Source organism: Streptomyces sp. NBC_00207, assembly GCF_045160965.1.
GTDB lineage: Bacteria > Actinomycetota > Actinomycetes > Streptomycetales > Streptomycetaceae > Streptomyces.
In genome coordinates, this window is the sequence record NZ_CP130715.1 from 2,027,576 (window position 1) to 2,141,507 (window position 113,932).

108 protein-coding genes are annotated in these 113,932 nt (G+C 70.1%); 61 read left to right on the forward strand and 47 right to left on the reverse strand.

Annotated features, from left to right (window positions below):
• Positions 1-57: 57 nt before the first annotated feature.
• Positions 58-243 carry a DUF5999 family protein gene (locus OG472_RS09710; RefSeq protein ID WP_319730935.1) on the reverse strand — a complete coding sequence of 62 codons (186 nt, stop codon included), beginning with the start codon at positions 241-243 and terminating at the stop codon, positions 58-60.
• 156 nt (positions 244-399) lie between these two features.
• On the opposite strand from OG472_RS09710, the gene OG472_RS09715 reads away from it, so the two are divergent.
• Together OG472_RS09715 and OG472_RS09720 are read left to right on the forward strand one after the other, a co-directional pair.
• Positions 400-837 (forward strand): SRPBCC family protein, encoded by a 438-nt coding sequence (locus OG472_RS09715; RefSeq protein ID WP_405829028.1) that lies wholly within the window; start codon positions 400-402, stop codon positions 835-837.
• Between the two features lie 63 nt (positions 838-900).
• A complete protein-coding gene (locus OG472_RS09720) occupies positions 901-1,647 on the forward strand; it encodes a hypothetical protein (RefSeq protein WP_405829030.1) in 747 nt (248 codons plus the stop codon).
• Positions 1,648-1,695: 48 nt separating this feature from the next.
• Here OG472_RS09720 and OG472_RS09725 read toward each other — a convergent pair whose 3' ends face one another.
• Positions 1,696-2,925, reverse strand: coding sequence for an acyl-CoA dehydrogenase family protein (locus OG472_RS09725; protein ID WP_401613044.1), 1,230 nt, complete (start codon positions 2,923-2,925; stop codon positions 1,696-1,698).
• A gap of 216 nt (positions 2,926-3,141) precedes the next feature.
• Between OG472_RS09725 and OG472_RS09730 the strand changes: the two genes are divergently transcribed.
• Positions 3,142-3,786 carry a TetR family transcriptional regulator gene (locus tag OG472_RS09730; protein WP_383574183.1) on the forward strand — a complete coding sequence of 215 codons (645 nt, stop codon included), beginning with the start codon at positions 3,142-3,144 and terminating at the stop codon, positions 3,784-3,786.
• A gap of 178 nt (positions 3,787-3,964) precedes the next feature.
• Here OG472_RS09730 and def read toward each other — a convergent pair whose 3' ends face one another.
• On the reverse strand, positions 3,965-4,510 hold the full coding sequence (gene def, locus OG472_RS09735) for a peptide deformylase (protein WP_401613042.1): 546 nt from the start codon (positions 4,508-4,510) through the stop codon (positions 3,965-3,967).
• Positions 4,511-4,633: 123 nt separating this feature from the next.
• Here def and OG472_RS09740 point away from each other — a divergent pair, with 123 nt between their 5' ends.
• The 6 genes from OG472_RS09740 to OG472_RS09765 all read left to right on the forward strand — a co-directional run bounded on the left by OG472_RS09740 (position 4,634) and on the right by OG472_RS09765 (position 9,917).
• Positions 4,634-5,872 carry a MurT ligase domain-containing protein gene (locus OG472_RS09740; protein ID WP_361757403.1) on the forward strand — a complete coding sequence of 413 codons (1,239 nt, stop codon included), beginning with the start codon at positions 4,634-4,636 and terminating at the stop codon, positions 5,870-5,872.
• A 28-nt stretch (positions 5,873-5,900) separates the two neighbouring features.
• The gene (locus OG472_RS09745) at positions 5,901-6,629 is read left to right on the forward strand and encodes a type 1 glutamine amidotransferase (RefSeq protein ID WP_030660438.1); all 729 of its coding nucleotides are present in this window, start codon (positions 5,901-5,903) and stop codon (positions 6,627-6,629) included.
• Between the two features lie 215 nt (positions 6,630-6,844).
• Complete coding sequence (locus tag OG472_RS09750) at positions 6,845-7,870, forward strand: 6-phosphofructokinase (RefSeq protein WP_361757409.1); 1,026 nt, start codon at positions 6,845-6,847, stop codon at positions 7,868-7,870.
• Between the two features lie 89 nt (positions 7,871-7,959).
• Complete coding sequence (locus OG472_RS09755; RefSeq protein WP_401613039.1) at positions 7,960-8,916, forward strand: cytochrome c oxidase assembly protein; 957 nt, start codon at positions 7,960-7,962, stop codon at positions 8,914-8,916.
• 32 nt (positions 8,917-8,948) lie between these two features.
• Positions 8,949-9,107, forward strand: coding sequence for a hypothetical protein (locus tag OG472_RS09760; protein WP_327261325.1), 159 nt, complete (start codon positions 8,949-8,951; stop codon positions 9,105-9,107).
• Positions 9,108-9,191: 84 nt separating this feature from the next.
• A complete protein-coding gene (locus tag OG472_RS09765) occupies positions 9,192-9,917 on the forward strand; it encodes a lysophospholipid acyltransferase family protein (protein WP_383574176.1) in 726 nt (241 codons plus the stop codon).
• 26 nt (positions 9,918-9,943) lie between these two features.
• Here OG472_RS09765 and OG472_RS09770 read toward each other — a convergent pair whose 3' ends face one another.
• From OG472_RS09770 to OG472_RS09800, 7 genes are all read right to left on the reverse strand, one after another.
• Positions 9,944-11,605 (reverse strand): alpha/beta hydrolase, encoded by a 1,662-nt coding sequence (locus OG472_RS09770; RefSeq protein ID WP_405941329.1) that lies wholly within the window; start codon positions 11,603-11,605, stop codon positions 9,944-9,946.
• A gap of 182 nt (positions 11,606-11,787) precedes the next feature.
• On the reverse strand, positions 11,788-12,549 hold the full coding sequence (locus OG472_RS09775; protein WP_401613110.1) for an urease accessory protein UreD: 762 nt from the start codon (positions 12,547-12,549) through the stop codon (positions 11,788-11,790).
• Between the two features lie 80 nt (positions 12,550-12,629).
• Positions 12,630-13,325 (reverse strand): urease accessory protein UreG, encoded by a 696-nt coding sequence (gene ureG / locus OG472_RS09780; RefSeq protein ID WP_401613035.1) that lies wholly within the window; start codon positions 13,323-13,325, stop codon positions 12,630-12,632.
• A gap of 21 nt (positions 13,326-13,346) precedes the next feature.
• The gene (locus OG472_RS09785) at positions 13,347-14,021 is read right to left on the reverse strand and encodes an urease accessory protein UreF (protein WP_401613033.1); all 675 of its coding nucleotides are present in this window, start codon (positions 14,019-14,021) and stop codon (positions 13,347-13,349) included.
• A 34-nt stretch (positions 14,022-14,055) separates the two neighbouring features.
• Complete coding sequence (locus OG472_RS09790; RefSeq protein WP_401613031.1) at positions 14,056-15,777, reverse strand: urease subunit alpha; 1,722 nt, start codon at positions 15,775-15,777, stop codon at positions 14,056-14,058.
• A complete protein-coding gene (locus tag OG472_RS09795) occupies positions 15,770-16,081 on the reverse strand; it encodes an urease subunit beta (protein ID WP_401613029.1) in 312 nt (103 codons plus the stop codon). Before OG472_RS09795 ends, OG472_RS09790 begins: the two co-directional genes overlap by 8 nt.
• A gap of 14 nt (positions 16,082-16,095) precedes the next feature.
• Positions 16,096-16,398 carry an urease subunit gamma gene (locus OG472_RS09800; RefSeq protein WP_401613027.1) on the reverse strand — a complete coding sequence of 101 codons (303 nt, stop codon included), beginning with the start codon at positions 16,396-16,398 and terminating at the stop codon, positions 16,096-16,098.
• Positions 16,399-16,714: 316 nt separating this feature from the next.
• Here OG472_RS09800 and OG472_RS09805 point away from each other — a divergent pair, with 316 nt between their 5' ends.
• Entirely contained in the window at positions 16,715-17,107 is a 393-nt protein-coding gene (locus OG472_RS09805; RefSeq protein ID WP_401613025.1) for a VOC family protein, read from the forward strand.
• A gap of 6 nt (positions 17,108-17,113) precedes the next feature.
• Here OG472_RS09805 and OG472_RS09810 read toward each other — a convergent pair whose 3' ends face one another.
• On the reverse strand, positions 17,114-17,569 hold the full coding sequence (locus tag OG472_RS09810) for an ATP-binding protein (RefSeq protein ID WP_383574162.1): 456 nt from the start codon (positions 17,567-17,569) through the stop codon (positions 17,114-17,116).
• A gap of 198 nt (positions 17,570-17,767) precedes the next feature.
• Between OG472_RS09810 and OG472_RS09815 the strand changes: the two genes are divergently transcribed.
• Complete coding sequence (locus tag OG472_RS09815) at positions 17,768-18,652, forward strand: helix-turn-helix domain-containing protein (protein WP_383574160.1); 885 nt, start codon at positions 17,768-17,770, stop codon at positions 18,650-18,652.
• A gap of 12 nt (positions 18,653-18,664) precedes the next feature.
• Positions 18,665-18,886 (forward strand): DUF397 domain-containing protein, encoded by a 222-nt coding sequence (locus OG472_RS09820; protein ID WP_401613022.1) that lies wholly within the window; start codon positions 18,665-18,667, stop codon positions 18,884-18,886.
• Positions 18,887-18,892: 6 nt separating this feature from the next.
• On the opposite strand, the gene OG472_RS09825 is transcribed toward OG472_RS09820, so the two are convergent.
• Complete coding sequence (locus tag OG472_RS09825) at positions 18,893-20,065, reverse strand: 8-amino-7-oxononanoate synthase (protein WP_401613020.1); 1,173 nt, start codon at positions 20,063-20,065, stop codon at positions 18,893-18,895.
• Positions 20,066-20,222: 157 nt separating this feature from the next.
• Between OG472_RS09825 and bioB the strand changes: the two genes are divergently transcribed.
• The 4 genes from bioB (at position 20,223) to OG472_RS09845 (ending at position 24,673) form a co-directional block, all read left to right on the forward strand.
• On the forward strand, positions 20,223-21,473 hold the full coding sequence (gene bioB / locus OG472_RS09830) for a biotin synthase BioB (protein WP_401613018.1): 1,251 nt from the start codon (positions 20,223-20,225) through the stop codon (positions 21,471-21,473).
• Positions 21,466-22,812 carry an adenosylmethionine--8-amino-7-oxononanoate transaminase gene (locus OG472_RS09835; protein WP_405829042.1) on the forward strand — a complete coding sequence of 449 codons (1,347 nt, stop codon included), beginning with the start codon at positions 21,466-21,468 and terminating at the stop codon, positions 22,810-22,812. The genes bioB and OG472_RS09835 overlap by 8 nt, the downstream gene beginning before the upstream one ends.
• Before the next feature lies 1 nt (position 22,813).
• Complete coding sequence (bioD, locus tag OG472_RS09840) at positions 22,814-23,584, forward strand: dethiobiotin synthase (RefSeq protein ID WP_405941330.1); 771 nt, start codon at positions 22,814-22,816, stop codon at positions 23,582-23,584.
• A 402-nt stretch (positions 23,585-23,986) separates the two neighbouring features.
• Positions 23,987-24,673: a class I SAM-dependent methyltransferase gene (locus OG472_RS09845; protein ID WP_405829046.1), complete on the forward strand. Its 687-nt coding sequence runs from the start codon at positions 23,987-23,989 to the stop codon at positions 24,671-24,673.
• Here the strand turns inward: OG472_RS09845 and OG472_RS09850 are convergent.
• Complete coding sequence (locus tag OG472_RS09850; RefSeq protein WP_383574149.1) at positions 24,645-25,079, reverse strand: GNAT family N-acetyltransferase; 435 nt, start codon at positions 25,077-25,079, stop codon at positions 24,645-24,647. The genes OG472_RS09845 and OG472_RS09850 overlap by 29 nt on opposite strands.
• A 206-nt stretch (positions 25,080-25,285) precedes the next feature.
• Between OG472_RS09850 and OG472_RS09855 the strand changes: the two genes are divergently transcribed.
• From OG472_RS09855 to mug, 5 genes are all read left to right on the forward strand, one after another.
• The gene (locus OG472_RS09855; protein ID WP_401613010.1) at positions 25,286-26,620 is read left to right on the forward strand and encodes a hemolysin family protein; all 1,335 of its coding nucleotides are present in this window, start codon (positions 25,286-25,288) and stop codon (positions 26,618-26,620) included.
• The gene (locus OG472_RS09860; RefSeq protein WP_401613008.1) at positions 26,617-27,642 is read left to right on the forward strand and encodes a hemolysin family protein; all 1,026 of its coding nucleotides are present in this window, start codon (positions 26,617-26,619) and stop codon (positions 27,640-27,642) included. The genes OG472_RS09855 and OG472_RS09860 overlap by 4 nt, the downstream gene beginning before the upstream one ends.
• Before the next feature lie 66 nt (positions 27,643-27,708).
• Entirely contained in the window at positions 27,709-28,491 is a 783-nt protein-coding gene (locus tag OG472_RS09865; RefSeq protein ID WP_401613006.1) for an SGNH/GDSL hydrolase family protein, read from the forward strand.
• A gap of 71 nt (positions 28,492-28,562) precedes the next feature.
• Positions 28,563-29,996: an adenylosuccinate lyase gene (purB, locus tag OG472_RS09870; RefSeq protein ID WP_383574141.1), complete on the forward strand. Its 1,434-nt coding sequence runs from the start codon at positions 28,563-28,565 to the stop codon at positions 29,994-29,996.
• Positions 29,993-30,547, forward strand: a complete 555-nt coding sequence (gene mug, locus OG472_RS09875; RefSeq protein WP_405943162.1) for a G/U mismatch-specific DNA glycosylase — start codon at positions 29,993-29,995, stop codon at positions 30,545-30,547. Before purB ends, mug begins: the two co-directional genes overlap by 4 nt.
• On the opposite strand, the gene OG472_RS09880 is transcribed toward mug, so the two are convergent.
• Genes OG472_RS09880 through OG472_RS09890 form a run of 3 tightly spaced genes read right to left on the reverse strand, consistent with a single transcriptional unit; the run spans position 30,544 to position 32,724 of the window.
• Positions 30,544-30,981, reverse strand: a complete 438-nt coding sequence (locus OG472_RS09880) for a hypothetical protein (RefSeq protein ID WP_405941331.1) — start codon at positions 30,979-30,981, stop codon at positions 30,544-30,546. The two genes, mug and OG472_RS09880, sit on opposite strands and share 4 nt — an antisense overlap.
• A gap of 40 nt (positions 30,982-31,021) precedes the next feature.
• Entirely contained in the window at positions 31,022-31,771 is a 750-nt protein-coding gene (locus OG472_RS09885) for an ABC transporter permease subunit (RefSeq protein ID WP_401613002.1), read from the reverse strand.
• A gap of 41 nt (positions 31,772-31,812) precedes the next feature.
• Complete coding sequence (locus OG472_RS09890) at positions 31,813-32,724, reverse strand: ATP-binding cassette domain-containing protein (RefSeq protein WP_401613000.1); 912 nt, start codon at positions 32,722-32,724, stop codon at positions 31,813-31,815.
• A gap of 108 nt (positions 32,725-32,832) precedes the next feature.
• On the opposite strand from OG472_RS09890, the gene OG472_RS09895 reads away from it, so the two are divergent.
• From OG472_RS09895 to OG472_RS09905, 3 genes are all read left to right on the forward strand, one after another.
• Positions 32,833-34,008 carry a sensor histidine kinase gene (locus OG472_RS09895; RefSeq protein WP_405941332.1) on the forward strand — a complete coding sequence of 392 codons (1,176 nt, stop codon included), beginning with the start codon at positions 32,833-32,835 and terminating at the stop codon, positions 34,006-34,008.
• A gap of 4 nt (positions 34,009-34,012) precedes the next feature.
• A complete protein-coding gene (locus tag OG472_RS09900) occupies positions 34,013-34,663 on the forward strand; it encodes a response regulator (RefSeq protein ID WP_405941333.1) in 651 nt (216 codons plus the stop codon).
• Positions 34,664-34,762: 99 nt separating this feature from the next.
• The gene (locus OG472_RS09905) at positions 34,763-35,917 is read left to right on the forward strand and encodes an ROK family transcriptional regulator (protein ID WP_383574131.1); all 1,155 of its coding nucleotides are present in this window, start codon (positions 34,763-34,765) and stop codon (positions 35,915-35,917) included.
• A gap of 95 nt (positions 35,918-36,012) precedes the next feature.
• On the opposite strand, the gene OG472_RS09910 is transcribed toward OG472_RS09905, so the two are convergent.
• Positions 36,013-36,783: a GntR family transcriptional regulator gene (locus OG472_RS09910; RefSeq protein ID WP_401612994.1), complete on the reverse strand. Its 771-nt coding sequence runs from the start codon at positions 36,781-36,783 to the stop codon at positions 36,013-36,015.
• A 288-nt stretch (positions 36,784-37,071) separates the two neighbouring features.
• On the opposite strand from OG472_RS09910, the gene OG472_RS09915 reads away from it, so the two are divergent.
• The 4 genes from OG472_RS09915 (at position 37,072) to OG472_RS09930 (ending at position 43,239) form a co-directional block, all read left to right on the forward strand.
• The gene (locus tag OG472_RS09915; RefSeq protein WP_405829055.1) at positions 37,072-37,923 is read left to right on the forward strand and encodes an alpha/beta fold hydrolase; all 852 of its coding nucleotides are present in this window, start codon (positions 37,072-37,074) and stop codon (positions 37,921-37,923) included.
• 123 nt (positions 37,924-38,046) lie between these two features.
• Positions 38,047-39,606, forward strand: a complete 1,560-nt coding sequence (locus OG472_RS09920; protein WP_405834832.1) for an alkaline phosphatase D family protein — start codon at positions 38,047-38,049, stop codon at positions 39,604-39,606.
• A 137-nt stretch (positions 39,607-39,743) separates the two neighbouring features.
• Positions 39,744-41,210, forward strand: a complete 1,467-nt coding sequence (locus OG472_RS09925; RefSeq protein ID WP_401612990.1) for a GNAT family N-acetyltransferase — start codon at positions 39,744-39,746, stop codon at positions 41,208-41,210.
• A gap of 325 nt (positions 41,211-41,535) precedes the next feature.
• Positions 41,536-43,239, forward strand: a complete 1,704-nt coding sequence (locus OG472_RS09930) for a DUF885 domain-containing protein (protein WP_401612988.1) — start codon at positions 41,536-41,538, stop codon at positions 43,237-43,239.
• 90 nt (positions 43,240-43,329) lie between these two features.
• Here the strand turns inward: OG472_RS09930 and OG472_RS09935 are convergent, their stop codons facing one another.
• The gene (locus OG472_RS09935) at positions 43,330-43,860 is read right to left on the reverse strand and encodes a rhodanese-like domain-containing protein (protein WP_401612986.1); all 531 of its coding nucleotides are present in this window, start codon (positions 43,858-43,860) and stop codon (positions 43,330-43,332) included.
• A 94-nt stretch (positions 43,861-43,954) separates the two neighbouring features.
• Here OG472_RS09935 and OG472_RS09940 point away from each other — a divergent pair, with 94 nt between their 5' ends.
• Entirely contained in the window at positions 43,955-44,401 is a 447-nt protein-coding gene (locus OG472_RS09940; RefSeq protein WP_030008650.1) for an Lrp/AsnC family transcriptional regulator, read from the forward strand.
• Here the strand turns inward: OG472_RS09940 and OG472_RS09945 are convergent.
• The 4 genes from OG472_RS09945 to OG472_RS09960 all read right to left on the reverse strand — a co-directional run bounded on the left by OG472_RS09945 (position 44,391) and on the right by OG472_RS09960 (position 49,825).
• A complete protein-coding gene (locus OG472_RS09945; protein ID WP_405829060.1) occupies positions 44,391-47,402 on the reverse strand; it encodes an AAA family ATPase in 3,012 nt (1,003 codons plus the stop codon). The genes OG472_RS09940 and OG472_RS09945 overlap by 11 nt on opposite strands.
• Entirely contained in the window at positions 47,399-48,568 is a 1,170-nt protein-coding gene (locus OG472_RS09950) for an exonuclease SbcCD subunit D (protein WP_405829062.1), read from the reverse strand. The genes OG472_RS09945 and OG472_RS09950 overlap by 4 nt, the downstream gene beginning before the upstream one ends.
• Positions 48,569-48,653: 85 nt before the next feature.
• Positions 48,654-49,280, reverse strand: a complete 627-nt coding sequence (locus OG472_RS09955; protein ID WP_405829064.1) for a YigZ family protein — start codon at positions 49,278-49,280, stop codon at positions 48,654-48,656.
• 68 nt (positions 49,281-49,348) lie between these two features.
• Positions 49,349-49,825 (reverse strand): MarR family winged helix-turn-helix transcriptional regulator, encoded by a 477-nt coding sequence (locus OG472_RS09960; RefSeq protein ID WP_401612977.1) that lies wholly within the window; start codon positions 49,823-49,825, stop codon positions 49,349-49,351.
• Between the two features lie 79 nt (positions 49,826-49,904).
• Here OG472_RS09960 and OG472_RS09965 point away from each other — a divergent pair, with 79 nt between their 5' ends.
• Together OG472_RS09965 and OG472_RS09970 are read left to right on the forward strand one after the other, a co-directional pair.
• Positions 49,905-50,465, forward strand: coding sequence for a hypothetical protein (locus OG472_RS09965; protein ID WP_405829066.1), 561 nt, complete (start codon positions 49,905-49,907; stop codon positions 50,463-50,465).
• A 114-nt stretch (positions 50,466-50,579) separates the two neighbouring features.
• Positions 50,580-50,984 carry a CoA-binding protein gene (locus tag OG472_RS09970; protein WP_401613104.1) on the forward strand — a complete coding sequence of 135 codons (405 nt, stop codon included), beginning with the start codon at positions 50,580-50,582 and terminating at the stop codon, positions 50,982-50,984.
• Here OG472_RS09970 and OG472_RS09975 read toward each other — a convergent pair.
• Positions 50,981-51,565, reverse strand: a complete 585-nt coding sequence (locus OG472_RS09975) for a helix-turn-helix domain-containing protein (protein WP_401612973.1) — start codon at positions 51,563-51,565, stop codon at positions 50,981-50,983. The two genes, OG472_RS09970 and OG472_RS09975, sit on opposite strands and share 4 nt — an antisense overlap.
• Positions 51,566-51,685: 120 nt before the next feature.
• Here OG472_RS09975 and OG472_RS09980 point away from each other — a divergent pair, with 120 nt between their 5' ends.
• Positions 51,686-52,552 (forward strand): EamA family transporter, encoded by an 867-nt coding sequence (locus OG472_RS09980; protein WP_401612971.1) that lies wholly within the window; start codon positions 51,686-51,688, stop codon positions 52,550-52,552.
• Positions 52,553-52,609: 57 nt separating this feature from the next.
• On the opposite strand, the gene OG472_RS09985 is transcribed toward OG472_RS09980, so the two are convergent.
• Positions 52,610-53,356 carry an acyltransferase gene (locus OG472_RS09985; RefSeq protein WP_405829068.1) on the reverse strand — a complete coding sequence of 249 codons (747 nt, stop codon included), beginning with the start codon at positions 53,354-53,356 and terminating at the stop codon, positions 52,610-52,612.
• Positions 53,357-53,499: 143 nt separating this feature from the next.
• Between OG472_RS09985 and OG472_RS09990 the strand changes: the two genes are divergently transcribed.
• A complete protein-coding gene (locus OG472_RS09990) occupies positions 53,500-54,045 on the forward strand; it encodes a gamma carbonic anhydrase family protein (protein ID WP_383574105.1) in 546 nt (181 codons plus the stop codon).
• Here the strand turns inward: OG472_RS09990 and OG472_RS09995 are convergent.
• The 5 genes from OG472_RS09995 to OG472_RS10015 all read right to left on the reverse strand — a co-directional run bounded on the left by OG472_RS09995 (position 54,042) and on the right by OG472_RS10015 (position 59,045).
• Positions 54,042-54,797 carry an ankyrin repeat domain-containing protein gene (locus OG472_RS09995; RefSeq protein WP_405829069.1) on the reverse strand — a complete coding sequence of 252 codons (756 nt, stop codon included), beginning with the start codon at positions 54,795-54,797 and terminating at the stop codon, positions 54,042-54,044. The two genes, OG472_RS09990 and OG472_RS09995, sit on opposite strands and share 4 nt — an antisense overlap.
• A complete protein-coding gene (locus OG472_RS10000) occupies positions 54,794-55,465 on the reverse strand; it encodes a DedA family protein (protein WP_401612965.1) in 672 nt (223 codons plus the stop codon). Before OG472_RS10000 ends, OG472_RS09995 begins: the two co-directional genes overlap by 4 nt.
• Before the next feature lie 58 nt (positions 55,466-55,523).
• Positions 55,524-58,052 (reverse strand): beta-glucosidase, encoded by a 2,529-nt coding sequence (locus OG472_RS10005; protein ID WP_401612963.1) that lies wholly within the window; start codon positions 58,050-58,052, stop codon positions 55,524-55,526.
• A gap of 117 nt (positions 58,053-58,169) precedes the next feature.
• Entirely contained in the window at positions 58,170-58,370 is a 201-nt protein-coding gene (locus OG472_RS10010; protein ID WP_319722615.1) for a type II toxin-antitoxin system VapB family antitoxin, read from the reverse strand.
• A 222-nt stretch (positions 58,371-58,592) separates the two neighbouring features.
• Complete coding sequence (locus OG472_RS10015) at positions 58,593-59,045, reverse strand: DUF4442 domain-containing protein (RefSeq protein WP_405829075.1); 453 nt, start codon at positions 59,043-59,045, stop codon at positions 58,593-58,595.
• 96 nt (positions 59,046-59,141) lie between these two features.
• Here OG472_RS10015 and OG472_RS10020 point away from each other — a divergent pair, with 96 nt between their 5' ends.
• A complete protein-coding gene (locus tag OG472_RS10020) occupies positions 59,142-60,149 on the forward strand; it encodes a hypothetical protein (RefSeq protein ID WP_405829076.1) in 1,008 nt (335 codons plus the stop codon).
• Between the two features lie 69 nt (positions 60,150-60,218).
• Complete coding sequence (locus OG472_RS10025) at positions 60,219-61,544, forward strand: MFS transporter (RefSeq protein ID WP_401612957.1); 1,326 nt, start codon at positions 60,219-60,221, stop codon at positions 61,542-61,544.
• A 114-nt stretch (positions 61,545-61,658) separates the two neighbouring features.
• On the opposite strand, the gene OG472_RS10030 is transcribed toward OG472_RS10025, so the two are convergent.
• The 4 genes from OG472_RS10030 to OG472_RS10045 form a co-directional block, all read right to left on the reverse strand.
• On the reverse strand, positions 61,659-62,450 hold the full coding sequence (locus OG472_RS10030; protein ID WP_401613102.1) for a spermidine synthase: 792 nt from the start codon (positions 62,448-62,450) through the stop codon (positions 61,659-61,661).
• A 123-nt stretch (positions 62,451-62,573) separates the two neighbouring features.
• The gene (locus OG472_RS10035) at positions 62,574-63,419 is read right to left on the reverse strand and encodes a patatin-like phospholipase family protein (RefSeq protein WP_405943163.1); all 846 of its coding nucleotides are present in this window, start codon (positions 63,417-63,419) and stop codon (positions 62,574-62,576) included.
• A 99-nt stretch (positions 63,420-63,518) separates the two neighbouring features.
• Complete coding sequence (tuf, locus tag OG472_RS10040) at positions 63,519-64,700, reverse strand: elongation factor Tu (protein WP_401612955.1); 1,182 nt, start codon at positions 64,698-64,700, stop codon at positions 63,519-63,521.
• A 269-nt stretch (positions 64,701-64,969) separates the two neighbouring features.
• Positions 64,970-65,686, reverse strand: coding sequence for a DNA alkylation repair protein (locus tag OG472_RS10045; protein ID WP_405829079.1), 717 nt, complete (start codon positions 65,684-65,686; stop codon positions 64,970-64,972).
• A 49-nt stretch (positions 65,687-65,735) separates the two neighbouring features.
• Here OG472_RS10045 and OG472_RS10050 point away from each other — a divergent pair, with 49 nt between their 5' ends.
• Both OG472_RS10050 and OG472_RS10055 read left to right on the forward strand, forming a co-directional pair.
• Positions 65,736-66,464 (forward strand): TVP38/TMEM64 family protein, encoded by a 729-nt coding sequence (locus tag OG472_RS10050; RefSeq protein ID WP_401612951.1) that lies wholly within the window; start codon positions 65,736-65,738, stop codon positions 66,462-66,464.
• 48 nt (positions 66,465-66,512) lie between these two features.
• Complete coding sequence (locus tag OG472_RS10055; protein WP_401612949.1) at positions 66,513-67,391, forward strand: undecaprenyl-diphosphate phosphatase; 879 nt, start codon at positions 66,513-66,515, stop codon at positions 67,389-67,391.
• Between the two features lie 212 nt (positions 67,392-67,603).
• Here OG472_RS10055 and OG472_RS10060 read toward each other — a convergent pair whose 3' ends face one another.
• Positions 67,604-67,948 (reverse strand): hypothetical protein, encoded by a 345-nt coding sequence (locus OG472_RS10060; protein ID WP_401612947.1) that lies wholly within the window; start codon positions 67,946-67,948, stop codon positions 67,604-67,606.
• A 1,554-nt stretch (positions 67,949-69,502) separates the two neighbouring features.
• On the opposite strand from OG472_RS10060, the gene OG472_RS10065 reads away from it, so the two are divergent.
• Together OG472_RS10065 and OG472_RS10070 are read left to right on the forward strand one after the other, a co-directional pair.
• Entirely contained in the window at positions 69,503-70,042 is a 540-nt protein-coding gene (locus OG472_RS10065) for a GNAT family N-acetyltransferase (protein ID WP_405829082.1), read from the forward strand.
• A gap of 74 nt (positions 70,043-70,116) precedes the next feature.
• Positions 70,117-70,845 (forward strand): transposase family protein, encoded by a 729-nt coding sequence (locus tag OG472_RS10070; RefSeq protein ID WP_405829083.1) that lies wholly within the window; start codon positions 70,117-70,119, stop codon positions 70,843-70,845.
• Positions 70,846-71,350: 505 nt separating this feature from the next.
• Here OG472_RS10070 and OG472_RS10075 read toward each other — a convergent pair.
• Together OG472_RS10075 and OG472_RS10080 are read right to left on the reverse strand one after the other, a co-directional pair.
• Positions 71,351-71,512, reverse strand: coding sequence for a hypothetical protein (locus OG472_RS10075; protein ID WP_401612943.1), 162 nt, complete (start codon positions 71,510-71,512; stop codon positions 71,351-71,353).
• Between the two features lie 632 nt (positions 71,513-72,144).
• Positions 72,145-72,651, reverse strand: a complete 507-nt coding sequence (locus tag OG472_RS10080) for a helix-turn-helix domain-containing protein (RefSeq protein ID WP_401612941.1) — start codon at positions 72,649-72,651, stop codon at positions 72,145-72,147.
• A 443-nt stretch (positions 72,652-73,094) separates the two neighbouring features.
• On the opposite strand from OG472_RS10080, the gene OG472_RS10085 reads away from it, so the two are divergent.
• The 18 genes from OG472_RS10085 (at position 73,095) to OG472_RS10170 (ending at position 102,600) form a co-directional block, all read left to right on the forward strand.
• Positions 73,095-73,487, forward strand: a complete 393-nt coding sequence (locus tag OG472_RS10085) for a hypothetical protein (RefSeq protein ID WP_401612939.1) — start codon at positions 73,095-73,097, stop codon at positions 73,485-73,487.
• A gap of 138 nt (positions 73,488-73,625) precedes the next feature.
• Positions 73,626-74,927 carry a hypothetical protein gene (locus OG472_RS10090; RefSeq protein WP_405829085.1) on the forward strand — a complete coding sequence of 434 codons (1,302 nt, stop codon included), beginning with the start codon at positions 73,626-73,628 and terminating at the stop codon, positions 74,925-74,927.
• Between the two features lie 57 nt (positions 74,928-74,984).
• Positions 74,985-77,510, forward strand: coding sequence for a phage tail tip lysozyme (locus tag OG472_RS10095; protein ID WP_405829087.1), 2,526 nt, complete (start codon positions 74,985-74,987; stop codon positions 77,508-77,510).
• Positions 77,511-77,703: 193 nt separating this feature from the next.
• Positions 77,704-78,708, forward strand: coding sequence for a hypothetical protein (locus tag OG472_RS10100; protein WP_405829089.1), 1,005 nt, complete (start codon positions 77,704-77,706; stop codon positions 78,706-78,708).
• Positions 78,705-79,406 (forward strand): hypothetical protein, encoded by a 702-nt coding sequence (locus tag OG472_RS10105; RefSeq protein ID WP_405829091.1) that lies wholly within the window; start codon positions 78,705-78,707, stop codon positions 79,404-79,406. The genes OG472_RS10100 and OG472_RS10105 overlap by 4 nt, the downstream gene beginning before the upstream one ends.
• A 179-nt stretch (positions 79,407-79,585) precedes the next feature.
• The gene (locus OG472_RS10110) at positions 79,586-80,269 is read left to right on the forward strand and encodes a hypothetical protein (RefSeq protein ID WP_405829093.1); all 684 of its coding nucleotides are present in this window, start codon (positions 79,586-79,588) and stop codon (positions 80,267-80,269) included.
• Entirely contained in the window at positions 80,266-80,973 is a 708-nt protein-coding gene (locus OG472_RS10115; protein WP_405829095.1) for a hypothetical protein, read from the forward strand. Before OG472_RS10110 ends, OG472_RS10115 begins: the two co-directional genes overlap by 4 nt.
• A 63-nt stretch (positions 80,974-81,036) precedes the next feature.
• Positions 81,037-81,561, forward strand: a complete 525-nt coding sequence (locus tag OG472_RS10120; RefSeq protein ID WP_405829097.1) for a hypothetical protein — start codon at positions 81,037-81,039, stop codon at positions 81,559-81,561.
• The gene (locus tag OG472_RS10125) at positions 81,561-82,604 is read left to right on the forward strand and encodes a hypothetical protein (RefSeq protein ID WP_405829098.1); all 1,044 of its coding nucleotides are present in this window, start codon (positions 81,561-81,563) and stop codon (positions 82,602-82,604) included. Before OG472_RS10120 ends, OG472_RS10125 begins: the two co-directional genes overlap by 1 nt.
• 94 nt (positions 82,605-82,698) lie before the next feature.
• Positions 82,699-84,957 (forward strand): relaxase MobL, encoded by a 2,259-nt coding sequence (mobL, locus tag OG472_RS10130; RefSeq protein WP_405829100.1) that lies wholly within the window; start codon positions 82,699-82,701, stop codon positions 84,955-84,957.
• A 168-nt stretch (positions 84,958-85,125) separates the two neighbouring features.
• Positions 85,126-85,674 carry a hypothetical protein gene (locus OG472_RS10135; RefSeq protein WP_405829102.1) on the forward strand — a complete coding sequence of 183 codons (549 nt, stop codon included), beginning with the start codon at positions 85,126-85,128 and terminating at the stop codon, positions 85,672-85,674.
• Positions 85,675-86,081: 407 nt separating this feature from the next.
• Positions 86,082-87,848, forward strand: coding sequence for an AAA family ATPase (locus OG472_RS10140; protein ID WP_401612917.1), 1,767 nt, complete (start codon positions 86,082-86,084; stop codon positions 87,846-87,848).
• A gap of 142 nt (positions 87,849-87,990) precedes the next feature.
• Positions 87,991-90,045, forward strand: a complete 2,055-nt coding sequence (locus OG472_RS10145) for a hypothetical protein (RefSeq protein WP_405829105.1) — start codon at positions 87,991-87,993, stop codon at positions 90,043-90,045.
• Between the two features lie 136 nt (positions 90,046-90,181).
• Positions 90,182-94,225 (forward strand): type IV secretory system conjugative DNA transfer family protein, encoded by a 4,044-nt coding sequence (locus OG472_RS10150; RefSeq protein WP_405829107.1) that lies wholly within the window; start codon positions 90,182-90,184, stop codon positions 94,223-94,225.
• Positions 94,226-94,390: 165 nt separating this feature from the next.
• Entirely contained in the window at positions 94,391-99,937 is a 5,547-nt protein-coding gene (locus tag OG472_RS10155; protein WP_405829108.1) for a hypothetical protein, read from the forward strand.
• A gap of 1 nt (position 99,938) precedes the next feature.
• Positions 99,939-101,678: a hypothetical protein gene (locus OG472_RS10160; RefSeq protein WP_405941334.1), complete on the forward strand. Its 1,740-nt coding sequence runs from the start codon at positions 99,939-99,941 to the stop codon at positions 101,676-101,678.
• Positions 101,679-101,718: 40 nt separating this feature from the next.
• Positions 101,719-102,084: a hypothetical protein gene (locus tag OG472_RS10165; protein WP_405829111.1), complete on the forward strand. Its 366-nt coding sequence runs from the start codon at positions 101,719-101,721 to the stop codon at positions 102,082-102,084.
• Between the two features lie 132 nt (positions 102,085-102,216).
• A complete protein-coding gene (locus OG472_RS10170) occupies positions 102,217-102,600 on the forward strand; it encodes an HU family DNA-binding protein (RefSeq protein ID WP_405829113.1) in 384 nt (127 codons plus the stop codon).
• A 172-nt stretch (positions 102,601-102,772) separates the two neighbouring features.
• Here the strand turns inward: OG472_RS10170 and OG472_RS10175 are convergent, their stop codons facing one another.
• From OG472_RS10175 to OG472_RS10195, 5 genes are all read right to left on the reverse strand, one after another.
• On the reverse strand, positions 102,773-103,318 hold the full coding sequence (locus OG472_RS10175) for a hypothetical protein (protein ID WP_405941335.1): 546 nt from the start codon (positions 103,316-103,318) through the stop codon (positions 102,773-102,775).
• A complete protein-coding gene (locus tag OG472_RS10180; RefSeq protein ID WP_401612901.1) occupies positions 103,278-103,685 on the reverse strand; it encodes a hypothetical protein in 408 nt (135 codons plus the stop codon). Before OG472_RS10180 ends, OG472_RS10175 begins: the two co-directional genes overlap by 41 nt.
• 264 nt (positions 103,686-103,949) lie before the next feature.
• A complete protein-coding gene (locus tag OG472_RS10185) occupies positions 103,950-104,108 on the reverse strand; it encodes a hypothetical protein (RefSeq protein ID WP_401612899.1) in 159 nt (52 codons plus the stop codon).
• 149 nt (positions 104,109-104,257) lie between these two features.
• Positions 104,258-104,656, reverse strand: coding sequence for a hypothetical protein (locus tag OG472_RS10190; RefSeq protein ID WP_401612896.1), 399 nt, complete (start codon positions 104,654-104,656; stop codon positions 104,258-104,260).
• 327 nt (positions 104,657-104,983) lie between these two features.
• Complete coding sequence (locus OG472_RS10195; protein ID WP_405829118.1) at positions 104,984-105,304, reverse strand: hypothetical protein; 321 nt, start codon at positions 105,302-105,304, stop codon at positions 104,984-104,986.
• A 209-nt stretch (positions 105,305-105,513) separates the two neighbouring features.
• Here OG472_RS10195 and OG472_RS10200 point away from each other — a divergent pair, with 209 nt between their 5' ends.
• Entirely contained in the window at positions 105,514-105,999 is a 486-nt protein-coding gene (locus tag OG472_RS10200) for a LysM peptidoglycan-binding domain-containing protein (protein WP_401612891.1), read from the forward strand.
• Between the two features lie 454 nt (positions 106,000-106,453).
• Here the strand turns inward: OG472_RS10200 and OG472_RS10205 are convergent, their stop codons facing one another.
• On the reverse strand, positions 106,454-106,972 hold the full coding sequence (locus tag OG472_RS10205; protein ID WP_405829120.1) for a hypothetical protein: 519 nt from the start codon (positions 106,970-106,972) through the stop codon (positions 106,454-106,456).
• 239 nt (positions 106,973-107,211) lie between these two features.
• Between OG472_RS10205 and OG472_RS10210 the strand changes: the two genes are divergently transcribed.
• Positions 107,212-108,087 carry a helix-turn-helix domain-containing protein gene (locus tag OG472_RS10210; protein ID WP_405829122.1) on the forward strand — a complete coding sequence of 292 codons (876 nt, stop codon included), beginning with the start codon at positions 107,212-107,214 and terminating at the stop codon, positions 108,085-108,087.
• Positions 108,088-108,417: 330 nt separating this feature from the next.
• Here OG472_RS10210 and OG472_RS10215 read toward each other — a convergent pair whose 3' ends face one another.
• The 5 genes from OG472_RS10215 to OG472_RS10235 all read right to left on the reverse strand — a co-directional run bounded on the left by OG472_RS10215 (position 108,418) and on the right by OG472_RS10235 (position 112,553).
• Positions 108,418-109,047, reverse strand: coding sequence for an HAD-IA family hydrolase (locus OG472_RS10215; RefSeq protein ID WP_405829123.1), 630 nt, complete (start codon positions 109,045-109,047; stop codon positions 108,418-108,420).
• 320 nt (positions 109,048-109,367) lie between these two features.
• Positions 109,368-110,603: an MAB_1171c family putative transporter gene (locus OG472_RS10220; RefSeq protein WP_401612884.1), complete on the reverse strand. Its 1,236-nt coding sequence runs from the start codon at positions 110,601-110,603 to the stop codon at positions 109,368-109,370.
• A gap of 8 nt (positions 110,604-110,611) precedes the next feature.
• Positions 110,612-111,139: a hypothetical protein gene (locus OG472_RS10225; protein ID WP_328964222.1), complete on the reverse strand. Its 528-nt coding sequence runs from the start codon at positions 111,137-111,139 to the stop codon at positions 110,612-110,614.
• 230 nt (positions 111,140-111,369) lie between these two features.
• The gene (locus tag OG472_RS10230) at positions 111,370-111,816 is read right to left on the reverse strand and encodes a hypothetical protein (RefSeq protein ID WP_401612881.1); all 447 of its coding nucleotides are present in this window, start codon (positions 111,814-111,816) and stop codon (positions 111,370-111,372) included.
• 278 nt (positions 111,817-112,094) lie between these two features.
• Positions 112,095-112,553 (reverse strand): hypothetical protein, encoded by a 459-nt coding sequence (locus OG472_RS10235; RefSeq protein ID WP_405829126.1) that lies wholly within the window; start codon positions 112,551-112,553, stop codon positions 112,095-112,097.
• A gap of 343 nt (positions 112,554-112,896) precedes the next feature.
• On the opposite strand from OG472_RS10235, the gene OG472_RS10240 reads away from it, so the two are divergent.
• Positions 112,897-113,127, forward strand: coding sequence for an HAD-IA family hydrolase (locus OG472_RS10240; protein WP_405829128.1), 231 nt, complete (start codon positions 112,897-112,899; stop codon positions 113,125-113,127).
• A 234-nt stretch (positions 113,128-113,361) separates the two neighbouring features.
• Complete coding sequence (locus OG472_RS10245; RefSeq protein ID WP_405829129.1) at positions 113,362-113,724, forward strand: hypothetical protein; 363 nt, start codon at positions 113,362-113,364, stop codon at positions 113,722-113,724.
• Positions 113,725-113,932 lie beyond the last annotated feature (208 nt).

The window sequence follows — 113,932 nt, forward strand, 5'->3', positions numbered from 1 at the left end:
GGGGCGGGCTTGGGGACGGGCTTGCGGATCAGCTGCTGGCGCATGCTGCCTCCTCGCTCAGACCAGGGCCGGGCGGCGGGGTTCCACCGTGCGGCTGTCGGGGAGCAGTTCACCGGTGTCGTCGAAGATCACGACCCCGTTGCACAGCAGGCTCCAGCCCTGTTCTGGGTGGGAGGCCACGATGCGGGCGGCGTCGTGATCGGCGCTGTCGGCGGATGGGCAGGGTGGCTGGTGGGAGCACATGGCGCACCTCCTCGCAAAGTGGGGCGGGAGGGCCGGTGGTCACCCGGTCGATTCCGCGATCCACGGTGGCTGGTGAGTATTGCTGATCGCCACCCCCGGGCGGAACCCATATTCGCCGCCCAGTTCAGGGTGTGTATGCCCGATTACCATGCGCTCATGCCCGGTATCCGGATCGTTCACCGTACGTCCCGGCCGCCCGCCGAGACCTGGCTGCGGCTCACTGACTGGGAGCGCCACGGCGCACAGGTCCCCTTCACGCGGACGATCATCGACACCGCGCCCCCGACGCACGTCGGAACGATCTTCACCGCGCGCACGGGTGTGGGCAGGATCACTTTCGACGATCCCATGGAGGTCGTCCTTTGGCAGCCTCCGGCGGAGGGATCGCCGGGGCTGGTCCGGCTGGAGAAGCGCGGCCGGTCCGTGACGGGCTGGGCGGAGATCGAGACCCGGCCCCTCGCCTCGGGCGGCACGGAGGTCCACTGGCGTGAGGAACTGCGCCTGCGCGGCCTCCCCCGCGCCCTGGATCCCGTGGTCGCGGCGGCGGGCCGGTTCCTCTTCGGGCGGGCCCTCGCCCGGCTGCTGCGGTCCTGAGGACGCGGGCTAGGGTGCCGTGATCACCGCGCCGGTGATCACTACGCGACCGAGGAGATCTCCGTGGCCACTCCGCCACCGCCGCAGCAGGGCGCCGGGGGCCCGTACAGCCCGCACGCCCCGCACCATCCCTACGGCCCGCCCGCGCAGCCGGGAGCCCAGCCGTACGGCGCGTACGGGGCCCACCCGCAGCCGGGCCGGTACGGCTGCACCCTGTGCGGGGCCTGGCCGGCCGCGCCCGCGACCGTACGCGGCCACCAGGGCCTGATCGTGCTGATGCGGTTCCTGAGCCTGCGCGGACCGTTCTGCCGCGACTGCGGACTCGCCACCTACCGCCGCATGTCCTCGGACACCCTGTGGCAGGGCTGGTGGAGTCCGCTCTCCTTCTTCGTCACGCCGGTGACCCTGCTGATGAACCTCGGCCCGCGGGCGGCCTTCCGCCGGCTCGCGCCCCCGGCGGGCGGCCACCGGCCGCCGCTCGACCCGGGCAGGCCGATGTGGCGCCGGGTGCCGGTCCTGCTCTTCCTCGTCCCGTTGCTGCTGCTCTTCCTCGCGATCCCGGCCCTGGTCGTGATCGGCGCGGTGGTCGGGGACGACACGCCGCACCCGCTGACCTCCGGCCAGTGCGTGCGCAACAAGGGCGACTGGACGGACCAGAAGCTCGTCGTGACGGACTGCGGCTCCCCGGCCGCCGAGTACCGGGTGCGCCGGCCCACGGCCGCCACCGGGCCCTGCGCCTCCGGCGACTACCTGGCCCGCCCCGAGTACAGCCCCGACGGCACCCTCAACTGCCTGACACCGCTGCGCTGACGTGCCGGGTGCGGGGCGCCACCCCGCACCCCGGCCGAGGCCCGGCGCCTAGCGGATCGGCATGCCGGAGATCGTGCGGGCGATCACCAGCCGCTGGATCTCGCTCGTCCCCTCGAAGATGGTGTAGATCGCGCTGTCCCGGTGCATGCGCTCCACCGGGTACTCGCGGGTGAAGCCGTTGCCGCCGAGGATCTGGATCGCCTGCGCGGTGACCTTCTTGGCCATCTCGCTCGCGAACAGCTTCGACATCGAGCCCTCGGCCGAGTCGAACGGCCGGCCCGCGACCGCCATCCAGGAGGCCCGCCACACCAGCAGCCGGGCCGCGTCGATCTGCGTCCGCATGTCGGCGAGCTGGAAGGCCACGCCCTGGTTGTCGATGATCGGGCGGCCGAACTGCGTACGGGTCTTCGCGTAGTCGAGGGCGACCTCGTACGCCGCGCGCGCCGTGCCCACGGCCATCGCGCCGACCGCCGGCCGGGAGGCCTCGAAGGTGGCCATGGCCGCGTTCTTCACGCGCTCCCCACCGCCGCTGCGGGCGCGCTCGTGGGCCCGCGCGAGCCGCTCGTCCAGCTTCTCCTTGCCGCCGAGCAGGCAGGAGCCGGGGATCCGTACGTCCTCCAGCACCACCTCGGCCGTGTGCGAGGCGCGGATGCCGTGCTTCTTGAACTTCTGGCCCTGGGACAGCCCCGGGGTGTTCGGCGGCACGATGAAGGAGGCGTGCCCCTTGGTGCCGAGCTCGGGGTCGACGACGGCCACGACGATGTGGACGTTGGCGATGCCGCCGTTGGTCGCCCAGGTCTTGGTGCCGTTGAGCACCCACTCGTCCTTGGCCTGGTCGTAGACCGCGCGGGTGCGCATCGAGCCGACGTCGGAACCGGCGTCCGGCTCGGAGGAGCAGAAGGCGGCTACCTTCACGTCGTCCGGGGTGCCGTACATCTGCGGGATCCAGGTGCCGATCTGCTCCTCGGTGCCGTTGGCGACGACGCCGATGGCCGCGAGTCCGGTGCCGACGATGGACAGGGCGATGCCGGCGTCACCCCAGAAGAGCTCCTCCATCGCCATCGGGATGCCGAGGCCCGTCGGGTCGAAGAACTGCTGGGCGTAGAAGTCCAGGGAGTAGATGCCGACCTTGGCGGCCTCCTGGATGACGGGCCAGGGAGTCTCTTCGCGCTCGTCCCATTCGGCGGCCGCGGGGCGCATCACATCGGCGGCGAAGCCGTGGATCCAGTCCCGTACCTGCTTCTGGTCGTCGTTCAGCTCCATGGTGAACTCCGCCATGTCCCCTCCACCTGTCTGTACTCGTCCATGCGGAAGTTACTAGCGGTAACCTACGCGAAGTCCACAGTCTGTTACCGGCGAGTAAGGGCTGTCAAGCACCGAAGATCCGGACAACGGCACCCGGCGGGACGACCACCGATTCGATCGCCGGGGTGTACCGGGTGTTACGTTGCGTGGGCGTCACGCACATCGCAAGGGCGGGGAGAGAAACACGTCATGGAGACCACTCAGCAGGCCGGCGAACCGGGAGCGGCCGAGCGCCGCAGGCGGGAGCTGCTCGAAGCCGCCGACCGGGTGGTGCTCAGGGACGGCCCGAAGGCCTCCATGAACGCCATCGCGGCGGAGGCCGGCATCACCAAGCCCATCCTGTACCGGCACTTCGGGGACAAGGCGGGCCTCTACCAGGCACTCGCCGTACGCCACACCGACGCCCTGCTCGACTCTCTGCGGGCCGCGCTCGACGCACCCGCCGAGCGCCGCCGACGGGTGGAGGCGACCCTCGACACGTACCTCGCCGCCATCGAGGCCCGCCCGCAGGTCTACCGCTTCCTCATGCACCCGGCCGAGGACTCCCACAGCGCGGAACGCGGCTTCGACGTCGGGCTCCACTCGGCACCGCTGCTGCGCCGGCTCGGCGAGGAGCTGGCCGAGGTGATCGGCGAGCGGGTGGACCTCGGGCCCGGCAGCGAACGGCTGGCCCGGATCTGGGGCCACGGCATCGTCGGCATGATGCACGCGGCCGGCGACTGGTGGCTGGGCGAGCGGCCCTGCGAACGCGCGGAGCTCGTCGCCGGCCTCACGGACCTCCTCTGGGGCCGCCTCTCCTCCGCCGGCAACCGCGTAGACGGCCCGGGCTTCTGACAAGCCCGCCAAACCAGCCTCGTCAGTACCCCTTTGGGCCTCGGCCGGGCAAATTCAGCCCCTCCGGCGTTTGAGGAGCGGGGTCTGAGGCGGAAGCCCCAGGGAACCCGGCTCCGCCGGGGGACCCCCTCTCGAACGCCGGCGAGGCTGGATTGGCCCGGCGCAGCCGAAGAGGGGGCTAGCCGCGCGCCGACCAGGGGGCCTTGCGGATCGCGCGCCGCAGGCGACGGGCCCGCAGTCCGGTCACGCGGTCCGCGTACACGGTCCCGTCGAGGTGGTCGCACTCGTGCTGCAGGCAGCGGGCGAAGAAACCCGTACCGGAGATCCGTACGGGCGACCCGTCCGAGGTGACCCCCTCGACGACCGCCCGGTCGAAGCGAGCCGTCCCCGCCTCCAGCCCCGGCAGGGACAGGCAGCCCTCGGGCCCGAGGAACTCGTCGCCGTCGGCCTCCGCCAAACGCGGGTTGACGATGTGCCCGACGTGGCGGACGTCCTCGTCGTCGGGGCAGTCGTAGACGAAGACCCGCTTCCCGACGCCGATCTGGTTCGCGGCGAGGCCGACGCCCTCGGCGGCGTACATCGTCGCGAACATGTCCTCGATGAGCCGGTCGAGGTCCGGTCCGAAATCGGTGACTTCCGCGCAGGCCGAGTGGAGCACCGGATCACCCAACAGGCTCATGGTGCGGACGAGGCCGGAGGTACCGGGAATGGGGCGCTGTCGCATGGCCGTAAGCCTACGACGGGCGACTATATGAGGAGATCCGCGGCGGGGCGGGGGCGCCGCGGTCAAGGCTCCGGCCGGTACTGGATAGGCTGGGGCCGACCGACGCAAGGAGGACAAGGGACGATGGCAGGCAACACAGAGCCGCTTTCGCCGCGGGCCAAGCTGGCCGTGACGGCGGGCAAGGCCGCGGCGGCGGTGTCGCGGGCCGCGGGACGCGGAAGCGGATCGGTGATCGGTGGCAAGGTCGCACTCAAACTCGACCCCGATCTTCTCGGCGCGCTGGCGCAACACCTCGACGTCGTCCTCGTCTCCGCGACGAACGGCAAGACCACGACGACCCGGCTGATCGCGGAGGCCCTGCGGGCCAGCGGGCCGGTCGTCTCCAACGCCCTCGGCGCCAACATGCCGGCCGGCATCACCTCGGCGCTGGCCGGCGGCTCGGACGCCAAGTACGGCGTCATCGAGGTCGACGAGAAGTACCTGGCCGGAGTGGCCCGGGACGTCACCCCCAAGGTGATCGCCCTGCTCAACCTCTCCCGCGACCAGCTGGACCGCGCCGCCGAGACCCGCATGCTCGCGGAGAAGTGGCGCGAGGGCCTCCAGGGCTCCAAGGCGGTCATCGTCGCGAACTGCGACGACCCGCTGATCGTCTGGTCCGCCTCCTCCTCGCAGAACGTGGTGTGGGTCGCGGCCGGCCAGGAGTGGAAGGACGACGCCTGGTCGTGCCCCTCCTGCGGTGGTGTCATGCAGCGCCCGGGCGACGACTGGTTCTGCGGCGAGTGCGGCTTCCGCCGCCCGACGCCGACGTGGGTGCTCTCCGGAGACCACGTCCTGGACCCGCACGGTTCGGCCTGGCCGATCCACCTGCAGCTGCCGGGCCGCGCCAACAAGGCCAACGCCGCCACCTCGGCCGCCGTCGCCGCCGTCTTCGGCGTCCCGCCGCAGGTCGCGCTGGAGCGGATGTACCAGGTGCAGGCCGTCGCCGGCCGCTACGACGTGGTGAGCTTCCAGGGCCGTGAGCTGCGGCTGCTGCTCGCGAAGAACCCGGCGGGCTGGCTCGAAACGTTTTCCCTGATCGACCCGCCGCCGACGCCGGTGATCCTCTCGGTGAACGCGCGCGGCGCCGACGGCACCGACACCTCCTGGCTGTGGGACGTGGACTACCCGCGCCTGGCCGGCCACCCGATCTTCGTGATCGGTGACCGCAAGCTGGACCTCGCGGTCCGCCTCGAGGTCGCGGGCCTGGACTTCCGGGTGTGCGAGACCCTCGACGAGGCCGTGCAGCTCGCGCCGCCCGGCCAGATCGAGCTGATCGCCAACTACACCGCCTTCCAGGACGTCCGCCGCCGCGTCGGCAACTAGGCCCGTCAGAAACGCAGAGGACAAGAGCATGAGCGACAACAGCCTGCGTCTGGTGTGGGTCTACCCCGACCTGCTCAGCACGTACGGAGACCAGGGCAACGCCCTCGTCGTGGAGCGCCGGGCCCGCCAGCGCGGCCTGGACGTGCAGCGCGTGGACGTGCGCAGCGACCAGCCGATCCCCACTTCGGGCGACATCTACCTGATCGGCGGCGGCGAGGACCGGCCGCAGCGCCTGGCCGCGGAGCGGCTGCTGCGCGACGGCGGCCTGGAGCGCGCCGTCTCGAACGGGGCGATCGTCTTCTCCGTCTGCGCCGGGTACCAGATCCTCGGCAAGGAGTTCGTCAACGACCAGGGCCAGCGCCAGGAGGGCCTCGGCCTGCTGGACGTCGTCACCGTGCGCGGTGAGGGCGAGCGGTGCGTCGGCGACGTCCTCGCCGACATCGACCCGCGCCTGGGCCTGCCGCAGCTGACGGGCTTCGAGAACCACCAGGGCGTCACGCACCTCGGCCCGACGGCCAAGCCGTTCGCCCGGGTGACGATGGGCCGTGGCAACGGCACCGGCGACGGCACCGAGGGCGCGTACAACGACACGGTGTTCGGCACGTACATGCACGGCCCCGTGATGGCCCGCAACCCGCAGATCGCGGACCTGCTGCTGAAGCTGGCCCTCGACGTGAACGCGCTGCCGGCCATAGACGACCGGTGGTACGAGGCGCTGCGCGCGGAGCGCATCGCGGCCGCCACGCAGCCCGCGTAGCGCCCGGCGGGCCGCTCATCGGGGCGGCCCCGTCATCATGTGTTCGGCCCGGTTTTCCCTAGGGGGAACCGGGCCGACGTCGTTTCGTACGACGAGTACGACCAGCATGTGGAGGATGGTTCAGCCCACTGCTCCACCGCTTGTAGGGTGGCCGTAGTTCCAACCGGACGACGTGGTCCGGTCGCCGGCCCACGTTGCAAAGGTCTCTCCCTGCCATGCGCATTGGTGTGCTCACTTCCGGTGGCGACTGCCCCGGCCTCAACGCCGTCATCCGATCCGTCGTGCACCGCGCCGTCGTCGACCACGGCGACGAGGTGATCGGCTTCCTCGACGGCTGGAAGGGCCTGCTGGAGGCGGACTACCGCAAGCTCGACCTCGACGCCGTCGCCGGCATCCTGGCCCGCGGTGGCACCATCCTCGGCTCCTCCCGGGTCCAGCCCGCGCACCTGCGCGACGGCGTGGAGCGTGCCCGCGGGCACGTCGCCGACCTCGGCCTCGACGCGATCATCCCGATCGGCGGCGAGGGCACCCTGAAGGCCGCGAACCTGCTCTCGCAGGCCGGTCTGCCGATCGTCGGTGTCCCGAAGACCATCGACAACGACATCGCCTCCACCGACGTCACCTTCGGCTTCGACACCGCCGTCGGCGTGGCCACGGAGGCCCTGGACCGCCTGAAGACCACCGCCGAGTCCCACCAGCGCGTGATGGTCGTGGAGGTCATGGGCCGCCACACGGGGTGGATCGCCCTGCACTCGGGCATGGCGGCCGGCGCGCACGCGATCGTCGTGCCGGAGCGTCCCTTCGACATCGAGGAGCTGACGGCGATCGTCGGCGAGCGCTTCTCCGCGGGCAAGCGGTTCGCGATCGTCGTGGTCGCCGAGGGCGCCAAGCCGCGCCCCGGGTCGATGGACCTGGAGGAGGGCGGCGTCGACATGTACGGCCACGAGCGGTTCGCCGGCATCGGCAACCGGCTCGCCGTGGAGCTGGAGCACCGCCTGGGCAAGGAGGCCCGGCCGGTGATCCTGGGCCACGTGCAGCGCGGCGGCACGCCCACCGCGTACGACCGGGTCCTGGCCACCCGTTTCGGCTGGCACGCGGTGGAGGCCGCGCACCGCGGCGAGTTCGGCATGCTGACCGCGCTGCGCGGGACGGACATCGAGATGGTGCCGCTCGCCGAGGCGACCTCGACCCTCAAGACGGTGCCGGCCCAGCGGTACGACGAGGCCCAGACGGTTCTGTAACCGTATGCCCGTTACGGCCGCCCCCGCGCGCAGGAGCGTGCGGGGGCGGCACTACTGTGGTGGGGCGCCACAGTCAAGGGAGTGAAGAGATGGACCACAGCGGGCACGGCATGGACATGGACATGGACCTGCCGCCCTTCACTCTCGGACGCGGGCTGGAGTTCTCCTTCGACGCCTTCTTCCTGATCGGCTCGCTGGTGGGCCTCGCCCTGTACGCGTGGGGGGTGCTGCGGCTGCGCCGGCGCGGGGACTCCTGGCCGCTGGGCCGGACCATCGCCTTCACCGCTGGCGTGCTGACCGTGGTCCTGGTGATGTGCACCAAGCTGAACGACTACGGCATGGTCATGTTCAGCGTGCACATGGTCCAGCACATGGTGATCAGCATGGTCACCCCGATCCTGGTGCTGCTGGGAGCTCCGGTGACGCTGGCGCTGCGCGCGCTGCCGCCCGCCGCCCGCGGCAGCAAGGGCCCGCGCGAACTGCTGCTGGCGCTGCTGCACAGCCGGTACATGCGGGTGGTCACCCACCCCGCCTTCACGATCCCCATGTTCATCGCGAGCCTCTACGCCCTGTACTTCACCCCGCTCTTCGACTTCCTGATGGGGAGCCGTACCGGGCACATCGCGATGATGGTCCACTTCCTCGCCGTCGGCCTCATCTTCTTCTGGCCGATCATGGGCATCGACCCGGGTCCGCACCGTCCGGGCTACGTGATGCGGATGCTGGAGCTCTTCGCCGGCATGCCCTTCCACGCCTTCTTCGGCATCGCCCTGATGATGGCGAGCCAGCCGATGATCAAGACGTACTCGGACCCGCCGGCCTCCCTCGGCATCGACCCGCTGCTCGACCAGCAGTGGGGCGGCGGCATCGCCTGGGCGTTCAGCGAGATCCCCTCGGTGCTGGTCCTGATCGCCCTGGTCTACCAGTGGTACCACTCCGAGCAGCGGGCGGCGAGGCGCTCCGACCGGGCCGAGGACCGCAACGGCGACAAGGAGCTGGAGGCGTACAACTCGTATCTCGCCTCGCTCCAAGCGCGTGGCCAGTAGCGGAACGGCACTGTCGCGGGCCACCATGGGGCATGACCGGATCCGTTAAGGCGATGGCTGTCATGACCTTCGCCGCACTGGTGGCCGTCGCCGCGTACTCCGTGGCCCTCGGCAGCAACGGCTGGCTGTGGTTCGGCTGGGTGGTGCTGGGGCTGCTGACCGCCGGGATGGCCGCCTCCCGCAATGTTTGAGGAATGATCCCACCGCCCCCTCCAGCCCGTGGCTCACCGTCCGTAAACTGGCGGTGACAACGGGATATCGACGGGAGCGGCCTGGTGTTCTACCACTTGCTCAAGCACGTGTTGCTCGGTCCTCTGCTGCGGCTGCTGTTCCGGCCGCGGATCGAGGGCCTGGAGAACATCCCGGCGGAGGGTGCCGCGATCGTCGCGGGCAACCACCTGTCCTTCTCCGACCACTTCCTCATGCCCGCGATCCTCAAGCGGCGGATCACCTTCCTCGCGAAGGCCGAGTACTTCACCGGGCCCGGCGTCAAGGGCCGGCTCACCGCCGCCTTCTTCCGCAGCGCGGGGCAGATCCCGGTGGACCGGTCCGGCAAGGACGCGGGGCAGGCGGCGCTGCGCGAGGGGCTGGCGGTGCTGGCCAAGGACGAACTGCTGGGCATCTACCCGGAGGGGACGCGCTCGCACGACGGGCGGCTCTACAAGGGGAAGGTGGGCGTGGCCGCGATGGCCCTGGGCGCCGGGGTGCCCGTGATCCCCTGCGCGATGGTCGGCACCTTCGAGATCCAGCCGCCCGGGCAGAAGATCCCGAACATCCGGCGGGTGACGATCCGCTTCGGCCGGCCGCTGGACTTCTCCCGGTACGCCGGAATGGAGGGCGAGCGGGCGATCCTGCGGGCGGTCACCGACGAGATCATGTACGCCATCCTCGAGCTGTCCGGCCAGGAGTACGTCGACCGGTACGCCGCCGAGGTGAAGGCCGAAGAGGAAGCCGAACGGAAGAAGGAGCAACGGAAGAAGGCCCGGCGCTCCGCGCGCTGAGCCTTCTCCCGTACGGACGGTCCGGACTAGCGGACGGCCGGCAGCTCCTCACGGGCCGGCCACTCGCTGCCCGTTCCGTGGTCGAGCGACAGCGCGGCGACCTTGGCCGGGGCGACGGGCGTGGCGTGCGGGGCGCACGTGACGTCCTGCGCGTCGACCTTGCCGGTCAGCAGGTAGGTGTCCACCCGCGTGTTGATGCAGGGGTTCTGCAGGCTGGTGACGCCGTGCGAGCCGGCGTTCTGCTCGGTGATCAGACGCGAGCCGGCGAGGCGGCGGTGCAGCTCGACCGCGCCCTTGTACGGCGTGGCCGCGTCCCGCTCGGACTGGACGATCAGGATCGGCGGCACGCGCTTGGCGCCGACCGCGATCGGGGTGCTCTGCTTTGCCTTCCAGGTCGCGCAGGGCAGGTTCATCCACGCGTTGGACCAGGTCAGGAACGGGTACTGCTCGTGGAGCTTGGTGTTGTCCCGGTCCCACTTGGTCCAGCTGGTGGGCCACTTGGCGTCGGCGCACTCGACCGCCGTGTAGACGGCGTTGCTGTTCTCCGAGGCCGCGTTGCCCTTGGTGTCCGTCATGTCCGGGGCGATGGCGTCGACGAGCGCCTGCTCGTCACCGGCGGCGTAGGCGGCCCAGGTCTGCGCGACGGGCACCCAGGAGGAGTCGTAGTACGGGGCGCCCTGGAAGAAGCCGATGAGCTCGGCCGGGCCGACGACCCCGCCGATCGGCTGGGCCTTCGCCTTGTTGCGCAGCTCCTGCCACTTGGCCTCGACCTTGGCGCGGGTGTCGCCGAGGTGGAAGACCCCGTCGTTCTTGGCGACCCAGTCCTGCCAGTCGTTCCAGCGCATCTGGAAGGCGACGTCCTGGCCGAGGTTGGCCTCGTACCAGATGTTGTCCTGCGAGGGGTCGACCACGCTGTCGACGATCATGCGGCGCACGTGGGTCGGGAAGAGGCTCGCGTAGACCCCGCCCAGGTAGGTGCCGTAGGAGACGCCGAGGAAGTTCAGCCTCGCCTCGCCGAGGGCGGCGCGGATCACGTCCATGTCGCGGGCGCTGTTCGGCGTGGTCATGTGCGGCAGCATCTCGCCGCTGCGCTCCTTGCAGCCGTCCGCGTACTCGGCGGCGAGCTTGCGCTGGGCGAGCTTGTCGGCCTCGCTGTCCGGGACCGGGTCGGCCTTGGGGGCCTTCACGAACTCCTGCGGGTCGATGCAGGAGATGGGCGCGGAGTGGCCGACACCGCGGGGGTCGAAGCCGACGAAGTCGTACGCCTTGGAGGCGTTGACCCACAGCGGGCTCTTGGTGGTGACCCGGCGCGGGAAGCGCATGCCGGAACCGCCGGGGCCGCCGGGGTTGTAGACGAGCGCGCCCTGGCGCTCCTGCTTGGTGCCCGTGCTGCCGATCCGGTCGACGGCGATGTCGATGGTCTTGCCGTACGGCTTCGCGTAGTCGAGCGGGACCTTCACCCAGCCGCACTGGATGGGCTTCTCAAGGCCCCAGTCCGCGGGGCAGTCCTTCCAGTCGATCCCGGTACGGGCGGCGCGGGCGGCGGCGATCTGGACCCCCAGCACCTCCGGCAGCTTCGGGCCGTTGTCGGTCTGGGCCGCTGCGGCCGGCGGGGCCAGCAGCAGGCCCGCCGCCAGTGTGCCGGTGATCAGTGTGGCGGCGCTCCCCAGCGTCGCGTTGCGTATCACGTGGTTGTTCCCCCTGCGTCAGGTGCCGCCGTGGGCGGCCGTGTTGGTCGGGTTCGGTCGTCGGCGTGCAGGGGGATCTTGTCTTCTGATCCGGGACCGGCGACAGAGCCGGATCGACTTCTTTGCCAACCCGATAACCGGAAAGGTGTGTACCGCTGAGCGGTGTCTGATTCCTCCCCCGTTCACCCGTGGTAGGTGCGGCAGGCCTCGTCGAGCACCTCGCGCAGCCGCAGGGCGTCCGGGGCCAGGGCCGTCACGAGGACGGCCGGCCCGGCCAGCGGGGTCACCACGGCGTACTCCCCCAGCACCCGGGCGGCGGGCGGGTCCCCGGCGAAGGCGGGGTCCACGACGAGGAGCTGGCCGAGCGCCCGGTGGCCGGCCAGGCCCGCCGGGCCGTCCCAGCCGCCGGGCGAACCGGGGCCGCAGGTGAGCTCCTGGTCCAGCAGCGGCCGGCCGCCGCGCGTGACGGTGAGCCGGCTGCTCAGCCGTCCCGGGGCCTCGCCCGAGCGGCCCAGCACCTGCTCCTCGCGCAGCAGCAGACGGGCGGTGGGGGCCAGTGCGACCCGGGTGTGCACCCGCAGTTCGCTGCCGCGCACCGAGACCAGCGGCTCCGGCAGCCACCGTACCGACGCCCCGTCCTCCAGGGTCAGGCGTACGTCGTACCGTGCGGGCTCGCCGCCCCGGCCGGGCAGCGCCAGGGTGGCCGCGGCCGAGGCGAGGGCGAGTTGCGCGCCGGGCCCGGCGGCGGCCTCGACGGTGAGGTGGTCCCCGCCGAGCGGCGCGCTCATCGCGCCGACCAGCACGACCCGGGCCTCGGCCCCCGACCCCCGGGTGCGGCGCAGCGCGAGCGGTCCCTCGCCGGCCAGCAGCGGCAGCGCGGTGCCGCCCCGCCCGTCGGCCACGGCGTGGATGCGGGCGGTGGCCCGCAGACCCGAAGCGGGCAGGGGGACGGAGTCCGCAGGGACCCCGGGCGGGCGGACGGAGTCCGCAGGGACTCCGGGCGGGGAGAGCGGAGGCGCGCTGGTCACCGTACGGTCCAGGCGGCGATCCGCTCCCGCACCCAGGCGGCCACGGGGGCCACGCCTCCGGGACCGCGCAGCGACTGGAAGGCGACGGGCAGTTCACCGCGCTGCTCGGCGGCGTCGCGCGCCATCCGGCCGAGGTCGGAGCCGACGTACGGGGCGAGGTCGGTCTTGTTGACGACGAGGAGGTCGGCGGTGGTGACGCCGGGGCCGCCCTTGCGGGGGATGTCGTCCCCGCCGGCCACGTCGATGACGAAGATCTGGGCGTCGACGAGTCCCCGGGAGAAGGTGGCGGTGAGGTTGTCCCCGCCGGACTCGACGAGGATCAGGTCGAGCGGTCCGCTCTCCCGGAAGGTGTCCTCCAGTTCCTCGACGGCCTCCAGGTTGGCGGAGATGTCGTCGCGGATGGCGGTGTGCGGACAGGCCCCGGTCTCGACGGCGGTGATCCGCTCGGGCGGCAGGACGGCCTCGCGGAGCAGGAACTCGGCGTCCTCGCGGGTGTAGATGTCGTTGGTGACGACGGCCATGGACAGTTCGGTGCGCAGCGCACGGCACAGGGCGGCGACGGTGGCGGTCTTGCCGGAGCCGACGGGTCCGCCGAGTCCGATGCGCAGGGCGCGCCGGGTGCCGTCGGCGCGGAGCGGGTCGGCGCTGTGGGTGTGCCGGTGGGGGTAGGTCACGGCGTGGTCGAGGTGCATGGGGGTGTCTCCTTCAGGGGGTCAGGAAGCGAACAGCCGTACCGGCCAGCCGGCATGGACCTCGGCCGAGATGTCCAGCAGCGGCGAGGAGGCGGCGGGCAGCGCCTCCGGCCCTTCCGAGCGGGCCCGCAGCGCGGCCCCGGCCGCCTGTGCGGAGACCGCGTCGAGGTCCGGGGCGAGCCGGGCCAGGACCCCGCTCGCCTCGAAGGGGTCCAGGCCGAGGAGCCGTACGGTCGCGGTCGCGGGCCCGCTGACGCTCTCGTACGCCGCCACGTGCGCGGCATCGAGCGGCCCGAGCCCGGCCGCCCGGGCGGTGACGCCGAGCACGACGGGCTGGTGGGCGCCGCGCGGGAAGGCGGCGGCGAGTTCCTCCAGTTCGGCCGTCGGCCAGGTGGCCCGGGCGGCGCGCAGCAGCTGCCGCCCGAGCCTGCGGGCCGCGGTGCGCAGCGCGGGCGAGGGGGTGCGGGCGTCGGCGGCCGCGTCGAGCTCCGCCGGGTCGAGCCCGAGGGCGGCGGCCGCGGCGAGCCCGGCGGCGGTGAGTCCGGCGGTGTGCAGCCGGCCCCGGCAGAACTGCTCCAGGGTGGCCGCGTCGTGGATCCGGCCCGCCTTGCAGGCGGCCTCGGCCCCGCCGGAGTGGGCGTGGCCCCCGGCGGGAAAGCGGCCGTCGGCGAGGACGAGCAGCGCGGCGAGACTCACGGCAGGAGGCCTCTCATCATCAGGCTGCGCCCCATCAGAAGAGGAAGTACCGCTGGGCCATGGGTAGTTCCGTCGCGGGGGCCGGTTCCACGGCCTCCCCGTCGATGGTGACCGTGAAGGTGTCGGCGTCGACCTCGACCCTCGGCATGGCGTCGTTGTTGCGCATGTCGGCCTTGCTCACCTTGCGGGTGCTCTCGATGGCGGTGAACTGCTTGCCCAGTCCGAGGCGTTCGGGCAGTCCGTCGTCGAGGGCGGCCTGTGCGGTGAAGTTCAGCGAGTTCAGGGCGGGGGCACGCCCGTGGCTGCCGAACATGGGCCGGGGCATGACGGGCTGCGGGGTGGGGATGGAGGCGTTGGCGTCGCCCATCTGCGCGTAGGCGATCTGGCCGCCCTTGATGACGAGCTCGGGCTTGACCCCGAAGAAGGCGGGGTTCCACAGCACGAGGTCGGCGAGTTTGCCGGTCTCGACCGAGCCGATCTCGCGGGCGAGCCCCTGGGCCACGGCGGGGTTGATCGTGTACTTCGCGACGTAGCGGCGGGCCCGGTGGTTGTCGGCGGGCCCGTCGCCGGGGAGGAAGCCGCGCCGCTTCTTCATCACGTGGGCGGTCTGCCAGGTGCGCAGAACGACCTCGCCGACGCGGCCCATGGCCTGGGAGTCGGAGGAGATGATGGAGATGGCCCCGAGGTCGTGCAGGACGTCCTCGGCGGCGATGGTCGAGGGCCGGATGCGGGATTCGGCGAAGGCGAGGTCCTCGGGAACAGCCGGGTTGAGGTGGTGGCAGACCATCAGCATGTCGAGGTGTTCCTCGACGGTGTTGACGGTGTGCGGCCGGGTGGGGTTGGTGGAGCTCGGAAGGATGTTGGGCTCGGAGACCACGGTGATGATGTCGGGGGCGTGCCCGCCGCCCGCGCCCTCGGTGTGGTACGAGTGGATGGTCCGGCCGGCGATGGCCGCGAGGGTGTCGCCGACGAATCCGGCCTCGTTGAGGGTGTCGGTGTGGATGGCGGCCTGGGCTCCGGTCTCCTCGCAGACGCTCAGGCAGGCGTCGATGACGGCCGGGGTGGATCCCCAGTCCTCGTGGAGCTTGAATCCGAGTGCGCCGCCGCGCAGTTGCGCGTGCATGGCCTCGCGGGACATGGTGTTGCCCTTGCCGAGGAGGCCGATGTTGACGGGGTAGGCCTCCAGCGCCGCGAACATCCGGGCCAGGTGCCAGGATCCCGGCGTGACGGTGGTGGCCTTGGTGCCTTCGGCAGGTCCGGTGCCCCCGCCGACCAGGGTGGTGGTCCCGGAGGCCAGCGCCTCCTCGATGATGGTCGGGGAGATGAAGTGCACGTGGGCGTCGACGGCGCCGGCGGTGACGATCTTCCCGTTGCCTGCGATGATCTCGGTCTCGGGGCCGATGACGAGGGTGGGATCGACCCCGTCCATGGTGTCGGGGTTGCCGGCCTTGCCGATGCCGCAGATCCGGCCGTCGCGGATGCCGAGGTCGGCCTTGACGATGCCCCAGTGGTCGAGGACGACGACCCCGGTGATCACGGTGTCGGGTGCGCCCTCCGCCCGGGTGGTGCGGGACTGCCCCATGGATTCGCGGATCACCTTGCCGCCGCCGAAGACGGCCTCGTCCCCGGCGCGGCCGGGGCCGCCGCTGAGGTCCTGCTCGATCTCGACGAAGAGGTCGGTGTCGGCGAGCCGGATCCGGTCGCCGGCGGTCGGCCCGAAGAGGTCGGCGTACACCTGGCGGGAGATCTCAGCCATCGAGCGGCCCTCCGGTCTCGCCGCGCAGTCCCGGTACGGTGCGCAGGCCCGCCAGCGGTACGAGTTCCACGGCGACCGGGATGCCCGGCTCGAAGCGGACGGCCGTGCCGGCGGCGATGTCGAGCCGGAGCCCGCGGGCGGCGGCGCGGTCGAAGTCGAGGCCGGGATTGGCCTCGGCGAAGTGGTAGTGGGAGCCGACCTGGACCGGGCGGTCGGCGGCGTTGAGCACGGTGAGGCGGGTGACGGGGCGGCCCTCGTTGAGGCGCACCGGACCGTCCCCGTAGGCGATCTCGCCGGGGATCATGCGGGTACTCCTCTTCAGACGATGGGGTCGTGGACGGTGACGAGCTTGGTGCCGTCCGGGAAGGTCGCCTCGACCTGGACGTCGTGGATCATCTCGGGGATCCCCTCCATGACGTCCTCGCGGTGCAGGACGGTGCGGCCGGAGGCCATCAGCTCGGCCACGGTCCGGCCGTCGCGCGCCCCTTCGAGGATGTGCGACGTGATCAGCGCGATCGCCTCGGGGTGGTTGAGGCGGACCCCGCGCGCCCTTCGCTTCTCGGCCACGTCCGCGGCCACGTGGATGAGCAGTCTCTCCTGCTCGTGCGGTGTCAGATGCACTCGTAATCACCAAGTTTCCGGGACAAGATCAACAACGCGCCGGAGCGACCCTAGCGGCCGTCAACACTTTGTTGACCTGCACATATCCGAGCCAAGCGTGTCTTGCCCAACGCAGAGGAAGGCTTTCCGTCCCGACCACCGTCGCTTTACCGGATGATGGGTGATCATTGGCGGTCGAACGTGGCCGCCACGCTAGGGGCCGCGCTTTTCCGCTGCGTTAACCCACGTTTCGGGCAGGCACCCGGTTCAACTCCGCTGCCTCGAGAACCCTGTTCCGTATACGGAATCGCATACGGATCCCCCGCCGAGGAGACAGATGTTCGTCAACCCAGTCCGGCACATCACCTTCGACGCCCTCGACCCCTACCGGGTCGCCGAGTTCTGGTCGGCGGTGACCGGCTTCCCGATCCACCCCGACGACGTGGAGGGGGACGACGAGATCCTGCTGGAGCCGTCACAGCCCGGCGTGCCCGGACTGCTGTTCATCCGGGTGCCGGACGCCAAGTCCGTCAAGAACCGCGTCCACTTGGACATCCAACCGCCGACCGGCACCCGGGACGAGACCGTCGAGCGGCTGATCGGGCTCGGCGCGAAGCTCGTGGACGACCGCCGCGACGCGGACGGCGTCATGGGATGGGTCGTGCTCGCCGACCCCGAGGGCAACGAGCTGTGCATCGAGCGCAGCGCGGCGGAACGCGGCACTGCCTGAGCCCGGTCAGCAGCCGGTCACGCTCCGCGCCGCCGCCGGCGCTCCTACGGCCCAGGGCAGCGCGATCCACACCGTCTTGCCGCCCTCCTCGGTGGGGGTGACCGAGAGCCGGCCGCCCGCCTCCGCGGCGAGCCAGCGGATGATGACCATGCCCCGGCCGTTGTCCTGCTGGACGGCGGCCGGCAGCCGCCTGGGCCAGCGCGGGTGGCTGTCGGTCACTCCGACGCGCAGCCACTCCTGACGCTCCAGCCGGATGTCGACCGTGAAGGTGGGCGACTGGCCGAAAGTGTGCTGTACGGCGTTGGTGGCGAGCTCCGAGACGATCAGCCGGACGCTGTCCGCGGTCTCGGCGTCTTCGGGGAGTCCCCATTCGCTCAGCACGTCCGCCACGTAGCGTCGGGCGGCGGCGACCGAGGCGGGATCGCTCGGCAGAGTGACGGATGCTTCCTGGTGGTCTGCCATGGCGACGGTCCCTTTCCCACCGGGACGGAACCGCCCCGGATCTGTGCTGGACGCCAGAGTGCCACCCATCGTGGCGCCGCACCTGCCGTTCCCCCAAGATATGCATATATCTGTCGCTCAATGCGGTGAACTCTGCTACGGAAGAGCGTATTTGGACGGCAGACTGGTGCGAGCTGTGCCGGTGGAAGGGAGGCGGGTGTGCAGCACGGTCCCGCGGTGCGTCGGCGCAAGCTCGGCGAGGAACTGCGTGCCCTGCGTGACCGGTCCGGACTCACCAGTGGTGAGGCCGCTCGGATCACGGGATGGCACCAGTCGAAAATCAGCCGCATCGAGACAGGCCGCAGCGGCGTGAAGCCGGAGGACATCCGGCTGCTCCTCGACGTCTACGGGGAGGTCGTGAGCCCGCAGCAACGCGCCCTGCTGGAGGCCCTGTCGGCCTCGGCCGCCGGCCCCGGTCCGGCCGGCGACACCGGGCGGGGCCGCCAGTGGTGGCACGACTACCGGGGGCTGCTGCCCCAGGAGTACCGGGACTTCATCAGCCTGGAGGCGGGTGCCCGGTCGGCCCGCACCGTGGAGCTGTCCGTGGTGCCGGGGCTGCTGCAGACCTCCGGATATGCGCGGGCGGTGACCCGGGCCGCGCTGGGCGGGCTGCCTGAGCCGAAGGTGGACGCGCTGGTCGACGTACGGCTGGCCCGGCAGTCGGTGCTGCGGGCCGATCCGCCGCTCGAGCTGAGCGCGGTGCTGGACGAGGCGGTGCTGCGCCGGCAGATCGGCGGGCCCGGGGTGATGGCAGAGCAGTTGCGGCACCTGGTGGAGGTGGCGCGGCTGCCCCAAGTCTGCTTGCAGGTCCTGCCGTTCAGCGTCGGCGGCCATCTCGGCCTGACAGGACCGTTCGTCATTTTTTCATTTCCGGACATCGCTGATCTGGATGTGGTGGTACTCGACCATTTGACGAGTAGCCTCTATCTGGAGCGGAAGGAAGACCTAGAGGCGTACAGCGCCGCGTTCCGCACCATCCAGGAACACGCCCTCCCGCCCCAGGACTCGTCGGATCTCATCAGCAGCCTTGCTGACGACGCGTAAGGAGGCACCCCCGTGTCCGCAACCCCCTTATCCTCCAGCGGACTTCTGATCAGCGCGCGGTGGCGGCGGAGCAGCCGCAGCACCGGAATGAACAACTGTGTGGAAGCGGCCGCCCTCGACGGCGGCCTGCTGGCCGTCCGCGACTCCAAGCGGACGGACGGCCCGGCCGTGCTCTTCACCGGGCCGGCCTGGGACGGCTTCCTCGCCTCCGTCCGGGCGGACGTGCACGCGTAGCTCCGCCTAGCGGTCCGTGGCTCCGGCGGGCGCGGTCTCGAGGATCGTCCCGACCGCCCGGTTGATCTCCTCCCCCGTGAGATCGGCCCGGGCGGTCAGCCGCAGCCGGGAGATGCCGTCCGGCACCGACGGCGGGCGGAAGCACCCCACGGACAGACCCGCCTCGCGGCAGTCGGCCGCCCAGCGCAGTGCCGCCGACGCCGACGGGGCCCGTACCGACACCACGGCCGCGTCCGGCCGGGCCGCTGTCAGGCCGGACGCGGTGAGCCGCCCGTACAGCCGGTCGGCCACCTCGCGGGCGCGGCCCGCCCGCTCCGGCTCGCGCTGGAGCAGGCGCAGGCTCGCCAGGGCCGCGCCCGCGGCGGCCGGGGCCAGTCCGGTGTCGAAGATGAAGGTGCGCGCCGTGTTGACCAGGTGTCTGATCACCTTGGCCGGGCCGAGCACGGCCCCGCCCTGGCTGCCCAGGGACTTCGAGAGGGTCAGCGTCGCGACCACGTAGGGCGCGCCCGCGAGCCCGGCGGCGTGCAGCGCGCCGCGGCCGCCCTCGCCCAGCACTCCCAGCCCGTGGGCGTCGTCCACGACCAGGGCCGCGCCCTCGTCACGGCAGGCGGCGGCGTACCCGGCGAGCGGGGCGGCGTCCCCGTCCACGGAGAACACCGAGTCGCTCACCAGCAGCGCCCGGCCGTCGTGGGCGGCGAGCGTCTTGCGCGCGGTGTCCGGGTCGGAGTGCGGGATCACCGCGGTCTCGGCCCGCGAGAGCCGGCAGCCGTCGACGATCGACGCGTGGTTCCCGGCGTCGGAGACGACCAGCGTCCCCCAGCCGCCGAGCGCGGTGACCGCGGCGAGATTGGCCGCGTACCCGGAGGAGAGGACCAGCGCGGCCTCGAAACCGCAGAAGGCGGCGAGCTCCCGCTCAAGCTCCGCGTGCAGCTCGGTCGTACCCGTCACGAGACGCGAACCGGTGGCTCCGGCGCCCCAGCGCTCGGCCGCCTCCCGTGCCCCGCGGATCGTCTCGGGGTGCCGGGACAGGCCGAGGTAGTCGTTGCTCGCGAGGTCCAGGAGCGGCGACACCGCCGGCCGCGGGCGGAGCGTGCGGACCAGCCCCGCCTGCTCCCGCTCGCTCTCCGCGGCATCGATCCAGGCGAAGACATCCTCGGGGTCGGGGGTGTGCTGGCGCATCGGCATGTCCTCGTGTTTTGTCGGCAGTCCACAGACCTGCCCCGACCCTAGCGGCCGTGACTCGTGCGCCAGGTGTGGTGATACACACACACCCATCCGGCCATGTTGTGCGATCTCTCCTTGGCCGGGATGGGTGCTGTGGTCCAGGATCGGGTGCATGGACCTGCTGAACACCCTGGTGGACAAGGGGCTGCGGCGCGAGCTGCCGACCCGCGAAGAGGCGCTCGCCGTACTGGCGACTTCTGACGACGAACTGCTCGACGTGGTGGCCGCTGCCGGCAAGGTGCGCCGCCAGTGGTTCGGGCGTCGGGTCAAGCTGAACTACCTGGTCAACCTGAAGTCGGGCCTGTGCCCGGAGGACTGCTCGTACTGCTCCCAGCGCCTGGGATCGAAGGCCGAGATCCTCAAGTACACGTGGCTGAAGCCGGAAGAGGCCTCCCAGGCCGCCGCCGCCGGTGTCGCGGGCGGCGCGAAGCGGGTCTGCCTGGTGGCGAGCGGCCGCGGGCCGACGGACCGGGACGTGGACCGCGTCGGCAAGACCATCGAGGCGATCAAGGAGCAGAACGAGGGCGTCGAGGTCTGCGCGTGCCTCGGCCTGCTCTCGGACGGCCAGGCGGAGCGGCTGCGCGACGCGGGCGCGGACGCCTACAACCACAACCTCAACACGTCCGAGGCGACGTACGGCGCGATCACCAAGACCCACACCTACGCGGACCGGGTCGACACCGTACAAAAGGCGCACGCCGCCGGCCTGTCGGCGTGCTCCGGTCTGATCGCGGGCATGGGCGAGACCGACGAGGACCTGGTCGACGTCGTCTTCTCGCTGCGCGAGCTGGACGCGGACTCGGTCCCGGTCAACTTCCTGATCCCCTTCGAGGGCACCCCGCTGGCCAAGGAGTGGAACCTCACCCCGCAGCGCTGCCTGCGGATCCTGGCGATGGCGCGCTTCGTCTGCCCCGACGTCGAGGTCCGCCTCGCGGGCGGGCGCGAGGTGCACCTGCGCTCGCTCCAGCCGCTGGCCCTGCACGTGGTCAACTCGATCTTCCTGGGCGACTACCTGACCAGTGAGGGCCAGGCCGGTCAGGCCGACCTCGACATGATCGCGGACGCCGGTTTCGAGGTGGAGGGCGCCGGTACGTCGACCCTTCCCGCGCACCGCTCCGACGCGGCGGCCGCGGCCACCGGGGGCTGCGGCTCGAACGGCGGTGCCTCGGTCTGCGGCTCGGGCGCGACCACGGGCGACGACGCCCCGGCGGCGGGCTGCGGCTCGGCGTGCGGCGGCTGCTCCGGACACGGGCACGCGGACGCGGCGCCCGTCCCGGCCCAGGCCGAGGCCGGGGAGGTCCGGCCCGAGCTGGTGGCCGTACGCCGTCGCGGCGCGGGGACGGACATCGCCCCCAATGCCTGATCAGTCGCACCCGCTCGACGTGCCGCCGTCCGGGACCGGTTCGTCCGGCGCGGAACTGCTCGCGCTGGACCGGCAGCACGTCTGGCACCCGTACGGCCCGATGCCCGGGCGGCAGGAGCCGCTGGTGATCGCCTCCGCCTCGGGAGTGCGGCTGCGGCTCGCCGAGCCCTCCCAGGGGGAGGGCCACGAGGATCTGGTCGACGGCATGTCCTCCTGGTGGTCGGCCATCCACGGCTACAACCACCCGGTGCTCAACGAGGCCGTGACCACGCAGCTGGGCCGTATGTCGCACGTGATGTTCGGCGGGCTCACCCACGAGCCCGCCGTCCGGCTCGCCGCGAAGCTCGTCGAGATCACCCCGCCGGGACTGGAGCACGTCTTCCTCTCCGACTCGGGCTCGGTGTCCGTCGAGGTCGCGGTCAAGATGTGCCTGCAGTACTGGCGTTCGGTGGGGCGGACGGGCAAGACCCGGCTGCTCACCTGGCGCGGCGGCTACCACGGGGACACCTGGCAGCCGATGGCCGTCTGCGACCCCGACGGCGGCATGCACGAGCTGTGGCAGGGTCACCTGCCGCGGCAGGTCTTCGCGGACGCGCCGCCCGCCGGTTTCGACACGCCCGTGGACCCGGCGTACGCCGACCACCTGCGCTCCCTGATCGCCGCGCACGCCGACGAGTTGGCGGCCGTCATCGTGGAGCCGGTGGTCCAGGGCGCGGGCGGCATGCGCTTCCACAACCCGGACCACCTCCGGGTGCTGCGCGAGCTGTGCGACGAGTACGGCGTCCTCCTCATCCTGGACGAGATCGCGACGGGCTTCGGCCGCACGGGCGCGCTGTTCGCGGCCGACCACGCCGGGATCACCCCGGACGTGATGTGCCTGGGCAAGTCGCTGACCGGCGGCTACCTCACCCTCGCGGCGACCCTGTGCACGGAACGGGTCGCCGACGGGATCTCCCAGGGCGAGGTGCCCGTCCTCGCGCACGGGCCGACCTTCATGGGCAACCCGCTCGCGTCGGCGGTGGCGCTCGCGTCGGTCGAACTCCTCCTCGGGCAGGACTGGGCGACCGACGTCAAGCGCATCGAGGCGGGGCTGCGCGAGGGCCTGGCGGCCGCGGCCGGGATCCCCGGCGTGCGGGACGTACGCGTCCTGGGCGCGATCGGCGTGGTGCAGCTGGACCACGAGATCGACATGGCGGCCGCGACCCGGGCGGCGGTGCGCGAGGGCGTGTGGCTGCGCCCGTTCCGGGACCTGATCTATGTGATGCCGCCGTTCGTCACCGGCGAGGCGGACGTGGCCCGTATCTGCCGCGCGGTGTGCGCGGCCGCGCAGGAAGGCTGAGATGTCCGTAGTGGTGGTGTCCGGGACGGGCACGGAAATCGGCAAGACCGTGGTCACGTCGGCGATCGCGGCCGCCGCGATCGCGGCCGGCCGCTCGGTGGCCGTGCTCAAGCCCGCGCAGACGGGTGTCGGTCCGCAGGAGCCGGGGGACGCCGCGGAAGCGGTCCGCCTGGCCGGCTCCGCGGTCACCGCGGTGGAACTGGCCCGCTACCCGGAGCCCTTGGCCCCGAACACGGCGGCCCGCCGCGCGGGCCTGCGGACCCTCTCCCCGGCGGAGATCGCGGAGGCGGCGCGGCAGTTGTCCGAGGCGCACGACCTGGTCCTGGTGGAGGGCGCGGGCGGGCTGCTCGTGCACTTCGACGACGAGGGCAACACCCTGGCCGACGCGGCCCGGCTGCTCGGCGCGCCGACCGTGATCGTCGCCCCTGCGGGCCTGGGAACCCTCAACTCCACCACCCTCACGGCAGAAGCCCTGCGGGCCCGGGACCTGAACGCGCTGGGCGTGGTGGTCGGCAGCTGGCCGCAGGACCCGGACCTGGCGGCCCGCTGCAACCTGGCGGACCTTCCTAAGTCCTCGGGCGTGCCCCTCCTGGGCGCGATCCCGGAGCGCTCGGGCGCCCTCTCCCCGGACCGCTTCCGCACCTCGGCCCCCACCTGGCTGGCCCCGCCCCTCTGGGGCACCTGGTCGCCGGACTCCTTCCTCACGAAGTGGTCCCCGTCGGCGTACACCAAACCCACCCCCGCCGGCACATCCAGCCCCGCCGGCGTTTGAGGCGCGGGGTCCGGGGCGGAGCCCCGGTCTCTCAGCCTGGCCGCCTCAATCCAGCCCCGCCCACACATCCAGCCTCGCCGGCGTTTGAGGCGCGGGGTCGGGGGCGGAGCCCCGGTCTCTCAGCCTGGCCGCCTCAATCCAGCCCCGCCCACACATCCAGCCTCGCCGGCGTTTGAGGCGCGGGGTCCGGGGCGGAGCCCCCGGCCTTTCAGCCCCGCCGCCTCAATCCAGCCCCGCCGGCGTTTGAGGCGGCGGGGTCCGGGGCGGAGCCCCGGTCTTTGAGCCTCGCCGGCATCGGGGCCCGCGGCCCACGGCGGAGCCCGAACCGCCGGAGGCAGGGATGACGGCCCGGCCGAAGGGCACGCTGGAGGTACCGGAACGTCGCCTCCCGGGAGGTCCGTCATGCCGCGCCGCCGCCTCATCCGCACCACGCGCAACACCCCGCCCCACGACCCCGTCCACCACCCCGTCTTCGCCCGGTTCTACGCCCGCGCCAGCACCGCCGCCGAGACCCGCGCCGGCATCGGCCCCCTCCGCCGCGAGCTGCTGCACGGCGTCTCCGGCCGCGTCATCGAGATCGGCGCCGGCAACGGCCTGAACTTCCCGCACTACCCGCGCGCCGTCTCCGAGGTCGTCGCCGTCGAACCGGAACGCACCCTCCGCCGGCTCGCGGCCTCCGCCGCCCTCCGCTGCGAGGTCCCGGTGGACGTCGTACCCGGCGCCGCCGAGGCCCTCCCGGTCAAGAGCGAGGCCTTCGACGCCGCCGTCGCCTCGCTGGTGCTGTGCACCGTACGGGACCTGCCCCGCTCCCTCGCCGAACTGCACCGCGTACTCCGCCCCGACGCCGAGCTGCGCTTCTTCGAGCACGGCCTGGCGCCCGGCCCCGGCATGGCCGCCGTCCAGCGCGCCCTGGACCGGACCGTCTGGCCGCACCTCTTCGGCGGCTGCCACACCGCGCGCGACCCGCTGGCCGCCATCGAGGCCGCCGGATTCCGGATCGTCTCGCACCGCCGTCTGCGGCTGCCCGAACGCGGTCCGGCCCTGCCCACCTCCTACTGCGTCATCGGGTCGGCGCGCCGAGTGGCTTGACCCAGCGCTTCCACTGGTCCTGGGGCCCGTAGCCCGCGGCGTCCCAGGCCAGGTGGGCCCGCTCGTTGCGGACGAGCACCATGGCGTCCGCCCGCCGCCCGCCGAGCGCCACGAAGCGTTCCTCGGCGGCGGCCAGCAATGCGGTCCCGATCCCCCGGCGCCGGTGGCCGGGGTGCACCGCGAGCCGGTAAAGGTGACAGCGCCACCCGTCGAAGCCGGCGATCACGGTGCCGACGAGCTCGCCGTCGCGCCGGGCGAGCAGGAGCGCCTGCGGGTCGCGGGCGTGGAGGCGCTCGACCCCGGCGAGGTCGTCGCTGATACTCGTTCCCTCGGCGGCGGCCTTCCAGAAGTCCAGCACGGCGCCGAGATCGGCGGCCGAAGCGGGTCCGATATGAAGATCAGTCATCCCCGGATCCCACCATCCGCCCGGACTCCGCCAAAAGAATGATCCGTTCTCTTTGCCCGTCCTTTACCATGTGGGCAAAGGTCCCTCTTGAGTGAAAGGTGTGAGCGTCCGCCCATGGGCGAGCCTCCCAGTCCCCGACGTACCGCTCCGCGACACCGCGCGGTCCCCCTCCTCCTGGCCGACCATGGGACGGAGGTGATCGACCGATGACCGAGGTGCTCCTGCTCGTCGTGGCACTGCTGCTCTGCGTCGCCTGCGGGGTCTTCGTCGCGGCCGAGTTCTCGCTGACGACCGTGGAGCGCAGCGAGCTCGAACGGGCCGTGGAGCGCGGTGAGCGCGGGGCCGACAGCGCCCTGGCGGCCGTCCGCACCCTGACGTTCCAGCTCTCCGGCGCCCAGCTCGGCATCACCGTGACCGGCCTGGTCATCGGCATGATCTCCAAGCCGTCGATCTCCACCCTGCTCCAGGGCCCGTTCGAGGCGATGGGCCTGTCGGCCGGCGCCGCCTCCTCGACCGCCCTGGTCCTCGGCACCGTCGTGTCGACCGTGGTGCTGATGGTCGTCGGCGAGCTGGTCCCCAAGAACTGGGCCATCTCCTCCCCGCTGGCGATCGCCAAGCGCGTGGCGACCGCGCAGCGCGTCTTCAGCCGGGCCTTCAAGCCCCTGATCAGCCACCTCAACACCACCGCGAACCACATGGTGCGGCGCCTCGGCATGGAGCCGGCCGAGGAGCTGGCCTCCGCGCGCACCCCGCAGGAGCTGGTCGCCCTGGCGCGGCACTCCGCGAAGGAAGGCGCCCTGGAGAAGGACACCGCCGAGCTGTTCGTGCGGACCCTGAACCTGGCCGACCTGACCGCGGAGAACGTGATGACCCCGCGCGTCCAGGTCACCGCTCTCGACGTGCAGACCACCGCCGAGGACGTGGCCAACGCGACGCTCGCCACCGGCCTCTCCCGCTTCCCGGTCTACCGGGGAAGCCTCGACACCGTCGTCGGCACCGTCCACATCAAGGACGTGCTGGCCCTGCCCGCCGAGGAGCGGCGCCGCCGTCCGGTGTCGCAGCTGCTGCGCGAGCCCCTCCTCGTGCCGGAGTCGCTGACCGTGGACCGGCTGCTGGACCGGCTGTCCGGCAAGCAGACGATGGCCGTGGTCATCGACGAGTACGGCGGCACGGCCGGTGTGGCCACGCTGGAGGACATCGTCGAGGAGGTCGTCGGCGAGGTCCGCGACGAGCACGACCCGCACGAGACCCCGGACCTGGCCCCGGCCGGTACGGACGAGTCCGGCCGCCTCCTCTACTCCGCCGACGGCTCCGCGCGCACCGACCAGCTCCGGCGGATCGGCCTGCGCGTGCCGGACGGCCCGTACGAGACCCTGGCCGGCCTGATAGCGACCGAGCTGGGCAGGATCCCGGCCGTCGGCGACCGGATGGAACTGGACGGCTGGCAGCTCGACGTGGTGGACGCCGGCGGACGCCGGGCCGCGCGGGTGCTGCTGCACGCCCCGGCGGAGCCGGCCGACGGAACGGAGCAGGCCCGATGACCGCGATCCAGCTGTTGATCGGCCTGGCGACCCTGGTCGTCAACGCCTTCTTCGTCGGTGCGGAGTTCGCACTGATCTCGGTCCGGCGCAGCCAGATCGAGCCGTACGCCGAGCAGGGCGACCGGCGGGCCCGCGCCGTCCTGTGGGGCCTGGAGCACGTGTCGGCGCTGATGGCGGCGGCGCAGCTGGGCATCACGCTGTGCACCCTGGTGCTGGGTGTGGTGGCCGAGCCGGCCATCGCGCACCTGCTGACCCCGCTCTTCGACCTCCTCGGGGTACCCGACGGGCTGACGCACGCGATCTCCTTCGTGGTGGCGCTGTCGCTGGCGACGTACCTGCACATGCTCTTCGGCGAGATGGTGCCGAAGAACGTGGCGCTCTCCGAGCCGGTGCGCACCGCGCTCGTGCTGGGGCCGCCGCTGGTGACCCTCACCCGGGCGCTGCGGCCGGTGATCTTCGCGATCAACGCCTTCGCCAACGCCCTGCTGCGCCTGCTGCGGGTGGAGGTGAAGGACGAGATCGCGGCGAGCTTCTCGGACGACGAGCTGGCACGGATGGTCAAGGACTCCAGTGACGCGGGTCTGCTCGACGACAGGGCGAGCGAGCGCCTGCACGACGCCCTGGAGCTGGGGCGGCGGCCGGTGACCGATGTGGTGCTGCCGGCCGACCAGGTGGTCTCGGCCCGTGTGGGCATCACTCCCACCGGCCTGGAGCAGCTGTCGGCCGCGTCCGGGTACTCCCGCTTCCCGGTGGTCGACGCGCAGGACCGGATCCTGGGCTACCTGCACGTGAAGGACGCCCTGGACGCGGACGGGGAGGCGCGGAACGAGCCGTTCCCCTTGTCGGAGCTGCGGCCGATCGCCCAGGTACGGGCGGAGACCCCGCTGGACGACGTGCTGACCGCCATGCGGCGCAGCCGTACGCACCTGGCGGCGGTCCTCGGGGCGGAGGACGCCATGACGGGCCTCGTGACCATGGAGGACGTACTGCGGGAGCTGTTCGGCAGGCCCGCGTCCGCCTGATCCGCCGGAGAGGTGTGGTCCCCGGCCCTGCGGGGCCGGGGTACCGCGCGGTAACATCACTCCGCCATGGAGATGAATGCCTCTTACACCAGTTTTGTCGCGGTCGGCGACTCCTTCACCGAGGGCATGTCGGACCTGCTTCCGGACGGCTCCTACCGGGGCTGGGCCGATCTGCTGGCCGCCCGCCTCGCCGCGCGCGAGCCGGGCTTCCGCTACGCGAACCTCGCGGTCCGCGGGAAGCTGATCGGGCAGATCGCGGAGGACCAGGCCCCGGTGGCGGCGGCGATGGGCGCCGACGTGGTGGCCCTGGTGGGCGGGCTGAACGACGCCCTGCGCCCCAAGGTGGACATGGGCCGGGTCCGCGGCCACCTGGAGGCGGCCGTGGAGATCCTCGCGCCTTCCTGCAAGCGCCTCGTCCTCATGCGCTCCCCGGGGCGCAACGGTCCGGTGATGGAACGCTTCAGACCCCGCATGGAGGAGCTCTTCGTCATCATCGAAGAGCTCGCCTCCCGGCACGACGCCCTGGTGGTGGACCTGTACGGGGCTTCCGTGCTCGGGGACCAGCGGATGTGGGACGTGGACCGGCTTCACCTGACCGCGGAGGGCCACCGCCGGGTGGCCGAGGCCGTCTGGCAGACCCTGGGCCTGCCCGCCGAGGAGGACTGGCGCACCGAGCTGCCCGCCGCCGTAGCGCCCGGCTGGACGGTGCGCCGGGCGCAGGACCTGAGCTTCGCCCGGCAGCACCTGCTCCCCTGGATCGGCCGCCGCCTGACGGGCCGCTCCTCCGGGGACGGCCGCCCGGCCAAGCGCCCGGAGCTGCTGCCGTACGGGGACGCGCCGCTCTCGTAGCAAGCCACAATCACGAGCGGGGGCCCTACCTGCGTAAACACACAGCGGTGGCCCAAGTAGAATCCCTCCACGTGACTGCCAAGCCCCGCATCCCCAATGTCCTGGCCGGCCGCTACGCCTCCGCGGAGCTCGCCGTCCTGTGGTCCCCCGAGTACAAGGTGACGCTGGAGCGGCGGCTGTGGCTCGCCGTGCTGCGCGCCCAGAAGGACCTCGGTATCGAGGTCCCGGACGCGGCCCTCGCCGACTACGAGCGCGTCCTGGAGACCGTCGACCTCGCCTCCATCGCCGAGCGCGAGAAGGTCACCCGGCACGACGTGAAGGCCCGCATCGAGGAGTTCAACGCCCTCGCCGGCCACGAGCACGTCCACAAGGGCATGACCTCGCGCGACCTCACCGAGAACGTCGAGCAGCTGCAGATCCGGCTCTCGCTGGAACTGGCCCGCGACCGCACGGTGGCCGTCCTGGCCCGCCTCGGCAAGCTGGCCGGCGAGCACGCCGAGCTGGTCATGGCCGGCCGCTCCCACAACGTGGCCGCGCAGGCCACCACCCTGGGCAAGCGCTTCGCCACCGCGGCCGACGAGCTGCTCGTCGCCTACGACCGCCTGGAGAACCTCCTCGGCCGCTACCCGCTGCGCGGGATCAAGGGCCCGGTGGGCACCGCCCAGGACATGCTCGACCTGCTCGGCGGCGACGCCGCGAAGCTCGCCGACCTGGAGCAGCGGATCGCCGCCCACCTCGGCTTCGCCCAGGCCTTCACCTCGGTCGGCCAGGTCTACCCGCGCTCGCTCGACTACGACGTGGTCACCGCGCTGGTGCAGCTGGCCGCCGCACCGTCCTCGATCGCCAAGACGATCCGCCTGATGGCCGGCCACGAGCTGGTCACCGAGGGCTTCAAGCCCGGCCAGGTCGGCTCCTCGGCGATGCCGCACAAGATGAACACCCGCTCCTGCGAGCGCGTGAACGGCCTCATGGTCATCCTGCGCGGCTACGCCTCGATGACCGGCGAGCTGGCCGGCGACCAGTGGAACGAGGGCGACGTCTCCTGCTCCGTGGTCCGCCGGGTGGCCCTGCCGGACGCGTTCTTCGCCTTCGACGGCCTGCTCGAGACCTTCCTGACGGTCCTCGACGAGTTCGGCGCCTTCCCGGCCGTCGTCGCCCGCGAGCTGGACCGCTACCTGCCCTTCCTCGCGACCACCAAGGTCCTGATGGGCGCGGTGCGGGCCGGCGTCGGCCGCGAGGCCGCCCACGAGGTCATCAAGGAGCACGCGGTGGCCTCCGCGCTCGCCATGCGCGAGCAGGGCGCCGAGCGCAACGAGCTGCTGGACAAGCTGGCCGCCGACGACCGGATGCCGCTGGACCGCGCCCAGCTCGACGCCCTCATGGCCGACAAGCTGTCCTTCACCGGCGCCGCCGGCGACCAGGTCGCCACCGTGGTCTCCCGGATCGAGGCGATCGCCAAGCAGCACCCGGAGGCCGCCGGGTACGCGCCGGGGTCGATCCTCTGACCCCCGAAGAGCTGACCGCCGCCCGTGACCGCGTCCTCCCGGACGTGGTCGCGGGCGGTCTGCGTGTGCTGTTCTGCGGGATCAACCCCGGCCTCCTCTCCGCCGCGACGGGCCACCACTTCGCCCGCCCCGGCAACCGGTTCTGGCCCGTCCTGCACCTCTCGGGCTTCACCCCGCGCCGGCTGGCCCCCGCGGAGCAGGAGGAGCTGCTGACCTACCGCCTCGGCATCACCAACGTCGTCGCCCGCGCCACGGCCCGCGCCGACGAACTGAGCGCCGAGGAGTTCCGTGAGGGCGGCCGCATCCTGACCGCCAAGGTGGAACTCCTGCGGCCACAATGGCTGGCGGTGGTCGGAGTGACGGCCTACCGCACGGCCTTCGGCGAGCGGAAGGCGCAGATCGGCCCCCAGGAGCTGACCATCGGCTCCACCCGCATCTGGGCCCTCCCCAACCCGAGCGGCCTCAACGCCCACTGGACCGCCGAGTCCATGGCCCAGGAGTACGCCCGCCTCCGCGCCGCCGCCGAGGCTCCCGAAGCCGCCGAGGGCTAGGGCGGATCGATCACGGTGACCCCTGCCATCAGCAGGTAGGGGTCCTCGGAGTCCCACTGCGCCACGTAGGCCACCAGCCACTGCTCCTCGGCCCGCCACAGGTGGACGTGGTCGGTGCTGTTGCTCAGCTCGTCCCACGGCTCCGGTATCTCCTCCCCGTCGAGCCCTCTTTCCAGCAGCGACCCGAGGCTGAACACCTGCGGCTCCCCCCACCGGTCGGTCACCGCCTGGGTGAGCGCCCCGTACTCGGCGCTGATCTGGCCGGCCGCCTCGATCCGCCCCGAACCGTCGTCATCCCAGAAGTGCTGCGTCCGAGCGAGCCGGATGAGATGAAAACCCGGGCCGCTGCTGCTGTCGACGGTCTGGACCGGCTCGGGCGGGAAATCCTTCGCCCTGAGCCTGTCGATCGTGTCGAGGTGCTCTGCCGTGGTCATACCGTCAGTATCCCGGCCACCACTGACAACTGGCCTGGCGTCACGCGGCCCGGCGGCGCACCGAGACCCACCCTCCGATGAGCGCGGCGGCCGCCCACAGGGCCATCACGCCGAGTCCCGTCCAGTGGCCGACGAGACCGCCGGCCTCCATCCGCATCATCATCTGGCCGGCCCGGTCCGGCAGGAGCTGAGCGACGCCCTCGGCACTCGCACCGATGACGAAGGAGACCAGGAGCACGAAGGGTATGAGCAGGCTCAGCACCAGCGCCGCGCTCCGCAGGACGGCCGTCAGGCCCGCCGCGAACAGCGTCATCAGCGTCAGGTACATCCCGCAGCCGAAGACGGACCGGATCGTGCCGGGGTCACCCAGCTCCATGGCGTACGACCCCATGAACGCCTGGCCGGCCACGAACGTCACGAAGGCGGTGATCTGCCCCAGCACGAAGGCGAGTGCGCCCACCACGGCCATCTTCGAAAGGTAGAAGCGGGTGCGGTTCGGCACCGCGGCCAGCGAGGTGCGCAGGGCTCCGTTGTGGAACTCCGCCGACAGCGCGTTCGCTCCGAAGGCCATGGCCGCGATCTGGCCGAAGTTGATCCCGTAGTAGGCCGCGAGGAGGCGGTCGTCACCCATGCTGCCCTCTTCGGACTGACCGATCGCCGCGGCGGTGAGCACCTGGATCCCGGCGGTGGCGACGAAGATGACTATGTACGCCCCTATGGTGCCGCGAAGGGACCGTAGCTTGATCCATTCCGAGTGCAGGACGGGCATGGTGGGCAGAGTGGCGCTCATGGCGAAGCCTCCTGAGTGGGGAAAGAAAAAGGGAGGGAAGGTCAGCGGGTTGCGGCGAACTCGGCGTGGTCGGCGGTGAGGTCCAGATAGGCCTGCTCCAGCGAGGCCCGGTCGTCGGAGAGTTCCAGCACGGGCACGCCTTCGCGGGCGGCCAGGCTGCCGACCTGATCGGCCCGTATGCCCTCGACGGTCCATCGCCCGTCGTCCGCGGTCACCAGCTCGAAGCCGTCACGGGCCAGCGCGGCCCGCAGCCGCTCCGGGTCGGTGGTGCGCAGCCGCACCCTTGGGGTGCTGCGGGCGTCGATGAACTCCTCCATCGAGGTGTCGGCCAGCAGCCTGCCGTTGCCGAGCACGACCAGGTGGTCGGCGAACGCCGAGGTCTCCGACATCAGATGGCTGGAGACCAGGACCGTGCGTCCCTCGGCGGCGAGACCGCGCATCAGCTCGCGGATCCAGATGATGCCCTCGGGGTCGAGGCCGTTGGTCGGCTCGTCCAGCAGCAGCACCCCGGGGTCGCCCAGCAGTGCCGCGGCTATGCCCAGGCGCTGGCGCATGCCGAGCGAGAAGGACTTGACCCGCCGCCCGGCGACGGAGGCTATCCCCGCCTGCTCCAGGACCTCGTCCACCCTGCGCATCGGGATCCGGTCCGCCGCGGCGAGGACGCGGAGGTGGTCCCGGGCGGTGCGCCCGCCGTGCGCCGACTGCGCGTCGAGCAGCGCGCCGACCTGGTGCAGCGGGTCGGGGAAGTCGGTGAACCGCCGCCCGCCGATCGTGGCCGTACCGGACGTCGCCCGGTCCAGGCCCAGCAGCAGGCGCATCGTGGTGGACTTGCCGGCGCCGTTGGGGCCGAGGAAGCCGGTGACCCGTCCGGGCAGGACGTCGAAGGTGAGGCCGTCCACCGCTCGGTGGGTGCCGTATGCCTTGGTGAGTTCTCGGATCTCGATGCTGTTCATGGCTCAAGACTCGCCGCCGGTCCCACCCCTCTTCCTCCCCCATGCGAGGGTGCCGTCTCCCCCACGTGGGGGAGACGGCCGCGAGCCACGTCCTGTCACGATGAGGGCATGTACCGACTCCTCCGTGCCCCGCTCCAACCGGTGACCTACTCACGCTGGTTGCACCTCTGCGTGCCCGTCCTGCTGGTGGCGCTCTGGATGTTCGTAGGGCCCGAGGCCCCGTGGGTTCCGCTGCTCATCGCGGTACCGCTCGGTCTGGTCCCCTGGGTCCGGCTGGTCGAAGGGCTGCAGGCGCGGTTCCTGCTCACCCCGCACGACTGGGGCCGCGCGGAGAGCACCATCAGTGCGGTCCCCTCCGCGCGGTGGAACGACCGGTGGCGGACCCTGCTGTGGCTGGAGGTGCGGCTCGTCCTCGCGGGGGGCGCCTGGATCCCGACCGTGTGGCTCCCGGCCATGTCGGTCGAACTGGTCTCGATCGCTCTCGGGCATCCTCTGGGCGGTGACCTCATGATTCCCTTCGAGCCCCCGCGGTGGGCCGCCGCGCTGCTCGTGCCGGTGCCGCTGATTCTGCTGATCGCCATAGTGGTCCTGCTCGGGGAGCTGATCACCGCCATCGCCCAGCGGTTGCTGGGACCTTCGGCCGCGGAGCGGCTCACCGCGCTGGAAGCCCGCACCGAACAGCTCTTGGAGCGCAACCGGATCGCTCGCGAGCTGCACGACTCCATCGGGCACGCGCTGACGGTGGCGGTGGTGCAGGCGGGGGCCGCCCGGGCCGCCGGGGACCCGGAGTTCACCGACCGGGCGCTGTGCGCGATCGAGGAGACGGGCCGGGCCGCCCTGGAGGATCTGGAACGGGTGCTGGGGGTCCTGCGGGAATCCGGGCAGCCGCCGTCGCAGCGGCCGACGCTCGTGGAGGCGGACCGGCTGCTGGAGTCGGCCCGGGCCTCCGGGGCGGCGGTGGAGGCGCAAGTGACCGGTCCGCTCGACAAGTTGCCGGGGCCGGTCACCCGGGAGGGGTACCGGATCCTTCAGGAGGCGCTCACGAACGTGCTGCGGCACTGCGGTCCGGTACCCGTCCGGGTGAGGATCGAGATGACCGGGGACCGGCTGGATCTGGAGGTGTCGAATCCGCTGCCGGACGAGCCGGCCCTGATGCAGCGCAGCGGGAGCGGGCTGCGCGGGATGCGGGAGCGGGCCGCGCTGCTCGGCGGGGAGGCCGAGACCGGTCCGTACGAGGGCCGTTGGAGGGTGCGCGCCCGGCTTCCGCTGGAGCGAATACGCTGACCGGATGCCGGTTACCGTACTGCTCGTCGATGACGAACCCCTCGTGCGCGCGGGTCTGCGCGCCGTCCTGGACTCCCAGCCCGACATCGAGGTGGTGGGTGAGGCCGCGGACGGGGCCTCGGTGGTCCCGCTCGTCCGCCAACTGAGGCCGGACGTGGTGGCGATGGACGTGCGGATGCCGCTGCTCGACGGAATCGAGGCGACCCGTGCGGTCCTGCGCTCGGTGGACTCCCCGCCGAAGATCCTCGTGGTCACCACCTTCGAGAACGACGAGTACGTCTACCAGGCGCTGCGGTCCGGAGCGGACGGGTTCCTGCTGAAGCGGGCCCGGCCCTCGGAGATCGTGCACGCGGTACGGCTGGTGGCGGAGGGCGAGACGCTGCTCTTCCCGGCTGCCGTGCGGTCGCTGGCCGCGGAGTACGGGAACCGGCAGGCCCGGGCGGCGCTGGAGCGGGCCGCGCTGACCGAGCGGGAGGAGGCGGTGCTGCGGCTCATGGCCCGGGGTCTCACCAACGTGGAGATCGCGGCCGACCTGATCATCGGCACGGAGACGGTCAAGTCCCACGTCAGCGCGATCCTGGCGAAGCTGGGGGCGCGGGACCGCACCCAGGCGGTGATCACGGCGTACGAGTCGGGGTTCGTCTCGCCGGCCTGAGGAAAGGCTGATTCCGGCCGATGGGGGGCCGCTTCTCGCCGCGGCACCGGGCGCGCAGTACGATCCGGCTGACAAGCTCGCTAGCTGGGAGGACACACGTTGGGGCAGCTGACCGGCGGGGACCCCTCTCTGCTCCGGCGGATCAATTCCGCCGTCGTGCTGCGCGCGCTGCGCACGGCCGGATCGCCGACCCTCACCGACCTCACGCGGCTGACCGGACTCTCCCGGCCGACCGTCGAAGGTGTCGTGGAGGGGCTGATCGGGACCGGGCTCGTCGTCGAGGCCGAAGCGGAGGAAGGCGCGCGACGCCAGGGTCGACCGGCGAGGCGGTTCCGGTTCCGGGCCGAGGCAGGGCACCTGCTGGGCATCGAGATCGGCTCGCACCGGATCGCGGTGCTGCTGTCCGGGCTGGACGGCCGCGTCATCGGCGCCGGCACCAAGGACGTCGCGGAGGACGCCTCCGCGGACGAGCGGCTGGAGCGGGTCCGGGCGGCCGTCGCCGATCTGCTGCGCCGCGCCGGAGTGCCGCGGGACTCCCTGCGCGCCGTCGGGGTCGGCAGCCCCGGGATCGTGGAGGCGGACGGCACCGTGCGCCTCGGCACGGCGCTGCCCGGCTGGACGGGGCTGCCGCTCGGGGAGCGGCTGCGCCGCTCCTTCCGCTGCCCGGTGCAGGTGGAGAACGACGCCAACGCGGCGGCGGTCGCCGAGCACTGGAAGGGCGCCGCGCGGGACACCGGCGACATGGTGTTCGTGATGGCCGGGCTCAGCCCCGGCGCCGGCTCACTGATCGGCGGCCGGCTCCACCGGGGCTTCGGCGGCGCGGCCGGCGAGATCGGCGCCCTGCACCTGCTGGGCCGCGAGGTGACGCCCGAGCGGCTGCTCTCGACCACCGGTGAGCCGCTGCATCCCCTGGACGAACCCGCCGTCGCCGAGGTCTTCGCGATGGCCAAGCGGGGCGACGAGCGCGCGGTGGCCGCCGTGGAGCGGTTCCTGCAGCGGCTGGTCCACGACGTGGCCGCGCTGGTCCTCGCAATGGATCCGGAGCTGGTGGTCGTCGGCGGCTGGGCGGCCGGCCTGGACGGCGTACTGGAGCCCCTGCGCCAGGAGCTGGAACGCTACTGCCTGCGTCCGCCGAGGGTGGCCCAGTCCCTGCTCGGCGAGGCCGCGGTGGCGACCGGCGCCCTGCGGCTCGCGCTGGACCACGTCGAGGAGGAGCTCTTCGCAGTGGAGAAGACGGTCACGGCCCGCCGCTGACCCAGCCCCTCACGCCCCCGGCGCCCCTCACGCCCCGTACGACGCGGAACGGCCCGGCCCCGAGCCATTGCTCGGGGCCGGGCCGTTCCGCCGTGTCAGGAGGCGACGCGCGGCTCGTGCGTGATCTCGACGTTGCCCGAGTCGCCGAAGGTGAGGCGGCAGGTGTCGGCACGGTAGGTGGCCACCGAGACGGCGGCCGTGCCCGCGGCGGTGAAGTAGCGGGTGGTGACCAGGAGGACCGGCGCACCGGGCAGGCGGTCCAGTTCCTTGGCGTCGTCGGCGCGCGCGGAGCCGAGCTCCACCGAGCGGTCCTGGCCGTCGAGGGCCAGCCGCTGCAGCTCGCGCAGGACGGCGCGGGCGCGGGCGGGGCCGGACGGGGCCTCGATCGCGGGGAGTCCGGGCACCGAGGCGGCCGGAACGTAGAGCAGTTCGGCGGCGACGGCCTGGCCGTTGGTGACCCGGGTCCGGCGCACCGTGTGCACCGGCTGGTCGGCGGCGAAATCCCCACCGGTGCCGAGGAGCTTCAGCACGGCGGCCGGCGGCAGGCTCTCGGCCGCGTCCACCGGCTCCCAGCCGTCGACGCCCTCACCGGGCCAGCTGTGCTGCGCGCTGCCGACGGCGACGCCCACGCGCGGCGGGGCGACGGTGGTGCCGACGCCGCGGCGACGCTGCAGCCGGCCTTCGAGCTCCAGCTGCTCCAGCGCCTGGCGCAGGGTCGCGCGGGCGACGCCGAAACGGGCGGCGAGTTCACGCTCGTTGGGGAGGACCTCACCCACGGCGAAGTCCTGGTCGAGCGCCTCGCTGAGGACGGTCTTGAGGTGCCAGTACTTCGGCTCCGGCGCCGTTTCGAGCTGCGTGGTCCCCACCCTGACTCCTCCTGCCGTCGCTGCACTCGCCGTGTCTTCCAGCGGCAGTTCCGCGCCCTTGTTTATTAAAGGTTCCTGCACTATCCCTGCGACGATAGGACGGTGCACCCCCTTGGTCAAGACCAATGCTCATCCCTTTGCCGGGCAGATCGGGCATACGTATCAAGCCGTTCACGGGATGTTCTCGTGTGCTCCGAAGGCTTGTAGTCAAGGGCTACCGGACGGTAATCATGGCGGTAGGCGTTACTGACAGCCTGTCTCGCACGCGTCCAACCGACGAGGAGCAGCATGACCGCCACGGTCTCCTTCACGATCGACACGCCGCTCGGCCCCCGCACCACCACCGCCGCCTACGAGCGCAAGGGCTCCGGCGAACCGCTTCTCCTGCTCCACGGCATCGGCCATCACCTCCAGGCCTGGCAGCCGGTGACCGACATCCTGGCCGCCGAGCACGAGGTGATCGCGGTCGACCTGCCGGGCTTCGGCGCCTCGGAGCCGTTGCCGCAGGGGGTTCCGTACAGCCTGGGGGCCGTGGCCCCCGCGCTCGGGGCGCTCTGCACGGCCCTCGGCGTCGAGCGCCCGCACGTCGCGGGCAACTCCCTCGGCGGGCTCCTCGCCCTCGAGATGGGCCGGAGCGGGCTCGTACGCTCGGTCACCGCCCTCTCCCCCGCCGGGTTCTGGACGGAGGCCGAGCGCCGATACGCCTTCGCCACCCTGCTCACGATGCGCGCCGGCGCCAAGGCCCTGCCCCTCCCCGCGGTGCGGCGGCTCTCGCGCAACGCCGTCGGCCGAGCCGCGCTCACCGGCACCATCTACGCCCGCCCGGCCCGCCGTTCGCCCGAGGCCGTGGTCGCCGAGACCCTGGCCCTGCGCGATGCCACCGGCTTCGAGGAGACCCTGGCCGCGGGCGGTTCCGTACGGTTCACCGACGACGTGCCCGGCCTGCCGGTCACCATCGCCTGGGGGACGCGCGACCGGCTGCTGCTGCGCCGCCAGGGCGTGCGCGCCAAGCACACCCTCCCCGGCGCCCGGCTGGTCCGGCTGCCGGGCTGCGGCCACGTCCCGATGAACGACGATCCGGCACTCGTCTCCCGGGTGATCCTGGACACGGCCCGCAGCGCGAACTCCGTGGCCGCCTGAACGGATGAGCGGCTGACGGCTGTTCATCCGAGGTTCGCGTGGGCGACGCGGCCGGGCCGGGGTGCGGCGGCACGCTGGTGCGACCCGTCCTCGCCGGCCCCTGGAGACGCACCGATGGCATCGATGCCGCACACCCGACGGACCCTCATCGGCGGTTCCCTCGCCCTGTCCTCCGCGCTGTTCGCCGCTCCGGCACTCGCCGCCCCCGCCTTCGCCCGCTCCGGCAGGCCGAAGGCGCTCTGGGGTGTCCAGTCCGGCGAGATCACCGCCCACTCGGCCACCGTCTGGACCCGTTCCGACCGCCTCGCGCGGATGTACGTCGAGACCTCCCCGAGCGAGGCGTTCCGCTACGCCGTACGCCGCCACCGCGGCCCGCTGCTCGGCCCGTCGAGCGACTTCACCGGAACCACCGTGCTGCGCGACCTCCCGCCCGGGCAGCAGATCCACTACCGCGTCGTCCTCGCCGACCCCGACGACCCCCGCCGCACCGCCGAGCCGGTCCACGGCACCTTCCGCACCACCCCCGTCTCCCGCCGCCACGACGTGCGCTTCCTCTGGTCCGGGGACCTGGCGGGCCAGGGCTGGGGCATCAACCCGGACCTCGGCGGCTACCGCGTCTTCGAGGAGATGCGGCTGCGCAACCCCGACTTCTTCCTCTTCAGCGGGGACACGATCTACGCCGACGGGCCGATCAAGGAGTCCGTGCCCCTGCGCGACGGCAGCCTGTGGCGCAACGTGACCACCGAGGAGAAGGCGAAGGTCGCCGAGACGCTCGCCGAGTTCCGCGGGAACTTCCGCTACAACCTGCTCGACCGCAACCTGACCGCCTTCAACGCCCAGGTCCCGGTCCTCGCCCAGTGGGACGACCACGAGGTGCGCAACAACTGGTACCCGGGCCAGCTGATCGACGACCCCCGCTACACCGTCAAGGAGGCCGACACCCTCGCCGCCCGCGCCCGCCGGGCCTTCGGCGAGTACTTCCCCGTCACCGACCTGCGCGGCGGCCGCGCCGAGGGCCGGATGTACCGGGTGATGCGGTACGGCCCGCTGCTCGACGTCTTCGTCCTCGACATGCGCACGTACCGCGACGCCAACTCCCCCGGCACCCGGACCGAGGACCCCATCGGCATCCTCGGCCCCGAGCAGCTGGCCTGGGTCAAGCGCGAGCTCTCCCGCTCCCGCGCCACGTGGAAGGTCATCGCCGCCGACATGCCGCTCGGCATCGTCGTCCCCGACGGGGCCGCGAACTTCGAGGCCGTCGCCCAGGGCGACCCGGGCGCTCCGCTGGGCCGCGAGCTCCAGATCGCCGAACTCCTGCGCCACATCAAGCACCAGCGCATCACCGGCACCCTCTGGCTCACCGCCGACGTGCACTACACGGCCGCGAACCACTACGCGCCCGAGCGGGCGGCCTTCACCGACTTCGCGCCGTTCTGGGAGTTCGTGTCGGGCCCGATCGGCGCCGGCGGCTTCCCGGCCGGCCGGCTCGACGCCACCTTCGGCCCGGAGACGGCGTACGTCCAGTCGGCCCCCTTCGCCAACATGTCGCCGTCCGAGAACCCTCCGTACTACGGCGAGGTCGACATCGACGGCGGCAGCGGGGAACTCACGGTCCGGCTGCGCCGCCAGGGCGGCGGCGTACTGTTCACCAGGACGCTCCAGCCCGGCCGCGTCGGCCAGTAGGGACAGCCCCGCGGGGGCTCACGCCCGTATTCCGGAAATGGCCCCGAAAACTGGATGAAATCGGCCAGATGGACACTTAACCAGTCGGTCACAGATCGTTCGTGATCACGCAACACCCCTGAGCCACAGTGGTGTGCATGACTGACCGTAGCCCCGCCTCCGCCCAGCGTCCCCACCGCCACCACTGGCGCCGCGACCTCGTCGAACTCGCCGCACTGTTCTGCGCCGTTGCGGTCGCCGACGCCATCGCCAATCTCGTCGTGCACGGCCCGAGGGGCCCGGTCCTGCTGGTCGCCTCGGCCGTCGCACTTCTGGTGACCGCGGCGTTCCACACCTGGTGGGCGCGGCGCCACAGCCATGCGCCGCCGCCGGGGAGCACAGCGCCCGGTGATCCGGCGCCGCTCCCGGCCGAGACTGCCGGCCCGGCCGCCACGGCGACCGCCACCACCAGCCTGTGGCGGATGCGCACGACCGTACGGGACGAGCCCGGCTCCCTGGCGGCCGTCTGCACCGCGCTCGCCCGCAGCGGCGTCGACATCCTGACCCTGCAGACGCATCCGCTCCCCGAGGGCGGCACGGTCGACGAGTTCCTGCTGCGCGCCCCGCAGCAGCTGCCCTCCGCCGACCTCTCCCGCGCCATCTCCCGGGCCGGCGGCCACAGCACCTGGATCGAGCGCGCCGACGCCCACGACCTCGTCGACACCCCGACCCGCGTCCTGGGCCTGGCCACCCGCACCGCCCTCGACGCCGCCGAACTCCCCCTCGCCCTGCGCCAGCTGCTCGGCCGCTGCACCATCCACTCGATCCCCGCGACCACCCTTTCCGGCCGCCCCAACTCCGGCGGGGACGCACCCGTCGAAGGGGTCCTGGAAGCCACCGTCATGCGGCTGCGCGACCCCTCGGGCGGCGCGATCACCGTGGAGCGGCCCTACCTGCCCTTCACCCCGACCGAGTTCGCCCGGGCCCGCGCCCTCGTCGAGCTCGACGCCCGGCTCGGCCCCCGCGTCCCGCGCAGCCAGGACGTGCTGACCCTCCCCGAGGGCAACGAGATCACGGTGCGCCGCGCCGACGGCAACGACCACGCGGCGGCCCGCGCCATGCACGACCGCTGCTCCGAGCGCACCCTCGGGCTGCGCTACCACGGGCCCGTCGCCGACGCCGACCGCTACCTCGGCCACCTGCTGAGCCCCCGCTTCGGCCGCACCCTCGCCGCCACCACCGCCTCCGGAAAGCTCGTCGCCCTCGGCCACCTGCTGTGGGACGGCGACGAGACCGAGGTCGCCCTGCTCATCGAGGACGACTGGCAGCGCCGCGGCATCGGCTCCGAGCTGCTGCGCCGGCTCCTCTCGATGGCCGTCGAGGCCGGCTGCGACAGCGTGTACGCCGTCACCCAGGCCTCCAACACCGGCATGGTCGCCGCCATGCGCGGCCTCGGCCTCCCCCTCGACTACCAGATCGAGGAGGGCACCCTGGTGATCACCGCCCGGCTCGACGCCACCCCGGTCGCCTCGCGCCTGCCCTACGAGCTCCCCCGCGACCTCGCCTACGAACTCCCCCGCGAGCTTCCGCACGACCAGCAGGCCGCGCCGCGCCGCCTGCGCTGAACCGGCCCGGACGCACCCGACCGATCCGGCCCGGACCGGCCCGCGGAACCGCCGCGAGCCGCCGGGCCGGATCGTCGGAAGCCCGCGCGAACCGCCCGCAACCGGACGTCCGACAACCGGACGGAGAGCGTCCTGGGCACTCCGGATCCGGCCAAAGTCCGGCGTCCGCACCCTCGACCGACCCTCCCCCGAGGCGTGAACTCGCCTGCGCCGACTGCCGGTTGATCTCCAGCGGCACACACGGCGGGAGCGGCCCCGGCCCACGTCGGGAGGCTGACGGCAATCTGTGATGACGGGAGCCCGTCTCACATACGAAGATGGCCGCATGTCAGAGATCCTCCAGAACGGCAGCGCCCCCCGACTGCCCCGCCAGGTGGCCGACGCGTACGTCGACGCCCTCATCGCCCTCGACCCGATCACGGGCACCTACCTCGGTGTCGCCGCGAGCTCCGGCAAGCTTCCGGACTTCTCGCCGGCGGGTCGCGCGGCCGTCGCCGAGCTGGCCCGCGACACGCTCGCCCGCCTCGAGGCCGCCGAGGCGCTGCCGGACGCCGACAGCGACGCCGAGCGCCGCTGCGCCCGTCTGCTGCGCGAGCGCCTCACCGCCGAGCTCGCGGTCCACGAGGCCGACGAGCACCTGTGCGCCGTCAGCAACATCCACGGCCCCGCCCACGAGGTCCGCGAGGTCTTCACCCTGACCCCCTCCGACACGGAGGAGGACTGGGCGGCGATCGCCGAGCGGCTGCGCGCCGTCCCGGCCGCCTTCGCCGGATACCGCGAGAGCCTCCGGCTCGGCCTGGAGCGCGGCCTGTACGGCGGCCCGCGCGCCACCACGACCATGATCGGCCAGCTCGGCAACTGGGCCGGTCAGGACGGCGCCGACGCCCCCTTCTTCGAGGAGTTCGTCTCCGCCGGCCCGGACGCCCTGCGCCCGGAGCTGGACGCGGCGGCCGCCGGCGCCACCGCCGCCGTCGTCGAACTGCGCGACTGGATGAGCACGGTGTACGCCCCGGCCGTCGAGGGCAAGCCGGACACCGTGGGCCGCGAGCGCTACGCCCGCTGGTCCCGCTACTTCAACGGCACGGACCTGGACCTGGACGAGGCGTACGCCTACGGCTGGGCGGAGTACCACCGGCTGCTCGCCGAGATGAAGACCGAAGCGGCCAAGATCCTCCCGGGCGTCGGCCCCTGGGAGGCCCTGAAGCACCTGGACGAGCACGGCACCCACATCGAGGGCGTGGACGAGGTCCAGGCCTGGCTGCAGGGCCTGATGGACGAGGCCATCGAGAACCTCGACGGCACCCACTTCGAACTCGCCGAGCGCGTCCGCAGGGTGGAGTCCCGGATCGCCCCGCCCGGCGGGCCCGCGGCCCCGTACTACTCCTCCCCCTCGGAGGACTTCTCCCGTCCGGGCCGCACCTGGCTGCCCACCATGGGCCAGACCCGCTTCCCCGTCTACGACCTGGTCTCCACCTGGTACCACGAGGGCGTGCCGGGCCACCACCTGCAGCTCGCGCAGTGGACGCACGTGGCGGACCAGCTCTCGCGCTACCAGGCCACCGTCGGCTGGGTCAGCGCCAACTGCGAGGGCTGGGCCCTGTACGCGGAGCGGCTGATGGACGAGCTGGGCTACCTCAAGGACGCCGAGCAGCGCCTGGGTTACCTGGACTGCCAGATGATGCGCGCGGCGCGGGTCATCGTGGACATCGGCATGCACCTCGGGCTGCGGATCCCGGACGACTCGCCGTTCCACCCGGGCGAGCACTGGACGGTCGACCTGGCGCAGGAGTTCTTCGGCCTGCACAGCGGCCGGCCGGCGGACTTCATCGAGAGCGAGCTGACCCGCTACCTTTCCATGCCGGGACAGGCGATCGGCTACAAGCTCGGCGAGCGCGCCTGGCTGCTGGGCCGGGAGAACGCGCGCGCCGCGCACGGCGAGTCCTTCGATCTGAAGGCCTGGCACATGGCGGCGCTGTCGCAGGGCTCGCTGGGGCTGGACGACCTGGTGGACGAGCTGTCGAAGCTCTGAGGGCGTCGCGGCTGCCGCCGCCCGGTGCACGACCGACGGGCCGCTCCTTCCCTCCGGGGGACGAGCGGCCCGTTCGCGCGTACGGGCACCTCAGCAGCCGCAGTCGTCCGAGTCGGTCGGCGCGGTCAGCGGGTCGGCCTCGGCGCGCTGCTGGCTGCCCTGCCAGGTCTCGACCTCGAAGCCCTCGCGGATCCAGTACTCGATGCCGCCGAGCATCTCCTTGACCTGGAAGCCGAGTTCGGCGAGGGCGAGGGCGGAGCGGGTGCCGCCGTTGCAGCCGGGGCCCCAGCAGTACGTCACCACGGGGACGTTCTTGTCCAGGAGCCGCTCGGCCTGCTCGGGGATGAGGGCCGTGGGCAGGTGGACGGCGCCGGGCACGTGCGCCTGGTCCCAGGAGGGCGTGGAGCGGGAGTCGACGAGCTGGAATCCCAGCTCGGCGCCCGTCTCGCGGTGGGCCTTGAAGGCGCTCGCGACGTCCGAGACGTCCGCGTGGAAGGCCAGGCTCGCGGCGAAGTACGCGGCGGCCGCGGCCGGGGAGGCCGGGGGCACCCGGAGCACGGGGTTGGTGGTGGCGGGGGCGGCGGAGCCGGGCTGGTTCGTGTGCGTCTGCGTCGTCGTCATGGCAAGAAATCTACGGTTTGTTGATCACTCTCGGAAGTGACTTTCCCCGGCCTTCTCGTTGTCCGACAGGGGATTCCCCTGCTAGACCTGCACCATGACCGACTATTCCCCTGACGCCACCGACTGGCGCATCCTCGAAGCACTCCAGCGGGACGGCCGCGCCAGCTTCACCGAGCTCGCCCGCTCCGTGTCCATGTCCGCGAGCGCCGTCACCGAGCGGGTCCGCCGGCTGGAGGAGACCGGCATCATCACCGGCTACACGGCGGTGGTGGATCCGGAAAGGCTCGGCAAGTCGATCCTCGCCCTGGTGCGGCTGCGCTATCCGCACGGCAACTACAAGCCGTTCCACGACTTCCTCGAGGCCACCCCGGAGATCCTGGAGGCCCACCACGTCACGGGCGACGACTGCTTCGTCCTCAAGGTCGCGACCCGCTCGATGTCGCACCTGGAGGAGGTCACGGGCCGGATCGCGGGGCTCGGTTCGGTGACGACGAGCATCGTCTACTCCTCTCCGCTGCCCCGCCGGCCGCTCAGTCCGTGAATGCCGCCGTCCGGTGGCGCACCACGGAGCCGCCGCGCTGCTTGACGATCTCCAGCTGGGCCTGGACCCGGGTGCGCAGGTCGGCGACGTGGCTGACGATGCCGACGCTGCGGTCGCGCTCGCGCAGGGAGTCCAGTACGTCGAGCACCTCGTCCAGCGCCTGGTCGTCGAGGCTGCCGAAGCCCTCGTCGATGAAGAGGGTGTCGAGGCGCATGCCGCCCGCCTCGTCGGTGACCACGTCGGCGAGGCCGAGCGCCAGGGCGAGCGAGGCGAAGAAGGTCTCGCCGCCGGACAGGGTGGCGGTGTCCCGCTCGCTGCCGGTCCAGGCGTCGACCACGTGCAGCCCGAGGCCGGAGCGCCCCCGTCCGCTCGCGCGCGCATCGGAGTGGACCAGGGTGTAGCGGCCGCCCGACATGCGCAGCAGCCGTACCGTCGCGGCGGCGGCCACCTGCTCCAGCCGGGCGGCGAGCACGTAGGCCTCCAGGCGCATCTTGCGCTCGTTGTCGGCGGAGGTGCCCGCGGTGAGTCCGGCCAGCCGGGCCACGCGGTCGTAGGCCTCGCGCAGCGGGCCGAGCGCGCGCAGCTCCTGCTCGGCCTGGCGGGAGAGCCGGTCGAGCTCCACGCAGCGCACCCGGGCCGCGTCGGCCGCCGAGCCGGCCGTACGAAGCTTCGCCGCGGCCGCGGCCGCGTACGCCTCGGCCGCATCCCGTGCGGCCGGAGGCATGGCTGCCGCTTCGGCGGCGCCGGTTTCGCGGCGGCGGTCCGCGAGGAGGGCCTCCTCCGTCTGCCAGGCGTCCAGCCGGTGCTGGAGAGCGGTGCGCTCGTACTCGGGGAGCACCGCGTCGGCGGCCGCCTCGATGGTGTCGAAGCCGGCCTTGAAGGCGGCGTCGGCGAGCTGGTCGTCGGCCTCCTTCAGCCGTGTGGCGGTTGCCTCGGCGCGGCGCAGCGCTCCGGCGGCGCCCGAGACCATCCTGACCCGGTCCTCCAGGGTGCGGGCGCGGGCCGCGACGGTGGGCGCGCCGTCCCGTACGAGGGTCAGCTCGGCCTCCAGCGAGGCCTGTTCCCGGTCCAGGGCCTCGCGCCGGGAGGCCCTGGCGGCGGCCCGGGTCTCGGCGCCCTGGCGCTCGGTGCTGCGCGCGGCGTGCTCCCGTTCGGCGCGGGCGAGCCGTTCCCGGGCGGTGTGCAGTCCAGCGGCGGCGGCGTGGGCGGCGGCGTGCCGGGCACTCAGGTCCGAGGTCAGGGCGAGGAGTTCATCGGTGGTGGCGTCCCCGGCGGCGGCCGCGGCCTCGGCGCGGGCCTCCCTGGCGGCGGCGAGCCGGCGGTCGACCGCGGCCCGGGCCTGCTCGGCCCGTTCGAAGAGGCCGTGGGCGGCGTCCTCGGCCGCGCGGTCCACGTGGCCGGGGGCCGGCCGGGCCGGAGCCGGGTGCTCCGCGGACCCGCACACGGTGCAGGCCTCCCCCGCCACCAGGGACTCGGCGAGTTCGGCGGCGATCCCGCGCAGCCGGGCCTCCTTGAGCTCCAGCCAGCGCTCCCGGGCGGCGGCCGACTCCTCGCGCAGGGTGAGGAGTTCGCCCTCGGCGCGGTCCGCTTCCGCGGCGAACTCGTCTCTGCGGCGGGCGGCGTTCAGGTGCATCCGGGCAGGTTCCAGCCGGCCCGCGAGCTGCTCGGCCAGCGTGGCGGCCTGCTGGGCGGCGTCCACGCGTTCCTGCAGGGCGGTCCGGGTCGCCTCCCAGCGCTCCAGCCACTCGGCGGACTCCTGGTGCTGCTCCTCGGCGGCCCGGGACTCCCGTTCCAGGTCGGCCCGCTCGCGGCCGATCTCGGCGCTGCGCTGTTCGGCCCGGTGGGCGGCTCCGAGCGCGCCCAGGTCCTCGCGCAGCCGCTGTTCCACGGCGGCCAGTTGCTCGGCGCCCGCCTCCTTCAGCTGCGGCGGGAGCTCCGCGCGGGCGGCGGCCTCCGCGTGCGCGGCGGCGAGGTGCGCGCCGGAGGCGGCGCCGCGCAGTTCCAGGGCGGGGGCCACCAGGGCGCCGCGCCGGGCCCGGTCCAGCAGGCCGCGCACGCGCTCCCGCTCGGGCTCCGCCTCGGCGAGCAGGGCGGCCCGGCGGGTGGTCTCCGCGTGCCGGCGCTGGAGCCGGTCGAGCTCGCGCGCGTCCTCGGCGGCCCGCCGGGCGGCGTGGTGCCGGCTCTCGACGGCGGCGAGCGCGTACTCGGCGACGTCCTGCCGCTCCCGGGCCGAGCACCGGGCGACGGCCGCCCAGGCGCGGACCGCCTCGGCCAGCCCGGGGTCCCCCGGCTGGTGTCCGGGCAGCGGCCAGTCCCGCAGGTCGGCGCAGTCCCCGGCGGCCTGGGCGAGCCGCTGCGCGGTGTGCAGCACCTTCTCGTCGCCGGCCCGGACCCTGGCCTCGGCGGCCCGGCGGCGCTCGCCGAGCAGGGTCTCGACGGCGGCGAAGCGGCGGGTGTCGAAGAGCCGGCCGAGGAGGCGTCCGCGGGCCGCCTCGTCGGCCCGCAGGAACTTCGCGAACTCCCCCTGCGGCAGGAGCACGACCTGGCAGAACTGCTCGCGGCTCATGCCGAGGAGCTGTTCGATCTCCTCGCCGATCTCCTGGTGGGAGCGGCTGAGCGGCTGCCAGCCCTCGCCGGTGTGCTCGCGCAGCCGGCTCTGGGCCTTGTCCTTGGTGGTGCCGGTGCCGCGCTTCTTGGGGCGCTCCTGTTCGGGGCGCCGGGTGATCTCCAGTCGGCGGCCGCCGGCGGTGAGCTCGAGGGTGACCTCGGTGGGGGTCCCGGGGGACGCGTGGTCGCTGCGCAGGCTGGTGCCGGGGGCCTGGCGGGGGCCGGGCACGGAGCCGTAGAGCGCGTAGCAGACGGCGTCGAGCACGGAGGTCTTCCCCGCGCCGGTGGGTCCGTGCAGCAGGAAGATCCCGGCGCCGGACAGGGCGTCGAAGTCGATCTGCTGGGGCTCGGCGAAGGGCCCGAAGGCGGTGACGGCGAGCCGGTGCAGCCTCATCGGTGGGTCTCCTGCCGGCTGTCGTCGACCCGTACGTCGTCGAAGGCGCCCTGGAGGACGGCCCGTTCGGCCTCGTCCGCCCGGCCGCCGCCGCGTACGTGGGCGACGAAGTCCTCGGCGATCTCCTGGTCGCTGCGGCCCCGCAGCCGCTGGGCGTAGGAGGAGCCGGCCTCCTCCTCGCGGCCCTCGGGGTCGAAGGCGAGGCTGAGGGTGTGCGGGAAGCGGGCGGCGAGCCGGGCCATGGGGTCGTCGGGGCGCACCGGGTCGGTGAGGGTGGCCTCGACCCAGGCGTCCTCGTGCACCGCGTGCGCCGGCTCCGCCAGCAGGTCGTCGAGGCGCCCGCGCAGCCGGGCGAGGGCGCGCGGTACGGGGGTGTCGATCCGCTCGGCGCCGGCGATCTCCCCTTCCGCGCCCAGTTCGATCAGCCACATGGTCTTGCGGTGGTGGACCTCCGAGAAGGAGTAGGCGAGCGGGGAACCGGAGTAGCGGACCCGTTCGTTGATGGTCTGGCAGCCGTGGAGGTGGCCGAGGGCGGCGTAGTCCACCCCGTCGAAGACGGAGGCAGGCACGGACTCGACCCCGCCGACGGCGATGTCGCGCTCGCTGTCGCTGGCCTGCCCGCCGGTGACGAAGGCGTGTGCCAGGACGACGGAGCGGGTGCCGGGCGGGCGGGTGGCCAGGTCGGCCCGGATCCGGTCCATGGCCGCGCCCAGTACCGCCTCGTGGCTCACCTTCTCCGCGCGGAACTCGTCCTTGACCAGGGCCGGTTCCAGGTAGGGCAGCCCGTACAGCGCCACCTCGCCGTGTACGTCGGCCAGGACGACGGGGTCGGCGCAGCCGGCCGGGTCGGTGCGCAGGTGGATCCCGGCCCGGTCGATCAGTCCGGCGCCGACGCCGAGCCGGCGTGCCGAGTCGTGGTTGCCGGAGATCATGACGGTGGGCACGCCGAGGTCGGCGAGCCGGTGCAGGGCCCGGTCGTACAGCTCGACGGCGGGCAGCGGGGGCACGGCCCTGTCGTAGACGTCACCGGCGACGAGGACGGCGTCGACCTCGCGCTCGCGCACGGTCGCGATGAGGTGGTCGACGAAGGCGGCCTGGGCGCCGAGCAGGTTCACCCGGTGGAAGGCCCGGCCGAGGTGCCAGTCCGAGGTGTGCAGGAACTTCACTCGCCGGTCCCGCCGCACATGCCGTCTCCCCCTGGTCGTCTCCCGCTCGCTGAACCCCTCTACGCTAACCCGTCCCCGGGGTCGCTCAGGGCGCGTACGTCTCTCCGCCGAGGGTGAGGCCGGCGGTGCCCGCGGTGCTGTCGGCGAGCCAGGCCTCGAAGGCGGGCAGATCCGCCTCCGGGAGGGCGACCTCGATCTCCACCTCGGAGCCGTAGCGCATGTCGACCACGGTCCGGCCGGTGGCGCGCAGGTCGTTCTGGGTCTTGCCGGCCCGCTGGTGGTCGACGGTGACGGTGGCCAGCCGGTAGCGGCGCCGGGTGACGGTGCCGAGCTCGTCGAGCGCCTCGCCGACGACTCCGCCGTAGGCCCTGATCAGGCCGCCGGCGCCGAGCTTCACGCCGCCGTAGTAGCGGGTGACCACGGCGACGGCGTAACGGATGTCGCGGCGCATGAGCATCTGCAGCATCGGGACTCCGGCGGTACCGCCGGGCTCGCCGTCGTCGCTGGCCTTCTGGACGGAGGCGTCGGCGCCGACGACGTAGGCGAAGCAGTTGTGCGTGGCGGTGGGGTGCTCCTTGCGGATGCGCACGACGAACTCCTGCGCCTCCTGCTCGGTCGCGGCGGGCGCGAGCGAGCACAGGAAGCGCGAGCGGTTGATCTCGGACTCGTGCACGCCCTCGCGGGCCACCGTCACGTACTGGTCTGCCTTCACCGCTCCACCCTAATCCGTGGTTGAGAGCGGTCCGGCGGGCCGCCGCCGCACCGTGCGCTCCGGCAGGGCTAGGCCGTTTCCCTCGGTTCACCGCTGCGGTTCTCCTCGGCCAGGGCGAGCGCGGCCTCGCGCATGACGGCGACGGTTCCGGTGAGCCAGCGGCCGACGGCGGCCAGTTCGGTCTCGTCGAGGCCCTGGACCACTTCGGCCATCCCGGCCGTCATCGGGGCCATGGCCGCACCCAGGACGCGGCGGTGCGCGGCGGTGGCGGTCAGGGTGAACCGGCGGCGGTCGCCGGGGTCCCTGGCGCGTTCGACGTATCCGAGAGCGGCCAGCCGGTCGATGATCTTGGTGATGGCGGCGTTGCTGAGGCCGGTTTCGCCGACGAGCCGACCGGGAGTGGTGCCGGGGGTGCGGGCGATGATGCCGAGCACCTTGTGCTCGGTGGCGTTGACGTGGAGGCGGGCCGCGAGCTGCTCGTGGTAGAGCACCACCCACAGGCTGAGCTCGTGGCCCAGCGCGGCGCCGTCCCGTTCGGTACTCATGCCGGCCAGCGTACAAGTCTTTCACTTTGGTGAAGAAAATTACTTCACCAAAGTGAAAGGATGTGATGGGATCAACCGCATGACCACACTCCAGGCACCGACCCGCACGCGCCCGCGTCGCCCCGGTCCGCCCTCGGCCGCGCTGCTCGGCCGCGTGCACCTCGCCGCCCTGATCACCCACCTGCCGATCCTGGCCGTGCTCCTCGCACCCCAGGGCCGCAGCCGGGTCAGCTCGGAAAGCACGGCGGGGCTGCTGAACGCGTTACTGGTCGGGCTCGTGATCGCGGCCGTGGTCCTGGTGCCCGCGGTCTGCGCCCGGGTCGCCCCGGCCGGCCCGCGGTGGCAGCCCGGGAACGCGCTCGCCGGGGTCCGTGCCCTGATCCGCACCGACCGACGGGCCTGGCTGCGGCGCCTCGGGGAGCTGGCCGCCCTCTACACCGCCGCCCAGCTCCTGGGCGGGCTCGTCGCCCAGCTCCTTCCGTACATCTGGGAGAACCCCCGGTACGGCACCGAACCGGGGGCGGCGCAGTGGGAGTTCCACTACGTCAACTTCGCCGTCCAGGGCGTCGTCATCTACGTGGCGGTGTGCGCGGCGACCGCCTGGTACGCCTGCCGGTTGCGGCAGCTGCTGGAGGACTGATCAGGCCCCTGAGGCGTCTACGGGGAATCGGACATGCGTCCTTTCGGTTGATCAGGCTGAACGGCAACCGCAGCAGACTTGACCGACGGACGAGAACCACAGGAGGCGGCGCCCGTGTACGGCGACCCGGCAACCATCCGCAAGATCCTCACCGAGCTCGGCGACACCTGGGCCGTGGTGGGCCTCTCGAACAACCAGGACCGGGCGGCCTACGGGGTGGCCCGCGTGCTCCAGGGGTTCGGCAAGCGCGTGATCCCCGTACACCCCAAGGCCGAGACGGTGCACGGCGAGCGCGGGTACGCCTCGCTGGAGGAGATCCCGTTCAAGGTGGACGTGGTGGACGTCTTCGTGAACAGCGAGCTGGCCGGCCCGGTGGCCGACCAGGCGGCCGCCGTCGGCGCCGAGGCCGTCTGGTTCCAGCTCGGCGTGATCGACGAGGCCGCCTTCGACCGGACCCGCGCGGCCGGCCTGACCATGGTCATGGACCGCTGCCCGGCCATTGAGATCCCCGCGCTCTAGCCTGCTGCCGGACGGACGGGCGGGATGGAGACGGCCATCGTCATCTCCATCGGCCCCGGCCCCTCGTTGCGGTAGGCGTGCGGCAGGTTCGCCTCGAACGAGACGGCCCCGCCCGCCGGGACCGCGTACCGCTCGCCGTCCACCTCGAGCGTCAGCTCCCCCTCCGTCACGTGCAGCATCTCGAAGGTGCCGGCCGGGTGCGGGTCCGAGGCGGTCCCGTCCCCGGGCTCCAGTCGGTAGATCCACATCTCCACCGGGCCGCGCCTGTCGTCGCCGAGCAGCATGCTCGCACCGCTGCCCGCCGGGGATGACCACATCCGCACCCCCTGCCCGGGCAGCACCACCCGCACCTGCGGGGTGCGGTCGTGGTCCAGCAGCGTGGTGATGCTGACGCCGAGGGCGTCGGCCAGCTTGACCGTGGTCCCGACACTGGGGTTCGTACGGGCCTGCTCGATCTGGATGATCATCCCGCGGCTCACCCCTGCCCGTGCCGCCAGTCCGTCCAGGGTGAAGCCGCGCTCCCCGCGCCACCGCTTGAGGTTGCGGGCGAGCGCCTGCGTGAGCTCTTCGAGATCGGACACGGACTCCCCACTCCATTTCGTCCAATATCTTGGATGACGCAGTCCAATGAACTGAACTATCATCCGAGTGTCGCCAATGCTGCACTCCACCGTCCACTGCACTGTACTGCGAGGCCCCGCATGACCGCCCTCTTCGCTCTGGCCACAGCCGTGCTGTGGGGTCTCGCCGACTTCGGCGGCGGGCTGCTGACCCGCCGGATACCGGCGCTCACGGTGGTCGTCGTCTCGCAGATCGTCGCGGTCCTCGTGCTCGGCGCGGTCGTCCTCGCCACCGGCGCCTGGCAGGAGGCCGGACCGCAGCTGTGGTTCGCGGTCGGCGCGGGTCTGGTCGGCCCGGTCGCGATGCTCAGCTTCTACAAGGCGCTGGCCCTCGGCCCGATGGGCGTGGTCTCCCCGCTGGGCTCCCTCGGGGTGGTCGTGCCCGTCACCGCGGGCCTGATCCTGGGCGAGCGGCCCGGCCTCGGCCAGTTCGCGGGCATCGCGGTGGCCGTCGTCGGCATCGTCCTCGCGGGCGGCCCGGAGCTGCGCGGTGCGCCCGTCCAGCGGCAGGCCGTCGTCCTCACCCTGGTCGCGGCCTTCGGGTTCGGCGCCGTGATGGCCCTGATCGCGGAGGCGTCCGCCACCCTCACCGGGCTGTTCCTCGCGCTGTTCGTACAGCGGGTGACCAACGTCGCCGTGGGCGGGGCCGCCCTGTGGGCCCAGTCCCGGCGCGGCGTCCCGGCCCTGCCGGCGGGCACCGGCCCGCGGATCCTGTGGGGGCTGCTGCCCGCGCTGGCCTTCGTCGGCCTCGCGGACGTCGCCGCGAACGGCACGTACTCCGTCGCCGCCCAGAGCGGGCCGGTCACCATGGCCGCCGTACTGTCCTCGCTCTACCCGGTGGTCACCGCGCTCGCCGCCTTCGCCGTGCTCAAGGAGCGGCTGCGCAGCATCCAGGCGGCGGGCGCAGGCCTGGCCCTGGCGGGAACGGTTCTCCTGGCCGCGGGCTGACCGGCCGGGCGGCCCTGCGACCCCGGATCCGGGCGACCCGGGCGACCCGGGACACCTCTACGCCTGCTCCGCCTCCGCCAGCTCTGCCAGCCCGCGCAGCTGCTCCGGGGTCATCCCGTCCGGGATCGGCACCGGCGCCGGCGTGCGCAGCGGCGGCTGCCAGCCCGTCTCCGGCTCCCAGCGCCGTACGATGCGCGCCGGCGCCCCCGCCACCACGGCGTGGTCCGGCACCTCGCCCCGTACGACGGCCCCCGCGGCCACCACGACGTTGCGGCCGAGCCGCGCGCCCGGCAGGACCACCGCTCCGGTGCCGAGCCAGCACCCCGGGCCGATCTCCACCGGCGCGCTGCGCGGCCACTGCCGGCCGACGGGCTGGTGCGGGTCGTCGTAGCTGTGGTTGGTGGACGTGATGTAGACCCCGGGACCGCAGAAGGTGTTCGCCCCGATCGTGATCCGGGCGTCGGCGATGACGTGGCTGCCCCGGCCGATGACGACCCCGTCGCCGAGCACGAGCATCGGCTCCTTGCCCAGGTCGAGGTCCGGCATCATGCCGGCGGTGAGGGTGACCTGCTCGCCGATGATGCAGTGGCCGCCGAGCCGGATCCACTGCTCGCCGAAGACCGTGCCCTGCGGGAAGGCGAGCCGAGTGCCGTCCCCGATCGCGCCGAACCGCAGCCGGCCCGGGGTCTGCGCGGTCACCGCGCCGGCCTGCTGCATCCAGCGCCAGCCGGTGTGGACCGCGCGGCTCGCCAGCCGGCGGCGCAGGGCCGTCAGAGATGAGAACGTGTTCTGCTTCTTCGGCACCCGGCCACGTTAATGCGCCGGGCGTCGGTCGTCCGGACCACCATCCTGTGATCTTCACCCCATCGCGGGTGCGGCGGGCCGCGTGCCCTACGGTGCTGTTGGCGCGGCACCCGGACGACAGACAGACGGCAGAGGTAGAGAACATGACGCACCAGGCGGCCCAGGCACTCGTGGCGGGTGTCGGCGGCAAGAACCCGGACATCGACCCGACGGCCTTCACGGCGCCCACCTCGGTCGTGGTCGGCGACGTCACCCTCGCCGCCGGCGCGAGCCTCTGGTACTCGGCCGTGCTGCGCGCCGACTGCGGCCCGATCACCCTCGGCGCCGACAGCAACGTGCAGGACAACTGCACGATCCACGTGGATCCGGGCTTCCCGGTCTCGATCGGCGAGCGGGTCTCCATTGGCCACAACGCCGTCGTGCACGGCTGCACCGTCGAGGACGACTGCCTGATCGGCATGGGCGCGACCGTGCTGAACGGCGCCGTGATCGGCGCCGGTTCGCTGGTCGCCGCGCAGGCGCTGGTCCCGCAGGGCATGGTGGTCCCGCCCGGCTCGCTGGTCGCGGGCGTGCCGGCCAAGGTGCGCCGCGAGCTCACCGACGAGGAGCGCGAGGGCATCAAGGTCAACGCCCTGATGTACGTGGAGCTGGCCAAGCAGCACCGCGCCTCGGTCACCGCGGAGGGCTAACGGGCGTCCCATGCGACCCGGAGTGCGGACAGGACGGCCTTGTACTCCGGGTCGCGGTCGCGCCAGCCGTAGGTGACGGCCCCGTCCGCGTTGCGCTTGCGTCCTCCCATCGCGCCCAGCACGGTCTGCCTCGTGACCGCGGCGCCGCGCGCGAGCAGCTGCTCCACCACCGCGGCATGCCCGCACGTGGCCGCCAGGTCGAGGGCGGTGCTGCCCTTCATCCGCCCGTCGATGTCGGCGCCCCGCTCCAGCAGCAGGTCCACCGTGTCCGGGTGCCCGGCCTCCATGGAGGTGGCCGCGAGGACCAGCGGCACGTGCTTGAGCTTCCCTTCAGGACCGTTCGGGTCGACGCCCGCGTCGAGGAGCGCCCGTGCGACGTCCGTGTGCCCGTTCATCGCCGCCAGCGACAGCACACCCGACTCGTAGTACGGCCCGGCGATCAGCCGGGGGTCGGCGCCCGAGGCAAGGAGCAGCCGCACGACGTCCGCGTGCCCCGCGCACGCCGCCAGGTCCAGCGCCCTGCGGCCGCCCTGGACCCAGGCGTCGGCATCGGCACCCCCGGCCAGCAGGCGCCGCACCAGGTCGGTGTCCCCGGCCTCGGCGGCGCGTCCGAGCCCGTTCGCCAGCGGGTGGTAGTGGTCTTCGCGGCCCTCGTCCGACCAGTCCGGCTCCGGCCGGTCCGGCCCCGCCGAGTCCGGCTCCGGCCGCTCCGGCTCCGGCCGGTCCGCCTCCGGCCGCTCCGCCTCCGTCATTCGCCGACGGTGGCGCGGGCCTCCGACTGTGCGGGGATCTCGGCCCCGGCCGCGCCCGCCTCGGCGGCCGCCTTCTTCATCCGGCTGCGCATCACCAGGGTGACCGCGAGCCCGAACAGCACGGCGAGGGCCAGGGCCAGCCAGGAGAACCGCTTCAGCCACGGCTCCGCGACGATGCCGACCGAGTAGATGACGGCCGTGGTGCCGCCCGCCCAGAGGATCCCGCCGAGGACGTTGGCGACGAGGAACCGCCAGTACGGCATGTGCAGCACGCCCGCCAGCGGCCCGGCGAAGATCCGCAGCAGCGCCACGAACCGCCCGAAGAAGACGGCCCACATGCCCCACTTCTCGAAGGAGCGTTCCGCCAGGGCCACCTGCTGCGGCCCGAAGTGCTTGGGGAAGCGCCGGCCGAGCTTCTCCAGCAGCGGCTTGCCGCCCCGGCGGCCGATCGCGTAGCCGATCGAGTCGCCCACGATCGCCCCGGTGATCGCGCAGATCCCGAGCACCACGGGGTCGATCTCCCCGTGCTGCGAGGCCAGCAGCGCCGAGCTGACCAGGATGATCTCGCCCGGCAGCGGAATGCCGAGGCTCTCCAGCCCGATGACCAGACCCACCAGGAGATAGATGCTGACCGCCGGAATCGTCTCCAGCCATTCCTGGATGTGCACCGGTACGTCCTCCCGTGTCGTCCCCGGCGCGCCCCCTGTGACACGCCGAACGGGCAGCCTATCGGCTCGCCACCACGACCTTTGCCTTCAGCGGCAGCTCGCGGGAGGAACGGCCCGCGAACACCGCCCGTCGGCCGGAACCCAGCACCCACGCGTGCCCTTCCGGGTCCCAGGACGACAGCGCCCTCGCGTCGACGTCGACGGCGACCCTCTGCGACTCACCGGGCGCGAGGGTGAGCCGCCGGTAACCGGCCAGTGCGCGCACCGGCTGGTCGAGCCGGAGCTCCGGGGACGGGCCGACGTACACCTGGGCCACCTCGGTGCCCTTGCGGCGGCCGGTGTTGCGGACGGTGAACTCCGCGCGCAGCCCGCCCCGCTCCGGCCGGACCGTGAGGTTCTCGTACTGCCAGGTCGTGTACGAGAGCCCGTGCCCGAAGGGGAACAGCGGCGCCACCTGCTGGGCGTCGTACCAGCGGTGACCGATGTGGATGCCCTCCGAGTACTCCTGCCGGCCGCCCAGTCCCGGGTAGCGCAGCGGGTCGCCGCCGACCGGGGTCGCCTGCTCGTCGGCCGGGAAGGTCTGGGTGAGGCGGCCGCCCGGGTCCACGTCTCCGAAGAGGACGTCGGCGGTGGCTCCCGCGCCCTCCTGGCCCGGGTAGTACATCTGGAGGACGGCCCCGGTGCGTGCGAGCCACGGCATGGTCGTGGCGGAGGAGGTGTTGAGGACCACCGTCGTACGGGGGTTCGCGGCGGCCACCGCCTCGATCAGCCGCTCCTGCCCGCCGGGGAGGGCCAGGGAGGTCCGGTCCCTGCCCTCGGTGGCGTCCTCGTAGGCGAACAGGACCACGCTGCGGGCCGATTTCGCCGTCCTCACGGCCTCGGCGAGGTCCGCGGCCCGGCTCGCCCCGGTGGTGTGCCGGAGCCGGAATCGTTGGCCACCGTCCCCGCCCCTGGCCGTCACGGCGAGCCGGTGGGTGCCCGCCTTGAGGGCGAGGGTGCGGCGGCGGACCGTCATCCCGTCGGGTGCGGAGCCGAGGAGTCCGCCGGCGAAGTGCTCGGCCATGCCCTGCCGGACGGGGAACAGCTCCTCGCCGTCGAGGCGCACGGCGGGCCGCTGCCCGGTGTAGTGGACGATCAGGGTCCACTCGTCGTCCGCCGCGAGGCGGAACTCGCCCTCGTGGCTCCACTCGCGGCCGGGAGCCACGTTCCGCTCGTCGAGGCCGGCGGCCGGGGTCAGCAGCTGCGCGGGGAGCGGCCGCCCGTACAGGTCCTCGCCGAGGGCGTGGCGCACGGTGGAGCCGTTCCCGGCCCGTCGCCGCAGGGCGGTGAGCGGGGCGGCCGCCCCGTCGGGGGCCACGTGCGCGCTGCCCCCACCGCCGACGAACGGCACTTGGGCGGTGGGGCCGATCACCGCGATCGAGCGGGCGGCGGCGCCGGTCAGGGGCAGGGTGCCGGCTTCGTTGCGGAGCAGCACCGCCCCGGCGGTGGCCACCTTGCGGGCGAATCGGGCCCCGGCGGCGGCATCGTGCGCCGGCCGGGCGGCGGGCCGGGCCGCCAGCAGCCCGAAGCGCTCCATGGTGGTCAGGATCCGGTGGACGGCGAGGTCGACGGCGGCCTCGGTCACGGAACCGCCGCGCACCGCCTCGCGCAGCGGCCCGCCGAAGTGGGTGCCGCCGGGCATCTCCATGTCGAGGCCGGCGCCGATGGCGGCGACGGTGCTGTGGGTGGCGTTCCAGTCGGACATCACCCATCCGTCGAACCCCCAGTTCCCGCGCAGCAGTTCGTCGAGCAGCGGCTTGTTCTCGCAGGCGTGGACGCCGTTGACCTTGTTGTACGCGCCCATCACGGCGCCCGCGCCGGCGGCCACGGCGGCCTCGAAGCCCCGTAGCTCGGTCTCGTGCAGGGTCTGCTCGGTGGCGGTCACGTCGACGGTGTCGCGGCCGTGTTCTTGGTTGTTGAGAGCGAAGTGCTTGACGGTGGCGATGAGCCCTTCGTCCTGGACGCCCCGGATCACCTCCGCGACCAGGTCCGCCGTCAGCCGCGGGTCCTCGGCGAAGGTCTCGAAGTTCCGGCCCGCGTACGGGGTCCGGATGAGGTTGGCCATGGGCGCCAGCAGGACGTCCTGGCCGAGCGCGCGGCCCTCGCGGCCGAGGACCCGGCCGTACTCGCGGGCCAGCGCCGGGTCGAAGGCGGAGGCGAGCAGGACCGGCGCGGGCAGGGCGGTGGCGTGCCGGGCCACCCGTACTCCGGCGGGCCCGTCGGCGAGGCGCAGCGCCGGGATGCCCAGGCGCGGTACGCCGGGCACGTAGCCGGCCTGGCCGAGGGGGGCGGGGTCCTGGGCTCCGTGCAGCAGGGCGGTCTTCTCTTCGAGGGTGAGCCGTTCCAGCAGGGCGTCGATGCGGGCGGCGCCGGCGTCCCCGGGCCCGGCGGCGGCTCCCCCGGGGGGTCCCGCTGCGGGCGGCGCCGAGGAGGGTCCCGCACCCGGCGGCACGGTGGGTGCGCAGGCCCCCGCGCCGAGGACCGCTCCGACCCCGCCCGCCGCAGCGAGCAGCCGCATCGCCGAACGTCTGGACACGGCCTCGCTCATCGGCGCTCCCCTGCGGCGTGGTTCGGCGGGAGCGGCCCGCGCCGGACCGCTCCCCCGCCCACTGTGCGCCGCGCGCCGGCGGGCCCGGCCGAGACGCGCCACCGCGGACGCGCAGGTTCAGCCCTCCGGCAGCGGCGGCATGGTGTCGGCGGTCCGGCGCGGCTCGTCCTGGCGCTGGACGCGTGCCTCGGTGCGGTGCCCGCGCGCGATGTAGTCCCGTACGACGGCCTCCACCGCGTCCTGCGGCGAGCCGACCCCGGCGAGCACCATCACCTCCACCACGAGCTCGGCATCGAGGCTGATGTTGACCTTGGCCACGGGCGCTCCCTCCATCGTCGTCCGACGGACTCTAGCCGCCGCACGGCTGCGGATTCCGTGGTTCCGCCCCTTCGTCCGGGCGGCTCCTCCAGCCGGCTCGTCCGGCCGACGGGACCTGCGGGCTCCCTGCTCGCCCGCCCGCGGGTGCGTCCTTCTGCCGCGGCGGCATGCAAAAGGCCCCCGTCCGGCAGAGGCGGGGGCCTTCGCAGCGGCGCCGGGACCTTATGCGTTGGGGCGCAGGGTCCAGACGACGGTCATTTCGCCGGTCACGGCCTCGTCCTCGCGCTGGATGGCGATGGTGACCGGGAACTCGGGGCGGCCGCCCGCGTCGAGTTCGGCGACGACCTCCGCGGCCGGGCGGCCGAGGGTGGCGGTGGCGGTCACGACGCCCTTGGCGAGCTTCTTGTAACCGATCTCGGCCTTCACGGCGAGGGGCACGGCGCGCGTGAGCTGGTCGCCGAAGGCGGCCAGGACGATCGCGCCGCTCGCGGACTCGGCCAGGGTGAACATGGCGCCGGCGTGCGGGCCGCCGACGTGGTTGTGGAAGTCGGGCTGGTCCGGGAGGCGGACGACCGCGCGCTCGGGGGTGGTCTCCAGGAACTGGAGGTTCAGGGTCCGGGCCATCGGCACCGTCGCGGCGAGCAGTTCGCCCACGTTCATCTGATCTGCGCTCATGGACGGCGATGTTACCCGCGAGTAGATGCCCTTGGCCAGAGCTCGCCAGGGGGCGGCCGTGGCTGCCGTGGTCCGCTCCCACTATCGTTACCGGCCATGTGGCCAGGACAGCAGCAGCCGCCCGGGGGCGAACAGAACCCCCAGGACGCGCACCAGAACCCGTACCAGCAGCAGCCGGGGCAGCCGAACCCGTACCAGCAGCAGCCCGGTTACGGATACCCGCAGCAGCCGGGGTACCAGCCGCCCGCAGCCGTTCCCGGCCAGCAGTGGAGCCCGCCCCAGCAGCCTCAGCAGCCCCCGGGCGGCGGCGGGAGCCCGTACTCGACCAAGACCGTGGCCATCGTCGCGGCGGCCGCCGTCATCGTGGCGGCCGCCGGGACCGGCGCCTACGTGTTCACCCGGGACGACAAGAAGACCGAGGCCAACGACAAGCCGCCGGCGGCCAGCTCCCCGCCGGCCACCGAGGCACCCGCCCCGGCCGGCAGCAGCGCCAACCCGCGGGCCGGCGGCAGCATGCAGCCCGTCATCCCGGGCTGGAAGGTCGTCGTCAACACCAAGTACAACGTCGCCTACGACGTACCCCCCGAGTGGAACGTCAACGACTCCGGGGTGTCCCTCTCCATCCACGACGAGGCCGACGGCAAGCCGGTCGTCACGATGTCCGGGACCGCCACCCTCAAGAACGAGTGGTGCACGGTCGACAAGAACGCGGACGGCACGATGGAGAAGTACTCGCTCGCCGACACCGGCGTCAAGGGTGCCCAGGGCGCCAAGGACACGGCCCAGGTGGCGACCGACAACACCGGCACCTGGGTCTGGGCGGCGTACGCCCAGAAGGAGCCCAAGGGAACGGTGAAGGTCAGCGAGCCCAAGGATTACACGACCGCCTCCGGCATCAAGGGCCACACGGCGGTCGCGACCGCGCCGAACGTCAAGAAGGAGAACAAGTGCTCCTCGGACGGCAAGGCCATCGGCTTCGCCTTCAAGAACGCCGTCGGTGACTTCGCCAGCTTCGTGATCGTCGGCGCGGCGGGCGTGAAGGACGAGGTTCCGACCGACGTCTCCGACAAGATGCTCAGCTCCATCCGGCTCTCCACCGGCTGATCTCCCCCTCAGCCGGCCCTGGCCGGGAATCCGTTTGGATTCCCGGCCCGGGCCGGGGATAGTCCGGGGGTGAGCTCTCCCCCCGCCGCAGCGCCCCGTCCGCCCGCACGCCGCCGTCGTCCCGACTGGGCGGGCCGCAACTACTCCCTGCTGACCGGCGCGGCGGTCGTCACCAACCTCGGCAGCCACGGAGCCCTCATCGCGGCCACCTTCGCGGTGATGGAGGCCGGCGGGTCCAGCGGCGACATCGGCCTGGTCGCGGCCGCCCGTACGCTGCCGCTCGTCCTCTTCCTGCTCATCGGCGGCGCCGTCGCCGACCGGCTGCCGCGCCACCGCGTGATGGTCGCGGCCAACGCCCTGAACTGCCTCTCGCAGGCCGCCTTCGCGCTGCTCGTCCTCACCGGCGACCCCCGGCTGTGGCAGATGATGCTGCTGACCGCCCTGTGCGGCACCGGCACCGCCTTCTTCAATCCCGCGGCCGAAGGCATGCTGCTGTCCACGGTCTCCGGGGAGAACTCCAACCGGGCCTTCGCGCTGTTCCGCATGGCGATGAACGGCGCGGGCATCGGCGGCGCCGCCCTCGGCGGGGCGATGATCGCCGCGATGGGCCCGGGCTGGGTCCTGGCCGTGGACGCAGCCGCCTTCGCCGTCGCGGGCGTGCTGCGCGCGTTCCTCGACGTGAGCCACGTCCCCGGCCGGGCCCCCGGTGGCGGCCTGCTGGCCGACCTGCGCGAGGGGTGGACGGAGGTCCGGACCCGCCCGTGGCTGTGGAGCATCGTGCTCCAGTTCTCCGTCGTCGTCGCCGTCGTGGGCGCCGCGGAGGCGGTCTACGGTCCGCTGGTCGCCAGGGACCGGCTGGGCGGGGCGGCTCCCTGGGGCGTGGCCCTCGCCTTCTTCGGGGTCGGCACCATCGCCGGGGCCGTCCTGATGATGGTGTGGAAGCCGCGCCGGCTGCTGCTGATCGGCACGCTGTGCGTGTTCCCGCTGGCACTGCCGTCGGCGGGCCTCGCCGTGCCGCTGCCCGTGTGGGGGCTGTGCGCGGTGATGTTCGTCAGCGGGGCCGCGATCGAGGTCTTCGGCGTGAGCTGGATGACGACGATGCACCAGGAGATCCCGGAGGAGAAGTTCTCCCGGGTCTCCGCCTACGACTGGTTCGGCTCCGTGTCGATGCTCCCGCTGGCCACCGCCCTGGCCGGCCCGGCCGAATCGGCCTTCGGCCGCACCCAGGCCCTGTGGGGCTGCGCGGCCCTGGTCGTCCTGGCCACGGCCCTGGTCCTCCTGATCCCGGACGTCCGCCACATGACCCGCAGATCCAAACCGACCTCCCTCCCCAAACCCCCCACCAGCCCAGCCACCCCCTCAACCGCCACGCCCTCCAGCCCCGCCGGCGTTTGAGGCGCGGGGGTCCCCCCGGACGGAGTCTGGGGGAGGGTCCGGGGCGGAGCCCCGATCTTTGAGCCCGGCCGGCGACTGAGGCCCGGGCCCAGGGACGCGGCGGCAGCACGCCGGCTACCCCACCGAGAACGCACCCTCCGGCGGAGCCGGGGACGGCGCCGCGTCCGCGTCGGCCACCGGCGCCGCGCCCTTCATGAACCGGACCAGCCCGTCCCCGTACTCCACCCGCGCGGGAAACACGTCACCCGCGCACCGCCGAGCCAGGGCAGCCACCGGGATCCCGGCGTCGGACGCGAGGAGCACCGCGTTCCCGAACCGCCGCCCCCGCAGCACCCCCGGCTCCGCGACCAGCGCCAGCTCCCCGAACGCCTCCGCGAAGTTCGCCAGTTGCGCCCGCAGGAAGTCGAACGGCGCCCCGTCGGCCAGGTTCGCCGCGTACAGCCCGCCGGGCCGCAGCACCCGCGCCGCCGCCCGCGCGTACTCCACCGAGGTCAGCTGGGCCGGCACCCGCGAGCCGCCGAAGACGTCGGCCACCACCACGTCCGCGCTCGCGGCCGGCGCCGCCTCCAGCCAGGCCCGGGCGTCGGCGGTGTGCACCGTGACCCCGGACCCCTCCGGCAGCGGCAGGTGTTCGGCGACCAGCTCGACCAGGCCCGCGTCGAATTCCACGACCGCCTGCCGGGATCCCGGCCGGGTCGCGGCCGCGTAGCGGGGCAGGGTGAGCGCGCCGCCGCCCAGGTGCAGGAGGTCCAGTGGGAGCCCGGGCTCCGCCGCGCAGTCCAGGACGTGCGCGAGGCGGCGTACGTACTCGAATTCCAGGTGCTGCGGATCGTCCAGGTCCACATACGACTGCGGGGACCCGTCGACGGTCAGCAGCCAGGCCCGCTCCGCGTCCACGTCCGGCATCAGCTTGGCAGTGCCCTGGCCCACGTCCCGGACGACCGGGATCTGTTCGTCGCTCACCCCACCATTGTCGGGCGGCCCGCAACGGGACGGTCGGCCAGGGGGCGCGACCGCACCGGGGCCGGCTCAGGCGGACCAGACCGCGGCCGCCTCCTCGACGTGCTCCGCCGCCTGCGCCAGGCCGGCCCGCGCCGCGGGGTCCCGCCGGGCGGGGTCGAGCACGTTGCGCCCGAAGGCCTTGCGGGCCTCCGCCGACGGGCTGATCACCAGGACCCGCGCCCCCGCTTCCCGCAGCCGTGCGGCCTGCGCGGTCGGCGAGGGGACGAGCCCGGAGCCGAGCGCGATCGGCGCGATGATCACGACGCGGGCGTACCCCGCGGCGAGATCGGCGTTGGTCGCGGAGCGGACGCCTCCGTCGATGAACCGCCGTCCGCCGACCGTCACCGGCGGCCACACCCCCGGCACGGCGCAGCTCGCCGAGACCGCGTCGACGAGCCCCGCGCCGCTCTCCCGGTCGAAGTCGGCCGGTTCGCCGGTGAGCGCGTCCACGGCGGTGACGACGAGCCGCCGCTCGGGCCATTCGTGCGAGACCAGCCGGGCGGCGAGCACCGCGCGCCGATCGGCCTCGGCGCCGGTGTCGGCGGCCAGCGCCATGGCGCCGACCCGCTGCCGGTAGGCCGTCGCGCTGCGGGAGCGGGCCATCGCGAGGGCGTACCGCGCGATGACACCGGCCCCGAGTTTGGCGGCGATCTCCCCGGTGGCGTCGCCGAGCTGGCGCTCGTACAGCTCCTGCACGGACAGCTGCCCGCAGGTGAGCTGGGCGCCGACCACCGAGCCCGCCGAGGTGCCGACGACGAGGTCGGCGGTGGTGAGGTCGACGCCCGCGCGGGCGAGCCCGTACAGGATTCCGCACTCCCAGCCCACGCCCGTCAGTCCCCCGCCGCCCAGCACCAGTGCCGTGTCGCCGCCCATCGCCGCCCGCCCCTCTGCTTCGCACATGCCTGTGGTGACGGCAGTCTGGCGCAGCAGTTCCGCCGTCACCACAGAGGGGTCCGCCTCGGGCCGGCCGGGTCACCCCAGCACGGCCGTCACGGTTCCCGCGCCGACCGTCCGCCCGCCCTCGCGGATCGCGAAGCCGAGCCCCGACTCCAGCGGGACGTCCCGCCCGAGCTCGACGGTCATCGTGACCGTCTGCCCCGGCCGGGCCACGCCGGCCTCGCCAAGGTCCACGTCCCCCACCACGTCGGCGGTGCGGATGTAGAACTGCGGCCGGTAGCCGGTGGCGACCGGGGTCGTACGGCCGCCCTCGCGCCCGGAGAGCACGTAGACCTGCGCGGTGAAGCGCCGCTTGGGCGCCACGCTGCCGGGCGCGGCCACCACGTGCCCGCGGCGCACGCCGTCGCGCGGGACCCCGCGCAGCAGCAGCGCGACGTTGTCCCCGGCCTCGGCGGACTCCATCGGCTTCCCGAAGGTCTCCAGTCCGGTGACGACCGTCTCGGCCGGCTCGCCGTCGCCGCCGAGGACCGCGACGCGGTCGCCGAGGCGGACGCTGCCGCGCTCGACGGCTCCGGTCACGACGGTCCCGCGCCCGGTGATGGTCAGCACGTTCTCCACGGGCAGCAGGAAGGGCGCGTCCGTGTACCGCACCGGCGTCGGCACGTACGTGTCCACCGCGTCCAGCAGCGCCTCGATCGCCCCGGTCCACCGCGGGTCGCCCTCCAGCGCCCCGAGCCCGGAGACCCGTACGACCGGCGCGGCGTCCCCGCCGTAGCCGTGCGCGGTGAGCAGCTCGCGGACCTCCAGCTCGACCAGGTCGGTCAGCTCGGGGTCCCCGGCGTCGGCCTTGTTCAGCGCGACGACAATGTGGTCGACGCCGACCTGCCGGGCGAGGAGCACGTGCTCGGCCGTTTGCGGCATGACCCCGTCGAGGGCGGAGACGACGAGGATCGCCCCGTCGAGCTGCGCGGCCCCGGTGACCATGTTCTTGATGTAGTCCGCGTGACCGGGCATGTCCACGTGGGCGTAGTGCCGGGTGTCGGTCTCGTACTCGACGTGCGTGAGGTTGATGGTGATGCCGCGCCGGGCCTCCTCGGGGGCCCGGTCGATGCGGTCGAAGGGCACGAAGGAGGCGCCGCCGCGCTCGGCGAGGACCTTGGTGATGGCGGCGGTGAGGGTGGTCTTGCCGTGGTCGACGTGACCCATGGTGCCGATGTTGAGGTGCGGCTTGGTCCGCACGAAGGCCGTCTTGGCCATGATGTCTTCATCCCGTTGCTCGAAGCCTGTCCGGGACCCCTGAACCGAGCCGACCCTCCCCCTGCGGGGTCCGCCGGACGATCCGGGAAGGGTCAGCTTCGTGCGCCGTCGAATGCGGCGAAGGCCTCTGCGGGAAAGGCGAATGCGGCAGCCTTCGGCGCGTCCGCGACTGCGGACGGCGCTGCGGGGAAGGCGAACCGGGACATGCCCCTGATCCTGCCGGACGGCCCCGGGCCCGTCGAATGATTTACCGCTGAACCGGCGGGCCCTCAGAGGTTCTTGAGCGCCTCGCGCACGGACAGCGGGGACAGGACGCCGCGTTCGGCCTCGACGAAGGCGCGCACCGCGCCGGGGTCGGTCTTCGCGTACTCCCGCAGGGACCAGCCGATGGCCTTGCGCAGGAAGAAGTCCGGGTGGCCGGCCCGGCGGCGGCAGTAGGCGAAGAGGCGCCCGGCGTCGGTGGCGGCCTTGTAGCGGAGCTGGTGGAGCAGGGCGGCGCGGGCGAGCCAGAGGTCCTCGTCCTCGATCCACTCGTCCATCACCTCCGCCAGCTCCGGGTCGGCGGCCACCAGCGGGCCGACCACGTGCGCGGCCAGCAGGTCGACGGTGTCCCACCAGGGGACGGTGACGATCAGGTGCCGGACCACCGGCAGGAGGCCGGAGGAGCACCGGGAGACGTGGCGGCGGAGGTAGTCCACCGCGAAGTAGTGGTACTCGCGCTCGGGGAGCCGCCAGCAGCGCAGCGCGAGCGCCGCGCAGTCCGCCTCCGACGGTTTGGGGGTGTCCCTGGTCACGCCCTTCGACCGTTCCCGGCGCAGCGGCGTCGGGATGCCGAGGAAGGGTGCGGCGCCCTTCATGTACGCGGTCATCGCCTCGGCCCGCGCGGGGTCGGCGGCTGCCGCGTACGTCCTGGTCAGCCGGTCCAGCAGGGTGTCCGCGAGGGCACTGTCGGGAACCCTCGGGGGTCGCCGGTCGTTCGACGGCATGAGGCCCAGATTACGGCGCGACGCCGCATACGTCGGCTAGTCTCCCGGGATGTCCCTCCTCCTCGCGCCGTGGACCCGGCTGTCGCTGCTCGTCGTGCTGCTCGTGGCGGCCGGCGTGTGCGTGCTGCTGTTCGAGCCCCAGCGCCTGCTCTCGGAGGGCTGGCCCCCGGGCCTCCCGGTGGGCACGGCGGTCCTGCTGTTCGCAGCCGCGTACGGCGTGTGCGCGGCGGCCTTCGTACCGCGCCCCCTGCTGAACCTGGCCGCGGGAGCGGTCTTCGGCACCCAGTTCGGCCTCGTCGCAGCAGTCGGCGGCACCGTTCTCGGCGCCGCGATCGCCTTCGGCCTCGGCCGGATCATGGGCCAGGAGGCTTTGCGTCCGTATCTGCGCGGCCGCTGGATCGAGGCGGCGGACGGCCAGCTCAGCCGGCACGGCTTCCGCTCGATGCTCGCCGTCCGGCTCTTTCCCGGCGTGCCCTTCGTGGTGGCCAATTACTGCGCGGCGGTGTCCCGCTGCGGCTGGGGACCCTTCCTCCTCGCGACGGCGCTCGGCGTCGTGCCGAACACCACCGCGTACGTGATCGCCGGGGCCAGCGCCTCCTCCCCCGGTTCGCCCGCCTTCCTGGTCTCCTTCGGCTTCATCGTGGTATCGGTGGTGGCGGCCGGAGCCGTCGCCTGGCGCAAGCGGCACCGCCTGGCACCCCCGCGTTCCCGGGATTCCGCGTACGAACTGACGCCCCAGCACCCCCCAGTGGTCAGCGGCACTTCGCACGGGCCCTAGCATCGGACGCGAACTGCCCGACGATCACAAGGACGAGCGCACCCCGACATGAGCTGGTTCGAATCCCTAATCCTCGGTCTCGTCCAGGGGCTTACGGAGTTCCTCCCGATCTCCTCCAGTGCCCACCTGCGGCTGACCGCGGCATTCGCCGGCTGGCACGACCCAGGAGCGGCCTTCACCGCGATCACCCAGATCGGCACCGAGGCCGCCGTCCTGATCTATTTCCGCAAGGACATCGCGCGGATCATCTCCACCTGGTTCCGGTCCCTGTACACGAAGGCCCTGCGCTCGGAGCAGGACGCCAAGATGGGCTGGCTGGTGATCGTCGGCTCGATTCCGATCGGCGTCCTCGGCCTGGTCTTCAAGGACGCGATCGTGGGCCCGGCCCGTGACCTGCGGCTGACGGCGACCACCCTCATCGTGATGGGCATCGTGCTCGGCATCGCCGACCGGCTGGCCGCACGCGACGAGGAGGGCGGCCGGCACCGCGCCATCCGCGAGCGCAAGACGCTCAAGGAGCTCAGCGTCAAGGACGGCCTGATCTTCGGCGCCTGCCAGGCGATGGCCCTGATCCCGGGCGTCTCCCGGTCCGGCGCGACGATCTCCGGCGGTCTGCTGCTGGGCTTCACCCGTGAGGCCGCGGCGCGGTACTCCTTCCTCCTCGCGATCCCGGCCGTCCTGGCCTCGGGCGCGTTCGAGATCCTGGACGTGGTCGAGGAGCCGGGTCACATCTCGTGGGGTCCGACGATCTTCGCCACGGTCATCGCCTTCTTCGTGGGCTACGCCGTGATCGCGTGGTTCATGAAGTTCATCACGACCAAGAGCTTCATGCCCTTCGTGATCTACCGGATCCTCCTGGGCATCCTCCTGTTCGTGCTGATCGGCACGGACGTGCTGAGCCCGCACGCGGGTGAGTCCGGGTCCTGATCCCGGGCCGCACATGTAGCACCATCTAGCATTTCCCAGCGCCTGACTGCATCACCACACCATGATCATCTCCCACTCGTCTCCCACCTGGGAGGCGGGACGCACTCCCCCTACGGCGTGCGCGTCCGCAAAGCGAGGGATGACACGGAAGGGCCCGCACGGCAAGCCGTGCGGGCCCTTCCGTACAGAGGGTAGAGCGGGTCAGCTGAGCTTCAGTCCGGCCCAGGCCGCGCCGCGAGGAAACGCAGCCGCTCATCCACCCTGTCCCGGGCATCGCCGGTGACGTCGTCCAGCGCGGCGGCGGCCTTGCGGATGAGCCGACCGAGGCGCGCTTCCACGCCCTCCCACGTGTGCGTCACCTCGACTGCCTCACCGTGCGGACCCGTGCCCAGCGCCCCGTATACGGCGATGGCGCCTTCCCCCATGTCCCCGTTGATCGCGAGGACCTGGAGGAGCCGGATGTCCCCGGCCGCCGTGATCTCATCCGGCGCGCGGCCCTGGAGCCGGTGCTCCACCACCGCCGTGCCGTCCCCGCTCACGGTGTCCAGGGCGACCATGGCCGTCACGATGACGTCGGCGAGTTCCTACGCGAGGTCTCCCCTGTCGTGGGACGCACCCTCGCGCGGGTTGACGCCAAGCGTCCCGTGAAGGGCCTCCGCGACCTCCCCCAGCTCCTCGGAAATCTTGAGCATGCGCAGGAGCCAGGCGTCCTCCGCCAACGTCGGGCCGCGTTCGTGTCGAGCCACTTCCGCAGCCGCGTCACGTGCTCCCGGGTCTCAACCTTCATGCCGATCTTCTCGGGTTGGAACAGCGCCGACGCCGTGACGTCCGCGGCGGCCAGGTCGGTCACTCTCAGCGGCGCCGTGGTGTGGATTGCCAGGGAGACCGTCAGTGTGGACCGGTCTGTGAGCCGGTCCTCGCCGGTGCGCGGCTCATACACGTACCGGGCAGTCCTCTACGTGGCGTGCGAGGGACCGGGAGACGCGGGCGTGGTAGGGAACGCGTACTCCCACACCTGGAACGTGCGGTACTCCGGGACGTGCTCCGGCTCCAGAATGTTGAAGTCCCCGAGGACCAGGCGGTGGCCGCCTCCCCGGTGGGGAGCGCGGCGGCCAGGCCCTCCAGGAACGTGTGCTTCCTGGAGGCCTTCGCCTCCGTCTGCTCGCGGGACGGCACGTACACCTCGAGGGCCTCCAGGGGCCCCGTGGCGGTCTCCGCGGTCACGGTGGCCACCCGGTGCGGAAGGTGGTCCAACGGCTAGCCGGAGCGGGCTCGTGGCGAGGCGGGACACGATCATCACGCCCCGCTTCCGAGTGCCCTGGGGAGGCCACGGGAAGGTCACCGTGTAGCCGGCCCGCTCGAACTGCTTGGCCTGGAACTCACACCCCACGCTCCGCGCCGTCTCTGTGAGGACGAGTTCGCCGCCCTTCTTCGTCAGGGGGAGGGCGCGAGTTGATCGACAGCATCCCGCATTGAGCCCTCCGCGGGGGCGTAGCGGCGGGCCTCGCCTGCCCGTCCGCGCCTTCGCCGGGACCACCCCGCCGAGGAGTCGGCCGAGTTGCGCCATCGAGGGCGGAGCTCAGCGGCCATTGTCGGTGCGGGCCCGTACGATCCATCCATGCCCTCGCCCGCCAGGCCTCACGATCGACTGCGCCCTGCTGCTGCGCGGATCAACACGGCGATCCGACGACTCATGGAGGATCCCAACACACACCGGCGCGCGGCGGAGTACCAACGGCTCCTGGTTGAGTGGAAGAAAGCCACCCGGGCCGACATGGTCAAGGCGGCGTAACGCACGAGCACCCCGCCGACTGGGCGGGTCCTACTGAAGTCGAACTGGTGATGTCGGCGCCGAGTTGATCACGTTGGCGTGCCGCCCAGACCCCGCGAGTCGCACCAGTCCTCGTAGCCAAAGGACTCAGGGGTACGAACCAGGGCTCGGGTGCGTGCCGCCCAGCTGCCGATCCAGGCTCCTCCGGTCGGCGTCGCCCCGTCGGTCAGCGCGCGCAGGCTTACGAGTAGCCGCACGATCATGACGCGACCTTGATCGCGTAGGAGCCCCGCGACTTGAGTGCTGGTATTCGGCGATTCCGGCCTGACAGGATCGGCTCGTGATCAAAAACTCGGTGACTATGCGCGAGCTCGTTGTCAGTGACTTCCACGCTGTGCATGCCTTCGCCAGCCTGCCGGAGGCTTGCCGCTACCAGGCGTGGGGGCCGAACACCGAGGAACAGACGCGGGACTTCGTCCAAGGCGCGGTGGATGCCCGGCTGCAGTCCCCGCAGGCAAGATTCGTGTATGCGGCCTGCCTCGACGGTGAACTCGTCGGTATCGGCGAGCTGAAGGTCCGTAGCCTGGCCCACCGTCAGGGCGAGATCTCCTATCTCGTACATCCTCGGGTGTGGGGTCGAGGCGTGGGCACAGCCATCGGCGGGGAACTTCTCGGCAGAGGGTTTGGGCTGATGGCACTGCACCGGATCTATGCGACCTGCGATCCTCGCAACGTCGCATCGGCCCGGGTGCTGGGCAAGCTCGGCATGACCCACGAGGGTCGACACCGGCACACCGCGCTGATCCGGGACGGCTGGCGTGACTCCGAAGTCTTCAGCATCCTCGACCAGGAATGGGCGCACCGGCCCGGGCCTGAATGATCGGGGCGTCGGTGGTCAGGCTCCGGCAGCCGCTCTGGTGTCCGAGGCAAAAGCCGCGCGGGATCATCTGGGGTGTGAAGTCGAGTTGGGCCCGCGCGGCCTGTTCTGATTCGGCCCTGTGCGGGATCTCGGAGGAACACCTGGGTGCACTGATCACCGAGTTGGCCGGGCCGTGGACCGCAGCCCGAGAGTCTGAGCTGACCAAGCGGCGTGGCCATGGCCGATTGCGGGCGGCCGGGGCTGGGCCGGATCACCAACTGGTCCTCGTGGAACGGGTGCTGGTGACCTTGGTGGTGTCGCGCTGGGCGCTGTCGCACAGGGTGCTCGCGGCGCCGTTCGGAGTCTCGCCCTCCACGATCGACCGGGCGGTCTGCGAGGGGATCACGCTGCGGATCGACGGTACCGAAGTGCAGGTACGCCGCCCGAAGGCGGGGCGGCCGGGCCGTAAGGCGTTCGTGTCGGGCAAGATGAAGCAGAACACCGAGAAAGTCACGATGATCAGCGACGAGCAGGGTCGGGAGCTGTGGCTCGGGGCGATCCGCCCAGGCCGGACGCACGATGTCACTGCAGTACGCACCGAGGGCCGCGAGGAGCAGTTGCGTCTGCACCCGAACGTGAAAGCCGAAGTCGATTCCGGCTATGCCGGCCTGGCCCGCGACTTCCCCGGCCAGGTCAGCGCCCCGCCGAGGAAGCCAGCGACGGACGCCGGGCCGTCCGAGCGCAACTTCTACGGCCATGCGTTCCGCCGCCAACCCCAACGGCGGATCACGGTCGAGCATGCCAACACAGAGGTCGAGCAGTGACGGTCGCTACAACGCTGGACCGGCGAGCGCGACGACCTGCCCGAGGTCATCGCCGCAATCGGCGCCCTGGTCTCCGACCGCAGCGCCAAGCGCCCAACCCGCAGCAGGCCGAGCGTGGAACCCGACCGTGTCCGCGCAACGGCCTGCTGATCCACCCCTGAGTCGAACCGCCAGGCCAGCACATCCCAAGCCCTATCGTGCGGCTACTCGTCACTTCGGGCATCGTCCGGAAACGCATGAGCACGGCGTTGCCACCTAGAAGGCACAGGCAGCCGAGGGAAGAACTGACCGCGAGGGCAATGCCCAGCGACTGCCAAGGTCACGAATAGCGAGCCGAACGCTCGGGCCCAGTCCTGGGAGACCGGGGGCTGCACTCCGGGTACGCAGGCCCGGGTGGCCATCTCCTCACGCGTTGGATTGACTACATCTCTGATCGCTACCCGTGGCGCGCTCAAGCCCAACAAGAACCCCGGCTCATCGGGCAGTTTCTGTGTGCGCCCTCAGGTCAGCGCAGGCCATCTGTGTCGTCGAACTCTTCGCCGACTGGGAGTGGCTGACGGTCGTCCTCCTGGGTCTCGCCATAGAGGGCCGAGGAGACCGCCCTGTCGTATGCCTCGTCGAGGCCGTTCCCGCTTGTGCCGAGTATGTTTTCCCAGTCAATTCCCATACCTACGATCCTATCTGCACCACCCGACAGTCTCGGCGATGCGGGACACTGCGGCCGTGCGCCTGCACGGCCTGGGGCTACTACATCTGACGGATCTATGCCCACGGCCAGCCGAAGGCCAACCAGGACAATGTGCTTCTCGACGCCGCTGTCACGCCGTCCGAGCCGGCACCATCGACCTGCGCGCCGTGCACGGTTCACCGGTGGGGCGCACTGGTGGCGGCCTCTACTACATGAAATGCCCATGGGCGTCGGCGGACGATCATGCGGCATTCGTACGGGCGCCGACTCGACGCGCACGTCTTCGACGCCGCCGGCCACGCGGGGCTGATCAGCAGCGGACCTTGGTCGTCCACTCCTTGCCGCGGGCGACGCCCCCCATTCGAAGGGACGCACGGATCCACACGACCGGCGTGAGCGGCGACGCGCTGCACGCGATGCCGCACCAGCACATGGGAGGGGCCGGGAGGGATCCGTCGGCATACGACTTCCACAGTCTGCGGGCTGGTCATGTCACCCGGATAAGGCGGAACGGCGCGAGCACCGAGGAGATCGTGCAGGCCGGCCGGTGGCGGAAACCGAGACGGTGAACGTCTGCGACCGGAAGTTCAACCCGGCCGCCCGCAGCAGCGTCATGCGCCTAGGCCTGTCCCCTCTCCGGCCGGCTTGTTGCGGACAACACGCATCCGGACATCGAGAGAGGCCTGGGGCTCAGGGTCGAGCTCGTGGTCGCCGGCGGTTTCAGGGACGCTCAGCGCGTGAGAGCGGAAGGCCTCCCGCTCGGCGGAGAGTTGCTGGATGGTCTGGGTGATCCGGTGGATCTTCTGCCGCAGCCTCTCCTGCTCCTGCTCGGCGATGGCGAGCTCGGCGAGCTGTTTCTGGATCTCAGCCTCGTTTTCCCGGGCGTAGTTGTCGCTGACCAGTGTGATCAGCGGAACCCCGAGAGCCTCGGCAGCGGTGACCGCCTCGTCGAGCCTGACCGCACGGGTCTGCTGCTCGATGCGCGTGATGGCGGTGGAGTCAACGTTCGTGCCAAGCAGTGCGGCCATACGGCGCGCTAGCTCTGCCTGGCTGATGCCGAGGCGTTCGCGCTCTTGGCGAAGCCGGCGGGCGAAAAGGTCACCGGGCAGTGGATTCATGGCGGTTTGACACTTCCTGGTCGAGATCGCGATCGACGGGGGTAGGTGGGGGCGGCCCACCTCGGAACCGAGCAAGCCAGCGTCGCAGCAGTGCTAGAGCGGCACATTACACATCTCGCACTGCGGATTCCACAGGCCTCCGCCGCGCCTCCACGGCCACGCGCCACCTCTACGACCACGCGCCGCGACGCCGATTCGCCTCGTTTCCGAGCCTCTTTCGGCCGTCTATCGACAGACCCTGGTGCACCCCTACGCTCCACCATTCGAATGGTGTAGATTGACCACTCAAGATGCACACGTATACGAGTCGACAAGAGGCGTCGATGGACGTCATCGATCGCCTCAGCTCCTATCACCACCTGCCACGGCAGGCAGTCTGCGCTTGTTGCGGTGCGACTCGATGTCACGCCACTGAATGAATCGAAAGGCGAGAGGAAAGAAGTATGCCGAACACCTACGGGGCAGCCGTCCTCACACAGGCATCCCTGCCGAGCGCCGCCTGGGACCTGACCAGCTTCCTGACGAACGCCAAGTCCCAGGTCCAGCTCTGGGGAGGCTCTGTACTCATGCTGCTCGGTGTTGTCGGCCTGGTCTGGGGCGGCGTGCTCTTGATCAAGAAGCTGATGGCCAACCCGCAGTCCGCTGGCCAACAGCAGGGCTGGGGCACTATCGCGCTCCTCATCCTCGTCGGCGGAGCTTTGAGCACCGGCGGGTGGACGCTGATCTCGACGATCGGCTCCGGCGGCCAGCAGACCATTACGGATCTCGGCGGCGCCACGGTGATCGTGCGGACCGTCGACCAGGTCAGCGGATTCCTGAGCGGCCCTTCCAAGTAGGGGGCCGTCACAGACCGCGCACACGAACGGTGACAAAGGCATCGAGCGAACCGGGTCGGTTGAGGTGCAAGGCCTCTTCCGACCCGGTTCGCCATATCCGGGCTCGCAGCACGGTGCACGCGCGAAAGAGAGCAGAACATGGGGATCAAGGACAAGGCGCTGGCCTTCAGCAGGAAGTTCAAGCTTGACTCGCACCACGCGATCGAGCGTTTTGGGGTGTTCTTCAGCATCTTCGCGGTCACGGGCGCGATCTCGATCGGCGCATCAGGGGTCTCGGCATACCAGGCGGAGCGTGACTCGCTGTCGCAGACGGCGCTGTACACCCGCGACTTCAGAACGTCGAAGACGAATCTCGAAGGCACCGTAGACGGGGTCTACACCAACGAGAGCGGCAACAAGGCGCTCGTGATGATGCACTTCAGCCCGACCGCTCAGATCTCGTACAACGCCGCGGACTACAGGGCGTTCCTGCTCGGGTCGGACACCTCGCTCAACAGCGAGCCGGTCAGCACCAGCGGGATCAAGGGCTCCCTCTACGCCTTCGGCTCGACCGGCTACATCGGGGTCCTCCTGAACGCTGACCGGCCCTTCGACCGTCAGGTGTTGAATCTGACGGTCCGTGCGAATGCCGAACTCACCGCGCCCGGAGCGGAACAGAAGCAGAGCGGCAAGCTGGCCGGCGACGAGACCTTCTCCAAGTACGACCAGTGGCGGGTCTTCTTCAACCCCGGTGCGTCCGGGGTCCAGAAAATCGCGGCGCTCAACGCTCCGACCTTCGATCCCGCGCAGGCCTACTACGGGGTCGCACTCAAGGGGAAGGAGACCGAGGCCAGGAACGCCCTGGACCAGAAGCTCGTCGAGATGCGCGCGAATCTGACGCAGATTCGGTCTTACACGTCCGACCTGCAGACGACGAAGATCGACGGGTTGTTCCTGCGTCCGCCGACCGTTCCGGCTTCGATCGCCACCGACAAGATCACGGGCGTCTCCGCAGCCGAGGCGAAGGACGGTGTCCCGACGCTGGCGCTGCAGACCAAGCACGTCGCCCCCGGCGGCTTCGACCTCAACTGGCGCACAGGCAACGTCTACGACGGCTACCTCGATGCCCTGACGCCAGCCGGACAGAGCTACGCCCAGTTCTTCACCAAGAAGCGTGACGAGGGCTCAGATCCGACGAGTCAGCAGGTCTCGGACATGCAGTGGATTCTCTCGGATGGCACCAGCCTCACCAAGGACTACCAGTCCTCTGACGTGACGATGCGCCCGCTCATGAACATCATGAACAACCTTTCACAGGCGTATCAGAACTACTCAAGGAACAAGTCCAAGTACCAGTCGGATCTCTCGCTCGACCTACTCCGACTGGACGTGAGTCTGCGGGACGTGCAGTCCAACAGCACCATTCGCGACGACAAGGACTTCCTCACGACGCTCCACTGAGCGCGGCGAGGAAGTGTCGCACCCTGCTACCTGGATTGAGCCGGAAAGGAAAACAGCATGGCCGCCGACCAACCGAATCGGAGCTCCAAGAAGGGGACGACGAAGGACCAGCCGGACGCGTCGGTGAGTCAGCGGATGCCCCGGCAGGGTCGCGGGACCAAGAGCCTCGGCCATAAGGAGGGCATCGAGAAGCCTCCTTCGGGTAAGGCCACCGTGCCCAAGCAGCTCCCGGGGCGGGAAGCTGATTCTTCCGGCCCTTCTGGCCCATCGGACACGGCGAACACTGCGCCGAAGATGTCGGAGGCTGGGTCGAAGATACCGGACAGTGCAGGCACCGCAGGCAAGACAGCTGGGGCTGCGCAGGCCGGGGCGACGAAGGCCGGGGCGACGACTACCGGGGCCGCGAAGGCCGGGGCCGCGAATCCCGGAGCGACGAAAGCCGGGGCGACGAAAGCCGGGGCGACGAAGGCCGGGGCCGCGAAGGCCGGGGCCGCGAATCCCGGAGCGACGAATACCGAGGCCGCGAATCCCGGGGCGACGACTACCGGAGCGACGAATACCGGGACCGCGAATCCCGGAGCGACGAATACCGGAGCGACGAATACCGGGGCCGCGAAGGCCGGAGCCGCGAAGGCCGGAGCGACGAATACCGAGGCCGCGAATTCCGGGGCCGCGAAGGCCGGGGCGACGTTCAAACAGGGTATGAACGGCGTCGCCGGGAACCTGGCCGGAGGCGCGACCCAGAAGGCGATCGAAGGAGACGGCAGCAGCGCGACCCGTCGCAACGCCGGGCGTTACGCGGGAGCCGCTGTCTCCGGTGCCGTGGCCGGCGCACAGGCTGGCGGGCTTCCGGGAGCCGCCGTTGGCGCAGCGAAGAACGTCGCTGTCGAGGGGGCCCAGGACGCGGTCAAGGGCGTGTCCAAGGCCACCGGCGGCAGCCCGGACGCCAAGCCGGCCGACCAGCGCGAGCTGGGTGTCGGCGGCACGGGCTACGAGCGCGGTGCGACGAAGGACGGCGAGGGCCTGGGCTCGAAGGCGGCCAAGGGCGTCGCCGTCGGCGGTGGTGCGGCTGCTGCTCCGCCAGCCATGGGCGTGATCATGGCCATGGCCTTACTGAACTGGCTCAAGTCCATGTTCTTCGCAGCCATGGCGATGGCCGTCAACGCCGGGAAGCTGCTGTGGGCGCTCATTGTCAACATCATTAAGACGGTTGGTCATGCGATCGCTGCGCCGTTCATGGCGATCGGCAGCTTTATAGCCAAGGGGGCCGGCGCGGTCCTGGGCATCACCGTCACTGCGACGATGGCCCCTGTAGCGGCAGCGATGTCGGGTGCGGTCGCGATGACCGCCACCGTGGCCCTGCTGGGCACGGTCTTGGCCGGTGTCCTCAACTCGACGGCGTTGACCGAGGGCGGCATCAACGCGAACAGGGCGGCGTGCGTCGTCAACGCGGATAGCGTCGGCAACGGTTCCGGTGCCACCGTCCCGGCGGATGTGGAGAAGAACGCCAAGGAGATCTACTCGGTACTCAGTAGTTGGGGGATGCCGAAGGCGAACATCGCGGGCATCCTCGGAAACTGGTCGCAGGAGTCTGGGATCGACCCGACGAGTGTGCAGAACTTTCCGACGGGGACGTATGCCATGACCGCCGCGAAGGCCAGCGCCGCGCAGAACACGGACAACGGCATCGGTCTTGGGCAGTGGACGTTCGGCCGCAACACGCTGCTGCGCCAGTACGCGCAGGGCAAGGGCGTCGACTGGTTTACGATCAGGGCCCAGTTGGCCTTCATGGTCGATGGTGACAACCCGGGCGACGTTGCGGTCTTCAAGGACATGCTCAGGAAGTCGCAGGGCTCGCCGCGTGCGGCAGCGCTGCACTTTCACGAGAACTGGGAGCGCTCCGCTGACGGCGCGGCCGGGATCGCTGCACGAGGCGACAAGGCCGAGATGTGGTTCGGCAAGATGAGCGGCTGGTCGGTCGACAGCTCGATCGTGGGTGGCGTCGAGGACATCGTCGGCGGGATCATCGAGAACATAGCGAACGGGATCAACACGATCCTGGGAAACTGCACCTCCACGGACGGCGGTTCCGTCTCGCCGAAGGACGGCGGGATGACGCAGGAGGAGGCCCAGGCCCTCGTCGACCTCTTCAACAAGGAGGGGGACAAGTTCCTCGACGACCGGTACGGTCCGGGCGGCGGCCCTGGTTCCTGCGGCGACAACCACGCAATGAACTGCGTGAGCTTCTCCACCTACTTCGTGAACAAGTACACGACGTTCCAGGCCTACCCGTCCGGTGATGGCAAGGAGACGGCCTACACGATCGCGAGGGAGACCGGCAAGACGCTGCAGTCGACCCCTGTCCCCTACTCGGTCGGGTCCGGGCCGGGATCCACTCCCGTCGGCCACACCCTCGTGGTGCTCGGCGTCCAGGGGGACAAGGTCATCCTCGGTGAGGCCGGCTACTGCGCCTACATGGGCCGGGTCCGCGTCGACAGCGCGGCGCGGATGGCTGCCCAGGGCTGGAAGTTCGTGGATATGTCGGATGCGATGCTCACCTCCGACAAGATCAAAAAGGCCTGATGCGCAGCATCTGACCTGGGAGGAAGAAGCCGGTGCTCGGCGATCCGGGCACCGGCTTCTTCGTGTCCGAGTCAGGTCCGCGCGCCAGTTCCACCTTCGACGCCCTTTCTGAATGGATTCAGACTCGGCCATGAATGGCTTTCGGTATAGGCTTGGTTCGTTTATGAGAGCAATGCGGAGTGAGGAGCGTTGCGTGACGACAACCCCTGACGAGTCCGAGAGCACCGGAGCGGAGCAGGAGAGCGAGTCGATGCCCGAGGAGAAGCCCGCGGTATCGAAGACGTACACGAAGGTCACCGGAGTAGAGCTCGAAGAGCGCTTCGCGGGCTGGATGACGCGCCAGCGCGAGAAGGGCCAGGCCCGCGCCCCAGCGGACAACGCGCGCCTGCTCCGCCGCGGCGTCACCGCGGTGATGAGTGCCGGGATCCTCGCCCTGGTCGTCGCTGCGGGCGTGACCGGCGAGAGCTTCAAGGCGACCACAGCGGACAACGAGGCCCGGATCGTCCGGCTCAAGGAACAGTTGGACGATGCCCAGTCCACGCCCGTGAAGGCGGACGCCGGCGCGCAGCTGTCAAAGCTCGCCGAGGCGGCAGCCGCCGACGCGAAGAAGGTCGCGGCAGGTGAGCAGACCTTCGCCACGCTGTACCACCAGGCCAGCGTCCAGCCCAGCCCGAACAACGGGGCTCCGAACCAGGCCACGCTGGAAATCGTCGAGCACCGACGGGACCTGGCGCCGCTGTTCGGCAAGGACTCCTTCCTCGTCAGTGACAAGGAGGCGTACAGCACCTCGTCGCTGACGCCGTTCGATGCGACCACCGAGATCGATCCGCGCCACGCCTGGTACATCCGCTACGACGGCGAGAAAGCAGCTGACCCGAGCACGTACGCATGGAAGGTCGAGACGGTGACGCCCGATCTGAGCGTGAAGGGCGGCTCGGGCGCGACGAACCAGGCAAGGGTCGTCTGGCTGTGCCGGGATACGACGAGCGGCGAGGTGCTCGCCTGGGCGAGCGCGCGTTACGTGCGCAATGGCACGGCGGGGGCCTTCGACCACTTGGCCCTCGTGGTAACCGCCGCTGGGGCCCAGTACGAGAACCCGGCGGTCAAGATGCCGGCCGGGTCCGGAGTACCCGAACTCAGCGGCACAGGGACAGAGCTCAGTGGCACGGGGACACAGGAGGAGAGCGGGAAGCGATGACGGAGCAGACGGCAGCACCCACGCGGCGGGGATTCTTCCGGCGCAACCTCACGGTCCTGGGGACGGCAGCGGTCCTCGCGGTCGTCGCGACGGTCGGCGGAGCGACCTGGAGCAGCCAGCACGCGACCCTGGTTGAGCAGGAAGCCCAGATCAACGATGTCGAGGGACACCTGATGGCAGTCCAGAAGAGTCGCGCTGAGCAGGTGAACGCGGACGTTATGGCGGCCCTGGGTGTCAGCCAGAGCCGGCTGAGCACTGACGGTGAGCGCATCAGGTCGCTGCTCTCGATGGTCTTCACGTGGGACTCGGGGCAGAGCTACGAGGCTGCGCGCGAGAGCCTGAAGAGTCGGTTCGGCCTCACCGAGAACGAGATGTTCCTGAAGTCGTTCATGCCCCCGTCGAGGTTCAACGAGGATTCCCAAGGGCGGCGTTACTACTACATCGACACGGTTGGCCTGAACTCGGCCCTCGGCGCGGATCCGGACATAGAGGTCATCGACGCCAAGGCGGGCGTCTACACCTACGCCGTCCTTGCCGACGTCGAGGTCACCTCCGACGCGACGTCCCAGAACAAGGCGAGCAAAGCCAGTGTCACGGCGTACCGGCGCGCGCTGCTCTTCGTCACGGTCGACGCCCAGGGCAAGGTCTCGAACCTCTCCGGCGTGCCAGCGAGCGGCGAGACTCGCCATTCCAAATGACTCAGACTCCCTTTCGACTCGCCTCACTGATAGAGTCATGCTGATATTCGAGTGGAACGGTGAGTTGAGGGCTAATGGCGTCGACACAGACCGACGAGTCGAGCGGGTCCGCGGTACGCAAGACGCGCTTCGTCGCGACGTCCGGGTCCTCGCAGGAGGGTGCGGACACTCCTGAGCGCATGGAGCCCGCGGGCAGCCTGCGCAAGCCCACCCTTGCGGCCGGCCTGAGCATGGGTGTGGCCGCACTGCTGTGCTTCGTACTCTCCGCAGGAACCTCCGACGGCCAGAGCGCGGTGCGCGGTACGGCTGTACCGAAGATGTCCTCTCTGCAGGAGCAGATCAGGATCACCAAGGCGAAAACTGCGGCGCTACCGAAGGCCGACGACGCCGAGCGTGGTCTGACCACGGCCCTGACGGCGGCCGGTCAGGTCGCGAAGCTGCAGGGCGACTACCGCTACCTGACGCCCCACGTGGCGGCAGACGGCGGCAAGCTCGACGCGGCGACGTCTCAGTCGACGCTACGCAATCTCATCCCCTACTTCGCCCCTTCGGTACACCAAAAGGACCTGGGCCCGTGGTACCTGCTCGCCAGCGACAAGGACGTACCAGCCGGCGTCGGGATCCCCATGAGCTTCAACTCCGGCTTTGAGTGGGCCGTCCAGGTGCCTTACCTGGTCAACGACGACGGCACCATCGCGGTGACCTGGCTGGCGATGGAGACCAGGACCGGTGCGGGCGAGAAGCCGGCGGTGCTGGCCTGGGCCCGCGCCGACTACGACCTGGTCCGCAACGCGTTCGTGAACATCCAGACCGGTACAACGGCTACGGGCGAGGCTCTGAAGCAGGAGGTGGCGGCACCGTGAAGGAGGAGGAGATCAAGGACAAGTTGCGCCTGCACGCCGGGAGGATCCTGCTCGGCGGCACCGGCGGGCTGCTCGCGCTCTCGGTGGTCGCACTCGGAGCCAGCCTGCTCGGCGACGGTCCGGCTGCGTCGGACATCCAGGACAACGCGGTTGTTCAGAAGCTCGAAGGCAACCTCAGCGACGCCCAGACCGAGCTCGCAGCACAGCACACGGCGCTGTTGGCCCAGCTGCCGGGCGTGGACATCGAGCGGGTGAACCGTGACCGGACGACGGGTCGGTCCCTTCTGCTCAGTCTCACGGACAGCTCGGCGTCGAGCCGGACCGTCAAGGAGCAGCAGGCGCTACTCGACACGCGCTACGGCTTCCTCGACCACGAGTCCCGGGTACTGACCGAGTTCGTGCCGGAGTGGATGACTGCGACCGGAGCCACGAAGGGCGCCGGGACGACGTACGCGCTTGCTGATCTGGACGTTCATGTGAGTCGGGTGCAGGGCCTGAACTACTCCTACACGGCAGTGGCCCGTCTCGATCCGGTCCGCGTCGGACCGGATCAGAGCAGCGCTGCCAAGAGCGAGTTCGTGGTCCTCACTTACTCCACCTCTCAGGACGGCACGGCGACGTCGCTGGACGCCTATCGGGCCTCCAGCAAGACCCGCGACGCCCTCGTCGGCACCAACGAGGAACAGCCCTCCCCGAAACGGTGAGCGAAGCGCCCACCGTTTCGGCACGCACCCCAGAAGACCCCTACGAGACGTAAGGACACGAACATGTCGACTCAGGCCCTGGAGAAGACCGAGACGACTGTCCCGACGAGCACGGCCGCGGCGGCGAGGAAGACCACGGCGAAGCCTGAGCAGGAGCACGAGGATTCGAAGCTGCGCACCGGATGGCGGCGCCTGGCTCCGAAGAATCAGGCCGGTAGGTTCTCCGTCGCGGTGTGGGCGGGGTTCTTCCGGGCCGTCGTCCTTCTCGCCGACTACCTGCTGGCATTCATCACGGCCGTGGTCATCCTCCCGCTGCTGGGCGCATGGCTGCACCAGCGGTCGGGCGCATCCCAGGGTGCGCTCAGCGCGGATGGAACCATCGCCATGTGGCTGATGCCGCTCCTCTTCCTGGTCGCACTGCTCGCCGCGGGCGAGATCGCCGTGATGCGCGGCATGTGGCGCTGGGCAACACGGATGATCGCGAAGATCCAGGACGCCCAGGGCGAGGCGACCGGGGCCGACGTCGCACCGAAGTCCACGACCAGGACCGCCAACCAGAGCAAGACCAACCGCAAGAGGAGCAAGTGATGCGTACCGCAGGACTGACGATGAACGACGTATGGGCCCACCGTGTCCTGCGTGAACGAGGAGTGGAGACGTACCGGCTGGAGGGGGTGGTCGCCGAGCTCGGCGTCATGGTCGAATCGCTCGACCTCAAGCATCGGGGCGAGGAGGAGAACTATCGCCCGTATCTGCACATGAGGGGCGAGCTGCGCTCGGTCACCCCGGCCGAGGCCCTGCCGTTCGGTATCTCCCAGGTGACCTACTCCCCCGGCCAGGGCGAGAAGGTGGACGCCTTCTACGAGTTCGACGACCAGCAGCTGGTGGCGCTGGCCAGCAAGGGATACTTCACGAGTGGCTTCACCGTGCCCGAGCAGGTCACTGGGATCGAGTGGGAGCTGCCGGCCACGGCGGACATGCTTGTCCTCGCTCCGTCGGAGGTGCAGACCGAAGGCGATGTGCCCGTGGTCTTCACCCAGGTCCACGGCATCGGGGGCTTGGAGATCGATCTCGAGTCCAGCGGCTATGACCTCGCCGGCTACTTCGCCGACCACTCCAAGAACGGCGTCCCGCGGGCCGAGGCCGTAGTCGATGCACGTGGGCTGAAGTCGCGCTCGGACGCGATCAACCCGCTGTTCACCGAGGACGAGCTGGGCCTGGACACCGAGGTCAAGCATGTCGTCGGAGCGCCCGTGCCTGAGGCAGCGCCGGTCGCTGACGGCATGAACGCACGCTTGCGGCAGATCGAGGCGGAGATCGCCGCCGAACGGGAGCAGTACAAGACCGAGCGTGCGAGCACCGAGGGCACCACGGAGAACCTCTACCGGGAGCGCGTGGCTGCACCGCTGCACAGGGCTGAAGAGCAGAAGGTGCCGGCCGCTTCCTCGGTCCCGACCCGTGAGGCACAGCGCGACCTGAACCTGGATCCCGATCTGGAGGCGGAGGAGCAGGAGACACGCCGACGTGAGGTCAAGCCCGTCCCGAGCCTGGACGAGCGCAAGCTCCAGGTGGCCCAGCGTGCGGCCGATCTGGACTTCGGCGTTGACGACGAGCAGGGCTTGGGCTCCTGAGGACGGATCAGGCACGGCGTGCGCGGCCCCGGGTGCTGGCGGACAGCAGCCGGGGCCGTAGTGCATCGGTAGCGAGTTAGGAAGGAGAGCGACGATGGGCCTGAAGCAGGACATCGTGATCGTGAATGAGTTCAGTGTGCCGGTGCCCGGCGGCAAGGGATCGCGCGGCGCGACGCCGGGCGACTACGTCACCCGGTACATGGCCCGCGCGCAGGCGACGGAGTCTCTGGCTCCGATCCAGCGTCTGCGCACCGACGACTTCATCCTGCGCTACACGGCGCGGGAGTCCGCCGTCGGGCGCGTCGGCATCTCGCGGGGTGCGACGAAGCACGAGATGCGCCAGGCCCAAGGCGACGGCGGCGTGGCTTTCGGCTACGGCTCGGTCTCGCTCTCGGACGAACAGCTCAAGGCGGCCAGCAAGGACATCCAGCACTACTTCGACGCGGGGCACACCGTGTTGAAGACCGTGCTGTCCTTCGACGAGGAGTACCTGCGGAAGCAAAAGATCATCGACGATGACTTCCGCTGCGAAGCCCGCGGTGACTACCGCGGCCACATCGATCAGATGAAGCTGCGCATGGCGATCATGTACGGCCTGGGGCGGATGAGCTCGGGCACCAGCGGCTTCGACGACCTGCGGTACGTGGGGGTCATCCAGGTCGACACCGAGCATGTGCACTGCCACCTGGCCATGGTCGACGGCGGCCGGGGCCAGGTGACGAAGGACGGCACACAGCGCGGCAAGCTACTGGACCGGCACAAGTCCCGGCTCCGCCGCGGCGTCGATGCCTGGCTCGAGGAGAAGCAGGCGGTGGCTCACCTCTCCAGCGCCGTCGGCTACGAGCGGCGCAACGTCACCACCTTCATCAAGCGGTGGGCGCACGAGCGAATCCGTGCCGAGTCCCTGCCGCAGTTTCTGCTCGCCTGCCTGCCCGGGGACCGAACGCTTTGGCGCGCCGGCTCGAACGACGCTCGCATGCGCAAGGCGAACCAGCTGGTGACCGAGCTCGTGAAGGAGCAGCTCGAACGTGCTGGGTCCCCGATGCCGGAGGCCATGGAGCGCATCGTCGACTACGCGAACGAGCGCCGTGCGAAGGAGCATCTGAGCACGGAGGAATGGCAGAAGCTGGTCGAGCAGGGACGTACGCAGATCACGGAGCGCGCCGTCAACGGCATCTACCAGATGCTGCGAGCCATGCAGGAGTCGGAACTGCGAGTGCGCACGCCGATGCTCGAAGTCATGGGGATGGACTATCAGCAGATGGCGGCGCTGGCCGCAGATCGCCAGGTGGACCACGAGAACACGGAAGCTGATCTGGTCTCCTTCGGCTTCCGGCTGCGCAGCTACGCCTCACGTCTGCAGCATCACCGGGAGAAGGTCGGGGTCTATCGCGATCTCGCTCACCAGTGGGAACGGGCCGAGAAGGCCGGTGCCGCCGCCGAGGATTCGCGCCCGCTCTACGCCTTCTATCGCTTCGAGGAGGACTACCACTGGAGGCTGATGAGCAAGTACCGGCACTTCCTACCCTTTGTCGGGGATGCAGGCGCATGGCGCGAGCAGCAACAGGACGTGGCGGCCTACGGCCAGCGGCTGCTCTCGCTCATGGCCCTGCGCGCGGATGCCTCTCTGCAGCGGATGAAAGACTCCGAGGAGGCCGAGAACCTGGGCCGGACCATCTACGATCAGCCCGGCGGCAGGCTCCTGACCGAGGGCGAGCGCGGCCGGGCGGTGCTGGACGCGCGCATTCGGACGATGAAGCAGTCCTATGACCAGAAGCTGGACGGCCTCCGGGCCGATCTCGCTTCCTCCGGCCTGGTGCTGCGCGTGGGGTCGAGCGCCGCGGATCGGCCGAGTACGGAGACCGACGCGGTCAGCACGGACTTCGAGGTCGTCGTCGGTGCCGCGTATGACTTCGACGAGGTCAAGGGCTTGGATCTACACCACCTGGGCTACGACTTCGTCACCGACGTCAAGATCGGGCCGCGCGCACACCAGGCCTTCGTCGAGACGGCCAGGGATCGCCGACGGCTGCTGCTGGCAGCGATGGACTACCTGGACCAGTCCGGTCAGCCAGAGGCAATTCCCGATCTGCCGGTGAACGATGTCGCGGCGATGACACGGGTCTCCCGGGAGCTGACGCCTCAGCAGACGGGCGCGGGATCCGGCTCGCTCGTGTTGCGTTCCCGAATCGCGGAGCTGCGCGCCGGGCGCGAGCAGGCCGAGCGGATGCGGCGATCCAAGGCTTCCTCGTTGGACGCCGGCCTCGTCGTGCGGGTCCAGGCCCAAGTCGATCAGGCTGTGACCACACCAGATGCCGAGATGGCATTCGACTCGCATCAGCCGTCCATCTAATCCGTTTTCAAGCGCAACTCGACAGGCTAGTTAGCGGTCTTGTCGAATGGCCTATAAGGGTACTAGCGTGAAGAATGTTCGGCGGGGACTCAACGTCTTGTTCGGGCGATGTGACTGATCGCGGCCGACTTGCCAGATGACAGTCGGAACAAGTGGAGGGAAGAGATCATGGCACTTCTCAAGGGCAGGGGCGCGATGACCGGAGTCAACCTCATCGCGATAGTCCGCAAGAAGGGCTTCACCAGGGATGGCAAGTCCCAGTACGCCGACATCCAGCTTGACGCTCGAGATCTGCGCGGCCCGAATCAGACGAACCTGCATCTGAAGTCCGATCGGGTTCGGGGTGAGGACGGCAAGGTCCGCTACAACAACGGCGCCCCGTACTCCATCAGTCAGATGGAGGAGATCACCAAGGCCGCGGGGTCGAACACCGAGCCGATCCTGGACGAGGACGGCAACGAGGTCGGCACCGTCTACGGCTTCAAGGGCAATGTGATGCCCTCGACGCGCGGCACCGGCCTGGTGGTCAACACCAAGTCCGTCGAGGCCTCCGAGTTCGAGGTCGACAGCAAAACGCTGGACAACCAACTCACCTCCATGCGCGCAGCCCGCAGGGCCGAGGCCGCGGCCAAGGAGTCACAGGCTCAGGCTTCGGCCCCCGAGACCGAGTGGGAGCAGGCAGCCGAGGTCGAGGTCGACCAGCCGACGGCCGGCTGAGACCAAGGTCGAGCCTTATGCGAAAGGCCCCTGGAATGACATCCAGGGGCCTTTCGGCTGCACGGGACACGAGCGGGATAGGGCAACAGGCCATGACGGCTTCACTGGACCGCTACCACGGGGCGCCTACCTGCCGGTCAGCTCACACCACCGAAACCGTCAGCGCTGCGCGCGCGAGCGCATGCATCTGGACGCACAAGTCGATCGCCTTGACCCACTGGAGTGCACGACCTACGGCTACGAGATGTCGAGCACTGATCGCGCGGCCGCCGGGTTCCGATCCACGACCCAGCCAGTGAGCGCGCCCTTCCCACTCACCATCAAGCGTCCTATCAAGCACGACTCATGATAGGTTTTGACTGATATTGCAGTTGAATCAGCAGTCCTGTCGAGAGGTCTTGTGTGGCATGTTTCAAGAGGTGCAGCTCAACGAGCGCTACCGGCTCCTGTCCAAGCTCTCGGAGCCACTGAAGAAGGCCGAGCGCGACATCGTCGGCCGCGACCATGAGACGACACAGCTGCTGGCCTCGATGAGCCGTCCCGAGCTGTGCAACGCGCTCCTGTTGGCCGAGGCCGGCACGGGCAAGACGGCCCTGGTCCAGGCCACGATGCTGGTGGACAAGGACCGCCTCTACCTGGAGGTGGACCCGGCGCGCATGATCTCCGAGGCGGGCACCGCCGAGAACATGGCCGCGATCCTCAAGGGCTTCTTCGACGAGGCCGAGGACTTCGTCAGAAACGAGAGGCACGAACTGGTCCTCTTCATCGACGAGTTCCATCAGGTCGTTCAGCTCTCCGACGCCGCCGTCGAGGCGATCAAGCCGGTCCTCGCCGCATCGGGAACCCGCGGCATCAGGATCATCGCGGCGACGACCTACGAGGAGTTCCACAAGCACATCTCGCCGAACCAGCCGCTCGTCGAGCGACTGCAACGCATCAACCTGAACCCGCCCGACCAGTCGACGACCATCAAGATCCTGCAGGGCATGGCCGAACGATACGGGGTGGCTGACGAGTTCTACGACGACCACATCTTCCGGCAGATCTACGAGTACACCCAGCGCTACATGCCGGCCAGCGCTCAACCGCGCAAGTCGATCCTCGTGCTCGACTCCATGGTCGGCTGGTCTCGCCTGACGCACCGGCCGATGGACCGGGACCTGCTCTCGGACGTGCTCATGGAGACCCTGAACGTCAACGTGGCCTTCAAGGTCGACGGCGCGAAGATCAAGAAGCAGCTGGACGAGAAGGTGTTCAGCCAGGACTGGGCGACCAGCGCGGTGGCACGTCGCCTACAGCTGGCGGTGGCGGACCTCAACGACAAGGGAAAGCCGATGGCGAGCCTGCTGTTCACGGGCTCCACCGGTGTCGGCAAGACCGAACTCACCAAGCAGCTGGCGAAGCTGCTGTTCGGCGATGACCAGCGGCACCTGATCCGTTTCGACATGACGGAGTACGCCGAGGACTCGTCATTCGCGGCCTTCCGCTCCGAACTCACCAAGCGGGTGTGGGACCTCTCCCACGCCGTGCTGCTTTTCGACGAGGTCGAGAAGGCCTCGGCGATGGTCACGCGCGTGCTCCTACAGGTGCTCGACGACGGCCGGCTCAACGACGACAACAACCGCGAAGTGAGCTTCCTCAACACGTACATCGTTCTGACGACGAACGCCGGCACGGAGATCTACAAGAGCATCTCGCAGTACGCCGCCGACGACACCGGCTCGGGCAAACAGCTGATGGAGTACGAGAAGCTGATCCGCCGCTCCATCTCCTCGACGACAGGCGACAACCGGTTCCCGCCCGAGCTGCTGGGCCGCATCGACGCGATCGTACCCTTCCAGCCGCTGTCGCTGCCGACGCAGCAGAAGATCGTACGGAAGAAGCTGCGGCAGATGGTGCAGGAGGTGTTCATCAAGCACAACGTGCGGGTCGACGTCGATGCGAGGGTCCTGCAGTACCTCATCGAGGACAAGGGTGACACCGACTCCGATGCCGGCGGCGCGCGTGCGGCCGTGGCGAGGCTGACCGACGAGGTCACCACCGCCGTGGCGACCTTCCTCAACGAGCACCCCTCAGAGCGACGGATCCGCATCGACGTCGTCGGCGACTTGGTCAGCGACGACAAGAACCTGCTGAGTTCCGATGCCTACATCGAGGTCAGTGCGGTGCGATGAGTCGGCCAAGGCCGGGGGGGACCTAGTCGACTAACGAGTCGATAGCCCTTAGGCATCCTGTAGTTGCTTACTCCGACAAGGCGACGATAGGATGCTCATAAACCAGGCGGACTGTGTTCTTTGGGCGAAGGGATCGGCATCAATGGGCATTCTGGGAGCGGCGGCGGTCCGCCAGAAGAAGGAACGGAGGAAGAAGCCCGACGAGCTTCTGGCCTCCGTGGTGAGAGAGACGGCGATCCCGGCAGCGGTCGAGTTGCTGCGGTCGAACACTCCGTTCGTCTTTCCCAGCGGCACGGCCTGGGTGATGCTCGTGCTTGCGGCCGACGAGATCGGCGGCTTGAGCAAACGGCACGGCCGGGACGAGGCGAAGGGCTCGATCATCGAGCTCATCAGCTCCGACCAGATCCGCACGGTGGCCACGGCGGAGATGATCGAAGAGGAGGTCTTCGGCATCATCCCCACCGACGAGACTCTCGCGCGCATGGAGGAGTACTCACTGCTCACCGGTGCCACCTACGCCTGGGCCGTCGTGTGGCAGAAGCCCGGCGGCGATCTGCTCGTCGATCTGGTGAACGATGCGACCTTCGCGGAGGCGCGCTTTGTCGCTGCCGGTACCACGAGCCTCGAAGAAGCCGTGGGTAAGAAGGCGTGGGAAGAGCACAGCGGCCTGGTCGCCGAGGCTGGGACCGCTGGCCCCGCCCCGGCGGTCCTCTGGGAGGACGAGGGGGATGCGATCTTCGATGAGATCCCCGGTGGCGAGGGGGCTGACGAGGGCCTGGACGGCGAGCCGCGTTTCAGCGACGTCGTCGACGATGAAGGGGTGGACACGCCCGTGTTCGACGGGGACGACGTGGGCACCGCTTCGGTCGAGTCATGGCCGGACCACGACGGCGACGAGGTGCCCGGCTACGAGGGCTTCGAGGAGACCGACGCCGGCTACGGCGTCGAAGGCGACCACCAGGAGGCCGGCGACGCTGTGCTGCTGGCCGATCAGGCCCAGGTGCGCGATGTCATCGCCCGCCGGTTCCTCTCCGAGGAGCTGGACCTGGACGTCCGGCTCGATGAGTTCAACGCGACCTTCGCCATCGGCGCACCGGTCGTACAGATCGCCGTGCCCGAGGGAGCGACCGAGTGGCTCGGGGACCAGGTCGCCCAGCTCAACCGGCAGGCCAACGCAGACTTGATGCAGCTCCGTTCCGCGCACGAGGTTGAGCTGCGTGCGCTCTACGTCAACCTCATGTCGGCGCACACCGAGCAGGTCATCCGTGCGGTGGCCACCGACCGCGAGGGCTCCCGATACAAGCTGTTGAAGGACGCGGCTGAGGCTGAGCACCAGCAGCGGCAGACAGAGAGGGAGGAAAAGATCCGAGCCCGCCGGGCGGAGATCGCCAAGGACTACGAGGCGCAGGCCGCCAAGGTGGCCCAGCAGGCGGCGCTCTCGGCGGAGCTGCAGTACAAGGAGCGCAACCGCTCGCGGATGGAGCGCGAGCAGATTGACTCCGTCGCCGAGATCGAGCGGGACATCGAGGATACCCACGCGCACAACCAGCAGGAAATCCTGCGGGTCCGGCGGTCGGACGCAACGCTGAAGATGCAGACCGGGCAGACGCGGATATTCGAGGTGCTGGCCGAACGGCAGTCGGAGTACCTGGCGGCCGAGGAAGAGCGCCTGAACCGGTGGAAGTCCGAGATCCAGCGAATCGTCGACGACAACCGCAAGGCCGACATCGCCCAGTACGAGGCGTTGGCCGAGCACCAGCGGACCACGGACGAGATCGGCATCCTGCGCCAGGAACAGCGGGACCTCCTGGAGTCGGTGCGCTCTGAGCACGCCGACCGGATCCGCCGAATGGAGGACGAGCTCGAACGCAACCGCAAGGACGCCATCATCCAGATGACGACTCGGGACGCCGACTGGCAGCACAACCTCGACCTGGAGAAGGAGAAGACCAACTCCCAGGTGACGCGGGTCACCGACCTGCTCAAGCAGCTGTCGACGGTCGAGGATTCAGTGGCCAAGCGGTACGAAGCACGCCTGACGGAGATGCAGGCCGACAAGGAGTCCTACGCCAACGAGCTGGCGCGGGCTTCCGAGATGCAGAGCCGCTCGAACAAGATCCTCGTCGTCATGATCGTCACGCTCTCGCTCCTGATGGGCGTGGCCGGCTTCATCGTCGGGGTGGTCTTGATCCGTTGAGCGATCCGGTCATGACCGACGGGGTGATCTGACGGCGCATGGGACGCGTTCCCCATGCGCCGTCGTCGTCTGCGCAGGCGGGCGCACTGGACAGCGGGACAGCGAAATGAGCGAGGCTCGGGAGTAAGGAATCACGATGGCCACGAACAGGCGGAAGGCGGCACGGCCGAAGGCGAACAGCTGGGAGAAGATCTCGGCGCGGACGCCCGGCGAGACGCTGACGAACCGAGACGTCTACGACAACCAGCAACTGGACCGCAGCAAGTTCCTGACCCTGAGGTCGAGCAGACCGGGCATCGTCGTCGCGGTGATCACCGGAGTGCTGGTGACGGTCGTTGCCTGGGTCCTCTACTCGCTCATCGCCGCGGCGGTGCTCTCGGTGGGCGTGTCCGTGGGCTCGGGTGTGTCCGGCAGCGGCAGCGGCAAGCCGAGTGCGTATTACGTTCAGGACACCGCGACGGGTGCGGGCGGCTCGGTCGTGAAGTGTTACCGGCCCCTGACCAAGGACGGCAACCCGGACGTGAAGGCGAAGTGCTACCCCAGCGCTGAGGCTGTTCCGGTCCCCGTCTGGTACACCGCGGCGAAGGACGAGCTCGGCGCCGACAGGCCGGCTGAGCCCGAGAAGAGCGCGACGACGGTCGGAGAGCAGCTGGCCGACGTCTCGGGGTTCAAGCTCTTCATCACGCTCGGCTCGGGTCTGATGGTCGCCCTCGTCATCGGCACGTGGTTCTCGCGGAGGGTCGCCGCGGCGAACCTGATGAACACCACGAGCGACATCAACCAGTATCAGAACGACCAGCACATCGCTCTGCCGGAAGAGATCCAGCAGAACTACGACTGGTTCCCCGACGCCGGCGCTCACTCGAGCGTGCAGGTCAGCTCGATGCTCAGTCACATGATGCTCAGGCAGAAGGGTCTGGGCACCGTCGAGGTCGCCCAGCGCGCCAAGAAGGACGTCATCGATGAGGAGGGGAACCTCGCCTATTACGCCGGCGAGGTCATGGACGACGACGAAGGCAGTCCGCTGACGCAGACCCTGCCGATCATCGACGAAGGCTTCGGCGACGAGCTGTTCGAGGCTTCCGGCCTCCCCGATGACAAGACCCTGCGGCAGAAGTACGACACGACTCGCATCCCGTACAACCCTGACGGCAAGAACCGGGACAAACTCGGCTTCGGATCGGACAGGTACAAGACCGTCGCCGCCCTGATCAAGGAGGACTGGACGTTCCCGGCGTACGAGGTCCAGCGCCCCGCCGGGGCGTACGTGGTCGATACCGCGCCGGTGAACACCATGGTTCTGGCCATTACCCGAGCCGGTAAGGGCCAGACGTACATCGAGCCGGTCATCGACATGTGGTCGCGAGAGAAGAAGCCCTCGAACATGGTCATCAACGACCCCAAGGGCGAGCTGTTGGTGAAGAACTACGTGCCCCTGGTCACACGCGGGTTCGAACCGGTGCAGTTCAACCTGATCAACTCCATGAAGACCGACATCTACAACCCCCTGGGGCTGGCGGCCGACGCAGCGCGTGAAGGCAACTTCACCAAGTGCGCACTGTACGTGGAGAACATCGCCGGGATCTTCTTTCCGCTCGACGGCGGCGAGGACCCGGTCTGGCCCAACGCCGCCAACAACGCCTTCAAGCGCGCGGCCTACGGACTCATCGACTTCTACCTGGAGGAGGAACGGGAGCTGCGCAGCGCCGCAGCCGTGCTGGACATGGACCCGGCGCTGCTCGAGCAGAAGCTCGATGACCTCTGGGGCAAGGTCACGCTCTACAACTGCTACCAGCTCTTCGTGCAGATGAGCTCGAAGAAGATCAAGAACCCTGAGGCCGAACTGGAGAAGCGGGTCAAGGCCGGCGAGTTCGAGAACAACGGGGACGCCCTGGCCGAGGAGCAGGAGAGGGCTGCGGCCCAGGCCTTCATGTGGGAAGGCAAGGCCGATCAGGACATGCTCAGCCTGTACTTCAACGCGAGCGAAGAGCTGCCCCGCAACAACATGCGCACGATGGTGGGCAACGCCCACAACGCGCTGCGCTCGATGGCCGGGGCGGAGAAGATGCTCGCCTCGGTGTACGGCATCGCGATCACCGCCATGTCGTTCTTCACCGACCCCACGATCTCGACGCTGACCTCGGGCAAGCCGTCGCAGAACACCGACCTGGCCGGCCTGAGCTTCCCGCGTCGCCTCGGCGTGCGCTTCGCGCCGAACTACGTCAAGCGCGACCACCTCGTCGGTCAGCAGGCCGTGTGGTCGGCCTACGCGGACCCCATGTTCACCAAGAGCCTCGGCGAGGACTTCGAGCACGAGGGGATCGTCGGCCGCGAAGGTTGGGCCCGGTACAACTTCAAGGGCAAGTTCCCTGACGACGAAGCCTGGCTCAAGCTGGAGCTGGTCAACCCGCAGACGAAGATGCTGGTGCGCACCTTCTACTTCAGCTTCACGAAGACCCACCAGGTCTCGCTCAACGGCCGGCACTACGTGGTCGAGCCGGTGACGGGCAAGAAGATCGTGAAGAACGGCGTGATGCGTGAGCTGAAGCCGGTGCGTGAGAGTGGCACTCGGGACGGGAAGATCCTGTCCTTCCAGGCCGGGGACACGCTCTACCCGGACACGCGACTCGACTTCTCCGGCGGCGGCAACCCGGAGAAGGTCTCGTATCAGGCACGGGCGATCACGCAGAAGCTGTCCCGCTACTCGGAGTCCCCGAAGGCGCTGTTCCTAGTGACTCCGCCTCACCTGATGAAGTACGCGAAACTGATCCTGATCTTGGTCAAGCAGCTGTTCGACGTGAGCGCCGACCAGTCGTACATGACGAAGTCAGACCAGAAGCCGCTCTACCGCACGCGGTTCATGCTCGACGAGCTCGGCAACCTGCAGTCGGAGGGCAAGGGTATCGACGGCTTCGCGACGATGCTCTCCATCGGCCTGGGCCAGGAGCAGCAGTTCACGCTCATCCTGCAGACCCTGCAGCAACTGCGCGACGTCTACGGCGAGAGCGTCGACAAGATCGTGCAGGGCAACACCTCGAACATCGTCTTCTTGAAGTCCACGGACGACTCGATGATCGAGACGCTGGAGAAGATGAGCGGCAAGACTCACCGGTCGTACAGGGACAGCAAGCAGATCAGCCAGGATCTCGACAAGGTCATCGGCGGCAAGACCGAAGGCCGGGTCTCCTACACGATGAGCACCAAGGAAGAGCCGCTGATCAGCTACAACGACATGGCCTTCCTCTCGCCGCGCAACTCGATCGTCTTCCGGGCCGGCGATGCACCGATCTGGAACCGCAACCAGACGATCCTGCCGATGTCGTTCCGGCTACTGGGGAACACGATCAAGCACCCGGGGCACACGTACTCACTGCAGACGATCCCCACGCTGTCCAGTGCCCTGGACTTCGACGTGCGGATGAATCAGCCGGACTTCGTGAAGATGCTGGAGAAGCGCATGCGGCAGGCGGTCAAGGCCGCGGACGCGAAGGCGCAGTACAAGGAGATCTACGGCTACCAGGAGGTCGACATCGAGCGCCTGGACCCGGATGTCTACGCCGACGAGGTCATGGAGGTCATCACGACGATGACCACGGTCGACAAGTACCAGGACCCCGACGCTCCGGTGGTCGTCGACCCCGACGAGTACGAGGGGATGAGCATGTTCGACGAGGACCAGTTCATCGAGAACGTCGAGGTCGGGGTCGCAGTCGCCGAGAGTCAGGCGCTCAGCGTCGAACGGCGGCGCCTGCTCTACGCGGAGGGGACGATCAGCAAGGAGATGCTGGTCAATCCCGACGGCTCGGCAAAGGTCAAGAGCCTGGACATCGAGATCGGTGAGGCTTACAAGTCCGCGCAGACCGAGTTGGAACAGGATCGCGAGCACTTCTCGGTCGGCGGCGACGGCGAACTGCGCAGCGCCGACGGGTCTCAGACCTACATCAGCCGGATCCGCTCGGACGCATACGCCAATGCCGCCCGCCGGATCAACGGCCACGTGAACGACAAGGACTCGCGGGTGTTCGCGGAGGAGGACGTCACCGAGGAGGACCTGAAGTCGCTGGCGACGGTGAGGGTCTACTCGGCCTTCTACCAGTACCTGGCCTCGCTGCCGAGCTGGGAGGTGCTGGCCGACGGCCGGTTCGACAGGGCGATGGCCATCGAGATGAACTCGAAGTAGCTGACGGCCGCTTGGGGTCGGACAAGGATCACAACCAGTGCCGAGGCCATCTCTCACCTAAGAGGGACAGCCTCGGCACTGACCTTTTGAATAGCCTCCAACTCTCTTTCGATAGGCGATGTAGGCTCTATGCAACCCGAAGCGTCCACAGGAGGCTGATTGACCATGAAGAAGGCACGCGGACTGCGCAGGTACTTCTACGAGTACGTCTACTACAAGGCAGTCGAGCAGGCCCGGGCGCAGACCGGACAGGTCGTTCCGATCTCCCAGGCCAAGGCGATCCGCGCCCGAGTCGACGAGATCCTCGGCCAGCGGGGCACCGCACTGGCCGACCCGCGGCTGGGCATCGCGGACTGCCTCTCTGCCATCGACCAGGCGTTCGCGGAGAAGGTGTCCGGCTACGAGCCGCAGTTCGGTGATCATTCCCCGCAGAACGAGCGCTATCAGCAGTCGCAGCGGGAGTTCACCCGCGTCACCGGTGTCGGTGCCCAGGTCGACCCGAAGTCGGCCGGGCTGCCGATCAGCCCCTATGACCCCGACTGGTCCGAACGCGCGACCGTGAAGCGCGCCGGGACCGCGCTGGTGTACCTGCCGGACGAGACGATCGAACGCGTGGCCGGCGGCGAGGTGGAGACCCTGGCCGATCCGCGGCGCGGAAACATGGTGCTCTGGCGCATCGGCGACGATGGCAGGCCGTTCGAGGCGGGCCGCGCGATGACGAACGACGACGCCGCTGGACTCACCGCGCTGATGGACAAGATGAGCCAGCAGGAGTACGACCAGGTGCGCGAGTGGGTCATCGACGGCGGCCGGGACCCGCAGACGAACCGCGTCGACCGCAACCGCTTCATGTCCGCGCGCGCCGTGGCGCGCTCGGCCGCTCTGCTCGAAGAGCTGAAGGCCCAGGGCGTGTCCTACGAGGTGATGCGCGACCGCGAGCCAGGTCAGATCAAGGCGAAGATCGCTGGGACCGGCATGGAGATCCGCCTCACCGACACGCGTCAGGAGGAGTACGCCGGAGCCCGGGTATACGACAACGGCACCGTGCTGCGCTACTCGACGAACTACCGTGTTCCCGGCGGCATGGCGGTCTACTCCCCCTCGCCGACGGAGGCTGTCCAACTACTGCGCTTCGCCCAGGGACATCGCGTCGAGCGTAAGGATCTGCCGGGGCACGCCGCCGGCGAGACCGGCGCGACACACCAGGAGCGCGGCCGTGACCGCATGGTGGATGTGCCCGACAGCTACCACGTTGACCGTGAGTCGATGTTCGTGGTCGGCGACTACGTGGCCCCCGGCGAGTCCCGCCCTCGGCCCGGCTCGAAGGTGATGCTGCGCCGGGACGCGAAGAACCGCTCACTGCCGGCCTTCTTCCTCGACACCGAGCCGGCCGAGGCCTATGCCAAGACCGCCGTCGAGAGCGCTCGGGAGAACCTGCGGGCAGCCCTTGGCGTCGAGGATCTCATTGCTCGTGCCGAGACGGAGCTGGAGCGAACCGGCGGAGCGCTGGATGCGATCGAACCACCGGAGTACTCGGCTGACTCTGAGGTCGCTGCGATCCAGCGCTCGTACTGGGACGTGCTCACAGGCGCGCGCAGCGAACTGCTGCGCCCGGGTGCGACCGAGGAGATGTACCAGGAAAGGCTGGAGGGGATCGGCGAGCTGCAGGCCGAGGAGGCGCCCGGGATGGGCAACCTCGTCTACGGCGGCACCGCCGTCGAGAAGGTCCGACAGCACGCTGAGGACGTTCCCTTCGAACTCATCGGGACCTGGGAGGCGCTGCCCCATGACGTCGACGGCGAGTGGGTCGATCAGCGCTTCAACCCGGAGCGGGTGGCGCGATACATGACCAGCCCCACCGGGCAGTGGTCGAACCTCGACAACCTCGCCTCAGCGCTTCGTCGTTGCGAGATCTCCCCTGACGAGATAATGGGCTCGACCTTCCAGACGACCCGGTTCAAGGACCGGCTCGTCCGCTTCAACGCCGAGCGTTCCGTGCCGATCGCCGATCACGAATCTGCGTTCATACGGCGTATCGGGGCCACCGTGCGCGAGAGCATTGAGCGCAACGCGGCGCGGGTCTCCGAGATCCTGGTCGACGAGCACGGCGTCATTCGCTGGACTGGCGAGAAGCTTCGCCGTGACGGCAAGGGAACTCCGATCTCGGGTGAGATCGGCCAGGTCTTCGATGTCGGCGAGTACGGCGAGATCACCACCGCCTTCGCCAGCGGGCAGAACGCCCTCATCGTGCCCGGCTACGAGGCCACGATCACGGCCCAGACCCCGGGCGAGGCTCCGACCTCGGTCGAGGAGCGCACGCGCCTGCGCGGCTACGAGCAGCTCATGCACGAGCGCATCCAGTACCAGATCGCCGGTGACCTCATCGCCGGGCGGAGCGAGACCGGCGAGCCCTCCTCGCTCAACACGGTCTACTCACAGCTGTACGGCACCAAGCACCCGATCGACTTCATCGAGCGCGCCACCACGTACCAGCGGGACGAGTCCACCGGCGAGGTCAAGGCGCACCTGGAGGAGTGGACGGCAGCGATCCTGCAGACCGAGGCGCGCCGTGTGCGCTACTCCAACGAGATCAAGGCCGGCTCGACGGTCTACGCCGAGTACAGGGCCCAGCGCGACCGAACCGACCCGGCTGATGACAACCGCTTCGACGCCTGGCGGCTCACCGGCGGGCGGAACATGACGGTGCTCACCGGCAAGGACCGGAACAACGTGGCCGCGCCCAGGGGCTACTTCGACCCGGTGATGACCGGAGGCGCGACCAACCAGGGCATCGTGCGGTACCTGACCACTCAGGCCCGGGTCGACACCGATGGTCGCATCGTGCCGGGCGACGAGAGCGTGGCCGGACAGCGTGCGCCGCTCATGGCCCTCCCCGAGCTCGAGACGCTGCGGTACGACCCGTTCGACCGTCAGCAGATGACGGCCTCGACGATCATGCAGTCCTCTGAGGTCACCGCGCCGGCGAAGACGGCGCTGATGACCTTCGGCGGCTGGACGGCTGATGACCCGATCGTGGTGTCGAAGGAGTTCGCCGGGCGCCACCGCATCCGCGGGGCCGGCGGTCAGGAGCGCGATCTCGTCGTGGGCGACAAGATCGCGGATCTGCACGGCAACAAGGGCGTGATCTCGCTGATCGTCGACCGGGACATGCCTCTGCACGACGCGCGGCAGCAGGCCGTCGTCGAAGAGGTCAACTGGTTCCGGGCCAACCCGGGTCTGGACGTGGTGATGAGTCCGTTCAGCCTCATCTCCCGGCGCAACGCGGGCTCGGCGCGCGAGCTGATGAACGGGAACGTCTCCGATCTGCGCTCGCCCAACGGAGAACTGCGGCCGAGTGCCCTGGGCGAGATGCGCTTCGTGGTCACCCATATGGCCGTCGACGAGAAGACGAAGATCTACGACGACGAGCAGGTGCGTGCCGGCAAGGGCCGCAAGGCCTCCTCCCAGCTGGCCTGGGCGCTGCAGTCCCAGGACTGCCCGGCGATCATGCGCGAGTTCTACGGCCACAACAGCGGGGCCGAGTCGAGCCTGCGCGAGTACCTGCTGGTGACCGGCATGGACATGGACGCTGACGGCACGCTGCGCGTGATCGGCCGGGCTGAGGCCCTCGACGAGCGTACCGAGCGTCGGTTCATCCCGATGCCCGACTTGCTGCGCACGCAGCCGCGCAAGGCGGGCCAGCTCCCGGGACTGAACACCATGGCGATGCGCAAGTCCTTCGGCGACCTCATCGGCGACCGCGGCGGCGACATGGAGATCCCGTTCCCGCTCACGTATCCGACCGGTGAGCAGACCGAGACGGTGAGCGCGAGCTCGTGGAAGCTGCCGGTGATGTCCTCGCATCTGCGCAGTGGTCAGGAGTTCGAGGACGGGTCCTCCGTCACGCACGACTACACCCGCAGCTACCAGGACGTCTTCGTGCAGGCTTGCCGCTACCGCTACATGGCCGAGCAGCTGGACGGCCAGGGTCTGTCCGCCGAGAAGCGCGCCGAGGTGCGTCGCGCCATGAGCGAATCGGTCTCGCACGCTCAGCGCGCCTTCGAAGCGATCACGACCGACGTCCAGAACCGAGTGCTGACAGGCAAGAGCAACATCTTCAAGACCGGGCTGATGGCCTCACGGCTCACCGACTCGGCGACGATGGTGTGGACCGCGGACCCACGGCTGAACGTCGACCAGATTGCGCTCAGCTCGGTCAAGGCCGAGCAGCTGGGGCTTGCCGAGGGCGACCACGCGCTGGTGTGGCGTGACCCGGTGCTCCGTGACGCCGGCGTGCGCTACCTGCGGGTCGCGATCGACGACCGACTCACCGGCGCCGCGATCAACCCGGTGATGGACGCTTGCTTCGACGGCGACTTCGACGGTGACGCCGTCGCCGTGGTGAAGCTGCACAGCGAGGCAGCCAAGGCTGAGGCCCTGGCGAAGCTCTCGGTGCCGGCCAACCTGTTGGACACCGGAGTGGTCAAGGGCGATGGTTCACACCCACTGGCCATGCAGGTGTCGCTGGACACCCGGGTCGCGCTGTCCAAGGACGCTGGACTGGCCGCTGAGTTGGAGGGTTCGCGGAGCCAGGCGAACCGGCTCCGGCTGCAGGCACTCACGGGTTCGGATTCGCCGGAGGACATCAAGCTCGCCCAGCAGGTCGTGACGCAGGAGCTGAGCGGGCTGTACCGCCAGGCGCAGCGTGGCGAGTTCGGTACGGCACTGACGTTCTCGGATCGCGAGGCGCACCTGCAGAGCGTGCGCAAGGTCTGTGTCGAGACCGGCGCCAAGGGGAACGAGCAGAAGCTCACCGACTACGCCCGGAACCTGGGCGATGCGCAGGGCGTGCCCGGCATCACGCAGACCGACCAGGAAGCCTCGATGTTCGCCACGGCGATCAAGTCCCACGGCACCGGCCTGGGTGGCTCGTTCAGCCAACGCGCCGTGCGCGCGCTGCGCGGCGAGGACCTCAAGGCCGTCCTGGAGGTCACCTACCCGGTGACCCAGTCGATCCTGCAGGCCAAGCACGACGCCGCCGAGGCCCGGCACAAGTACGCGATGCTCCAGGGCCCCGGCCGCGATCTCTGGAGGGGCCGCAGCATCGAACAGGTCGGCCCGGGCCAGTGGCACACGCCATTCGTCGACGGTGAGCCCGTCCAGGCTACGGAGGAGGAGTGGAAGAAGCAGTTCGTCGAGTTCTACGAGTCCAAGGAGGGCTTCGGAGTCACGGTCAACCCGGAGTACGTGGCCCGCGTGGCCAGTGCGCTGAAGGACCCGGCGACCGGGCTCATCCGCAACTTGGAAGAAGACGTGTCGCTGCGGGGCACCGTGATGGACCGGATGGCCTACGGCGGCGCGTTCACCGATCTGGTCGAGGCGGCCGAGAACCGCGAGAGCGTCTACGACGGCGAGAAGAACGAGCAGTTCGCGTCCTCGGGGACTCTGAAGGCTCGGGTGCAGGCGTCCTGGCAGCTCGATCAGCTGGGCTCCGCCAAGACCCACAGCCCGGACAACGCCGTGATCGCTGTCGATGACTCGGTGGTCAAGCCCGACGTGATCTCGCGAGACGCACAGGCGTCCCGCACCCGCGGCTCGAATCGCCGCTCCGCGCATGCCGTTGGCGTGGGCCCGGCGCGCCGGGTCTACACGCCGAGCATCGAGATCGATCAGCCGGAGGTCGACGGCGGCGACTACGGGATGGGGTACTGAGATGGCACAGCACAAGGAACTGGGAACAGGACCCGCGGGCCGCCGGCGCGCGATCAAGGTGCTTCCGGTTGGCGACGATCGGCTTCGGACCGGTGAGCCGCGAGGCAACACCTATGCCCGCTGGGACTCTCGCTCGGACGAGCCGATCGACGCCGAGGTGATCGACGATCCGGGGCCGCAGGACGCAGACGGTGCGCGCGCCTGGCGTGAGCGGCTCCGGGACCGTGCTCGCGAGTTCTTCGGTGAGAAGACCCGGAAGCGGATGGCCGACCGTGAGCGCGTGCACGGGATCGACGTCGACCGAGCCGAGGACGAGAGCGAGGGCCTGGATCAGCGCGAGCAGCTACTCAAACTCAGGGCGGAGACGCGGCTGGCCGGCGAGAAGTACATGGCCTCGCTACGGGACTCGAAGCTGTTGGTGCCCGGCTTCGACGACGAGGAGCGGACCCAGGATCTCGGCGTCATGCACCACGTCTACATGCAGATGATGATGCAGTCGTGTCTCAAGCCGCTCTCGCGCGGAGTGAATGCCAATTCGATCATCCAGGCGGTCGGCATGGTGATGACGATGCGGATGCTCGCCCCGGATTTCAAGAAGGAGATGGACAGCTACCTCCATCCCCTCAAGGACAAGATCCAGGAGCGCATCGACACGAGGGCCCGTGGCATGGTGGCCTTTGCCGAGAGCGGCATCACGCACCGGCAGAGGATCTTCAAGGACCTGCCGAGCGACGCCCGGCGCGAGCGCCTGATCGGCAGCACGGATCCGCGTGACCACCTGACGAAGAAGTGGCGCAAGCGCTTCGACGCCATGCAGCATCGTGAGCGCGGCCACCGGGAGATGTTCACTCCGGACTCGGCAGCCATGACCGAGGTCGCGCTCATGGAGAGCGCCTTCTGGAAGATGCGTGAGCCGGGCGCGGACGTTGGCCTGATCCGCGATAGCTACCGGGCGATGCGCAAGCGGCTGCACGAGCAGATGGGTGCAGACGGGCTGGAGCGCCAGGAGGTCGTCCAGCGCGCGCGAATGATCATCGGCGAGCGGATGGAGTACGAGCCCGAGCTGCGCACGATGTTCAACGGCGTGGCCCACGGACGGATCGTCAAGGCCCCTGCACACGAGCAGCAGATCGCCGGCTCCGACCGGGTCCACACGCTTTGGAGCGGGGAGTTCGACGACCAGCTGGGCCAGCGTCTGCCCGAGGACGGGATGTTCACACTGCGCCGGCCTATGGACGCGGACGCCCACCAGGTTCAGCTCGCCGAGACGATGAAGACCTCGCTTCTCAACGCACTGGGCCGCGGTGACCAAGAGGCCTACGGGGGCAACATGCTGGGCTACCTGGTCGGCTTCGCGGCGCAGAAGCAGGGTCTGGACACCAGCGGGCTGCCCGGCATGCTCCAGCACCGCCTGGACCAGTCCGAGGTGATGATCGCGAGCATGGACATCGACGGTCTGCCACCCGAAGAGCAGCAGCGGGTCTACTCCAACGCCTACGTCGACGCGATAGAGGCAGTGAACGAGAAGTACCCGGATCTTGAGCCTCAGCTGAAGCGGAGCCTCGGAGAGAACTGGCAGCAAGCACTGCAGACGGCGGTCGACGACCCCGGGGCCTTCTTCGAGGAGCAGCGACTCAAGGCGCGGTCGCGCCCTACGGGTCCGTCCGCCGAGCAGGAGGCCGGCGCGCAGGACAACCGCCCGAACGCTGGGGCCGACTCCGAGGACTACCAGCCCACCTGAGCGCGATCCGGGAACGCGAACAAGGAGCAGGAGGAGGGGCATGAACCAGGAACAGAACGAGGGACAGCAGGTCAGGTACGGATCGCGCTTCGCGCGGATGTTCGGCTACGTCACACCGGAGGATCGGAGCCGATGGGAGCAGCAGCGGGCGCAGAACAGGCCGAACGTCAGCGCGATCAAGCAGGGCACGATGTCGGCACTGAGTTCGATGATGGAGTTCGGACAGCGCAGCATCGGCGCGAAGCTCGATGCGGCCGACCGCGTGGCGGCGCAGCAGCGGTTCGGGGAGTCTCACGACAAGGTCGTGAACCGGCGCCGCGATCCGAAGACGCGGACCATCATCGAGTCGGTCGGCTATGAGCCCGAGGACGACCGGGAGGGGATCGAGCCAGATCTGGAAATCTAGTCAAATGAGCAAAGATAAGCATGGCGACTGCACCTGATACGCCCAACTCCTCTTCTCCACTCACGCCTATCTCCGATAGACTGGTTTCTCAGTGGAACCGTGTAATGAACGACGATAGGGCAGGGTGTTGATATGGAAACGACGAGGACACCGCGTGTCAGTAAGCGCGAATTCATCTCGCGGGTCGCGACTCGCAGCAAGTTGCCCGTCCGAGTGGTGAACAAGGTGTACGAGTCGCTGCTTGGTGAACTCACTGGCGCGGTCAGCTGCGGAGAGGCGGTCGTACTCACGAGCTTCGGCCGCTTCTACCGGCAGGACCATAAGGGTCACAAGGTGCGCTTCGGCAAGAGCAACGTCGATGACTACGTGGTTCTCAAGTTCTCCGCATCGAGCAGCTTCAACCGCCGACTGGCGGGCAATGAGGACGACGCCTCACGCGATACCTACGGGGCGATCGGGGATGCCGACAAGTTCGAAAACGTCATTGAAGGTCGTGAGCTGCGGCCCGCGTCGTAGACAGCGAGGAGCCGACAGAAAGGAAAATCCCCGTGATGCCTGCAGGCATCACGGGGATTTTCTTTATGGATGAGACAAGTTCGGCCGCGAGGCTCAGCCGTCGGCGATGACGAAGATCAGCACCAGCGCGCTGACCGGGACGATGAGCACGCCGGCCACGGCCAGGTACAGGTCACTCGAACTGGAGGTCGGGCTCGTTCGTGGATGGCGTGTCGAAACTGCCGGCCAAGCGCCGTCCGGGTCGCGAGGGACTCGCAATCGGCTCGCGCTGCGCGGCCAGCTCGGCGAGAGTGAAGCCCACAGGACGGCCCAGGCGCTGGCCGGCCATGTAGTAGGCCTGCCCGTTCGCGCGTTCACCCAGGGCGATGACCTCGCGGGTGACGGGCTCGCCCGGGCGCTGGGGCGCGTGCTCCCGCCAGACGATCCGGTGCGAGGGCTTTGCATTCGGATCTGCGCCGACGTATGTGGTCTCGCAATCGGAGAGGTCGGGATATGTGGGCATGTACTCCAGCGGGTGCGTGCTCGGCGCGCCTTGCTGGATCCGGCTCAGCTCGTTGAGAGCCACGCGCAGGAGCCGGCCCTGTGGTCCTTGAGGTCGCGCCATCGCAGCGTCGTGGAGAGTCTGGAGGTCCTGCTTGAGACCGGCGGTCGGCAGGAAGCGGATGGCAGGCCGACGCTCACTCATGGGTCTTCTTCTGCTGGGCAGCACGATGGCCATCCGCCCACTGCTGACCGAGCGGGCCGAGGCTCTCGGCCAGCTCTTCGATGGTCATGCCCGCCTCGCCGGAGGCGTCGGACTCCTGGATGCGACGGGAGAGCTCGGCCTGGAAATCAGCCTCAGCGTGGACGTGGGCCGCGTGGTCGTACTTCATGAGGCGCACGAACGCGGCAAAGGGGATGATCGCGGCCTCGGGCTTGTTGCCGTCTCCGAAGATCAGCGGCGTGATCTGGCCGCGGCGATAGAGGTTCAGAATCGTGGCGAGTTCCTCGTGCCCAAGCTGGCCTGTCGGGACGACATTGACAGAGAACTTCGGGAGCTCGGCACCGGAAGTGCTGTTGTCGTGAGCGTTGTCGTTGCGAGTCATACCTTCAGTATAGTCAGTCGAGATCAACTTCTTGTCGACTCACACACGAGGGTCATCGCCGAGTTGATACGGGTGTCGAATGATGGCTCACTCCATCTCCGAGAGGCGGGCCAGGCAAGAGAAGGAGGAGCCCGTGCTCCAGTCCCGCACGGTGCGGGGCTGGAGCACGGGCCCCTGATTGATGGACAGTCACGACTTCAGAAGTTCCCCTCGTCGACCTGCATGCAGACAATGCCGAGCGAGCGCCACAGGGCCACCACTCGGTCACGGTCGTCCAGGGCGGTCGGCGAGCTGGTTGCACGGCAGCGTGAAGGCCTGCGTGCCCATGAAGTAGGCCAGGGCCTCGACGAGGCTGGACTTGCCAATACCGGGTTCGCCCATGGGAGCGGGCGTCGCACCAGCCTCAATGGAGTCCTGCTGCACATCGCCACCCGATCGCGCTCCGCGCGATCAGCGCTGTCCCCCACCGGTACTCGGCTCCTCCGCAGTACCCGTCACCTGCCTCACCCGCTGACGGAGGCAGCAGATGAACCAGGAGCAGAAGCAGAAGCAGCAGGAACAGGCATGGAGCGTCAGTTGGTCGACGAGGAGCGGGCCTCGCGGTCAGCCACGAGCGCAGCCGCCCGGTCGAGGAGGAAGGGCCGGCCGTTTCGCCGCTCGCTGTGTTTGGGGCGCGCAGGAATGACGTCGAGCCCAGCCTTGTAGAGCACCCACGAGGTGCCGCCTGTCGAGTACTCGACGCCGAGGGCACTGCAGGCCCGCAGTTGCGTCCGCATCCGGCCGTAGAGCGAGGCGAGAACCAAGAACTCCCAGCGGGACATGTCGTGGTTGAAGTCGCCGGGATCCCGGAGCTGATGACGTGCACCGGACAGGGTCTGCTCGATGATGGCCTGCAAGTACGGGATGCCGGGCATGTCCTCGGTGGTGTCGACAGCGGACGCTGAAGCGCCGGAGCTCTCGCTGGCCTTCACGGCCAGCTGCGCGTAGAGGTCCTCGATGGACGCGAAGGCCGGCGCGGAGCACCGACGGTCGCCGGGGCAGTCTGAACCAGGGCCTGAGCGGCCACGGCCACAGGTGCGGACGCAGGCTGCGGGGCCGGAAAGGACAGGCCGTCCTCCACCTTGGTCGCCACCGGGACAGCGGCGGGAGGGGCAGCACTGGCAGGGGCGGCCTGAACGGAGCGCGGCGTGCCGTTGAGCACGATGCCACGCGCAGCCAGCTCAGCCTGATCGATGCCGCCGGCATTGTAGTAGCGCAGCTACTCGTGAACGATCACCTGCTTGTGGGCCAGACCGCGGTTATTGAAGGACGAGCGTGACGTCGAGGCCATGCACGAGCTCCCGGCCGGACTCGTCCTGGTCGTAGGTGCCGTCGCCCTTCGAAGAAGGGATCGCGATGACCGGCAGGGTGGTGCCCTTCGAGTCGATGGAGTAGTTGGGTCCGGTTTCGGGCCGCTTCGGGGAGCCGTAGCGGCGCTCGGAAACGAACTGCCCCTCGAGGGTGGGGTTGTTCGGATCGGCGAACTGGACCTCGGCGTGAATGATCGTCGTTGGCCATGGTGGTGCGCTTCCTTCGTTCGGCCTGGCGGTCGATGGTTCGGGGATCCGTTGGCGACCCATCGGACAGGATTCGGGCCACCATTCAATCCCTTATCGTATCGACTTGGATTCGACTATGAGTAGAATGTCGATGAGGGACACGGATGACTCTGCATGCTATTCATAGAGGAGTTGAGGCAGGGATGGCGGCTACGATTCAGGAGCCAGTGGGGACGGCGTCGAAGCCGACGGCACAGACGAGGGCGACTGCCGGGAGTCACGCCGGCCCGATGGGCTTCGGCAAAGGGCCGCTCATCGCGGCCAGCGTCATGGCGGGCGGAGCAGCGCTCTTCGCCGGCTGGGGCCTGACGCAGCTCGCGACTTCCGACGGCGGCTTCACCCAGGCACTGCACGGCAATCACGCCCCGGCCGAGGTACCGGGGAACCCTAACGAGAAGGACGCCGGAGGCGGCAGCGCCCAGCAGCCGAGCGAGGGCAGCACGGCGAAGCAGGACGAGAGCGGGGCGAGTCCGGCTCCGACGCCCGGTCGCGGCGACGAGGACGAGGACGAGGACGAGCCCAACGGACCCAACGGATCGGGCGCACCGGCCGAGCCCGCGCCGAAGACGAAGCCGTCCACCATCGAGCCGGGCGATACGCTCGCCGCGATCTCGAGGGCGACGGGGGTTCCGATCGGCATTCTGGTCGAGATGAGCAAGATCCAGATTCAGGATCTCATCAACGCGGGGGCCTCGCTGCTCAACCCGCCGGTGTGACGACGCGACAGGGCAACACCGTCACGTACCGAGCCTGAATCGACGCCCTGACGCCACGAGGCCGTCAGGGCGTCGTCTCCTCAAGCGGAGAACTCTGCTGACCGGCGGCCTGCAGGTCCATCAGTCGCGTGCGCAGCCGGCGCAGCTTCTCGATCTCGTCGTCCATGGACAGGATGCCGTTCTGCTCAGCGGTTCGCTCACGGGTTCCGCTCCTGGAAGGCGACTGCGTCGAAGACGAACTGCCTGACCTCGTGGGGCTCACCGCCAGGCGTCACCCGGGACCGGCGCGAGCCGGTCCACGGCATGCCTGCACTCGGCCCGGGTTCGACACCCGGATCAGCTGTGCTGATCCCCCCTCGTTGCGAGAATGCGGCGCCGCAACAGCGTCAGAGATCAGGCGACCCCGCCGACAGCCTGGTCAGCGGGGTCGTCCGATGTACAAGATCGTGGTCCCTCACGCCGCATCAGTCTCATCGGACTCACCTCGGCCAAACAGGAATCCGCGGACATCGCCGGTCTTCATCATGTCCTGCAGATGCATCAAGAACACCGCACGCTGCGTGGCCCGGCGATCGACCAAGGGCTCGTACTCGCGCAGTACCTTCAGGTTGACGACCCAGCCGTTCTCGCGAGAGATGGCCTGGTCAAGCTGCGAGTCCGGCACGACGTCCATCCCAGTGAAGTCGTGGTCGAACTCGGAAGCGATGTCGAGGTGTTGATTCGGCCCGTCGATGTAGAGCGTGTCAACGCCGACCTGCCGGCCGGCCTCGTCGAATGCCACGAGGAACACGCGGTCTGCCCTGGTGGTGTTGTCGACGTGGACCGCTGCAACGTTGGTATCACCGATGAAGCTCGTCTCCTCGAACCGCTCGCACACGCGGGCACGAGCCTCGTAGCACCACATGATGCGCCGGGCTTCGTTGAAACCTTTGAACTCGCCAGAGCTGGACACCTCTGGGTGAGACTGGATCATCGGTGGGATCCTTCCAGGTTCCTAGGCCGTTGCATGACCGGGTCCGGTGGACCCGCCTTGAACAGGGCGGGTAGTTCAGCGTTGGACTAACCAGGGCATAAGATCGACGCGCGAGCAGAGCCCCACCATCAGGTGCGATACAGAAACGTACGGGAGATGCATGGATCGATCAAGTCAGTTACCGTTAGGGTTCTCTCGTCGCCACCCGAGGTCCAGACCGCCAAGTCGCAGGAGTTCATGTGCCACGTCAATTCGACGGCAGCCGAGTGCGAGCTGTCAGACGGGGTAAGGAGCTCAGCCAGAAGGAGTTGGGCGCGAAAGTAGGTGTCCGCGGCCCGACCGTGGCGCGATGGGAAAGCGGCGAGGAGTTCCCCAAGGGGGAGAAACTCCCAGGGATCGCGTCGGCACTTGGTCAGGACCTTGACATCCTCTTCCCCTACGACGGCGCCGTGGACCTGCAGTTGCTTCGCTGCGACGCCGGCCTCAGTGTGGCGCAGGCCTCCGAGGCCATCAACGCCAGTCGCGTGCCGCTGAGCAACGCGGAGTCCGGCAGGCGTCGGCTCCAGGATGCCTACGTGGGACCTCTCTCGCGCGCCTACGGGGTGACGACGGAAGAGCTACTGGCCGCGCAGGATGTCTCGTTCGGGCTCCGCAGGGTGCGGCCGCTGAGGGAAGCTCGTCCGTCTGCACCTCGCACGGTCGGCGAGAAGATCAACTATCTTCTGGAGCACGGGTACGCAGGCCAGACGTCTCCGTCCAACGAGCAGATCGCGCAGGCCGTCAACGAGCACAGCGGCACGACGCACATGACTGCCGATGGTATCGCCGCGCTTCGTTCGGGCGCCCCAACGACTGCCTCGGACGCAGTACGTGCCGGCCTGGCTCATGCTCTCCAGGTCGACATCGCCCTCTTCCAGGACGACGCCGAGTTGAGCCCTGCGGCCGGTGAATTCCTCGAAGCCATCCGCTTCCTCGGGTCGATTCACCAAGGCCAGATCCTCGGCCTCGCCGCCCGCGGCAACCAGGCGGGGCTGTCGGCCGGCATGATGGCCAAGATCAACGAAGTCGTCGGAGAGCTGAAGAACAAGCTGCCGGGCGAGCAGAGCGAGCAGTGACGACGGCGCCACGCCTTGACAGCGCCGCCGAGCCGTCCGCCCCTGGCCATGGCAGAGCCGGCCGCTTCCCGCCCTCAGCCTGACGCCCTTCGCGGCTGAGCTGCAGCTTGGGGCACGCCCCATGCGGCATGTCGAGGTAGCCGACGGCCGGGCTTCGTCCGGGGGCGGAACGGCACCTTCCGTGTACCAGATGTGGTCCCACAGGTCTGACGCGTACGACCAGGGTCCCGAGCCGCACCGGCAAAACGCAGATCCCCGGCCGTTGGCCACCTCGCAGTGGGGTGGCCAACGGCCGGGGACGGCTGGACGAGGCGCCTGCCCGGGGGCCGGCTACGGCGCGGCGGTGAGGTCCACGCCCAGCAGGTTCGACAGGTCGGCCACCGTCTGCTTGGAGTCCTTGTTGTGCACCCCCGCGAAGCCGAGCTGCTCCGCCGCCTGGACGTACGCCTCGGTGTCGTCCACGAAGACGCACTGCTCGGCAGGCATCTCCATGAGCTTGAGCGTGATCTCGAAGAGCTCGGGGTCGGGCTTGCGCAGCTGGTGGTGCTCGGAGATCACCACGACGTCGTACAGCTTGTCGAGGTCGTAGCCGTCGTAGAGGTCCCAGGGCGCGAGGCCCACCGAGTTGGACAGGATGCCCACCTTGATCCCCGCTCGCCGCGCCGCGGCGGCCGCGTTGATCAGCAGCGGCTCCGGACGCAGGCCTCCGAAGATCCTGCCCATCAAGTTGTCGGGAGAGACGCCCAGCTTCTTGCCGGCAATCTCGTTCCACTCGGTCTGGCTGACCGCTCCACGCTCGAGGTCGCTGGTGATCCGGACGCCCTCTTCGTCCTGGTACAGGGCCGAGATGCATGCACCCTGGGGAAGCCCTTCACGCTGCTCGAAGGCGAGCACCACGGGCAGGAGCGGTGTGGTGAGCACGCCTCCGAAGTCGAGGACGAGGCCGGTGTGCTGAGACATGCAGGAACTCCAGTGCTGAGAATCTGGGCGCCGCCCGTACTGGACAGCGTTCCGGCCCCGGCATGCGCGTGGCGGCGACAGCGCCTGCGCTTCGCTTTCCAGGGTCGGCGGTATTTACAGGGCGGAAACGATGCCACCCACTGTCTGGCCCACGGTACCGGCCACCTCTTTGCGGGACTGGCGGCCCCGCCCGAATCCGAAGGGCGGCAATAGCACCTGGGGTCTATTTCCTATTTCACGCGACCTCCCAATTGAGTCGACTTCTTCCGCCGCAAGGAGCAGTACCTGAAACTCGAATAGCATTTTCGGGCTGCAACGTTTTACGCGTCCGGTTCAAGACTCAGCTCCGCAGACTGCTGCAGAAGCTCTTGAGCGTCGGCCGGGGTGATGACCGCGTAAGCCTTGCTCACTCGCACGAGCCAAGCTGCCTCGCTGTTCGTATCGACGAAAGGTTTCTCCTGGAGCGGGCCTGTCGCGTACTGGCTGGCCTTTGTGGAGGCAGCGGCACGGAGCGCCGCGGCGATCCAGTACGCCTCGGCGCCCGGCTCGGGGTCGGGGTGCGACGCGGCTGTCTCCTCAGCAGCCCACAGGAGCGTCTCTGGGGCGTAGTACCGGAGCTTCTCGCAGGCATCAGCGACGTCCTGGGTCCATCGGTCCAGGCGGACATCGCTCGGGACCCGCATGTGGATCAGCTCGGCCAGGCGCGACCCGGGCGGGTAGAGACTCGTTCCGGGGAAAGCCTTCACCAGGTCGAACCAGAGCGGATGAAGCCGGTAGAGGGTCTTCCATGTCTTCCAGCGAGCAGCGACGACGCTGGTGGTGGGGATGCTCGCGCCTACAGCCACGATCAGGAAGAGCAGGTTCATCCACATCGCCGTGAGATCAATGAGTATCTCCACTGTGGAATGGCTCAGCGGGAAAAATACCGCCGTCCACACGATGACGATTCGGGCCGCCGTGTGGAGGAGCCCCATCCACATCGAGATTCCCATCAGCCTGAGACCGATTCGCATACTGGTCGCCTCGGCTTCTCGCGCCCCCCTCGACCACTGGTAGCCGCAGACGGCGGTTGTGACGAGCGGGAAGAAGTAGAAGACGCTCATATACACAGCGGCGCCCCATTCCCCTGCATGATCGCTGAGAAAGTCTTCACTTTGCCGCTGGCGGTCCACAACGGTGAAAAAGAGAATGGTGAGCAGGGTCACGCCGATTGCGCCCACCGGGTAGGAGGCGCGGGCGATCCAGCGCGACACCGTGACGTGTCGGGGCACCACGGCCTCGGAGCTCTTGCCGTAGCTGGTCGCAACGTACGTCAAGGACGCGATGATGGCGGCGGTGCTGGCGAAGTGTCTGAGGAGAGCGTTCAGGTCGATCACGGGGATGCGGTCCACGGCCTGCATCGCTGCTGGTGTGTAGAGCCACAAGGCCACGGAGAATCCGGCGTAGCCGCCCCAGAGGGCTCGGCGGTGGGCGTCACCGTACCGGACGGCGGGGAATCGCCAGACGGCTATGAGGGTCATCACTGCCGCGGTCAGGTACCTGAAGAAGTCGAGCATGCCGTCCGTTATTCGTTCTTGGAGCCACGCCGCGGCGGAGCAACCGGGTGGGAGAGCGAGGACTCCAAGAGGCTGACCATGTCGTCGCCGGCCAGCGGCTGACGGCGGGCCAACCGCTTGATCAGGGACGCCGACAACTCGGCCTGCTGCTCCTCCGGGCTGTCGTAGTTCACGCGGCCTTGGACCAGAGCCGAGGGGAATCGACGAAGGACTTCCTCCCGGATGTGCTCAGGGACGTATCGCTCGACCTCTTCATCGGTCAGGGTGCTCCCGTGGTCCAGCCACTCGTGCGCCAGCTCATGAAGGATGATGTGCTCGGTCTGGTTCCGGCTGGATCGGCGCCGGTAGAGCACGACCGTGAACTCCGGCGTCCTGACTCGAAGGCCGCAGGCTGTGCCCAGCCCTCCATCCGGGTCGTCAAAAGGCACCAGCCGAATCTGACGCTTCAGTGCATGCTCCATGTTCCGGACCAGCGCCTCGACACTGAAGGGAGTGGGCACAGGCAGATCGGCAAGCAGCTTCTCGCATTCCTTCAAGAGGGCGCGTCGCGAAGGGTCCCTGCGCCACCGTATGACTGCTCTCGCGAGGTGCATCGGCGTTCTACCGCCTGGTTCTGCACGCAACCCGCCACTCTCCCCGCTCCGGGCGGTCTTCCGTCGAGCAGCCCACCTCATCGCCCCGTCCCCCTCGCCCCTGCCCCGTTTACTTTCGGGGCGCCACCCGCCCCGCGCTCAGGCATGCGTTCGGCAGGCTGAGCCAGTAGTCGTCAGACTTTCCGCGTGTGCAGTGAACCCCCGCCTCGCTGCCCAGCGTGAAGACGTGTGGTGACCATGTGCAGCACGTCGTAGACGACGTCCAGCACCATCGCCACGGCCATCACCACCCTGCCGGGCTTCACCGCCCGCCGGGGTGTCTGCTTGACCGCGCCGCGCCGCTGCGCCGCGCAGACCGCGACGGCAGCGGTGCAGAGACAGAACAGGCCCATGCCTATATGCAGACCCAAGACGCCGGCGTGCGGTTCCATGAAGTACGGAACTTCAGCGACAACCTCGAACGCAACGGTGGACACGAAGGCCATCGCGATGACGGCGCCCGTGAACGCCCGGGTGGCAATGCGGTGGACTGGTCGTGATCCGCGGACACTGCGCGGGGGGAAGATGTTGTCAAACGGCTGCGCCCGGCGCTTGGTTTCCTCAACGATGTTCCCGGCCACTCTGCGTACGGCACGGCGGCTGACCGCATACCCCTTGCCGACGCGGCGAGCTTTCCACCGCATGTACTGGCCTTACCCCCGTTGCGGAACTGAACAGTATGGCCAGGTCAACCAAAGATGTTGACCATCTAGCCCACTTGATGAGAGATCGTACGATATCCCTACACGTAACGATCTTGTCAAGTCGACTGGATTTAGCGCACGTTCGGGTGCGCCCGGGATCCATGCTCGCCGTAGTCTGCCCCAACCCTTATGCGGGGGAGGCTGACTTACTTCTCTCATGGTCTGGTCGGCGGCTCGGCTGAGTAGCCGCCACCGGAGGGCGGTCGGCAGCAGGGGTGAAGTGGCGGCAGCACGACGGACCCGGCTGCGGCCCCGCCGGCGGCAACACCTGCGGCTGCCGCGGGAGCAGTGGCCGCTGGCACGAGCCCCGCGAGTGCGATCCCACCGGCCTGTCCCAGGCCCAGAGAGGCGATGAGCCAGGCCGAGAGTAGGCGGGGGCCGAGGAAGTCCAGCGTGTGGAAGGCCGTCACCGGCAGCGGCGCGAGGAAGAGGCCGGGCAGTACGGCGGCCGTGATGGCCAGGGCAGGGGCGGGGTCGGCAAGCGTCGGCAGGGAGCCGACCGCAAAGCCGCAACCGAGCGTGCGGAGTTGACGCGTCGGCGTACCGGGCCAGGTGCGGCGTCCGTAGAGGAGGCCGCCGATCAGGCTGCCGACGGCGAGCGCCGCGGGCGTCATCGTCGAGAGGTACTCGGCGTGGTGACGTTCGGCGGCGGCGAGGGCGACGACGTTGAGTGCTCCCAGGGTGATGCCCGCCCCGAACAGGGCTGCCGCCAGGGCGCGCAGACCAGGGGTACGGATCGGGCCGAGCCAGTGCGTGCGGGTGCAGTACGGCTTCCACGTGCGGGGCGGCCGGCGGTGCGGTGAGGAACAGCGCGCACCCGGCGAGCACGATCGCCGCTGTGGCGATGAGCACGACGGTGGTGCCGGTCAGGGTGTGCGGGGCCAGGACGAGTAGCGGGCCGCCGATGAACACGAGTTCCCGGGCGCAGGCATCGAGCGAGAGCGCGGCTCGCCGTTGGTGAGGGCTGCGCACGACGTGCGGCCACGGAACGCGCAGCGCGGCCTCCAGCGGCGGGGTGTGCGGCCGGAAACCTGCCTGTTCATCGACGATGTCGCAGTCAACGTTGCGGCCGCCCAGGCGGCGGGCATGCAGGCGCATCTGTTCGAGGACAACGCCCGGACCATCACGCGCATCGCGGCTCATCTGAATGCCCGGCCCTTGGCCCCAGAGTGGGTTCCGCTCGGATGACGTCGGCCTGGCCGGTCTTCAGCGTGGTCGACGCTGGCCCCACGGAGACGGGAACCAGCGAAGGTCTTCGTCCAACCAAATCTGGCTGGCGGGATTCGTTATCACCCCTCGCAATTCGAACGACAGCGTCACCCTCCGCGACCACTCCCCAAGATCTGTGCCAGAACCGCTTTCGAGAACACCTCGATGCTTGCTTCGGGAGCATGGTTGTGCTCTGCACGACGAGGGGCCCGGGTGCTGCTGAAGTCCAAGGTCGATCTGTACGCGGCGATCCGTCGTGACGCCAGGGGTGGCATGTCGTTGCGGGCGCTCATGCGGAAGTATGGCGTCGGCTACGAGACCGTGCAGAAGGCCCTGATCTCGGCGTTGCCGACACCACAAAAGAAGATGGAGCCGCGGGAAACACGGCTGGACTCCTACAAGCCGCTGATCGACGGCATCCTCACGGCCGATCTGACCGCACCGCGCAAGCAGCGGCACACCGTCAAGCGGATCTACGGCCGGCTGCTGGACGAACATGGAGCCGACGTCAGGCAGCAGACTGGTGAGCTGAGGCTGGAGCCGCCCAGATCACTCCCGAATGCGTCCCCTATGTAAACGGTCAAAAAGACGTGGTCCTCGTGGTACATCGACGGGAAGCGAGGGCTGACCAGACAAAACGTCGTACCACGTCGGCGCTTCCACGGGGTACACCTGACGCAGGAAAGAGCCTCGCCGTACAAGTGTTTGCCCAGGTCAGACGCGGCTTTCAGGTGCGCACCACGTCTTGTGGTACCGCCGGCAGCCCGACGCGCCCCCTGGCGAC

Coding starts and splice junctions, on each gene's coding strand:
- OG472_RS09995 (WP_405829069.1), bottom strand. CDS start 54,797: ATGACGGAGGCGGAGCGGCCGGAGGCGGACCGGCCGGAGCCGGAGCGG.
- OG472_RS09965 (WP_405829066.1), top strand. CDS start 49,905: ATGACCACACTCCAGGCACCGACCCGCACGCGCCCGCGTCGCCCCGGT.
- OG472_RS09855 (WP_401613010.1), top strand. CDS start 25,286: ATGACCGAGGTGCTCCTGCTCGTCGTGGCACTGCTGCTCTGCGTCGCC.
- OG472_RS09825 (WP_401613020.1), bottom strand. CDS start 20,065: ATGCGCCAGCACACCCCCGACCCCGAGGATGTCTTCGCCTGGATCGAT.
- ureG (WP_401613035.1), bottom strand. CDS start 13,325: ATGCACCTCGACCACGCCGTGACCTACCCCCACCGGCACACCCACAGC.
- OG472_RS10200 (WP_401612891.1), top strand. CDS start 105,514: ATGGGCTTCGGCAAAGGGCCGCTCATCGCGGCCAGCGTCATGGCGGGC.
- OG472_RS10135 (WP_405829102.1), top strand. CDS start 85,126: ATGGCACTTCTCAAGGGCAGGGGCGCGATGACCGGAGTCAACCTCATC.
- OG472_RS09740 (WP_361757403.1), top strand. CDS start 4,634: ATGGCAGGCAACACAGAGCCGCTTTCGCCGCGGGCCAAGCTGGCCGTG.
- OG472_RS10035 (WP_405943163.1), bottom strand. CDS start 63,419: ATGGGCGGCGACACGGCACTGGTGCTGGGCGGCGGGGGACTGACGGGC.
- OG472_RS09850 (WP_383574149.1), bottom strand. CDS start 25,079: ATGACTGATCTTCATATCGGACCCGCTTCGGCCGCCGATCTCGGCGCC.
- OG472_RS10150 (WP_405829107.1), top strand. CDS start 90,182: ATGGCCACGAACAGGCGGAAGGCGGCACGGCCGAAGGCGAACAGCTGG.
- OG472_RS10155 (WP_405829108.1), top strand. CDS start 94,391: ATGAAGAAGGCACGCGGACTGCGCAGGTACTTCTACGAGTACGTCTAC.
- OG472_RS10220 (WP_401612884.1), bottom strand. CDS start 110,603: ATGCTCGACTTCTTCAGGTACCTGACCGCGGCAGTGATGACCCTCATA.
- OG472_RS09730 (WP_383574183.1), top strand. CDS start 3,142: ATGGAGACCACTCAGCAGGCCGGCGAACCGGGAGCGGCCGAGCGCCGC.
- OG472_RS10145 (WP_405829105.1), top strand. CDS start 87,991: ATGGGCATTCTGGGAGCGGCGGCGGTCCGCCAGAAGAAGGAACGGAGG.
- OG472_RS10160 (WP_405941334.1), top strand. CDS start 99,939: ATGGCACAGCACAAGGAACTGGGAACAGGACCCGCGGGCCGCCGGCGC.
- OG472_RS09860 (WP_401613008.1), top strand. CDS start 26,617: ATGACCGCGATCCAGCTGTTGATCGGCCTGGCGACCCTGGTCGTCAAC.
- OG472_RS10165 (WP_405829111.1), top strand. CDS start 101,719: ATGAACCAGGAACAGAACGAGGGACAGCAGGTCAGGTACGGATCGCGC.
- OG472_RS10110 (WP_405829093.1), top strand. CDS start 79,586: ATGGAGCCCGCGGGCAGCCTGCGCAAGCCCACCCTTGCGGCCGGCCTG.
- OG472_RS09890 (WP_401613000.1), bottom strand. CDS start 32,724: ATGAACAGCATCGAGATCCGAGAACTCACCAAGGCATACGGCACCCAC.
- OG472_RS10085 (WP_401612939.1), top strand. CDS start 73,095: ATGCCGAACACCTACGGGGCAGCCGTCCTCACACAGGCATCCCTGCCG.
- OG472_RS09845 (WP_405829046.1), top strand. CDS start 23,987: ATGCCGCGCCGCCGCCTCATCCGCACCACGCGCAACACCCCGCCCCAC.
- OG472_RS10060 (WP_401612947.1), bottom strand. CDS start 67,948: ATGGTCGCCCTGGACACCGTGAGCGGGGACGGCACGGCGGTGGTGGAG.
- OG472_RS09790 (WP_401613031.1), bottom strand. CDS start 15,777: ATGGCTGAGATCTCCCGCCAGGTGTACGCCGACCTCTTCGGGCCGACC.
- OG472_RS09940 (WP_030008650.1), top strand. CDS start 43,955: ATGACCGACTATTCCCCTGACGCCACCGACTGGCGCATCCTCGAAGCA.
- OG472_RS09810 (WP_383574162.1), bottom strand. CDS start 17,569: ATGGCAGACCACCAGGAAGCATCCGTCACTCTGCCGAGCGATCCCGCC.
- bioD (WP_405941330.1), top strand. CDS start 22,814: ATGTCCGTAGTGGTGGTGTCCGGGACGGGCACGGAAATCGGCAAGACC.
- OG472_RS09990 (WP_383574105.1), top strand. CDS start 53,500: ATGACGCACCAGGCGGCCCAGGCACTCGTGGCGGGTGTCGGCGGCAAG.
- OG472_RS09750 (WP_361757409.1), top strand. CDS start 6,845: ATGCGCATTGGTGTGCTCACTTCCGGTGGCGACTGCCCCGGCCTCAAC.
- OG472_RS10045 (WP_405829079.1), bottom strand. CDS start 65,686: ATGCCGTCGAACGACCGGCGACCCCCGAGGGTTCCCGACAGTGCCCTC.
- OG472_RS10015 (WP_405829075.1), bottom strand. CDS start 59,045: ATGAGCGCAGATCAGATGAACGTGGGCGAACTGCTCGCCGCGACGGTG.
- OG472_RS09760 (WP_327261325.1), top strand. CDS start 8,949: ATGACCGGATCCGTTAAGGCGATGGCTGTCATGACCTTCGCCGCACTG.
- OG472_RS09725 (WP_401613044.1), bottom strand. CDS start 2,925: ATGGCGGAGTTCACCATGGAGCTGAACGACGACCAGAAGCAGGTACGG.
- OG472_RS10125 (WP_405829098.1), top strand. CDS start 81,561: ATGCGTACCGCAGGACTGACGATGAACGACGTATGGGCCCACCGTGTC.
- OG472_RS09980 (WP_401612971.1), top strand. CDS start 51,686: ATGACCGCCCTCTTCGCTCTGGCCACAGCCGTGCTGTGGGGTCTCGCC.
- OG472_RS10205 (WP_405829120.1), bottom strand. CDS start 106,972: ATGATCCAGTCTCACCCAGAGGTGTCCAGCTCTGGCGAGTTCAAAGGT.
- OG472_RS09885 (WP_401613002.1), bottom strand. CDS start 31,771: ATGAGCGCCACTCTGCCCACCATGCCCGTCCTGCACTCGGAATGGATC.
- OG472_RS09900 (WP_405941333.1), top strand. CDS start 34,013: ATGCCGGTTACCGTACTGCTCGTCGATGACGAACCCCTCGTGCGCGCG.
- OG472_RS10180 (WP_401612901.1), bottom strand. CDS start 103,685: ATGACTCGCAACGACAACGCTCACGACAACAGCACTTCCGGTGCCGAG.
- OG472_RS10075 (WP_401612943.1), bottom strand. CDS start 71,512: ATGGGAATTGACTGGGAAAACATACTCGGCACAAGCGGGAACGGCCTC.
- OG472_RS10020 (WP_405829076.1), top strand. CDS start 59,142: ATGTGGCCAGGACAGCAGCAGCCGCCCGGGGGCGAACAGAACCCCCAG.
- OG472_RS10120 (WP_405829097.1), top strand. CDS start 81,037: ATGTCGACTCAGGCCCTGGAGAAGACCGAGACGACTGTCCCGACGAGC.
- OG472_RS10095 (WP_405829087.1), top strand. CDS start 74,985: ATGGCCGCCGACCAACCGAATCGGAGCTCCAAGAAGGGGACGACGAAG.
- OG472_RS09755 (WP_401613039.1), top strand. CDS start 7,960: ATGGACCACAGCGGGCACGGCATGGACATGGACATGGACCTGCCGCCC.
- OG472_RS09920 (WP_405834832.1), top strand. CDS start 38,047: ATGCCGCACACCCGACGGACCCTCATCGGCGGTTCCCTCGCCCTGTCC.
- OG472_RS09960 (WP_401612977.1), bottom strand. CDS start 49,825: ATGAGTACCGAACGGGACGGCGCCGCGCTGGGCCACGAGCTCAGCCTG.
- tuf (WP_401612955.1), bottom strand. CDS start 64,700: ATGGCCAAGACGGCCTTCGTGCGGACCAAGCCGCACCTCAACATCGGC.
- bioB (WP_401613018.1), top strand. CDS start 20,223: ATGGACCTGCTGAACACCCTGGTGGACAAGGGGCTGCGGCGCGAGCTG.
- OG472_RS10030 (WP_401613102.1), bottom strand. CDS start 62,450: ATGCCGGACGTGGACGCGGAGCGGGCCTGGCTGCTGACCGTCGACGGG.
- OG472_RS10215 (WP_405829123.1), bottom strand. CDS start 109,047: ATGTCTCAGCACACCGGCCTCGTCCTCGACTTCGGAGGCGTGCTCACC.
- def (WP_401613042.1), bottom strand. CDS start 4,510: ATGCGACAGCGCCCCATTCCCGGTACCTCCGGCCTCGTCCGCACCATG.
- OG472_RS10170 (WP_405829113.1), top strand. CDS start 102,217: ATGGAAACGACGAGGACACCGCGTGTCAGTAAGCGCGAATTCATCTCG.
- OG472_RS09835 (WP_405829042.1), top strand. CDS start 21,466: ATGCCTGATCAGTCGCACCCGCTCGACGTGCCGCCGTCCGGGACCGGT.
- OG472_RS10195 (WP_405829118.1), bottom strand. CDS start 105,304: ATGGGTCGCCAACGGATCCCCGAACCATCGACCGCCAGGCCGAACGAA.
- OG472_RS09925 (WP_401612990.1), top strand. CDS start 39,744: ATGACTGACCGTAGCCCCGCCTCCGCCCAGCGTCCCCACCGCCACCAC.
- OG472_RS10050 (WP_401612951.1), top strand. CDS start 65,736: ATGTCCCTCCTCCTCGCGCCGTGGACCCGGCTGTCGCTGCTCGTCGTG.
- mobL (WP_405829100.1), top strand. CDS start 82,699: ATGGGCCTGAAGCAGGACATCGTGATCGTGAATGAGTTCAGTGTGCCG.
- OG472_RS09715 (WP_405829028.1), top strand. CDS start 400: ATGCCCGGTATCCGGATCGTTCACCGTACGTCCCGGCCGCCCGCCGAG.
- OG472_RS10105 (WP_405829091.1), top strand. CDS start 78,705: ATGACGGAGCAGACGGCAGCACCCACGCGGCGGGGATTCTTCCGGCGC.
- OG472_RS09915 (WP_405829055.1), top strand. CDS start 37,072: ATGACCGCCACGGTCTCCTTCACGATCGACACGCCGCTCGGCCCCCGC.
- OG472_RS10090 (WP_405829085.1), top strand. CDS start 73,626: ATGGGGATCAAGGACAAGGCGCTGGCCTTCAGCAGGAAGTTCAAGCTT.
- OG472_RS09865 (WP_401613006.1), top strand. CDS start 27,709: ATGGAGATGAATGCCTCTTACACCAGTTTTGTCGCGGTCGGCGACTCC.
- OG472_RS10080 (WP_401612941.1), bottom strand. CDS start 72,651: ATGAATCCACTGCCCGGTGACCTTTTCGCCCGCCGGCTTCGCCAAGAG.
- OG472_RS09895 (WP_405941332.1), top strand. CDS start 32,833: ATGTACCGACTCCTCCGTGCCCCGCTCCAACCGGTGACCTACTCACGC.
- OG472_RS10235 (WP_405829126.1), bottom strand. CDS start 112,553: ATGACGCCCGCGGCGCTCGCCGTCGGCAGCCTGATCGGCGGCCTCCTC.
- OG472_RS10005 (WP_401612963.1), bottom strand. CDS start 58,052: ATGAGCGAGGCCGTGTCCAGACGTTCGGCGATGCGGCTGCTCGCTGCG.
- OG472_RS10055 (WP_401612949.1), top strand. CDS start 66,513: ATGAGCTGGTTCGAATCCCTAATCCTCGGTCTCGTCCAGGGGCTTACG.
- OG472_RS09795 (WP_401613029.1), bottom strand. CDS start 16,081: ATGATCCCCGGCGAGATCGCCTACGGGGACGGTCCGGTGCGCCTCAAC.
- OG472_RS09945 (WP_405829060.1), bottom strand. CDS start 47,402: ATGAGGCTGCACCGGCTCGCCGTCACCGCCTTCGGGCCCTTCGCCGAG.
- OG472_RS09805 (WP_401613025.1), top strand. CDS start 16,715: ATGTTCGTCAACCCAGTCCGGCACATCACCTTCGACGCCCTCGACCCC.
- OG472_RS09710 (WP_319730935.1), bottom strand. CDS start 243: ATGTGCTCCCACCAGCCACCCTGCCCATCCGCCGACAGCGCCGATCAC.
- OG472_RS09935 (WP_401612986.1), bottom strand. CDS start 43,860: ATGACGACGACGCAGACGCACACGAACCAGCCCGGCTCCGCCGCCCCC.
- OG472_RS10175 (WP_405941335.1), bottom strand. CDS start 103,318: ATGGCCATCGTGCTGCCCAGCAGAAGAAGACCCATGAGTGAGCGTCGG.
- OG472_RS10140 (WP_401612917.1), top strand. CDS start 86,082: ATGTTTCAAGAGGTGCAGCTCAACGAGCGCTACCGGCTCCTGTCCAAG.
- OG472_RS09930 (WP_401612988.1), top strand. CDS start 41,536: ATGTCAGAGATCCTCCAGAACGGCAGCGCCCCCCGACTGCCCCGCCAG.
- OG472_RS09745 (WP_030660438.1), top strand. CDS start 5,901: ATGAGCGACAACAGCCTGCGTCTGGTGTGGGTCTACCCCGACCTGCTC.
- OG472_RS09880 (WP_405941331.1), bottom strand. CDS start 30,981: ATGACCACGGCAGAGCACCTCGACACGATCGACAGGCTCAGGGCGAAG.